At 61.2% G+C, this 111202-nt stretch carries 107 protein-coding genes and 1 other RNA gene (1 of these 108 cut by a window edge); 65 read left to right on the top strand and 43 right to left on the bottom strand.

What is annotated here, in order from left to right:
- Positions 1-245: the final stretch of an AlgP family protein gene (locus CXQ82_RS30085; protein ID WP_101273544.1), read on the top strand. 913 nt of this gene lie to the left of the window's left edge; the window shows 245 of its 1158 coding nt (coding positions 914-1158); its start codon lies off the left edge, out of view; its stop codon occupies positions 243-245.
- On the opposite strand, the gene CXQ82_RS30080 is transcribed toward CXQ82_RS30085, so the two are convergent.
- Positions 242-706, bottom strand: coding sequence for a TIGR02444 family protein (locus tag CXQ82_RS30080; protein WP_101273543.1), 465 nt, complete (start codon positions 704-706; stop codon positions 242-244). The two genes, CXQ82_RS30085 and CXQ82_RS30080, sit on opposite strands and share 4 nt — an antisense overlap.
- Before the next feature lie 50 nt (positions 707-756).
- Here CXQ82_RS30080 and CXQ82_RS30075 point away from each other — a divergent pair, with 50 nt between their 5' ends.
- The 3 genes from CXQ82_RS30075 to CXQ82_RS30065 all read left to right on the top strand — a co-directional run bounded on the left by CXQ82_RS30075 (position 757) and on the right by CXQ82_RS30065 (position 3961).
- Positions 757-2667, top strand: a complete 1911-nt coding sequence (locus CXQ82_RS30075) for an ATP-binding cassette domain-containing protein (RefSeq protein ID WP_101273542.1) — start codon at positions 757-759, stop codon at positions 2665-2667.
- On the top strand, positions 2667-3239 hold the full coding sequence (locus tag CXQ82_RS30070; RefSeq protein ID WP_101273541.1) for a mechanosensitive ion channel family protein: 573 nt from the start codon (positions 2667-2669) through the stop codon (positions 3237-3239). The genes CXQ82_RS30075 and CXQ82_RS30070 overlap by 1 nt, the downstream gene beginning before the upstream one ends.
- Before the next feature lie 89 nt (positions 3240-3328).
- Positions 3329-3961, top strand: coding sequence for a LysE family transporter (locus CXQ82_RS30065; protein WP_101273540.1), 633 nt, complete (start codon positions 3329-3331; stop codon positions 3959-3961).
- Positions 3962-4055: 94 nt separating this feature from the next.
- On the opposite strand, the gene CXQ82_RS30060 is transcribed toward CXQ82_RS30065, so the two are convergent.
- Genes CXQ82_RS30060 through CXQ82_RS30045 form a run of 4 tightly spaced genes read right to left on the bottom strand, consistent with a single transcriptional unit; the run spans position 4056 to position 7202 of the window.
- Positions 4056-4796 (bottom strand): penicillin-binding protein activator LpoB, encoded by a 741-nt coding sequence (locus CXQ82_RS30060; RefSeq protein ID WP_101273539.1) that lies wholly within the window; start codon positions 4794-4796, stop codon positions 4056-4058.
- Positions 4797-4799: 3 nt separating this feature from the next.
- On the bottom strand, positions 4800-5387 hold the full coding sequence (gene lpoB / locus CXQ82_RS30055; protein ID WP_101273538.1) for a penicillin-binding protein activator LpoB: 588 nt from the start codon (positions 5385-5387) through the stop codon (positions 4800-4802).
- A 35-nt stretch (positions 5388-5422) separates the two neighbouring features.
- On the bottom strand, positions 5423-5794 hold the full coding sequence (locus tag CXQ82_RS30050) for a YcfL family protein (RefSeq protein WP_101273537.1): 372 nt from the start codon (positions 5792-5794) through the stop codon (positions 5423-5425).
- 10 nt (positions 5795-5804) lie between these two features.
- Entirely contained in the window at positions 5805-7202 is a 1398-nt protein-coding gene (locus CXQ82_RS30045; protein ID WP_101273536.1) for a COG3014 family protein, read from the bottom strand.
- 258 nt (positions 7203-7460) lie between these two features.
- On the opposite strand from CXQ82_RS30045, the gene CXQ82_RS30040 reads away from it, so the two are divergent.
- Both CXQ82_RS30040 and CXQ82_RS30035 read left to right on the top strand, forming a co-directional pair.
- Complete coding sequence (locus CXQ82_RS30040) at positions 7461-9356, top strand: FTR1 family protein (protein WP_101273535.1); 1896 nt, start codon at positions 7461-7463, stop codon at positions 9354-9356.
- Position 9357: 1 nt separating this feature from the next.
- Positions 9358-9813, top strand: coding sequence for a YaiI/YqxD family protein (locus CXQ82_RS30035; RefSeq protein WP_101273534.1), 456 nt, complete (start codon positions 9358-9360; stop codon positions 9811-9813).
- 312 nt (positions 9814-10125) lie between these two features.
- Here CXQ82_RS30035 and elbB read toward each other — a convergent pair whose 3' ends face one another.
- Positions 10126-10791, bottom strand: a complete 666-nt coding sequence (gene elbB, locus CXQ82_RS30030) for an isoprenoid biosynthesis glyoxalase ElbB (protein ID WP_101273533.1) — start codon at positions 10789-10791, stop codon at positions 10126-10128.
- Positions 10792-10907: 116 nt separating this feature from the next.
- On the opposite strand from elbB, the gene CXQ82_RS30025 reads away from it, so the two are divergent.
- On the top strand, positions 10908-12143 hold the full coding sequence (locus CXQ82_RS30025) for a sterol desaturase family protein (RefSeq protein ID WP_101273532.1): 1236 nt from the start codon (positions 10908-10910) through the stop codon (positions 12141-12143).
- Here CXQ82_RS30025 and CXQ82_RS30020 read toward each other — a convergent pair.
- Complete coding sequence (locus CXQ82_RS30020) at positions 12124-12759, bottom strand: DedA family protein (protein ID WP_101273531.1); 636 nt, start codon at positions 12757-12759, stop codon at positions 12124-12126. The two genes, CXQ82_RS30025 and CXQ82_RS30020, sit on opposite strands and share 20 nt — an antisense overlap.
- 207 nt (positions 12760-12966) lie before the next feature.
- Here CXQ82_RS30020 and hemB point away from each other — a divergent pair, with 207 nt between their 5' ends.
- The gene (gene hemB / locus CXQ82_RS30015; protein ID WP_101273530.1) at positions 12967-13980 is read left to right on the top strand and encodes a porphobilinogen synthase; all 1014 of its coding nucleotides are present in this window, start codon (positions 12967-12969) and stop codon (positions 13978-13980) included.
- An 18-nt stretch (positions 13981-13998) separates the two neighbouring features.
- Complete coding sequence (ppk1, locus tag CXQ82_RS30010; protein WP_101273529.1) at positions 13999-16221, top strand: polyphosphate kinase 1; 2223 nt, start codon at positions 13999-14001, stop codon at positions 16219-16221.
- 127 nt (positions 16222-16348) lie between these two features.
- On the opposite strand, the gene ppx is transcribed toward ppk1, so the two are convergent.
- Entirely contained in the window at positions 16349-17851 is a 1503-nt protein-coding gene (gene ppx, locus CXQ82_RS30005; protein ID WP_101273528.1) for an exopolyphosphatase, read from the bottom strand.
- Positions 17852-18330: 479 nt separating this feature from the next.
- Here ppx and CXQ82_RS30000 point away from each other — a divergent pair, with 479 nt between their 5' ends.
- The 4 genes from CXQ82_RS30000 to CXQ82_RS29985 all read left to right on the top strand — a co-directional run bounded on the left by CXQ82_RS30000 (position 18331) and on the right by CXQ82_RS29985 (position 22838).
- Positions 18331-18978 carry a DUF1120 domain-containing protein gene (locus CXQ82_RS30000; RefSeq protein ID WP_101273886.1) on the top strand — a complete coding sequence of 216 codons (648 nt, stop codon included), beginning with the start codon at positions 18331-18333 and terminating at the stop codon, positions 18976-18978.
- Positions 18979-19110: 132 nt separating this feature from the next.
- Entirely contained in the window at positions 19111-19797 is a 687-nt protein-coding gene (locus CXQ82_RS29995) for a fimbria/pilus chaperone family protein (RefSeq protein WP_256581950.1), read from the top strand.
- Positions 19787-22300 (top strand): fimbria/pilus outer membrane usher protein, encoded by a 2514-nt coding sequence (locus CXQ82_RS29990; protein ID WP_101273526.1) that lies wholly within the window; start codon positions 19787-19789, stop codon positions 22298-22300. Before CXQ82_RS29995 ends, CXQ82_RS29990 begins: the two co-directional genes overlap by 11 nt.
- Positions 22284-22838, top strand: coding sequence for a hypothetical protein (locus tag CXQ82_RS29985; protein ID WP_101273525.1), 555 nt, complete (start codon positions 22284-22286; stop codon positions 22836-22838). Before CXQ82_RS29990 ends, CXQ82_RS29985 begins: the two co-directional genes overlap by 17 nt.
- Here CXQ82_RS29985 and CXQ82_RS29980 read toward each other — a convergent pair.
- From CXQ82_RS29980 to CXQ82_RS29965, 4 genes are read right to left on the bottom strand one after another with little or no spacing between them, the layout of a single operon-like run.
- Entirely contained in the window at positions 22810-23547 is a 738-nt protein-coding gene (locus tag CXQ82_RS29980) for an amino acid ABC transporter ATP-binding protein (RefSeq protein WP_101273524.1), read from the bottom strand. The genes CXQ82_RS29985 and CXQ82_RS29980 overlap by 29 nt on opposite strands.
- Entirely contained in the window at positions 23534-24184 is a 651-nt protein-coding gene (locus CXQ82_RS29975) for an amino acid ABC transporter permease (RefSeq protein WP_101273523.1), read from the bottom strand. The genes CXQ82_RS29980 and CXQ82_RS29975 overlap by 14 nt, the downstream gene beginning before the upstream one ends.
- The gene (locus CXQ82_RS29970; RefSeq protein WP_017736949.1) at positions 24181-24849 is read right to left on the bottom strand and encodes an amino acid ABC transporter permease; all 669 of its coding nucleotides are present in this window, start codon (positions 24847-24849) and stop codon (positions 24181-24183) included. The genes CXQ82_RS29975 and CXQ82_RS29970 overlap by 4 nt, the downstream gene beginning before the upstream one ends.
- 14 nt (positions 24850-24863) lie before the next feature.
- Entirely contained in the window at positions 24864-25649 is a 786-nt protein-coding gene (locus CXQ82_RS29965; RefSeq protein ID WP_017530859.1) for a transporter substrate-binding domain-containing protein, read from the bottom strand.
- A 265-nt stretch (positions 25650-25914) separates the two neighbouring features.
- Between CXQ82_RS29965 and CXQ82_RS29960 the strand changes: the two genes are divergently transcribed.
- The 5 genes from CXQ82_RS29960 (at position 25915) to CXQ82_RS29940 (ending at position 31147) form a co-directional block, all read left to right on the top strand.
- Positions 25915-26610, top strand: coding sequence for a FadR/GntR family transcriptional regulator (locus tag CXQ82_RS29960; RefSeq protein WP_101273522.1), 696 nt, complete (start codon positions 25915-25917; stop codon positions 26608-26610).
- 121 nt (positions 26611-26731) lie between these two features.
- Complete coding sequence (gene trxA / locus CXQ82_RS29955) at positions 26732-27061, top strand: thioredoxin TrxA (protein WP_101273521.1); 330 nt, start codon at positions 26732-26734, stop codon at positions 27059-27061.
- Positions 27062-27295: 234 nt separating this feature from the next.
- A complete protein-coding gene (gene rho / locus CXQ82_RS29950) occupies positions 27296-28555 on the top strand; it encodes a transcription termination factor Rho (RefSeq protein ID WP_003176825.1) in 1260 nt (419 codons plus the stop codon).
- A 157-nt stretch (positions 28556-28712) separates the two neighbouring features.
- Positions 28713-30179, top strand: a complete 1467-nt coding sequence (gene ubiD / locus CXQ82_RS29945; protein ID WP_101273520.1) for a 4-hydroxy-3-polyprenylbenzoate decarboxylase — start codon at positions 28713-28715, stop codon at positions 30177-30179.
- Positions 30179-31147 (top strand): CDP-6-deoxy-delta-3,4-glucoseen reductase, encoded by a 969-nt coding sequence (locus tag CXQ82_RS29940; protein ID WP_101273519.1) that lies wholly within the window; start codon positions 30179-30181, stop codon positions 31145-31147. The genes ubiD and CXQ82_RS29940 overlap by 1 nt, the downstream gene beginning before the upstream one ends.
- Positions 31148-31350: 203 nt before the next feature.
- Here the strand turns inward: CXQ82_RS29940 and CXQ82_RS29935 are convergent, their stop codons facing one another.
- A complete protein-coding gene (locus tag CXQ82_RS29935; protein WP_101273518.1) occupies positions 31351-31833 on the bottom strand; it encodes a sn-glycerol-3-phosphate transporter in 483 nt (160 codons plus the stop codon).
- A gap of 327 nt (positions 31834-32160) precedes the next feature.
- Here CXQ82_RS29935 and CXQ82_RS29930 point away from each other — a divergent pair, with 327 nt between their 5' ends.
- Positions 32161-34548, top strand: coding sequence for a TonB-dependent siderophore receptor (locus tag CXQ82_RS29930; protein ID WP_101273517.1), 2388 nt, complete (start codon positions 32161-32163; stop codon positions 34546-34548).
- Positions 34549-34575: 27 nt separating this feature from the next.
- On the top strand, positions 34576-35229 hold the full coding sequence (locus CXQ82_RS29925) for a gamma-glutamylcyclotransferase (RefSeq protein WP_101273516.1): 654 nt from the start codon (positions 34576-34578) through the stop codon (positions 35227-35229).
- Here the strand turns inward: CXQ82_RS29925 and glpT are convergent.
- Both glpT and CXQ82_RS29915 read right to left on the bottom strand, forming a co-directional pair.
- A complete protein-coding gene (gene glpT / locus CXQ82_RS29920; RefSeq protein ID WP_016978960.1) occupies positions 35226-36563 on the bottom strand; it encodes a glycerol-3-phosphate transporter in 1338 nt (445 codons plus the stop codon). The genes CXQ82_RS29925 and glpT overlap by 4 nt on opposite strands.
- 292 nt (positions 36564-36855) lie before the next feature.
- Positions 36856-37833, bottom strand: coding sequence for an NADPH:quinone oxidoreductase family protein (locus tag CXQ82_RS29915; protein WP_101273515.1), 978 nt, complete (start codon positions 37831-37833; stop codon positions 36856-36858).
- Between the two features lie 150 nt (positions 37834-37983).
- Here CXQ82_RS29915 and CXQ82_RS29910 point away from each other — a divergent pair, with 150 nt between their 5' ends.
- Complete coding sequence (locus CXQ82_RS29910; RefSeq protein ID WP_101273514.1) at positions 37984-38391, top strand: flagellar basal body-associated protein FliL; 408 nt, start codon at positions 37984-37986, stop codon at positions 38389-38391.
- Between the two features lie 160 nt (positions 38392-38551).
- On the opposite strand, the gene CXQ82_RS29905 is transcribed toward CXQ82_RS29910, so the two are convergent.
- From CXQ82_RS29905 to CXQ82_RS29890, 4 genes are all read right to left on the bottom strand, one after another.
- A complete protein-coding gene (locus tag CXQ82_RS29905) occupies positions 38552-39670 on the bottom strand; it encodes an ABC transporter permease (protein ID WP_101273513.1) in 1119 nt (372 codons plus the stop codon).
- Positions 39670-42387: a ribosome-associated ATPase/putative transporter RbbA gene (gene rbbA, locus CXQ82_RS29900; RefSeq protein ID WP_101273512.1), complete on the bottom strand. Its 2718-nt coding sequence runs from the start codon at positions 42385-42387 to the stop codon at positions 39670-39672. Before rbbA ends, CXQ82_RS29905 begins: the two co-directional genes overlap by 1 nt.
- On the bottom strand, positions 42384-43349 hold the full coding sequence (locus CXQ82_RS29895) for an HlyD family secretion protein (RefSeq protein WP_101273511.1): 966 nt from the start codon (positions 43347-43349) through the stop codon (positions 42384-42386). The genes rbbA and CXQ82_RS29895 overlap by 4 nt, the downstream gene beginning before the upstream one ends.
- Before the next feature lie 140 nt (positions 43350-43489).
- Positions 43490-43939: an EVE domain-containing protein gene (locus CXQ82_RS29890; protein WP_101273510.1), complete on the bottom strand. Its 450-nt coding sequence runs from the start codon at positions 43937-43939 to the stop codon at positions 43490-43492.
- Positions 43940-44134: 195 nt separating this feature from the next.
- Between CXQ82_RS29890 and CXQ82_RS29885 the strand changes: the two genes are divergently transcribed.
- Positions 44135-44284, top strand: coding sequence for a hypothetical protein (locus CXQ82_RS29885; protein WP_101273509.1), 150 nt, complete (start codon positions 44135-44137; stop codon positions 44282-44284).
- Positions 44285-44291: 7 nt separating this feature from the next.
- Here the strand turns inward: CXQ82_RS29885 and CXQ82_RS29880 are convergent, their stop codons facing one another.
- From CXQ82_RS29880 to CXQ82_RS29865, 4 genes are all read right to left on the bottom strand, one after another.
- Entirely contained in the window at positions 44292-44921 is a 630-nt protein-coding gene (locus CXQ82_RS29880; protein WP_101273885.1) for a 5-formyltetrahydrofolate cyclo-ligase, read from the bottom strand.
- 57 nt (positions 44922-44978) lie between these two features.
- Positions 44979-45157, bottom strand: a non-coding RNA gene (ssrS, locus tag CXQ82_RS29875) — 6S RNA.
- 30 nt (positions 45158-45187) lie between these two features.
- Complete coding sequence (locus tag CXQ82_RS29870; protein ID WP_003176812.1) at positions 45188-45505, bottom strand: cell division protein ZapA; 318 nt, start codon at positions 45503-45505, stop codon at positions 45188-45190.
- Positions 45502-45711 (bottom strand): TIGR02449 family protein, encoded by a 210-nt coding sequence (locus tag CXQ82_RS29865; RefSeq protein ID WP_007982902.1) that lies wholly within the window; start codon positions 45709-45711, stop codon positions 45502-45504. Before CXQ82_RS29865 ends, CXQ82_RS29870 begins: the two co-directional genes overlap by 4 nt.
- A gap of 138 nt (positions 45712-45849) precedes the next feature.
- Here CXQ82_RS29865 and CXQ82_RS29860 point away from each other — a divergent pair, with 138 nt between their 5' ends.
- The 9 genes from CXQ82_RS29860 to gcvH all read left to right on the top strand — a co-directional run bounded on the left by CXQ82_RS29860 (position 45850) and on the right by gcvH (position 55411).
- Positions 45850-46407 carry a YecA family protein gene (locus tag CXQ82_RS29860; RefSeq protein WP_101273508.1) on the top strand — a complete coding sequence of 186 codons (558 nt, stop codon included), beginning with the start codon at positions 45850-45852 and terminating at the stop codon, positions 46405-46407.
- A gap of 20 nt (positions 46408-46427) precedes the next feature.
- Positions 46428-47750, top strand: a complete 1323-nt coding sequence (pepP, locus tag CXQ82_RS29855; RefSeq protein WP_101273507.1) for a Xaa-Pro aminopeptidase — start codon at positions 46428-46430, stop codon at positions 47748-47750.
- The gene (gene ubiH / locus CXQ82_RS29850; RefSeq protein ID WP_101273506.1) at positions 47747-48934 is read left to right on the top strand and encodes a 2-octaprenyl-6-methoxyphenyl hydroxylase; all 1188 of its coding nucleotides are present in this window, start codon (positions 47747-47749) and stop codon (positions 48932-48934) included. Before pepP ends, ubiH begins: the two co-directional genes overlap by 4 nt.
- The gene (locus tag CXQ82_RS29845) at positions 48927-49412 is read left to right on the top strand and encodes a DUF4442 domain-containing protein (protein ID WP_101273505.1); all 486 of its coding nucleotides are present in this window, start codon (positions 48927-48929) and stop codon (positions 49410-49412) included. Before ubiH ends, CXQ82_RS29845 begins: the two co-directional genes overlap by 8 nt.
- A gap of 9 nt (positions 49413-49421) precedes the next feature.
- The gene (locus CXQ82_RS29840; protein WP_177409971.1) at positions 49422-50639 is read left to right on the top strand and encodes a 2-octaprenyl-3-methyl-6-methoxy-1,4-benzoquinol hydroxylase; all 1218 of its coding nucleotides are present in this window, start codon (positions 49422-49424) and stop codon (positions 50637-50639) included.
- A gap of 319 nt (positions 50640-50958) precedes the next feature.
- Positions 50959-51963, top strand: coding sequence for an extracellular solute-binding protein (locus CXQ82_RS29835; protein WP_101273503.1), 1005 nt, complete (start codon positions 50959-50961; stop codon positions 51961-51963).
- A gap of 155 nt (positions 51964-52118) precedes the next feature.
- Positions 52119-53735 carry an iron ABC transporter permease gene (locus CXQ82_RS29830; protein ID WP_101273502.1) on the top strand — a complete coding sequence of 539 codons (1617 nt, stop codon included), beginning with the start codon at positions 52119-52121 and terminating at the stop codon, positions 53733-53735.
- Between the two features lie 157 nt (positions 53736-53892).
- Entirely contained in the window at positions 53893-54975 is a 1083-nt protein-coding gene (gene gcvT / locus CXQ82_RS29825; protein WP_101273501.1) for a glycine cleavage system aminomethyltransferase GcvT, read from the top strand.
- A 52-nt stretch (positions 54976-55027) separates the two neighbouring features.
- A complete protein-coding gene (gcvH, locus tag CXQ82_RS29820) occupies positions 55028-55411 on the top strand; it encodes a glycine cleavage system protein GcvH (RefSeq protein ID WP_101273500.1) in 384 nt (127 codons plus the stop codon).
- 54 nt (positions 55412-55465) lie between these two features.
- Here the strand turns inward: gcvH and CXQ82_RS29815 are convergent, their stop codons facing one another.
- From CXQ82_RS29815 to CXQ82_RS29790, 6 genes are all read right to left on the bottom strand, one after another.
- Complete coding sequence (locus CXQ82_RS29815) at positions 55466-56608, bottom strand: DegT/DnrJ/EryC1/StrS aminotransferase family protein (protein ID WP_101273499.1); 1143 nt, start codon at positions 56606-56608, stop codon at positions 55466-55468.
- 163 nt (positions 56609-56771) lie between these two features.
- On the bottom strand, positions 56772-57086 hold the full coding sequence (locus tag CXQ82_RS29810; RefSeq protein ID WP_003176799.1) for a DUF2388 domain-containing protein: 315 nt from the start codon (positions 57084-57086) through the stop codon (positions 56772-56774).
- A 69-nt stretch (positions 57087-57155) separates the two neighbouring features.
- The gene (locus CXQ82_RS29805; protein WP_101273498.1) at positions 57156-57602 is read right to left on the bottom strand and encodes an NfeD family protein; all 447 of its coding nucleotides are present in this window, start codon (positions 57600-57602) and stop codon (positions 57156-57158) included.
- Between the two features lie 10 nt (positions 57603-57612).
- Positions 57613-58533: an SPFH domain-containing protein gene (locus CXQ82_RS29800; RefSeq protein ID WP_010564478.1), complete on the bottom strand. Its 921-nt coding sequence runs from the start codon at positions 58531-58533 to the stop codon at positions 57613-57615.
- A 77-nt stretch (positions 58534-58610) separates the two neighbouring features.
- The gene (locus CXQ82_RS29795) at positions 58611-60290 is read right to left on the bottom strand and encodes a GspE/PulE family protein (RefSeq protein WP_101273497.1); all 1680 of its coding nucleotides are present in this window, start codon (positions 60288-60290) and stop codon (positions 58611-58613) included.
- Positions 60291-60370: 80 nt separating this feature from the next.
- On the bottom strand, positions 60371-60709 hold the full coding sequence (locus tag CXQ82_RS29790) for a hypothetical protein (protein WP_101273496.1): 339 nt from the start codon (positions 60707-60709) through the stop codon (positions 60371-60373).
- A gap of 127 nt (positions 60710-60836) precedes the next feature.
- On the opposite strand from CXQ82_RS29790, the gene CXQ82_RS29785 reads away from it, so the two are divergent.
- On the top strand, positions 60837-61307 hold the full coding sequence (locus CXQ82_RS29785; protein WP_101273495.1) for an Lrp/AsnC family transcriptional regulator: 471 nt from the start codon (positions 60837-60839) through the stop codon (positions 61305-61307).
- A gap of 109 nt (positions 61308-61416) precedes the next feature.
- On the opposite strand, the gene CXQ82_RS29780 is transcribed toward CXQ82_RS29785, so the two are convergent.
- Positions 61417-62784, bottom strand: coding sequence for an inorganic triphosphatase (locus tag CXQ82_RS29780; protein WP_101273494.1), 1368 nt, complete (start codon positions 62782-62784; stop codon positions 61417-61419).
- Positions 62785-62942: 158 nt separating this feature from the next.
- Between CXQ82_RS29780 and argE the strand changes: the two genes are divergently transcribed.
- Together argE and argA are read left to right on the top strand one after the other, a co-directional pair.
- Positions 62943-64091, top strand: a complete 1149-nt coding sequence (gene argE / locus CXQ82_RS29775) for an acetylornithine deacetylase (RefSeq protein ID WP_101273493.1) — start codon at positions 62943-62945, stop codon at positions 64089-64091.
- A gap of 133 nt (positions 64092-64224) precedes the next feature.
- A complete protein-coding gene (argA, locus tag CXQ82_RS29770) occupies positions 64225-65523 on the top strand; it encodes an amino-acid N-acetyltransferase (protein ID WP_101273492.1) in 1299 nt (432 codons plus the stop codon).
- Between the two features lie 130 nt (positions 65524-65653).
- On the opposite strand, the gene tauA is transcribed toward argA, so the two are convergent.
- Entirely contained in the window at positions 65654-66640 is a 987-nt protein-coding gene (gene tauA / locus CXQ82_RS29765; protein WP_101273491.1) for a taurine ABC transporter substrate-binding protein, read from the bottom strand.
- Positions 66641-67010: 370 nt separating this feature from the next.
- On the opposite strand from tauA, the gene CXQ82_RS29760 reads away from it, so the two are divergent.
- The 8 genes from CXQ82_RS29760 to CXQ82_RS29725 all read left to right on the top strand — a co-directional run bounded on the left by CXQ82_RS29760 (position 67011) and on the right by CXQ82_RS29725 (position 74332).
- Positions 67011-68411: an OprD family porin gene (locus CXQ82_RS29760; protein WP_101273490.1), complete on the top strand. Its 1401-nt coding sequence runs from the start codon at positions 67011-67013 to the stop codon at positions 68409-68411.
- 291 nt (positions 68412-68702) lie between these two features.
- Positions 68703-69341, top strand: coding sequence for a peroxiredoxin (locus CXQ82_RS29755; protein ID WP_016978988.1), 639 nt, complete (start codon positions 68703-68705; stop codon positions 69339-69341).
- Positions 69342-69656: 315 nt separating this feature from the next.
- A complete protein-coding gene (gene ssuE, locus CXQ82_RS29750; RefSeq protein WP_101273489.1) occupies positions 69657-70250 on the top strand; it encodes an NADPH-dependent FMN reductase in 594 nt (197 codons plus the stop codon).
- Between the two features lie 96 nt (positions 70251-70346).
- Positions 70347-71315 (top strand): sulfonate ABC transporter substrate-binding protein, encoded by a 969-nt coding sequence (locus tag CXQ82_RS29745; RefSeq protein ID WP_101273488.1) that lies wholly within the window; start codon positions 70347-70349, stop codon positions 71313-71315.
- Positions 71316-71340: 25 nt separating this feature from the next.
- Entirely contained in the window at positions 71341-72489 is a 1149-nt protein-coding gene (gene ssuD / locus CXQ82_RS29740) for an FMNH2-dependent alkanesulfonate monooxygenase (RefSeq protein ID WP_101273487.1), read from the top strand.
- An 8-nt stretch (positions 72490-72497) separates the two neighbouring features.
- Entirely contained in the window at positions 72498-73286 is a 789-nt protein-coding gene (ssuC, locus tag CXQ82_RS29735) for an aliphatic sulfonate ABC transporter permease SsuC (protein WP_101273486.1), read from the top strand.
- The gene (gene ssuB, locus CXQ82_RS29730; protein ID WP_101273485.1) at positions 73283-74089 is read left to right on the top strand and encodes an aliphatic sulfonates ABC transporter ATP-binding protein; all 807 of its coding nucleotides are present in this window, start codon (positions 73283-73285) and stop codon (positions 74087-74089) included. Before ssuC ends, ssuB begins: the two co-directional genes overlap by 4 nt.
- Before the next feature lie 27 nt (positions 74090-74116).
- The gene (locus CXQ82_RS29725; protein WP_003213899.1) at positions 74117-74332 is read left to right on the top strand and encodes a molybdopterin-binding protein; all 216 of its coding nucleotides are present in this window, start codon (positions 74117-74119) and stop codon (positions 74330-74332) included.
- Between the two features lie 136 nt (positions 74333-74468).
- On the opposite strand, the gene CXQ82_RS29720 is transcribed toward CXQ82_RS29725, so the two are convergent.
- Positions 74469-75098, bottom strand: a complete 630-nt coding sequence (locus CXQ82_RS29720; protein ID WP_101273484.1) for a TetR/AcrR family transcriptional regulator — start codon at positions 75096-75098, stop codon at positions 74469-74471.
- Positions 75099-75327: 229 nt separating this feature from the next.
- Positions 75328-76704, bottom strand: a complete 1377-nt coding sequence (locus CXQ82_RS29715; protein WP_003213894.1) for a glutamine synthetase family protein — start codon at positions 76702-76704, stop codon at positions 75328-75330.
- 597 nt (positions 76705-77301) lie between these two features.
- On the opposite strand from CXQ82_RS29715, the gene CXQ82_RS29705 reads away from it, so the two are divergent.
- The 7 genes from CXQ82_RS29705 (at position 77302) to CXQ82_RS29675 (ending at position 85615) form a co-directional block, all read left to right on the top strand.
- On the top strand, positions 77302-78660 hold the full coding sequence (locus tag CXQ82_RS29705) for a glutamine synthetase family protein (RefSeq protein ID WP_101273482.1): 1359 nt from the start codon (positions 77302-77304) through the stop codon (positions 78658-78660).
- A gap of 58 nt (positions 78661-78718) precedes the next feature.
- Complete coding sequence (locus CXQ82_RS29700; protein ID WP_101273481.1) at positions 78719-80083, top strand: aspartate aminotransferase family protein; 1365 nt, start codon at positions 78719-78721, stop codon at positions 80081-80083.
- Positions 80084-80266: 183 nt separating this feature from the next.
- A complete protein-coding gene (locus tag CXQ82_RS29695; protein ID WP_101273884.1) occupies positions 80267-81361 on the top strand; it encodes a polyamine ABC transporter substrate-binding protein in 1095 nt (364 codons plus the stop codon).
- Between the two features lie 147 nt (positions 81362-81508).
- Positions 81509-82603 (top strand): polyamine ABC transporter substrate-binding protein, encoded by a 1095-nt coding sequence (locus CXQ82_RS29690; protein WP_101273480.1) that lies wholly within the window; start codon positions 81509-81511, stop codon positions 82601-82603.
- Positions 82604-82674: 71 nt separating this feature from the next.
- Complete coding sequence (locus CXQ82_RS29685) at positions 82675-83817, top strand: ABC transporter ATP-binding protein (RefSeq protein ID WP_101273479.1); 1143 nt, start codon at positions 82675-82677, stop codon at positions 83815-83817.
- Positions 83814-84734 carry an ABC transporter permease subunit gene (locus CXQ82_RS29680; RefSeq protein ID WP_101273478.1) on the top strand — a complete coding sequence of 307 codons (921 nt, stop codon included), beginning with the start codon at positions 83814-83816 and terminating at the stop codon, positions 84732-84734. Before CXQ82_RS29685 ends, CXQ82_RS29680 begins: the two co-directional genes overlap by 4 nt.
- A complete protein-coding gene (locus CXQ82_RS29675) occupies positions 84731-85615 on the top strand; it encodes an ABC transporter permease subunit (RefSeq protein ID WP_101273477.1) in 885 nt (294 codons plus the stop codon). The genes CXQ82_RS29680 and CXQ82_RS29675 overlap by 4 nt, the downstream gene beginning before the upstream one ends.
- Before the next feature lie 82 nt (positions 85616-85697).
- Here the strand turns inward: CXQ82_RS29675 and CXQ82_RS29670 are convergent, their stop codons facing one another.
- Positions 85698-86339 (bottom strand): HD domain-containing protein, encoded by a 642-nt coding sequence (locus CXQ82_RS29670; RefSeq protein WP_101273476.1) that lies wholly within the window; start codon positions 86337-86339, stop codon positions 85698-85700.
- Positions 86340-86580: 241 nt separating this feature from the next.
- Between CXQ82_RS29670 and CXQ82_RS29665 the strand changes: the two genes are divergently transcribed.
- Entirely contained in the window at positions 86581-87546 is a 966-nt protein-coding gene (locus CXQ82_RS29665; protein ID WP_101273475.1) for a GlxA family transcriptional regulator, read from the top strand.
- A gap of 31 nt (positions 87547-87577) precedes the next feature.
- Here CXQ82_RS29665 and CXQ82_RS29660 read toward each other — a convergent pair whose 3' ends face one another.
- Positions 87578-89932 (bottom strand): penicillin acylase family protein, encoded by a 2355-nt coding sequence (locus CXQ82_RS29660; RefSeq protein ID WP_101273474.1) that lies wholly within the window; start codon positions 89930-89932, stop codon positions 87578-87580.
- Between the two features lie 27 nt (positions 89933-89959).
- Positions 89960-90535, bottom strand: coding sequence for a DUF6436 domain-containing protein (locus CXQ82_RS29655; protein WP_101273473.1), 576 nt, complete (start codon positions 90533-90535; stop codon positions 89960-89962).
- A 99-nt stretch (positions 90536-90634) separates the two neighbouring features.
- Between CXQ82_RS29655 and CXQ82_RS29650 the strand changes: the two genes are divergently transcribed.
- Positions 90635-91576 (top strand): alpha/beta hydrolase, encoded by a 942-nt coding sequence (locus CXQ82_RS29650; RefSeq protein ID WP_101273472.1) that lies wholly within the window; start codon positions 90635-90637, stop codon positions 91574-91576.
- A 43-nt stretch (positions 91577-91619) separates the two neighbouring features.
- Here the strand turns inward: CXQ82_RS29650 and CXQ82_RS29645 are convergent, their stop codons facing one another.
- Positions 91620-92372 (bottom strand): DUF2059 domain-containing protein, encoded by a 753-nt coding sequence (locus CXQ82_RS29645; RefSeq protein WP_101273471.1) that lies wholly within the window; start codon positions 92370-92372, stop codon positions 91620-91622.
- A gap of 131 nt (positions 92373-92503) precedes the next feature.
- Between CXQ82_RS29645 and CXQ82_RS29640 the strand changes: the two genes are divergently transcribed.
- Together CXQ82_RS29640 and CXQ82_RS29635 are read left to right on the top strand one after the other, a co-directional pair.
- Entirely contained in the window at positions 92504-93136 is a 633-nt protein-coding gene (locus CXQ82_RS29640; RefSeq protein ID WP_101273470.1) for a 2OG-Fe(II) oxygenase, read from the top strand.
- 2 nt (positions 93137-93138) lie between these two features.
- Positions 93139-93633 (top strand): DUF523 domain-containing protein, encoded by a 495-nt coding sequence (locus CXQ82_RS29635; protein WP_101273469.1) that lies wholly within the window; start codon positions 93139-93141, stop codon positions 93631-93633.
- Between the two features lie 115 nt (positions 93634-93748).
- On the opposite strand, the gene CXQ82_RS29630 is transcribed toward CXQ82_RS29635, so the two are convergent.
- Positions 93749-94243, bottom strand: coding sequence for a transporter substrate-binding domain-containing protein (locus tag CXQ82_RS29630; protein WP_101273468.1), 495 nt, complete (start codon positions 94241-94243; stop codon positions 93749-93751).
- A gap of 134 nt (positions 94244-94377) precedes the next feature.
- Here CXQ82_RS29630 and CXQ82_RS29625 point away from each other — a divergent pair, with 134 nt between their 5' ends.
- Complete coding sequence (locus tag CXQ82_RS29625) at positions 94378-94818, top strand: DUF4399 domain-containing protein (RefSeq protein ID WP_101273467.1); 441 nt, start codon at positions 94378-94380, stop codon at positions 94816-94818.
- 62 nt (positions 94819-94880) lie between these two features.
- Here CXQ82_RS29625 and serA read toward each other — a convergent pair whose 3' ends face one another.
- The gene (serA, locus tag CXQ82_RS29620; protein WP_101273466.1) at positions 94881-96110 is read right to left on the bottom strand and encodes a phosphoglycerate dehydrogenase; all 1230 of its coding nucleotides are present in this window, start codon (positions 96108-96110) and stop codon (positions 94881-94883) included.
- Positions 96111-96314: 204 nt separating this feature from the next.
- On the opposite strand from serA, the gene CXQ82_RS29610 reads away from it, so the two are divergent.
- The 4 genes from CXQ82_RS29610 (at position 96315) to CXQ82_RS29595 (ending at position 100529) form a co-directional block, all read left to right on the top strand.
- Complete coding sequence (locus CXQ82_RS29610) at positions 96315-97709, top strand: FAD-binding oxidoreductase (protein WP_101273465.1); 1395 nt, start codon at positions 96315-96317, stop codon at positions 97707-97709.
- An 11-nt stretch (positions 97710-97720) separates the two neighbouring features.
- Positions 97721-98386: a fumarylacetoacetate hydrolase family protein gene (locus CXQ82_RS29605; protein WP_101273464.1), complete on the top strand. Its 666-nt coding sequence runs from the start codon at positions 97721-97723 to the stop codon at positions 98384-98386.
- A gap of 180 nt (positions 98387-98566) precedes the next feature.
- Positions 98567-99493: an SdiA-regulated domain-containing protein gene (locus tag CXQ82_RS29600; protein ID WP_101273463.1), complete on the top strand. Its 927-nt coding sequence runs from the start codon at positions 98567-98569 to the stop codon at positions 99491-99493.
- A gap of 121 nt (positions 99494-99614) precedes the next feature.
- A complete protein-coding gene (locus CXQ82_RS29595; protein ID WP_101273462.1) occupies positions 99615-100529 on the top strand; it encodes an SdiA-regulated domain-containing protein in 915 nt (304 codons plus the stop codon).
- A 57-nt stretch (positions 100530-100586) separates the two neighbouring features.
- Here the strand turns inward: CXQ82_RS29595 and rpiA are convergent, their stop codons facing one another.
- Complete coding sequence (gene rpiA, locus CXQ82_RS29590; protein WP_101273461.1) at positions 100587-101258, bottom strand: ribose-5-phosphate isomerase RpiA; 672 nt, start codon at positions 101256-101258, stop codon at positions 100587-100589.
- A gap of 136 nt (positions 101259-101394) precedes the next feature.
- Here rpiA and ilvA point away from each other — a divergent pair, with 136 nt between their 5' ends.
- A complete protein-coding gene (ilvA, locus tag CXQ82_RS29585) occupies positions 101395-102909 on the top strand; it encodes a threonine ammonia-lyase, biosynthetic (RefSeq protein WP_101273460.1) in 1515 nt (504 codons plus the stop codon).
- Between the two features lie 41 nt (positions 102910-102950).
- The gene (locus tag CXQ82_RS29580) at positions 102951-103364 is read left to right on the top strand and encodes a DUF2269 family protein (RefSeq protein ID WP_101273459.1); all 414 of its coding nucleotides are present in this window, start codon (positions 102951-102953) and stop codon (positions 103362-103364) included.
- A gap of 100 nt (positions 103365-103464) precedes the next feature.
- Here the strand turns inward: CXQ82_RS29580 and CXQ82_RS29575 are convergent, their stop codons facing one another.
- Positions 103465-104121, bottom strand: a complete 657-nt coding sequence (locus tag CXQ82_RS29575; RefSeq protein ID WP_101273458.1) for an HAD family phosphatase — start codon at positions 104119-104121, stop codon at positions 103465-103467.
- A gap of 143 nt (positions 104122-104264) precedes the next feature.
- On the opposite strand from CXQ82_RS29575, the gene CXQ82_RS29570 reads away from it, so the two are divergent.
- Entirely contained in the window at positions 104265-104744 is a 480-nt protein-coding gene (locus CXQ82_RS29570; RefSeq protein WP_003176750.1) for an RNA pyrophosphohydrolase, read from the top strand.
- A 22-nt stretch (positions 104745-104766) separates the two neighbouring features.
- Positions 104767-107046 carry a phosphoenolpyruvate--protein phosphotransferase gene (ptsP, locus tag CXQ82_RS29565; protein WP_101273457.1) on the top strand — a complete coding sequence of 760 codons (2280 nt, stop codon included), beginning with the start codon at positions 104767-104769 and terminating at the stop codon, positions 107044-107046.
- Between the two features lie 124 nt (positions 107047-107170).
- On the opposite strand, the gene CXQ82_RS29560 is transcribed toward ptsP, so the two are convergent.
- On the bottom strand, positions 107171-107917 hold the full coding sequence (locus CXQ82_RS29560; RefSeq protein ID WP_101273456.1) for an NRDE family protein: 747 nt from the start codon (positions 107915-107917) through the stop codon (positions 107171-107173).
- 121 nt (positions 107918-108038) lie between these two features.
- On the opposite strand from CXQ82_RS29560, the gene CXQ82_RS29555 reads away from it, so the two are divergent.
- The 3 genes from CXQ82_RS29555 to CXQ82_RS29545 all read left to right on the top strand — a co-directional run bounded on the left by CXQ82_RS29555 (position 108039) and on the right by CXQ82_RS29545 (position 110603).
- Complete coding sequence (locus tag CXQ82_RS29555; RefSeq protein ID WP_101273455.1) at positions 108039-108821, top strand: sulfite exporter TauE/SafE family protein; 783 nt, start codon at positions 108039-108041, stop codon at positions 108819-108821.
- A gap of 78 nt (positions 108822-108899) precedes the next feature.
- Positions 108900-109712: a prolipoprotein diacylglyceryl transferase gene (gene lgt, locus CXQ82_RS29550; protein ID WP_101273454.1), complete on the top strand. Its 813-nt coding sequence runs from the start codon at positions 108900-108902 to the stop codon at positions 109710-109712.
- 57 nt (positions 109713-109769) lie between these two features.
- The gene (locus CXQ82_RS29545; protein WP_101273883.1) at positions 109770-110603 is read left to right on the top strand and encodes a thymidylate synthase; all 834 of its coding nucleotides are present in this window, start codon (positions 109770-109772) and stop codon (positions 110601-110603) included.
- Between the two features lie 130 nt (positions 110604-110733).
- Here the strand turns inward: CXQ82_RS29545 and cadR are convergent, their stop codons facing one another.
- Complete coding sequence (gene cadR, locus CXQ82_RS29540) at positions 110734-111174, bottom strand: Cd(II)/Pb(II)-responsive transcriptional regulator (RefSeq protein WP_101273453.1); 441 nt, start codon at positions 111172-111174, stop codon at positions 110734-110736.
- Between the last annotated feature and the right edge of the window lie 28 nt (positions 111175-111202).

Here is a 111202-nt window from a genome sequence, read left to right as displayed (position 1 = left end):
CCAAGCCAGCTGCCAAACCTGCTGCTGCAAAACCAGCCGCCAAGCCAGCTGCCAAACCTGCTGCTGCGAAACCAGCCGCCAAGCCAGCTGCAAAACCTGCTGCTGCAAAACCAGCTGCCGCAAAACCAGCACCAGCCAAACCAGCCGCACCAGCGACTCCGGCTGCTGCCACCGCTCCAACCGCTCCGGCCAGCAGCACGCCTGCACCGGTAGCGCCAAGCACTACCCCAACCAGCGCTTCCTAAGTGCCGGTGGCCGCGACGCGCAGCTGTTGCAGCGCGTCGTGGTCAAGGTTGGCGGCTTCGGTCGCCAGGCCTTCAAGCCATTTCTGTTGACCCTCGCCTTCTCCACTAGGCCATGCCTGCGCCACAGCTTCCAGGCGTGCCAGCAACGCTCGCTCGGCTTCCAGCTCCAAGGCTTTGACCTGCTCGCGTAACCCTGCCAACGCTTCATCCTGCTGCGCCATGGCTCGCCATTGCGTGCGTACCTGCCGTAACGGTTCGACTACTTGCGCCTGCCAGGGCCCGGCGACCTGCACCAATGCCTGCATGCGTTCAGCGCTCGGCGTCACGCCGCGCTGCTCCAGCCACGCGCCGCAGAGCAACAGGCACACATCCGCGCCTTGCTCCTGCAAACGCAGGCAAGCGGCTTCGCACCCGGAGCGGGCATAAGTCGAGAGGGCAAAGCTCCACAGGTCAGCGTACATATTCACACCCAAGCCAGCGGCCAACGAAGCTGGTAGACTCCGCCGCCATTATGATCCGACTTCAAAGCCTAACATTACAGCGTGGCCCGCAACGTCTTCTTGAAGACGCCGAGCTGACCCTGCACGCCGGTCACAAAGCCGGCCTGATCGGTGCCAACGGCGCCGGCAAATCCACGTTGTTCGCCCTGTTGCTGGGTGAGCTGACCCCGGATTCCGGGGACTGCTTGCTGCCGGCCGACTGGCGCATCGCCCATATGCGCCAAGAGATCGACACCCTCGACCGCATCGCGATCGACTACGTGCTCGATGGCGACTTGCGCCTGCGCCAGGTGCAACACGACCTGGCCGAGGCCGAGAAAACCCAGGACGGCGCCGCCCAGGCCCGCCTGCATGCGGAACTCGACAGCGCCGACGGCTACACCGCCGACGCGCGTGCCCGCAAGATGCTCGCCGGCCTGGGGTTCACCAACGAACAGATGGACCGCCCGGTCGCCGACTTCTCCGGTGGCTGGCGCATGCGCCTCAACCTGGCCCAAGCGCTGATGTGCCCGTCCGACCTGCTACTGCTCGACGAACCGACCAACCACTTGGACCTCGATGCGATCCTGTGGCTGGAAGACTTCCTCAAGAGCTACCAGGGCACCTTGCTGCTGATTTCCCACGACCGGGATTTCCTCGACGCCGTGGTCGACAACATCGCCCACGTCGAACAGAAGAAGATCACCCTCTACCGTGGCGGCTACACCGCGTTCGAACGCGCCCGTGCCGAACGCCTGGCCCAGCAGCAACAGGCCTTCGAGAAGCAGCAGGCGCAGCGCGCGCACATGGAAAGCTACATCGCCCGGTTCAAGGCCCAGGCCACCAAGGCCCGCCAGGCCCAGAGCCGGATCAAGGCCCTGGAACGCATGGAAGAGCTGTCGGCGGCCCACGTCGATTCGCCGTTCGACTTTGTGTTCCGTGAGTCGGTGAAAATCTCCAGCCCGCTGCTGGATCTCTCGGACGCACGCCTGGGTTATGGCGACAAGACCATCCTGGAGAAGGTCAAGCTGCAGCTCACGCCGGGCGCGCGCATTGGTTTGCTCGGCCCTAACGGCGCGGGCAAGTCGACGCTGATCAAGAACCTGTCCGGCGAACTTGAGCCGCTGGCCGGCCGCCTGACCCGTGGCGAGAACACCGTGGTGGGCTACTTCGCCCAGCACCAGTTGGACTCCCTCGACGCCAAGGCCAGCCCGCTGTTGCACCTGCAACGCCTGGCGCCGACCGAGCGCGAGCAGACCCTACGCGACTTCCTTGGTGGTTTCGACTTCCGTGGCGCCCGCATCGATGAGCCGGTACTGAATTTCTCCGGCGGCGAAAAAGCCCGCCTGGCCCTGGCGCTGATCGCCTGGGACCGCCCAAACCTGCTGCTGCTCGACGAACCGACCAACCACCTCGACCTGGAAATGCGCCTGGCGCTGACCATGGCCCTGCAAGAGTTCAGCGGCGCCGTGCTGGTGGTGTCTCACGATCGCCACTTGCTCAAGAGCACCACCGACAACTTCCTGCTGGTGGCGGATGGCAAGGTCGAAGAGTTCGACGGCGACCTGGACGACTACGCCCGCTGGCTGACCGATTACCGCCTGCGCAACGCGCCGGCCAGTAATACCCCGGTCAACCCGGATAAAACCGACAAGAAAGCCCAGCGCCAGGCCGCCGCCGCGCTGCGCCAGCAGTTGGCGCCGCACAAACGTGAAGCCGACAAGCTCGAAGCCGAGCTGGGCAAGGTGCATGAGCGCCTGGCCAAGATCGAAGCCAGCCTGGGCGACAGTGCCGTGTACGAAGCGGCACGCAAGGATGAGCTGCGCGACCTGCTGGCTGAACAGGCCAAGCTCAAGGTGCGCGAAGGGCAATTGGAGGAAACCTGGATGGAGGCCCTCGAATTGCTCGAAACCCTGCAAGCGGAGCTGGAGGCGCTGTCCTGATGGAAGCGCTGCAACTGCCGATCCCGACGCAATGGGTCGAGCCTGTGTGGATCGGCGTGCAAATCCTGCTGATCCTGCTGGGCGGCTACCTCGCCCAGCGCTTCGTTGCCAAAGGCCTGACCCGCCTGGGTGAGCGCTACCCGTTCCCGCCGCAACTGCTGATGCCGCTGCGCGGCGGCTTGCGCTGGCTGATCATGGGCAGCGCGCTGATCTTTGTGCTGGGCCGCCTGGGCGTGTCCGCCACGGTATTGTGGACGGCGCTCTCGGGGTTTGTGGCGGTGGCGGCGGTGGCGTTTTTCGCCATGTGGTCGGTGTTGTCCAACCTGCTGTGCGCGATCTTGATCTTTACCGTAGGACCGTTCCGCCTCGGCGACATCGTTGAACTGGTGGATACTGTCGACAAACCGGGCGTGAAGGGCCGCGTCGTGGCGATCAACCTGCTCTACACCACACTGATCGAAGTGGAGGCGGCCGGTACCGACAGCGCCATCGTCCAGGTGCCGAACAGCCTGTTCTTCCAGCGCTCGGTACGGCGTTGGCCAGGGACCCATGTGTTCCCGGGCGACCGCTAGCATTCACATCTTGTAAAAATCTATAGCCAGCCTTTGCTCGGCGGAGTTAGCTTAAGGGCACAACAGCAAACTCCCCCCTGAGGTGTGCAATGGCACTCGATACGTGGCTGGCCTTTTTCGTGGCCAGTTGGATCATCTCCCTTTCCCCCGGCGCGGGCGCCATCGCGTCGATGTCCAGCGGCTTGCAATACGGTTTCCTGCGCGGTTACTGGAACGCCATCGGCCTGCAACTGGGCCTGGCGATGCAGATTGCAGTGGTGGCGGGCGGCCTGGGTGCCATTCTGGCGGCGTCTTCGACCGCGTTCTATGCGATCAAATGGTTTGGTGTGGCGTACCTGGTGTACCTGGCCGTCAAGCAATGGCGCGCGTTACCCATGGACATGAGCGACGACGCGGCTGTGCGCCCGATCGGCAAGCCGATGGCGATGATGTTCCGTGGTTTCCTAGTCAACGCCAGTAACCCCAAGGCCCTGGTGTTCATGCTGGCGGTATTGCCGCAATTTGTGAACCCGCAGGCGCCGCTGCTGATCCAGTATCTGATCCTGGGCGCGACCATGATCAGCGTCGATATGATTGTGATGGCGGGGTATACGGGGTTGGCGTCGAAGGTGCTGCGCCTGTTGCGCACGCCTAAGCAGCAGAAGCGTATGAACCGTACGTTTGCGGGGTTGTTTGTGGGGGCTGCGGGTTTCCTTGCCAGCCTGCATCGCGCCACGGCGTAACTGACAAAACCGGATTAAAAATGTGGGAGGGGCGGTGCGACGATTCGACTGGCCCCCTCCCACAATGGTTTTGTGTTGACCGGGAAATTACCGCTCAGCGCAGGATTTTTGGCGCTTCATCCCTTGGCAGGTTGTTGCGCAGCACCGGTTGGCCAGGTTCCTGGTACCCACCACCCAGCTGCTCCGCCAATTGCCGCGCCACATCCTCACCCAGCGCCTTCGACACTTCCTTCACCACCCGCGGCCGGTTCAGGCTTACGCGCACGTCGCGGCTGTTCACCAATTTGGTGTCCTGGCCTTCACCCATGGCGGTAAACGCCGAGGTGATCTCAAAGGTGCGCGTGTTGATCAGGCTGAAATCCGCTACCAGCGTCAGGCCCAGCACCGCCGAGTAGCTGTTGGTGTGGTCCAGGGCGTTGATGTCCTGGGTGAAGTCGATGTCGGACAGGGTGCCGAACAGCACGTAGTCCGCGCCTTTGAAGTTGCCGGCCTTGATGCGCTTGATCACGTCATACACGTCACCCTTGGCATCGGCGGTGTAGGGCGTGCCCTGCACCAGCTGGAACTGGCGGGACTTGAGGATCTCGCCCTTGATATCGCCGCTGAATTTACGCAGCTCGGTTTGCTCGATGTAGCTGGTACGGCTTTCGTACTCGCTGTAGTTCGAGGCACCGCTGGCGTGGTAAGCACTGGCCTGGAAGTTGTTGCTGGCCGAGACCTGGTGGATGTACTCCTCGACCCGCGCCTCGTAGGCCAGGTCGGTCACCGCGATCTTCGGCGCGGCCGAGGCGCCAAAGGCGCACAGCAGGCCGATCAAACCGATCCATGCACGCATTGTTCAGCGCTCCGTGGTCTTGCGGATTTCTTTTTCGTCCATCCATTCGGCCAGGCCGCTCTCGACGTCGATCAGTTGCAGGCTGAATTTGTAGAACACGTCCTTGTAGTCCGAGCTGCGCTTGACGATGGAGCTGATGGAGCCTTCCAGGCGGTACTTGGCGGCGACCATGTTGCCGGTCTTGCTCACGGTGGACTTCTTGTACAGGCCGCTCTGGTTCTGCAGTTTCAACTGGTCGACCTGGCTCTGCATGTCGGTATTGTCGCTGGCGAAGCGTGCGGTGCCGGTCTTCATCAGTTGGGTCTTGATCGACGTGGTGATCTCGCGGGTGTCGATGTACTCGCTGGTCTTGTTCTTCACGTCATACACCTGCACCACCGGGCGGCCTTGCAGGATGCCGGACTGGGCCAGGGAGCGGGTCATGGTTTCGGCGATCATCTGCAGGTCGGTGGACCCGAACTCGTTGGTCACGGTTTCCACGGCCTTGGTGTCACCGTAATTGATGTTCTTGCTGCCCAGTACCGGGGAAGTATTGGCGCAACCGCTGGCCAGGACGGCGACCACGGCGAGAATCGAGAAGCGTGCAAACATGGGGAGATCTCTCTGGAGCTTGAAAAGGGGACGGCTCAAGGGGTTTTGACTTCAAGGCGGAAGTCCGCGGCCTGGGGCAGGTTGGCGATGGCCGGCAGGAAGGTCGCCTGGTTGGCGTACAGGTTCAGCACTTTCCAGGTTTCTTCATCGCCCACCGGGAAGCCGTCGGCGCCCAGCCAGGCAAAGCGGTAATACATCACCTGGTTGCTGCTGGTGATGTTGCTCAACTGCACCTTGGCGGTGAGAAAGCCGTTCTCGCGCGCAACGCGGATAGCGCCGACGGCGATGCCCTTGAACTTGCCCATTACCACGATTTTACTGGCGGCACTGCCGGGTTCCGGTGGCGGCGGGGTGGCGCAGCCGGCGAGCAGGACCAGCGCCAAGGCGCCGAGGATGAAATGACGCATAGCGTGCTCCTTAAGGTTGTTTGAGGGTGGCGATAGCCTGGGGCGGCGTGCTGGGTACCACATGCGCCGCGAGGCCGCCGGCGAACACTTGGTTGCCGACTACGCGCAGGGTGATCACCTGATAGCGCTGGTCGGCCTTGACCGTCACCAGCGTGCCGCCCAGGGCGTTGGGCAGGCTGACCTGGTGCTCGCCGTGCTTGAGGCGCAGGCGTGTCACCTGGGTCATGTCCGGCAGGGTGCGCCAGGTGCGGGTGTCGGCGCCTTCGGCCACGGCCGAGGCGATGCCCAGTACCAGGCCCGCCATGGGGTTGGTCTTGTTCAGGTTGTTTTGCGCCACGCCACGGCTGACCGCACGCACGGTGGTGCGCAGGATGATGCCCGGCATGTCATCGCGCAGGGCGCGGCGCGACATGGCCGTGGTGCTGTTGAGGGCGGTGAGGTTCTGCTGCTGGCCGTCAACGCCGATCTGGGCGAAGGTGGCGGTGGAGGTGTCGGCCTTGATCACCGGGAACGACAGCGGGGTGATCACCAGGTTGCCGTTGATCGGGATCGGCAGCGGCAGGCGGATCGAGTCGCGCGCCGGGGCCAGGCCGCTCTGCACTACGATCAGCACGTCGGTTTCGTCGGCGCCGACCTTGGATTTGTCCAGGTTCAGCAGGGCCTGCTCCAGCAGCGGGGTGTTGGGGCGCAGCTCGGCGGCCTTGCGGTAGCCCGGTGCGGCCAGGTCTTTTTCACCCAGGGCCTCGTACACGAAGCCGGCCAGGTAATGGCTGAACGCACTCTGGTAGCTGTTTTTCAGGCCGACCACTTCCGGCGCGTCCAAAGCTTCCACCGGGTAGCCGCGCAGGTCTTTCATCTGGGTGGTGATGCCTTGGCGCTCGGCGTCGTCTTCGCGCTTGAGGTATTCCTTGTCGCGCAGGTCGGCGATCACGGCTTCGCGTTCGTGGGTCTTCTTGATCTCGGTACGGGCGCCGTCGAAGTCGTTCAGGGCCAACAGGTTCAGGGCCATCTGCGTGGTCAGCATGACTTTTTCGTAGTCATAGCCTTCGTAGCGACGCACCTTGTCGTTGACCAGGAAGCTGCCGAACTGGGAGAGGTATTTTTCGCTGTCGAACTTGACCGACTCTTCCCACTTGTAGACCTGCAGGTCGGCGCTGCGCCAGGCGGTCTGGCTGCCGGTCAGGTCGCCCTTGGCGCGCAGCAATTCACCTTTTTCGAAGAAATAGAGCAGGTCTTTGTCGTCGCCGGTGTTGTTCTTTTCCAGCAGGGTCAGGGCGCCGTCGACGTTGCCGGTGGCCAGTTGCTGGTTGGTGGCTTGCAGCTCGGTGTCGTAGCTGCGGAACATCGAACAGCCGGAGAGCAGAGTGACCGCCGCGAGCGCGAACGGAGTCAAGGCGCGAAATGCCATGTAACTTCTTCCCTGAAAGTTTTGTGGTAATTCCTCATAAAAACGAGGAATGAAATTCCCTTTCGCACTAACAGGGCGCGGCATTATAAGCGCCATTACTGGCAAAACAATGGCTTTGTGCCGTGATGCAGTCCACAAAACGCCACCACTCGCCTCAAAAAAATACCGCCCACCAGAACACCAAATCACTAACGCCTTGAGTCAAACCCCTTAACCCTTAACAATGTGTTACTTCGTATTTCCACTTGAGATTCATTCATGACTGGCCCCTTTCGTTTTCTCGCCTGGCTGCTGCTGCCGGCGTTGATGTCGTGCAGCGTCAACCTGTTGGCCGCAACCGCTGAGGGCGCCCCTCAAGCCCTGCATTTGCTGGACTATATCGGCGCTGACTACCCGCCGACGGTAGAGGCGGGCAAGGTTGTTGATGATTCGGAATACCGCGAGCAGGTGGAGTTTCTCGGGGTGTTGCAAGGGCTGGTGGCGGAGCTGCCAGAGAGGCCGGAGCGCGCGGCGTTGGTAAAAGGCGTCGACGAACTGCTCGCGGCGGTAAAAGCCCATCAGGACGGCGCGGCAGTCGCCCGCCAGGCCCGCCAATTGGGTGCCCAACTGGCCGTGGCGTATGAAGTCAGCCAGGCCCCGGCGATTACCCCGGACCCAACACGCGGCGCGCCGCTGTACGCCCAGCACTGCTCGGTGTGCCACGGCACTGCCGGCGCCGGTGACGGCCCGGCCAGCGTAGGTATGACGCCAGCGCCGGCCAACCTGCGGGACGCCGCGCGCCTGGATCGCCTGAGCCTCTACGCGATCTACAACACCCTGGGCCTGGGTGTCGAAGGCACCGACATGCCGTCCTTCGCCGACCAACTGGACGACCGCCAGCGCTGGGACCTGGCCACTTACATCGCCGGTTTCACTGCCGACCCGGCTGCGGCCAAGAGTGAGCAGCCCTTCAACCTCGCCGACCTGGCCCGCCAGACCCCCAATGAAGTGCTGGCTGCCAACGGCCCGGCCGCTGCCGCCACCTTCCGCGCCCAGCGCGCGCAACCGCCGCAGGTCAAACGTGGCCCGGCGCAGTTGCTGGACTACACCGCGTCGACCCTGGACAAGAGCCTTGCCGCGTTCCGCAACGGTGACCACGAACAGGCCTACGACCTGTCGGTAGCTGCCTACCTGGAAGGCTTCGAGCTGGTGGAAAGCTCCCTGGATAACGTTGACGCCAACGTGCGCAAGGACACCGAGAAGGCCCTGATGGCCTACCGGCAGTCATTGCAGGACGGCCTGCCGATCGAGCAGGTGCAGCAGCGCCTGGACGTGGCCAAGGGCAAACTCACCGAATCCGCCGGGCTGCTGGGCAGCGATGGCCTGAGCTGGTCGTTGAGCTACATCTCCGGCCTGTTGATTTTGCTGCGTGAAGGCCTGGAAGCGATTCTGGTGCTGGCGGCGATCCTCGCGTTCCTGCGCAACACCGGCCAGCAGTCGGCGGTGCGCAGCGTCAACGTGGGCTGGGGCTTGGCGCTGCTGGCAGGCCTGGCCACCTGGGCGTTGGCGGCGTATGTGATTGACGTGAGCGGCGCCCAGCGTGAGCTGCTGGAAGGCTGCACGGCACTGTTCGCCAGTGTGATGGTGTTGTGGCTCGGTGTGTGGATGCACGACCGGCGCCATGCGGCGGCCTGGCAGGACTACATCAAGAGCAGCCTGGTGGGCGGCGGCGGGCGTTTTGGCTTTGCGATGCTGGCGTTCTTCTCGGTGTACCGCGAGCTGTTCGAAGTGATCCTGTTCTACGAAACCCTGTGGCTGCAAGCGGGCCCGGCCGGGCACAACGCCGTGCTGGCCGGTGGCGCCACGGCGCTGGTGCTGTTGGTGGGCCTGGCCTGGGTGATCCTGCGTGGGTCGGCGAAGTTGCCGCTGGCGCTGTTCTTTGGCATCAACGCGGCGCTGCTGTGTGCGCTGTCGGTGGTGTTCGCCGGGCACGGTGTGAAGGCGTTGCAGGAAGCCGGTATCTTCGGCACGCGGCCGGTAGCGTTCTTTGACTTCGACTGGCTGGGCATCCATGCCGATGCCTACTCGTTGAGTGCGCAGGCGGTGGCGATCCTGGCGATTGTGGTGCTGTACGGCCGCAGCCGTTTGGCCGAGAAACGCCGGGTGGCGGCTTAACATGCGCGTGTGGATCGATGCCGACGCCTGCCCGCGGGCGGCCAAGGACCAGGTGGTGAAGTTCGCCCTCAAGCGCCAGTTCGAGGTGGTGCTGGTGGCCGGGCAGAGCCAGATCAAGCCGAGCTTCGCCTGTGTGAAGCTGATCGTGGTGCCCAGCGGCCCGGATGCGGCGGATGATTACCTGGTGGAGCACGCGGTGCCTGGCGAACTGGTGATTTGCAGCGATGTGCCCCTGGCCGACCGGTTGGTGAAGAAGGGTGTAACGGCCCTCGACCCGCGTGGCAAGGAGTTCAGCCCGGCGAACATGAGCGAACGGCTGGCGGTGCGCAACCTGTTCACCGACCTGCGTGAGCAAGGCCAAATGGGCGGCGGGCCGCCACCCCATGGCGAAAAAGACAAGCAGGCGTTTGCCAATGCGCTGGACCGGATTCTGACCAAATTAATGCGAGAAGCCTGACCGGAGCGGGTGTGGACCGCGCGGCTTATGTGGAAAGCCGGGCTTGGGTGGCCAAGCATGGCTTATGTGGAAAGCCGGGCTTGGGTGGGAGGCTTGGCTTATGTGGCGAGCGGGCTTGCCCGCGTTGGGTGGCGAAGCCGCCCCAATCCAGCCGGTGCGGTGATTCAGACGGAATGGGGTTGCAGGGTTTAGGGCTGCTGCGCAGCCCAACGCGGGCAAGCCCGCTCGCCACACAAGCCTGTCTGCCACAGAAACCCATTCACCACACAAGCCTGTGTGCCACAGAGGCCCATTCACCACACACGCTCAGCCTCAGTCATTCTCGTGGGTCAGTTCCAGCACCCGGTCCACCAGTTTGTTGATGCCTGACGCGACCTCGCTGATGTTCTTGCCCAGCATGTAGGCCGGCGTGCTGACCAGCTTGCGCGCCTTGTCTTCGACAATGTCTTCCACCGCGCATTCCTGGTGGGTGGCGCCCATTTTGTCGAGGGCGGCGGCGGTGTCGGCACAGTTGCCGATCGTGCAGGTCACGCCCGGGCCGTAGATTTTTGCGGCCAAGGCGGGCGAAATGCAGATTAACCCGACCGGCTTGCCCGCTTCGGCGAAGGCTTCGGCCAGCTCCAGCACCTGCGGGTTGACGCTGCACCCCGCGCCTTCGACGGCAAAGTTCGACAGGTTCTTCGCCGCGCCAAACCCGCCGGGTACGATCAACGCGTCGAACTCCGCGGCGTTGGCGTCGCGAATATCCTTCACCTCCCCCCGGGCGATACGCGCCGACTCCACCAGCACGTTGCGTGACTCAGGCATTTCTTCGCCGGTGAGGTGGTTGATCACCTGCAGTTGCGCGATGTTGGGTGCAAAACATTGGACCTGAGCGCCGCGCTGGTCCAGGCGCAGCAAGGTGATCACGCTTTCATGGATTTCTGCGCCGTCGTACACGCCACAGCCGGAAAGGATCACTGCAATCTTTTTGCTCATGGGCATTTCTCCTGGGGTCTTGGCGTTAAATGTCTACTAATTTGTAAGCTGTTGCCAATGGGATCTTGTGCCGCTGCACCTAATCTTGATGTAACAAAAATAGACCGGACTAGCCCATGGACTTCGTGCCTTACGCGGTACCGTTTTTCATCGCCTTGATCGTGGTGGAGCTGCTTGCCGACCGCTGGCGTGGGCAGCGCAACTACCGAGTGGCAGATGCCATCAACAGCCTCAGCACCGGCGTGCTGTCCACCACCACAGGCCTGCTGACCAAGGGTGTAGGGCTGCTGACCTATGCGTTGGCCCTCAAGCACCTGGCCATCATCGACCTGCCGGCCCAGAGCATCTGGACCTGGGTCTTCGCCTTCGTCCTCTACGACTTTTGTTACTACTGGCTGCACCGCATGGGGCATGAGCGCAACATCCTCTGGGCCGCACACTCGGTGCATCACCAGAGCGAGGACTACAACCTCAGCACCGCCCAGCGCCAGACCAGCACCGGCTTTCTGCTGAGCTGGATCTTCTACCTGCCCCTGGCCGTGCTGGGCGTGCCGCTGGTGGTGTTTATCAGCGTGGCCTCGCTCAACCTGCTGTACCAATTCTGGGTGCACACGCGCCATGTGCCCAAGCTCGGCTGGTTCGAGTGGTTCTTCGTCACGCCATCCAATCATCGGGCTCACCATGCACAGAATGCTCTCTACATGGATCGTAACTACGGCGGGGTGTTCATTATTTGGGACCGACTGTTCGGCAGCTTTCAGGAAGAAGACGATAACGAGCCGGTGATCTTTGGCGTGACCACGCCGCTGGCGAGCTGGAACCCGCTGTGGGCCAACCTGCAGTTTTACGCACAGCTGTGGAGTGACGCGCGGCGCACCGAGAGCCGCTGGGACAAGCTGCGTATCTGGTTCATGCGCACCGGTTGGCGCCCGGCGGACGTGGCGGCCAAGTACCCGTTGGCCAAGCCCGACCTGAGCCAGTTCCGCAAATTCGAGGTGCCGCTGGACGTGCGCCAGCAAATCTACATCGCCCTGCAGTTTGTGGCTTATGTAGGCTTGGGCAGTTATTTGATGAATTTCGCTGAGGGGTTACCCACGCAGGCGCTGGTCCTGGGCTGGAGCGCAATGGCGCTGGGCCTGTTTAGCCTAGGCGTGGCCCTGGAGAATCGCCCGTGGGCCTTCAAGGCCGAACTGCTGCGCCTGGCCTTGAATGTGCCGCTGGTGTGGCTGGCGCCGCTGGTCGGGCTGTGGCCGGCCAGCTCGTTGGGCTGGCTGGGCCTGGTGAGTTACAGCTTGCTCAGCCTGATCGGCCTCTACTGCTGTAGAAGCCGGCTTACTCGACTGGCGTCTTAGGCGTTTCGACCGGCGCAGGTTCGGCGGCGAGCCGAGCCTTGGCGTCTGCACAGGCCTGGCGGGCGATACGCGCGTTCTTGAAGCGCCGGCGCAGCCACAGGCCAAAACCCAGCAGCAGCAATGCGCCCAGCACCCACAGCTCGTACTTCTTGACGCTGCCCAGCATGCCTTCCAGCACCGCACCGAAGTGGTAAGCCGCAGCGCCCAGGGCGGCGGCCCAGATCGCAGCGCCGATGCCGTTAAGGATCAAGTAGCGCACTGGCGGGTAACCCGACAGGCCAATCGCCACCGGCATCACTGTGCGTAAGCCATACACAAAGCGGAAGCTAAGTACCCAGATATCCGGGTGCTTGCGGATATGTTCCAGGGCCTTGTCGCCCATCAATTGCCAGCGCGGTTTGCGCGCCAACAGTTTGCGGCCGTGCTTGCGCCCCAGGAAATACCACAGCTGGTCGCCGGCGTAGCTGCCACAAAAGGCAACGACCACCACCAGGTTGATATCCATGTATCCACGGAACGCCAAGAAGCCTGCGAGAACCAGGATGGTTTCGCCTTCGAAGAACGTGCCTAGGAAGAGGGCAAAGTAGCCGAAGTCATGCAGAAATTGTTGAAGCATGGTCTGGGTGCTGGCGAAATGAACGCGCAGCCTACGCCTTCACGAAGATTCATGAAAGTATCGAGATGTGTCACGAAGTGAACAATTCCTACGTAAATGGTGAATGCGGCTACAGGTCGCATCGATAAGCACAACTGTCATTCATTCGTCATAATGGCCGCTTATAACTGCAACGCTCGCCCGTGAACGCGGGCTCTGGAGTCTGTCGTGAGCTTTACCCCTGCCAATCGCCTGTTCCCGGCCACCCGTCTGCGTCGCAATCGTCGTGATGATTTTTCTCGCCGCCTGGTTCGTGAAAACGTGCTGACGACGAATGATCTGATCCTGCCGGTTTTTGTGCTGGACGGTGAAAATCGTCGGGAAGCGGTGGCGTCGATGCCGGGGGTGGAGCGCTTGAGCATCGATTTGCTGCTTGAAGAGGCGGCGAATTGGGTTGAGCTGGGGATTCCGGCGTTGGCGCTGTTCCCTGTCACGCCGTCTGAACTCAAGTCCCTGGACGCTGCCGAAGCCTGGAACCCGCAAGGGATCGCCCAGCGCGCCACCCGCGCCCTGCGCGAGCGGTTCCCGGAGCTGGGAGTGATCACCGATGTGGCCCTGGACCCGTTCACCACCCACGGCCAGGATGGCATTCTCGACGAAGAAGGCTATGTTCAAAACGATATAACGGTCGACGCACTGGTCAAGCAGGCCTTGTCCCACGCGGCGGCGGGCGCCCAGGTGGTTGCACCGTCGGACATGATGGACGGCCGCATCCAGGCGATTCGCGAAGCCCTGGAACTGGCTGGCCACGTCAACGTGCGGATCATGGCCTACTCGGCCAAGTACGCCAGCGCCTATTACGGCCCGTTCCGCGATGCGGTGGGCTCGGCGCTCAACCTGGGCAAGGCCAACAAGGCCTCGTACCAGATGGACCCGGCCAACAGCCATGAAGCCCTGCACGAAGTGGCGGCCGACCTGGCCGAAGGCGCCGACATGGTGATGGTCAAACCGGGGATGCCATACCTCGACATCCTTTATCGGGTGAAAGAAGAGTTCAAGGTGCCGACCTTTGTCTATCAGGTCAGTGGCGAATACGCCATGCACATGGCTGCAATACAGAATGGCTGGTTGAGTGAAGGAGTGATCCTGGAATCCCTCACAGCCTTTAAACGTGCTGGGGCTGATGGCATTTTGACCTACTTCGCCGCCCGCGCCGCCCAATTGCTTAGAGAGCAACAATAGCCCTCACAGGAACAGTCGATGAATACCGAAGGACTCTCAGAAGTTGCAGTGAAAGACGCTCACCCGGTGGTCGAACAAGTCACCGAAACCCCGCCGGAGCTTGAGTCGGCACCGCCTGCCGTGGTGGCCGAAGCCCCCGCGCCGGCCCCGGTGGCGGCGGTGACCAACCTGGATGACAGCAGCCTGTACATCCACCGCGAGCTGTCACAACTGCAATTCAACATCCGCGTGCTGGAACAGGCGCTGGATGAGTCCTACCCGCTGCTGGAACGGCTGAAATTCCTGCTGATCTTCTCCAGCAATCTGGACGAGTTTTTCGAGATCCGCGTGGCGGGCCTCAAGAAGCAAATCACCTTCGCCCGTGAACAAGCCGGTGCCGACGGCCTGCAACCGCACCAGGCGCTGGCGCGCATCAGCGAGCTGGTGCACGGCCATGTGGACCGCCAATACGCGATCCTCAACGACATCCTGCTGCCGGAGCTGGAGAAACATCAGGTCCGCTTCATCCGTCGCCGTCACTGGACCACCAAGATCAAGACCTGGGTGCGCCGCTACTTCCGCGACGAAATCGCGCCGATCATCACCCCGATCGGCCTCGACCCGACGCACCCATTCCCGTTGCTGGTGAACAAGAGCCTCAACTTTATCGTCGAGCTGGAAGGCATCGATGCCTTCGGTCGCGACTCTGGCCTGGCGATCATCCCCGCGCCGCGCTTGTTGCCACGGATCATCAAGGTACCGGAAGAGGTGGGGGGCGCTGGCGATAATTATGTATTCCTCTCGTCGATGATTCACGCGCACGCCGATGACCTGTTCCAGGGCATGAAGGTCAAGGGCTGCTACCAGTTCCGCCTGACCCGTAACGCCGACCTGGCACTCGACTCCGAAGACGTCGAAGACTTGGCCCGTGCCCTGCGCGGCGAGCTGTTCTCGCGGCGCTACGGCGATGCGGTGCGCCTGGAAGTGGCCGACACCTGCCCCAAACACTTGTCGGACTACCTGCTCAAGCAGTTCAACCTGGGCGAGACCGAGCTGTACCAGGTCAATGGCCCGGTGAACCTCACGCGCCTGTTCAGCATCACCGGCCTGGACAGCCACCCGGAGCTGCAATACACGCCGTTCACCCCGCAGATCCCGAAACTGCTGCAAAACAGCGAAAACATTTTCAGCGTGGTGAGCAAGCAGGACATCCTGTTGCTGCACCCGTTCGAGTCGTTCACGCCGGTGGTCGACCTGCTGCGCCAGGCCGCCAAGGACCCGCATGTATTGGCCGTGCGCCAGACGCTGTACCGTTCCGGCGCCAACTCCGAGATTGTCGACGCCCTGGTCGACGCCGCGCGTAACGGCAAGGAAGTCACCGCGGTGATCGAGCTGCGTGCGCGCTTTGACGAAGAGTCCAACCTGCAACTGGCCAGCCGCCTGCAAGCCGCCGGTGCGGTGGTGATCTACGGCGTGGTCGGCTTCAAGACCCACGCCAAGATGATGCTGATCCTGCGCCGCGAAGCCGGTGAGATCGTGCGTTACGCGCACTTGGGCACCGGCAACTACCACGCCGGCAATGCCAAGCTCTACACCGACTACAGCCTGCTGACCTCGGACGACGCCTTGTGTGAAGACGTCGGCAAGCTGTTCAGCCAACTGATCGGCATGGGTAAGACCTTGCGCATGAAGAAGCTGCTGCACGCGCCATTCACGCTCAAGAAGGGCATGCTCGACATGATTGCCCGCGAGACCCAGTTCGCCCTCGAAGGCAAGCCGGCGCACATCATCGCCAAGTTCAACTCGCTGACCGATCCGAAGATCATCCGCGCGCTGTACAAGGCCAGCCAGTCCGGCGTGCGTATCGACCTGGTGGTGCGTGGCATGTGCTGCCTGCGCCCGGGTATTGTCGGCGTGTCGCACAACATCCACGTGCGCTCGATCATCGGCCGCTTCCTGGAGCACACGCGGGTGTTCTACTTCCTCAATGGCGGCGAAGAGCAGATGTTCCTCTCCAGTGCCGACTGGATGGAGCGCAACCTCGATAAGCGTGTGGAGACGTGCTTCCCGGTAGAAGGCAAGAAGCTGATCATGCGGGTCAAGAAGGAGCTGGAAAGCTACCTCACCGACAACACCCACAGCTGGAGCCTGCAGTCGGACGGCCGCTACATACGCAACACGCCAACCGGCAACCAGAACCCGCGCAGCGCGCAGGCAACGTTGCTGGAGAAGTTGGGTAGCCCGATTTTGTCGGTGAATTAATCAAGGTATACGCGGGCTAATGTGGGAGGGGGCTTGCCCCCGATAGCGGAGTGTCAGTCACTGAAACTTTGACTGAACCACCGCCATCGGGGGCAAGCCCCCTCCCACATTTGTTTTGCGGTGTTCTTTAGCGCAGGTTCAGGCTAAAGCCCACCCGCGTCAGCCACTCCGCTTCCTGTGCAAAGTCCGCCTGGGTCAGCTGGTTCTCATCCAGCCAGCCTTTGGGGAACACCACATCCAGGCTGTCGCCATTGGCGCGCAGGGTTACCTGGGGCATTTCCTGGGTGCCGCGAATGTGGTGGAACAGGATCGCAAAGCGCAACAGCACACACAGGCGAATCAGCTTGATGCCTTCGTCGCCGAACTCGGCAAACTTGTCCCGGGGGATGTTACGGCGGTGGCCGCGTACCAGCAGCGCGAGCATCTGTTGGTCTTCCCGGGAGAAGCCCGCCAGGTCCGAGTGCTCGATCAGGTAGGCGCCGTGCTTGTGGTAATGGTAGTGGGCGATATCCAGGCCCACTTCGTGCACCTTGGCGGCCCAACCCAGCAGTTCGCGCCAGACGCCGTCTTCCAGGTCCCAGTCTTCAGCCACTTGGTCGAAGGCATGCAGGGCTTTACGCTCGACACGGGCGGCTTGCTCCAGGTCGACGTGATAACGCTCCATCAACGAAGTGAGCGTGCGCTCACGCACGTCTTCGTGGTGATGACGGCCCAGCAGGTCGTAGAGCACGCCTTCGCGCAGGGCGCCGTCACAGTGGTCCATGCGTTGCAGTTCGAGAGCGTCGAAGATCGCCTCGAGAATTGCCAGGCCGGCCGGGAAGATGGCGCGGCGGTCGGGCTTGATGCCGTCGAAGTCGATTTTTTCCGCATCACCCAGCTTGAACAGCTTGCGCTTGAGCCACGCCAGGCCTTCGGCGTTGACCTCGCCGGTGCCATGGCCGCCGGCTTTGAGGGCCAGGCCGATGGCGCGGATGGTGCCCGAGGAGCCGATGGCTTCATCCCAGGTGAGGCGATGCAGGGCGTGTTCGATGCTCATGATCTCCAGCCGCGCCGCCGTGTAGGCCTGGGCGTAGCGCGCCGGGGTGATCTTGCCGTCCTTGAAATAGCGTTGGGTAAAGCTGACGCAGCCCATCTGCAGGCTTTCGCGCAACAGGGGCTCGAATCGTTGCCCGATGATGAACTCGGTACTGCCGCCGCCGATGTCCGCCACCAGGCGTTTGCCGGGGGTGTCGGCCAGGGTGTGGGACACGCCCAGGTAGATCAGGCGCGCTTCTTCACGGCCGGAGATGACCTCTACCGGGTGCCCGAGGATCTCCTCGGCGCGGCGGATGAATTCGCCACGGTTACGCGCTTCACGCAGGGCGTTGGTGCCGACGATCCGCACCGCGCCCAGGGGCATGCCGTTGATCAGTTGGGCAAAACGCTTGAGGCAATCGAGCCCGCGTTGCATGGATTCTTCGTTGAGTTGGCGCTCGTCGTTGATCCCGGCAGCCAGTTGCACTTTTTCGCCGAGCCGCTCGAGGATGCGGATTTCTCCGTTCTGGGCCTTGGCCACGACCATGTGAAAGCTGTTGGAGCCCAGGTCTATGGCGGCGATCAGGGACAGATTCTTGGCTTGGGATTGCGGCATGGTTTGGGGGTCTCGGTCGATAACCTTGCCATCGTGCCACGATCGACCGCTGGCGCCAACGCGTTGTGCTTCAGTAATTTCCCTGACGCTGTCTGTGGGGAAATCTTGTGGGAAATGTAGGAGTGTTTTATCAGGTCTGGTATTTAAGGCTTTCGGTGCTGTAGGAGGTTTTACTATTTATTGTTGTAAACGTGCACCAGAGCTTTCCTACAGCGAGTGAGTCGATGTTCTCTTGATTATTATGTTCTGGACTACTTTGGCGGTGGTTTGGAATGACAGTTTATTTTTACAACTCATACAGCAAATAACGGGTCGTCTGATTCTTAAGTGAGGCGCTAAAGCGACAGACTGGCATCCGGCAATGTTGCCTGGGTGTTATTTATTTGTCCCTATATCTGTCCAGAAAGATAAAGAGTAAGTCGATGGATCGCCAAAAGATAAATAAACAGCGCCTGATAACTTTCAATAACAGGACGAGCATGAAAAAAATTGTTGGTTTGACCCTCGGTATCGTATGCCTGGCCACGGCTTTAAGTGCCCAAGCATCCACCAGTGCCCAATTGGTCGTCAGGGGGACGATTACGCCGGCTGCGTGTAACCTCAGCCTGAGTGGAAGCGGGGTTATCGACTACGGTACGATCCGCTCCGGCGAACTGTCCCAGACGGCGTTCAACCCACGCGAAGAGCGCACCACGTCCGTGTCCGTCAACTGCGGCACAACGCCGGCCCGGTTCGGGCTGACCTTCACCGACCTGCAGTCGGGCAGCAAAGTGCCAGGCATCTTGGGTACGGGCTTCACCGAAGCACAGAATTTCGGCTTGGGTTCAGTGGGAACCCGGCGAACCGGTGGTTATTCGGTCACCCTCAAGGATCTGCGCGCTTCAACTGTCGCGCTCTTTCCTATTGTACGCAGCGGCACCGGTGCCTGGGCGTCAAGCGATGGCAAGGTCGCTCAAGTGCCAAGCCAGTACTCATGGCGCGATGGCGCGAGCATTACCCCTGCGGCTATTAGTCAATTGACGGGCACTCTGGCGGTGCGGGCAGTTATCAACAAAGGTCAGGACTTGGACCTGAGCCGAGATATACCCCTTGATGGGCGCGCCACGCTTATATTGAGTTACATCTAAGCACAGGAAACAGCCTGCAAGAAACTGATCACTTCTTGTGGGCTGTTTTCTGTGGGCGCATGACGGCCAATAGGTAACTTCATCGGTTGTGGGGAATATTGAGTGCGTGGTCTTTCTATAATAAGTAGTGCGTTGGTGTGGGGGGCGAGCCTTTGTGTTTTTTTTACCGCTGTTGCCGTGGCGGACGGCATGCAGCCGGAAACCACCGTGGTAGTGCTTTATGAGGAAGACGGCGAAGCCACACTAAACATCAAGAATACCGATGCCGCTCCGGCGTTGCTTCATTCGGTGGTCGAAAACATACCCGAGGACCTCGAGCCGCTACTGATTGTCACACCGCCCATCACGCGTGTGGAGGCGGGAGATACGCAATTGGTGCGTTTCATCGGCACTTCAAAGCAGCCGCTCAAGACTCAACGGCTTAAGCGCGTGTCTTTCGAAGGTATCCCTCAGGCGCGCACTGCAGGCGGTGCGACCATCGGCATCACGCTTCGACAGAATCTGCCGCTGATCCTGCATCCGCAAGGGCTGCCTCGGCATCAGAGCCCGTGGGAGCTGTTGAAGTGGAGGCGCGTGGGGGAGCGTCTTACGGTGCATAACGACAGCGCCTATGTCGTGCGCCTGGCGCCGGCTGTGCAATTGCTGCCGCAAGGCCTCATGGCGATGTTACCGCGTACCTACATCTTGCCGGGCGAGGCGTTGGCGGTGAAGGTCGACAGCCCGCTGGGCGGCGTTGCCGAGGTCAGGATTGAACCGGCCACGGTCTATGGGTTTTCGGTGGACAGCTACCGCGCGCCGATCACTACCGATGAGGGGTGATCGGCTCAAGACGTGCCCGTCGAGTGACGGTATTGCGGCACCCTTTTGGCAGTGCAGGCCCACGTTGTTTATCGGGTTCGCGACGCTTTGGAGCTTGCCTGGCCTTGCGCCGGCGTTGGAGCTTGGCGAGGGCTTCGACCTCGCGGCGCTGACCGCCCATGGGATTGACCCCAAGGTATCGGACTACTTTCGCAGCGCCCCGCGCTTTCGCGAAGGCGTGCAGGTGGTGGGGCTGCGGGTCAATGGAAACCCGCTTGGGCTGGTGGATGCGCGGTTCGACCAGGCGGGCCAACTGTGTTTCACCCCAGGGTTGCTGGAGAAAGCCGGGTTGGTGAAACCCAGTGGGGTTACTCGCGAAGGTGCCGCACCGGCCCAGGCCTGCCATGACTTCCTGGGAGCGTTCCCGACGGCGATGGTGAGGCTGCGCCCCGGCACGGATGAAGTGGCGTTGGTGGTGCCGACCCAGTCCTTGCGTGAGCCCCAGTGGGAGACCGGGCATTTTTCCCGGGGCGGGGCGGCGGCATTGTTCAACTATGACGTGCTGGGTTTCGACAGCCACTCGCGCAATGGGCCGAGCCGGTTTGTGTCGGCCTATACCGAGGCGGGCTTCAACCTTGAGGACTGGATTGTGCGTAGCCGCCAGTTCTATGTGTCTGACAACGGCAAGGCCCGTACCGAACACTTGTACGCCTATGCCCAGCGGGATATTGCCGCGTTGCAATCGACTTTCCAGACAGGCCAACTTTCCAGTAACAACCCATTGTTTGGTGGTATTCAGTTGTCCGGTGTGCAGTTTTCCCCCGATGGCCAATCACGTGCGGCCGCGAACAGCAACAATGCCGTGGTCGAAGGCCTGGCCCAGAGCCAATCGCGAATTGAGGTACGCCAGTCCGGCGTATTGATCCACAGCACGCTGGTGCCCGAAGGTCCTTTTCGACTCACTGGTTTGCCTTTGCTCAATGGCACCAGCGACCTTGAAGTCAGCGTGATTGATGTAAGGGGTGCCAGGCGCAGTTTTGTGGTACCGGCCGCTTCTTTCGCAGGGGCGGTGCCGACAGCGCCTGGCTATTATTTTTCACTGGGCAAGCTGCGCGAAAATCCGCGCGAAGACGTCCCCTCATCGGTGGTTGCCATGGGTAGTGGCACGTGGGGGCTGGGGCGCGATTCGTCCGCGGGTCTAGGCGTGCTGAGCACCGATGAATACTGGTCGGCGGGTGGCAGCCTTGCCAGCGTGTTTTTCCAGCGGGTTTCCGTGGGCGCGCGTCATAACATGTCCCGAGATAGCAAAAAGGCCGTGGCCGGGTCGCGCAGCAGCGTGTCGGCAAGCAGCCCGGTTTATGCCAATGTCGACGTCAACCTAAGCGCTACCGCCCAGACTCGGGGTTATCGTGAGGTCATCGAGGCGGGCCGCTCATTGACGGCTGATGTACTGGATTCGCGCTTCAAAAATCAGTACACGGCGGGCCTGAGCTGGGCTGATCCCTCACTGGGGGTGTTCTCCATGGGCTATACGCGCAGTTCGCAGTTTGACCGGCAAACGAGCGAGCACGTGTTTGCCTCATGGAACAAGTCATTCAGCCGCGCCGATGTTGCGTTGATCGCCGATTCGCAAGTCGGTGGTACTCGCGCAACCCATGACCGCAACCGGCGCGACAGAGCCGTGGACAACGACCTTTCCGTGCGGCTGCAGGTCAACGTGCCCCTGGGCAGGGACCGTCGTGTGAGCAGCTACACCAGCCGCCGTGGCGACCAGTTCAGCGCAGGTACAGCGCTCAGCGAACAGGTCAATGAGTCTGTGAACTATGAGGTAGGGGTCGAACGCGACCTGAGGACGCGGGAGCAGTCTGCGCGTGCGCAGGTGAACCTGCTGCCACGTTATACCCGGGTCGGTCTGGGGGTCAGCCATGGCCCCTTGGGCAACAGCTATACCGGGCAACTGCAAGGCGGCGTAGTGGCTCATGAACGCGGGCTGACGTTTTCGCCTTATACCGTGCAGGACACGTTCGGTATTGTTTCGGTAGGGGATATCGGCTCTGTGAAAGTCGAGACCCCACAAGGCCCGGTGTGGACGGACTTCCGTGGGCAAGCGGTGATCGCAGGCTTGCCGGCCTACACCAACAGCCGGGTCGAAGTGCAGACCCAGTCCTTGCCCAAGCGCGTTGACCTGAGGAACGGCACCCAGGTGCTGGCTGCGGGGCGCGGGTCGTTCAATGCCGTGGGTTTTGAGGTGGTGAAGGTGCGCCGTGTGCTGCTCACCGCGCATGACCCGCAAGGCCAGTCGTTGCCACAGGGTGCCTCGGTATTCGGCAAAGGCGATCGCTTCCTGACCAGCGTGGTGGGTGAGGGCATGATTTTCCTGAACGACATCGAGGAGTCGCAAAACTTGCGGGTTTTGTTACCGGACTCATCGACCTGCCAATTGCGCATTGACCTCGAGGCCAAGCCTGACAATGACAAGTTCTACGAAACCACGTCGGCGGTGTGCCATGGCCGCCAAGCTTGAAATCCTGTGCTTGGCAGTGCTCTGCACGCTGCTGGCTGTGCCGCACGTGCGTGCAGAAAACTGTCGGCTGTCGGTGAGCCAGTCGCGCATCGACTATGGTGCCATTCGCAGGGAGGTGCTCGTCGAAAGCGCTGCTATTACGCTCGGCACGCGTTCGTTGAACGTAAACGTTTTTTGCGCTGAGCCTGCTGCAATGGCGCTGCGTTTTGTCGGGGCTGCCGCCGATGGGCAAGAGGGCTTTCGATTTGGCCGCCAGGGGCGCTTTCGCCTGAGCCTCAGGCATGCCCAGGTGGATGGGCGTGCGGTGGGGTGGGCGGTTGCGCACTTACCCGGTGAGCCTGCCAGCGGGCAGTTGTTGCCCGGGCAGGCATTGGTGGCGCGGGCGGCAGGCCTGCCGGTGGTAGGCCAGCGCTTGACGGTCCAGGTCGATATTGACACTGAGCTGCCCGCCGACGCCTTGGACGTACGCAACGAGACGTCCTTGGAGGGGCTGGGCAGTTTCGAACTGGTCAGCCTGGCTGTTCCACCGAGCCAATGAAGTTGGCGAACTCGGGCGTCCTGGGGTTGGCGAACAGTTCCTTGGGGTCGCCCACTTCATGCACCTTGCCCTGGTGCATGAACACCAGCTTGTCGCCCACTTCCCGGGCAAAGCGCATTTCGTGGGTCACCATGATCAGGGTCATGCCGTCCTTGGCCAGTTGGCGCACCACGCTGAGCACTTCGGTGACCAGCTCCGGGTCCAGGGCCGAGGTGATTTCGTCGCACAGCAGCACCTTGGGCGACATGGCCAGGGCGCGGGCAATGGCAACCCGCTGTTGCTGGCCGCCGGACAGCCGATCGGGGAAGGCATCGAATTTCTCTCCCAGCCCGACGCGCTCCAGCATCTGCCTGGCCAGTTGGGCCGCCTTGGCCTTGGGCACTTTTTGCACTACTTGCGGTGCGAGCATCACGTTTTCGCCCACCGTCAGGTGCGGGAACAGATTGAACTGCTGGAACACCATGCCGACTTTCTGTCGCAGGCTGCGCAGGTCGGCGCGGGCGGCGTCGAGGTATTCGCCATCGACTTCGATCACGCCGTCGTTGATGGATTCCAGGCCATTGAGGGTGCGCAGCAAGGTGGACTTGCCGGAGCCACTGCGGCCGACAATCGCCACCACCTGGCCTTCTTCAACCGTCAGGTCGATGCCCTTGAGTACGTGGTGATCGCCGTAATACTTATGCAGGGCGGAAATTCTAAGCAGAGGCATGCAGTCTCCTTTCCAGGTAGCGCGCACTGAGGGACAAGGGGTAGCAGAGCAGGAAGTAACCGAGCGCCACCAGGCCGTAGACCATAAAAGGCTCGAAGGTGGCATTGGCGAGCATGCCGCCGGTCTTGGTCAGTTCGGTGAAGCCGATGATCGAGGTCACGGCGGTGCCTTTGACCACCTGCACCGAGAAGCCCACGGTAGGCGCGACGGCAATCCGCAGCGCCTGGGGCAGGATCACGTAGCGCAGTTGTTCAAGCGGGTTCAACGCCAGGCTGGCCGAGGCTTCCCATTGCCCGTGGGCGATGGAGTCGACGCAGCCGCGCCAGATTTCGGCGAGGTAGGCGCTGGTAAACAGGGTCAGGGCAATCGCCGCTGCCAGCCAGGGCGAGATATCCACCCCCAGCAGGGCGATGCCGAAAAACACCAGGAACAGCTGCATCAACAGCGGAGTGCCCTGGAATAGTTCGATATAGGTGCGCGCGACACCGCGTGGGAAGGCTTTCTTGCTGATGCGCATGGTCATCACCAGCAAACCGATCACGCCGCCGCCGATAAAGGCCACCAGCGACAGCAACAGGGTCCATTGCAGGCCGGTAGCCAGGTTACGCACGATGTCCCAGAAGGAAAAATCACTCATCGGCTGTTCCTCATCACAAACCGGCGGCCGATCCAGTTGAGCAACTGGCGAATCATCAGCGCCATGCACAGGTACACCAGGGTGGTCAGGGCATAGGTTTCAAACGCGCGGAAGTTGCGCGACTGGATAAAGTTGGCGGCAAAGCTCAGCTCTTCGGTGGCGATCTGCGAACACACCGCCGAGCCGAGCATCACGATGATGATCTGGCTGCTCAGGGCCGGCCACACCTTGCCCAGCGCCGGCAGCAGCACCACGTGGCGGAACGCCTCGAAGCGTGTCATCGCCAATGCGGCGGCGGCTTCCAGTTGCCCGCGCGGGATGGCCTGGATGCCGGCGCGGATGATCTCGGTGGAGTAGGCCCCCAGGTTGATCACCATCGCCAGCACAGCGGCCTGCCACTCAGTGATCTTCAGCCCCAGGGAGGGCAGGCCGAAGAAGATGAAAAACAGCTGCACCAGGAACGGCGTATTGCGGATCAACTCGACATACACGCCGAAGAACCAGGCAAACGGCTGGATCTTCCAGGCCCGCACCACGGCACCGACGGTGCCCAGGGCCACCCCCAGGATGGCGCCGATAGCCGTCAGCTCAAGGGTGAACAGCGCACCGCGCAACAGCAGATCGGTATTGGCCAGCACCGGCACAAAGTCGAATTGATAGGCCATCAGTCAGCTCCGCGTCACAGATCAGCAGGCAGTGGTTCTTTGAGCCACTGCATGGCGTTCTTTTCCAGGCTGCCATCGGCCTTGGCCGCGACGAGGATCTGGTTGACCTTCTCCAGCAACGCCGGCTCATTCTTGTTCACGCCCACGTACACCGGCGAGTCCTTGAGCTTCACTTTCAGCGCCGGCACGCGTTTCGGGTTGCGTTCGCTGATGGCCACCATCACCACGTTGCCGCTGGCAATCAGGTCGACCTGGCCGGCCAGGTAGGCGGCGATGGTCGAGTTGTTGTCTTCGAAGCGCTTGATGGTTGCCTCTTTGGGGGCCACGGCGGTCAGCTCAATGTCTTCGATGGCGCCACGGGTCACGCTGATGGTCTTGCCCTTGAGGTCGTCGGTGCTGCTGATGGCGGCGTCAGGCGGGCCGAACACGGCCAGGTAGAACGGTGCGTAGGCCTTGGAGAAGTCGATGACTTTCTCGCGCTCAGGGTTCTTGCCCAGGCTGGAAATCACCAGGTCGACTTTACCGGTGGTGAGGAACGGGATGCGGTTGGTGCTGTTGACCGGGGTCAGTTCCAGCTTGACCTTGAGTTGGTCAGCCAGCAGCTTCGCGGTGTCGATGTCCAGGCCGCGTGGCTTCATGTCCGGGCCGACCGAGCCGAAGGGCGGGAAGTCCTGGGGCACGGCGACCTTGAGGGTGCCACGGGCGACGATGTCGTCCAGACCGTTGGCCTGGGCGGGTGCCTGGCTCAGCATCAGGCTGGCAAACAGGGCAGTAAGCAGGGCGCTGTAGCGCTTGGTCATGGCAACTCTCCGAGAAGGGCGAAGGGATTTTCTGGATTTGACTTCCTTGCGTGATTGCACAGCCCATGCCAGCACGCTACGAATGGCCTGCAATGCTGGAGTTTGTTGAGCTGCAGTGGTCTTACTGGTCTGAACAGTGATTGAGTTTTTCGCACCCTTTTCGAGCGCCGGTAAAACCGCGCGAGCCCCTTTGGGGCGTGGCTTGCCGCCGGCTGCGAATAGCTTTACAACTAGCCGTTCAGTTGACTGGAACCTTGAAACTTTTATGAATTCCATCGCCCAAGCCGTACCGGAAGCGGCCCTGCAGGCCATCCGCAAACTGATCAAAGAGCAGGGCTTCGGGCCGGGCGACGCACTGCCGTCCCAGCGCGACCTTGCGGTGCAGTTGGGCGTGAGCCGGGCGTCGCTGCGCGAGGCGTTGTCGTCCCTGAGTGCCTTGGGTGTGGTCAGCGTGCAGCCGGGCAAAGGCGTGTTTGTGCAAGCGGCGGAGGATTCACCGGGGTTTGCCTGGCCGTTTGCGGCGCAGGCCACGCCGCTGGATATCTTCCAGTTGCGCTACGCCCTTGAAGGGTTTGCGGCGGGGTTGGCGGCCGTAACCTTGAGCATCGATGAGCTGGACCGCCTGGAGGACAATGTCGAGGCGATGCGCAAGGTACTCAAGGCCGGTGACTTCGAGGCGGCTGCGCGGCTGGACTTCGAGTTCCACCAGTGCATCCTGCTGGCCAGCGGTAATCAGGCGATGGTGAGTATCCTGAGCGCCAGCGCTGAGGTGTTTCTGGAGAGCCAGAAACTACCGTTCATCCGGCCGGAGCGGGCCATGGAAACCTGGCAGGAGCACCGCAAGATCCTCCGCGCCCTTGCCCGTCGGGCCAGCGCGGCGGCGCAGAAAACCATGCAGGAGCACGTGCGCAATGCGGCATTGCGTACCGGTATCGCCTTCGTGACTCCGGTAACGCCCTGAATTGGGCTATACCCAAACTCATGCACCGCCATAGCAAGACTCAATCAGAGGCGGCTTCCTGAACGGGGGAAGGGCGGCTATGATGGGCCACGTTTTTTTTGCTTACAATCCGGAGACATCCATGAGCAACGATCTTATCAAGCACGTCACCGACGCGACCTTTGAGGCCGAAGTACTCAAGGCTCAAGGCCCGGTTCTGGTTGACTACTGGGCTGAATGGTGTGGCCCTTGCAAAATGATCGCGCCTGTTCTGGACGACATTGCAACTACCTACGAAGGCAAGTTGACCATTGCCAAGCTGAACATCGACGAAAACCAGGAAACCCCGGCCAAGCACGGCGTGCGCGGTATTCCTACGCTGATGCTGTTCAAGAACGGCAACGTCGAAGCCACTAAAGTAGGTGCGCTGTCGAAGTCGCAACTGGCTGCATTCCTCGACGCGAACATCTAAACGTCGTTAAAAAAGCCCCGCAAATAGCGGGGCTTTTTCGTGAAACAGGGCTAGACGCTCCGAAACTCAGGTGGTACATTCGGCCCCGCACTGGTTTCTCCACTGCCCCCTGCAAGCCGTCGCCGACGCATTCCTTTTCGATTAGTACGCGATCCTGTCGCCTTCTCTGCGGCGCGGCCTCATTAAGCCAAAAGCTTAATTTCCCCCCTCCATAAATGATTACGTCATTCCTATATGAATCTGACTGAACTCAAGCAAAAGCCGATTACCGACCTGCTCCAACTGGCCGAAGAAATGGGCATAGAAAATATGGCCCGTTCGCGCAAGCAGGACGTGATTTTCTCCCTGCTGAAAAAGCACGCGAAAAGCGGCGAGGAAATCTCCGGTGATGGCGTGCTGGAGATTCTCCAGGACGGCTTCGGCTTCCTCCGCTCTGCAGACGCCTCCTATCTTGCCGGCCCAGACGATATCTACGTCTCGCCGAGCCAGATCCGTCGCTTCAACTTGCGCACCGGTGACACCATCGTTGGCAAGATCCGCCCTCCTAAGGAAGGCGAGCGTTATTTCGCCCTGCTCAAGGTCGACACGATCAACTTCGATCGTCCCGAGAACGCGAAAAACAAGATTCTCTTCGAGAACCTGACCCCGCTGTTCCCGACCGTGCGCATGAAGATGGAAGCCGGTAACGGCTCCACCGAAGACTTGACCGGTCGTGTCATCGACCTGTGCGCCCCGATCGGCAAGGGCCAGCGTGGCCTGATCGTTGCGCCGCCGAAAGCCGGTAAGACCATCATGCTGCAGAACATTGCAGCGAACATCGCGCGTAACAACCCTGAAGTTCACCTGATCGTGCTGCTGATCGATGAGCGTCCGGAAGAAGTAACCGAAATGCAGCGCACCGTGCGCGGCGAAGTGGTTGCCTCCACGTTCGATGAGCCGCCAACCCGCCACGTGCAGGTTGCCGAGATGGTGATCGAGAAGGCCAAGCGCCTGGTCGAACACAAGAAAGACGTGGTGATCCTGCTCGACTCCATCACCCGTCTGGCCCGTGCCTACAACACCGTGATCCCAAGCTCCGGCAAGGTCTTGACCGGTGGTGTCGATGCCCACGCCCTGGAGAAGCCGAAGCGTTTCTTCGGCGCCGCGCGGAACATCGAAGAAGGCGGCTCGCTGACCATTATCGCCACCGCGCTGGTTGAAACCGGCTCGAAAATGGACGAAGTGATCTACGAAGAGTTCAAGGGTACCGGCAACATGGAACTGCCTTTGGACCGTCGCATCGCTGAAAAGCGTGTGTTCCCGGCCATCAACATCAACCGTTCCGGCACCCGCCGCGAAGAGTTGCTGACTGCCGACGACGAACTGCAGCGCATGTGGATCCTGCGCAAGCTGCTGCACCCGATGGACGAAGTTGCTGCCATCGAGTTCCTGATCGACAAGCTGAAAACCACCAAGACCAACGACGAGTTCTTCTTGTCGATGAAGCGCAAGTAACACGCCGCTTCAGGTCCGAAAAAATGGCGCCCTCAGGGGCGCCATTTTTTTTTCGCCGGCTTTTTAAGCGCCAATGGCAGCCAAATGCACCGCGATAAGCTGCCAGCCAGCGCCAGAGCAGGTAGGATGTACGCCTATTTTACGGGTGGCATGGTTAATGAAATTCAAGGATCTTCGGGATTTCGTGCAGCAACTTGAGCAGCGCGGAGAGTTGAAACGTATCCAGATGCCGATTTCCCCGGTGCTGGAAATGACTGAGATTTGCGACCGTACCCTGCGCAACAAGGGCCCGGCGCTGCTGTTCGAGAAGCCGACTGGCTTTGATATCCCCGTGCTCGGCAACCTGTTCGGCACCCCCGAGCGCGTAGCGTTTGGCATGGGCGCCGAGTCGGTCAGCGAGCTGCGCGAGATCGGCAAGCTGCTGGCCTTCCTCAAGGAGCCCGAGCCGCCCAAGGGCCTGAAGGATGCCTGGTCGAAGCTGCCGATCTTCCGCAAGATCATTGCCATGGCGCCCAAGGTGGTCAAGGATGCGGTGTGCCAGGAGGTTGTCATCGAAGGCGATGACGTCGACCTGGCGATGCTTCCGGTGCAGACCTGCTGGCCCGGCGACGTCGGCCCGCTGATCACCTGGGGCCTGACCGTCACCAAAGGCCCGAACAAGGACCGCCAGAACCTCGGTATCTACCGCCAGCAAGTGATCGGCCGTAACAAGGTGATCATGCGTTGGCTGAGCCACCGTGGCGGTGCGCTGGACTTCCGTGAGTGGTGCGAAAAACACCCCGGCCAGCCGTTCCCGGTCTCCGTGGCCCTGGGCGCCGACCCGGCCACCATCCTCGGCGCCGTGACCCCGGTGCCGGACAGCCTGTCCGAATACGCCTTCGCCGGCCTGCTGCGCGGCAATCGCACCGAGTTGGTGAAGTGCCGTGGCAACGACCTGCAAGTGCCGGCCACCGCCGAAATCATCCTCGAAGGCGTGATTCACCCCGGTGAAATGGCCGATGAAGGCCCTTACGGCGACCACACCGGCTACTACAACGAAGTCGACAGCTTCCCGGTGTTCACCGTCGAGCGCATCACCCACCGGATCAAGCCGATCTACCACAGCACCTACACCGGCCGTCCGCCGGATGAGCCGGCAATTCTCGGCGTGGCGCTCAACGAAGTGTTCGTGCCGATCCTGCAGAAGCAATTCCCGGAGATCACCGACTTCTACCTGCCGCCGGAAGGCTGCTCGTACCGCATGGCTATCGTGACCATGAAGAAGTCGTACCCGGGCCATGCCAAGCGGGTAATGCTCGGTGTGTGGTCGTTTTTGCGACAGTTCATGTACACCAAGTTCGTTATTGTCACCGACGACGACATCAACGCCCGGGACTGGAACGACGTGATCTGGGCCATCACCACGCGCATGGACCCCAAGCGCGACACCGTGATGATCGACAACACGCCGATCGACTACCTCGACTTCGCCTCGCCGGTGTCGGGCCTGGGTTCGAAGATGGGCCTGGATGCCACCCATAAATGGCCGGGTGAAACCACCCGTGAGTGGGGCCGGGTAATCGTCAAGGACGAAGCCGTGATGGCGCGTGTCGATGCGATCTGGAAAGAATTGGGAATAGATTGATGCGTGTAACCCTGCAACCTTCCGGCGCCGTTTTGGAGCTGGTCCCCGGCGAGCGAATCCTCGAAGGCGCGCGCCGCCTGGGCTACGAATGCCCCCAGGCGTGTCGCAATGGCGTGTGCCACGTGTGTGCGGCGCTGCTGGTGGAGGGCCGGGTGCAGCAAGCCGGCGAGGTGCGCGACCACGGTGAGTTCTACACCTGCATCGCCGAGCCGCTGGAAGATTGCATTGTGTTGTGGGATGGCGTGCTGGCGCCGGGAGAGTTGCCGTTGCGCAAGTTGTCGTGCCAATTGAGTGAGTGTGTGGAGGTCGGTGGCGATGTGTGGCGCGTGCGCTTGCGGGCCCCGGCTGGCAAGGCGGTGCGTTACCACGCCGGGCAATACCTGATGATCGAACGCGAGAACGGCGAGAAATCCGCGTTTTCCCTGGCCTCGGCGCCCCATGCCGGGCGCGAGCTGGAATTGCACGTGCTCGCCCGCGAAGACAGCGCGCGCAGCCTGCTGGAGCAACTGCAGCGCAACCAGATGGCGCGTGTGGAGCTGCCGTTTGGTGACACTCACCTGGCCGAGCTGCCGGACGGCCCGCTCGTGTTGATCGCCGCCGGCACCGGCATGGCGCAGATGCACAGCCTGATCGAACACTGCCGCGCGTCTGGCTTCAAGCACCCGGTGCACCTGTACTGGGGCGTGCGTCGTCCGGAAGATTTCTACCAGCTCGAGCACTGGGACCAATGGCAGCAACTGCCCAACCTGTTCCTGCACAAGGTGGTCAGCGACCTGTGTGGCTGGGAAGGCCGTTGCGGGTTGTTGCATGAAGCCGTGTGCGAAGACATCGCCGACCTCAAGGCCGTGCACGTCTATGCCAGCGGCTCACCGGCGATGATCTACGGCACCCTGGACGCGCTGGTCGAGGCGGGCATGGACGCGCACCAGATGCGCGCCGACGTATTCGCCTACGCACCACGCCCTTAATCCGGGCGCAGGCTTCTGTGGCAAGCGGGCTTTTTTGTGGCAAGAGGGCTTTTGTGGCGAGCGGGCTTGCCCGCGTTGGGCCGCGCAGCGGCCCCAAAACCTAAGACCGGTTTATACCTGATACCCCGCAGCGAGCTTATTGGGGCCGCTGCGCAGCCCAACGCGGGCAAGCCCGCTCGCCACAGGGGGGGGCCGTGTCAGCATTAGAAGCGTACACCCGTGGTGACCATCGCCGCATTGAACCCCAGCAACACCAGCTCCGCCGCCACCGGCCCGTAATGGGTGCCCACCGACGGAATGATCACCGGCGCCACGCCGAAACGGTTCAGGGGGATCTTGTCGCGGTACTTGCCGCGATAGCCCTGAATCACCCCGCCTGTCAGCTTCAGATACGCCGGATAGTCCGCCAGGTCATAGCGCTTGCCCGCATAGGCGTAGTACGAGCGCTGGCTGAACGAGTTGCGAAATGTCGCCCCGCCATACACCAGGCCTGACGCCTCATTGCGCTCCAGGCCGATCAAGTCCTGGTTGTTATTGTGCTGCGGGTCGGGTGCGAAGTGCCGGGTGTAGACGCTGGTCTGCGCGTACCAGAAACCTTTGTCGTCATCGGCAGGCGGTGTTTCGCCAGCCAGCGCGGTAGTGGCCTGCGCCAGGAACAGCAGGCCGGGCAGTCGACATTTTTTCATGGGTGCGACCTCGATAGTCGGTTTGATGGGCGGCTAGGTGGGTCGTGGTGTGTGCGCCATTTTGACGGCTAGGCGCGTTCCCAGGCTGAACCGGGGCTGAAACTATCGGGATTGGCGTGGGCAATCCTGACGAAAGGGTCGCCGCGCTTATGCTTTCGCTTATTCCTTAAAGGTATTTAATTTGTTACATAAATATCTTTAAGCTATATCTCAACGGACTACCGATCTTCTTCCAACAACAGACAACTGACCGCCACCGCCCGCCAGCCGGATCGATCTTATGAACTCAGGACATGACGTCCTGGTTTTGATTTCAAGGGGAGCGGTATGGGGAGCTACAAGAAACACGCGCTGTACACGGCGATTTTGTCGGCGAATTTGCTGACCGCCATAGGTTTCAATCCAGTCTTTGCGGCCGAAACGTCCGCCGCCGATGCACCTAAACTCGACACCGTGATCGTCACCGGTACCCGCGCCCAGGAGCGCACCGCCAGCGCGTCGCTGTCACCGATCGATGTGATTTCCGGTGATTCCCTGCGCAGCACCGGCTCCGATGAGCTGGGTGCGGTATTGGCACGGCTGATTCCGTCAATCAACTTCCCGCGCCCAAGCCTGGTGGACGGCGCCGAGTTGGTGCGCCCTGCGCAGTTGCGTGGCTTGTCGCCGGATCAGGTACTGGTGCTGGTCAATGGCAAACGCCGCCACACCAGCGCATTCGTCAACCTCGGTGGCGCGGTGGGCCGGGGTTCGGCCCCCGCAGACTTGAATGCGATCCCGCTGTCGGCGGTGGACCATATCGAAGTACTGCGCGACGGCGCCTCCGCGCGCTACGGTTCCGATGCGATTGCCGGGGTGATCAACGTGATCCTCAAGCACGCTGACCATGGCGGTTCGATCTCGAGCAAATTCGGCGAGTACAAGAAGGGTGACGGCATCCAGCGCAACCTCAGCGGCAATACCGGCCTGGCGTTGGGCGACAATGGCTTTATCAACCTGTCGGGCGAAGGTGCCGACAACGACTACACCAACCGAGCCGGTAAAGACTTCCGAACCGCCAGCGTAGGCTCCACTACCTATGGGCAGCAGGTATTCCGCCAAGGCGAGCCGGCTACCAATGAGGGCAAGTTCCAGTTCAACTCCGAATATTCCTTCAACGATTCGGCTGAGTTCTACACCTTTGGCGGCTACAGCAAGCGCCGTGGAGAGACGGCAGCGTTCTACCGGGCAAGCAATGCGTCCAACAATATCGCGGCGCTCAACCCCAACGGCTACCTGCCGCTGATCAAGGGCAACCTCGAAGACACGTCGCTGGTGGTGGGCCTGCGTGGGTTACTGGCCTACGACTGGCATTACGACCTGTCGGCCAACTACGGCAAGAATCAGTACGAGTTGAGCACCGAAACCATCAACACCTCCCTGGGCCTGGCCACGCCGCGCAAGTTCGACAACGGCACCTTGAGCAACGACCAGAAGCAAGTCAGCCTGGACCTGTCCCGTGAGTTCGACGTGGGCTGGTTGCCGTACCCGGTATCCGTGGCCTTTGGCGGTGAATACCTGCACCAGGGCTATGAGATCGAAGCGGGCGAGCCAGCGTCTTACTACCAGACTGGCAGTTCCGGCCTGGGCGGCTTCCGAGATGCGGACGCCGGCAGCAGCTCGCGCCACAATTGGGCGCAATACCTGGACCTGGAAACCAACTTCACCGAAAAACTCAGCGCTTCCGCCGCCGTGCGCCACGAGGACTACAGCGACTTCGGCTCCAACGTCAGCGGCTCGCTGTCGGCCCGCTACGACTTCACCCCGCAGGTGGCCGTGCGCGGCAGTATTTCCAACGGTTTCCGCGCGCCGTCCCTGGCCCAGCAGAACTTTGCGTTCACGTCGTCCCAGTTGATTGGCAGCGAAATCCGCGACGCGGGCACCTTCCCGGCCAGCAGCCAGGTCGCCCGCCTGCTCGGCGCCGAAGACCTCAAGGCCGAGAAGTCGCGCAACTACAGCCTCGGCCTGGTGCTGGAGCCTGCCGATGACCTGACCCTGACGGTCGATGTCTACCGCATCGACATTCGCGACCGTATCAGCCTGTCGTCCAACCTCAACCTGGACGCGGCCACCCAGGCGTATCTGCAAGCCAATGGCGTCGGCAACATCAACTACACCAGCGCCCGTTACTTCACCAACGCCACCGACACCAGCACCGACGGCGTCGACCTGGTGGCCAACTATCGCTATCAGTTCGACAACGGCATCCGCTGGAACAGTACGGTGGGCTATAACTACAACCACACCAAGGTCACCGACGTGAAGGCCAACCCGGCCATCCTCGATAGCCTGGGGGCCAACCTGGTGCGGGTGGACCGTCGCGAGCGCATCGGTCTGCTGGGCGATACCACGCCGCAGCACAAGTTGAGCCTGGGTAACGACTTCACGTTCGGCAATTGGGCACTGCACAGCAACCTGGTGCGTTATGGTGAGTTCACCAGCTACCAGGCGGATAAGGTCAACGACCAGACCTTCAAGGCGGCCTGGGTGCTGGATTTGTCGGCGGACTACAAGCTGAAAAACTGGACCTTCACCCTGGGCGGCGACAACGTCACCGACAAATACCCGGAAAAGGTCAACGCGTTCGCCAGCAGTGGTGGCAATTTGGCCTATAGCACTTTTTCGCCGTACGGTTACAGCGGCGCGTTTTATTACGGTAAAGTTGCTTACAACTGGTAACACACAGGAGGCGCACCGCTTTTCGCCATGACCGCCATTGAATCCGATCTTTTGCAATTGGCTTACCCTCCGCGGCTCGATCTGGGGCCGCAACTCACTCACGAACAGTTAATGAGCTCGATGCAGGCCACCATGGGCCGGCACAAGGGTGGGCCGGTCTGGCTATTTGCGTATGGCTCGCTGATCTGGCGCCCTGAATGCTCCTCAACCGAGCGCGTGCGAGCGCGGGTCCACGGTTATCACCGGGGGTTGTACCTGTGGTCTCACGAGCACCGGGGTACACCGGAGTTACCGGGCCTGGTGTTCGGGTTGGATCGCGGGGGTTCGTGCAGCGGGTTTGCCTACCGTTTGCCGGAAGATCAGCTGGAGGCCTCGCTCTACGCATTGTGGCAGCGCGAGATGCCGTACCCCTCGTACCGGCCGCACTGGCTCAGTTGCCGTCTTGAAGATGGCAGCCAGGTCCAGGCGTTAGGGTTTGTATTGGAGCGGCACTTGCCCAGTTACGCTGGCAATTTGCCGGACGTGATACTCAACCACGTGCTGCAGAGCGCTTGCGGGCGTTACGGTACCACTCGCGATTATGTCGAGCAGACCGTCAACGCCCTGCGTAGCCACGCCATGCCAGACAGGAATCTGGAGGCGCGGCTCAAGCGTTGTGCCAAGGATTGCTCAGGCGATTAACGCGCCGAGCTGACACTGTTGGTGTGCCACAGCGTTGGGATCAGGAACGCGATGGCCAGTATGCACGCGCCGATCAGCAGCACGAAGCCGCCGTCCCAGCCGAAATGGTCCACGGTGTAACCCATGGCCGCACTCGCTGCCACCGAGCCGCCCAGGTAACCGAACAAACCGGTGAAGCCCGCAGCAGTACCGGCGGCTTTCTTCGGTGCCAGTTCCAGCGCCTGCAGGCCGATCAGCATCACCGGGCCGTAGATCAGGAAGCCGATCGAGAACAGCGCGATCATGTCGACCATCGGGTTGCCCGGCGGGTTGAGCCAGTACACCAGGGTCGCCACGGTCACCAGCGCCATGAACACGATACCGGTCAGGCCGCGGTTGCCACGGAAGATCTTGTCCGACATCCAGCCGCACAGCAGCGTGCCGGGGATACCTGCCCACTCATAGAAGAAGTACGCCCAGGACGACTTGTCGACCGTGAAGTGCTTGGCTTCCTTGAGGTAGGTGGGCGCCCAGTCCAGCACGCCGTAGCGCAGCAGGTAGACGAACACGTTGGCAAACGCGATGTACCAGAGCATTTTGTTGCGCAGCACGTACTTGACGAAGATTTCCTTGGCGCTGAATTCGTCTTCGTGGCTGGCGTCGTAACCTTCCGGGTAGTCGTTCTTGTACTTTTCAATCGGCGGCAGGCCTACCGATTGCGGGGTGTCACGCATGGTGATGAAGGCAAAGGCCGCCACCAGCAGTGCCACGGTGGCCGGTACGTAGAACGCCGCGTGCCAGTCGTTGAACCAGGCCATGCCGAGCAGGAACAGCGGGCCGATCAGGCCGCCGCCGACGTTGTGCGCCACGTTCCACACCGACACCACGCCGCCGCGTTCTTTCTGCGACCACCAGTGCACCATGGTGCGCCCGCTCGGCGGCCAGCCCATGCCTTGGGCCCAGCCGTTGATGAACAGCAGAATGAACATCATGGTCACGCTGGACGTTGCCCAAGGTGCGAAACCGAAAATGAACATCACCCCCGCTGACACCAGCAGGCCGAATGGCAGGAAGTAGCGCGGGTTGGAACGGTCGGACACCAGGCCCATGAGGAACTTGGACAAGCCGTAGGCAATTGCGATTGCCGACATCGCCAGGCCCAGTTCACCACGGGTGTAACCCTCGTCGATCAGGTAGGGCATGGCCAGGGAGAAGTTTTTGCGCAGCAGGTAGTAACCGGCATAACCGAAGAAAATACCGGCGAAGATCTGCCAGCGCAGTCGTCGGTAGGTACTGTCTATTTTTTCTTCAGGCAGGGGCGCCTGGTGCGCGGCAGGACGAAAGAAAGCAAACATTCAAGAGCTCCAGATTTCTTGTTTTGACTGCGGATGCGAATGTTACAGTTTCGTTACCGAAAATAGCACCGCCTCTTGGCGGCAAACACAGGAAATGAGAGCAACTGCATGTTCTCTTATGAACATGTCGCTAATAGATAAGGAGTGGTCGTTACTGGATTTTTAGAAATATGGAGATCAAAAGTGGGAGGGGGCTTGCCCCCGATAGCGGAGGATCAGTCAGCCTATTGGTAGCTGACCCACTGCCATCGGGGGCAAGCCCCCTCCCACATGGATTTGCATTTCACATCGGTCAGCGGGTTTGCACCACCACCTTGCCCACAGCCCTGCGCTGCCCCAGATCATTGATCGCCTGGGCGGCTTGTTCGAGCGGATACAACTGCGAGACCAACGGCTTCAACTTGCCTTCGGCATACCACCCAAACAACTGCTGGAAGTTCGCCGCATTGTCCTGTGGCTGGCGCTGGGCAAATGAGCCCCAGAACACCCCAACCACCGCCGCACCCTTGAGCAGCGCCAGGTTCACCGGCAACTCCGGGATGCGCCCGCTGGCAAAGCCCACCACCAGCAGCCGGCCGTTCCAGGCGATGCTGCGGATGGCCTGGTCAAACAGGTCACCACCTACCGGGTCGTAGATCACATCGGCGCCGTTGCCGTCGGTGAGGCGCTTGATCTCATCCTTGAGGTTGGTTTCGCTGTAATTGATCAGCTCATCGGCACCGGCGGCCTTGGCCACCGCGAGTTTGTCGGCGCTGCTGGCGGCAGCGATCACGCGGGCGCCCATGGCCTTGCCGATTTCCACGGCGGCCAGGCCCACGCCGCCGGAGGCACCGAGTACCAACAGGGTTTCGCCGGGCTGCAGGTTGGCCCGTTGCTTCAGCGCGTGCATCGAAGTGCCGTAAGTCATGCTGAAGGCGGCGGCGGTGTTGAAGTCCATGCTCGGCGGGATCGGCAGCACGTTGTAGCCCGGTACCGCGACCTGTTCGGCAAAGCTGCCCCAGCCGGTGAGCGCCATGACCCGATCCCCGACTTTCAGGTGGCTGACCTTCTCGCCCACTTCGCTGACCACGCCTGCCGCCTCGCCACCCGGCGAGAACGGGAAGGGCGGCTTGAACTGGTATTTGCCCTCGATGATCAAGGTGTCCGGGAAATTCACCCCGGCGGCATGCACGTCCAGCAGGATTTCGTTCTTCTTGATCGCCGGGCTGGCGATCTCTTCCAGCACCAGGGTTTCGGCGGGGCCGAAGGCTTTGCACAGCACAGCTTTCATCGGACTATTCCTTTTGGCGTCGTGGCCGATAAGTGTAGGAGGGTACGCCCGTGGGTCAACGAGCATGCCCGGGCCTGATAAGTCGCCATAAGCTTGTGCTCAGCCTTGCTAGCGTTATGCTACCCGCCAACCGAATTCGAGGAATGAACTGTGAAAGCGTGGATCCTGTTGATACTGGCCCTGACCTTGCCGATGGCAGCCCAGGCCGAAGAAGCCAAAGAAGGCGAGGCGCCGAAGGTCAGCTATATCAGCCTGAGCCCGCCGTTCGTGGGCAACTACGGCCTGGATGGCACGGCGAAACTCAAGGTTTTCAAGGCCGACATCGCCCTGCGCGTGACGGGTACCGAGGCGGCTGCGGCAGTCAAAGCCAACGACGCGTTGATTCGTAACCAGCTGGTGGCGCTGTTCACCCAGCAGACCAACGAGACCATGAGCACCGTTGAAGGCAAAGAGAAGCTGCGCCAGGAAGCCCTCAAGCAAACCCAGCAAGTGATGAACGACGAGACTGGCAAGCCGGTGGTGGAAGACCTGTTGTTCAACAACCTGATCATTCAATAAGCCTGTTTCTGTGGCGAGCGGGCTTGCCCGCGTTGGGTGGCGAAGCCGCCCCAAAACCATACGGCTGGTTGTGCCTGATGTAATGGGGTGAATCGGAGGGGGCTGCTGCGCAGCCCAACGCGGGCAAGCCCGCTCGCCACAACAAGCCCGGTCCTCCCAGTCAGGAAGCCAAGGTTTTCCTGAACCTGGCCAGCGCCACTGCAAAAAACAGCAACCCAATCGCCGCCAGCGCCAGCAAATCCGGCCACACCACGCTCACCCCCGCATCCCGAAACAAAATCGCCGCGCTCAAGCTCACAAAGTGCGTCGACGGCGACACCTGCATCACCCACTGCAACCACTCGGGCATGCTGTCCAACGGCGTACTGCCGCCCGACAGCAACAGCATCGGGATGATCACCGGGATCGCCAGCAAACCGAACTGCGGCGTGGAGCGGGCGAGGGTGGCGAGGAAGATCCCCAGCGCCGTGCTGGCAAACAGGTACAGCGCCGTCACCAGCAGGAACAGGCTCAAGGAGCCCGCCAACGGCACGCCGAGCAGCCCTTTGACCACCACCTCCAGCGACAGCCAGGTACACAGCACCACCACCAGCATGTTGCTCCATATTTTTGCCAGCATGATCTCCAGCGCGGTCAGCGGTAGTACCAGCAGGTGGTCGAGGGTGCCGTGCTCGCGTTCGCGCAGCAGTGCGGTGCCGGTCAGCACGATGGCGAGGATGGTGATGTTGTTGACGATCTGGATCACCGCCAGGAACCAGCCGCCTTCCAGGTTGGTGTTGAACAGTGCCCGGGTCGTAAGCAGCGCCGGCGCCTGGCTGGCGGCGTTGGCTTGCCCGCTGTAGTTGAGTAATTCGCGTTGGAAGATCCGCCCGATATAGCCCGCGCCCATGAACGCCTGGCTCATCGCCGTGGCGTCCACATTCACCTGCACACCAGGTTGGCGCCCGGCCAGCAGGTCTGCCTGGAAGTTCGCCGGCACGTTGACCACGAAGGTGTAGGTGCCGTTGTCCATGACCTTGTCCAACTGGTCGTAGGCCAACGGGGCCGGCGGTTGGAACTCGGGTGGCTGCAGCGCCTCGGCCATTTGCCGCGAGAGCGCGCTGTGGTCTTCATCGATAAACGCCACGCTGGCGTTGTGCACCCCAATCACCGAGCCGGCGGCGGGCATATAGATGGCCACGGTGAAGGCGTAGAACAGAAACAGCAGCAACACGCTGTCGTGGCGCAGGCTGGTGAGTTCCTTGATGCCCAGGCGCAGGATGTGAGCGAGCTTGTGCATCAGGCCTCCTGCTTCTTGAGCATCACCAGGCTGAGCCCGGTGAACCCGACGAAAAATCCGCACAACGCCAGGCACTGCGGCCACAACTGGCGCAGGTCCAGGGCCTTGGTGAAGGTGCCCACGGCAATGTCCAGAAAGTGCCCGGCCGGAAACAGCATGCCCATCAGGGCCGCCGCGCCTTCCAGGGACGAGCGCGGCACGATCAGCCCGGAGAACTGAATGGTTGGCAGGCTGGTAATGATCATGGTGCCGAGGATCGCGGCGATCTGGGTGCGGGTGAATGCGGAAATCAGCAGGCCCATGCTGGTGGTGGCCAGCACGTACAGCAGGCCGCCGACGGCCAGGGTCAAGCCGCTGCCCTTGAACGGCACGCCGAACAGCCAGCGGTTCATTGCCACCAGCAACGCCAGGTTGACCAGGCTCACCGCCAGGTACGGCGCCTGTTTGCCCAGCAGGAACTCCAGGCGGGTCAGCGGCGTGGCGTAGAAGTTGGTGATCGAACCCAGCTCTTTCTCGCGCACGATGCCCAGGGCGGTCAGCATTGCCGGGATAAACGCCAGGATCAGTGCCATCACCCCCGGGCCGATGGCATTCACGCTGACCACGTCCTGGTTATAGCGAAAGCGGGTTTCCAGCTTGACGGCGGCCTGGCTGCTGCGCGGCAGGCTGCTCAGTTCGGCCAGTTGTTGCAGGTTGCCCTGGTGCACCGCCTCTACATAGTTACGGCTGGTTTCCGCGCGAAACGGCATGCCGCCGTCGAGCCAGGCGGCCACGCTGGGTTGGCGGCCGGCGTAGAGGTCGCGGCCAAATCCCGGCGGTATTTCCAGGGCCAATTTGATTTCCGAACGTTGCAGGCGCCGGTGCAGTTCGCTGGCGTCCTGGATCGGCGCTTGCTCGGCGAAATAGCGCGAGCTGCGAAACGCTTCCAGGTAGGCGCGGCTTTGTGGGGTCTGGTCCTGGTCGTAGACGGCGAACGCGAGGTTTTCCACGTCCAGGGAAATGCCGTAGCCGAAGATCACCATCATGAACATCGCACCCAGCAGGGCGAAGGCCATGCGCACCTTGTCGCGCAGCAGTTCCTTGCCCTCGCGGCTGGCCACGGCCAACAGGCGCGACAGGCTGAAGCCGCGTTTGCTGACAGGTGGCGCGCCTGTTTCGCTGACGGTCTTGGCGGGGCTGGCCGGTTCGGGTGCGCCTTGGGCCTGCTCCAGGCAGGTGACGAAGGCCGCCTCCAAGGTATCGCCGTGGAACTGCTGTTGCAGCGCATCCGGCGTATCGCAGGCCAGCACCTTGCCCGCGTGCATCAGGGAGATACGGTCGCAGCGCTGGGCTTCGTTCATGAAGTGGGTGGAGAGGAAGATCGTCACCCCTTGCTCGCGGGACAACTCCACCAGCAGCCGCCAGAAATCATCCCGCGCGGCCGGGTCGACGCCCGAGGTCGGCTCATCGAGGATCAGCACTTCCGGGCGATGCAGCACCGCCACTGCCAACGACAAGCGCTGGCGCAGGCCGAGGGGCAGTTCGCCGGACGGTTGTGCGGCGACCTCGCCGAGGTCGAAACGCTGGATCAGTTCATCGATGCGCGGGCCGCTGTCGGCCTTTGGCAAATCGAACAGTTGCGCGTGCAGCACCAGGTTCTGGCGCACGCTCAGCTCGCCATACAGCGAGAAACTTTGCGACATGAAACCCACGCGCTTACGGGTGGCCAGGTCCTTGGCGTTTACCGGGTTGCCCAGCAGCGTGGCGCTGCCTTCGGTGGCGGGCATCAGCCCGGTGAGGACCTTCATGGTGGTGGTCTTGCCGCAGCCGTTGGAGCCGAGGAAACCAAAGATCTCGCCGCGGCCGATGGCAAAGCTGACCTTGTTCACTGCCGTGAAATCGCCGAAGCGCAGCGTTAGGTCGTGGGCCTCGATGGCGATGTCGGTGGTGGCGTTTGCCCGGGGCGGGATCACCAGCGGCTGATTGTTGTGGGTGCTGTCACCCTGGAAGTGGGTGAAGGCCTCATCCAGCTTGCCGCTGAGCGTGGCCGCCGCCAGTTCACGGCTCAGGCCATCGGCGATCAATTTGCCACGGTCGAGCATCAGGCAATGTTCGAATTGCTCGGCTTCTTCCATGTAGGCCGTGGCTACCAGCAGTGTCAGTTGCGGGCGCTCGCTGCGTACGGTTTCGACCAGTTCCCAGAAGCGCCGACGTGACAGCGGGTCGACGCCGGTGGTGGGTTCGTCGAGGATCAGCAGGTCCGGGTCATGGATCAGCGCGCAGCACAGGCCGAGTTTCTGCTTCATGCCGCCGGAGAGCTTGCCGGCCGGACGCTCGGCGAAGCGGGCGAGGTCGGTGGCCAGCAGCAGGTTATGCATGCGCTGGTCGCAATCGGCCTTCGACAGGCCGAACAGCGTCGCAAAGAAGCGGATATTTTCGCTGATCGACAGCTCGGGGTAGAGGTTACCGCCCAGGCCCTGGGGCATAAAGGCAATACGCGGGTAGAGGCTGTTGCGATGGCGGCGATCGGCGATGGAACCACCGAGCACCTCGAGCTGGCCGTCCTGCAGCTTTTTCACCCCGGCAATCAGCCCCAGCAGGCTCGACTTGCCCGCGCCGTCTGGGCCAATCAGCCCACAACGGGTGCCGGCGGGCAGGCTGAAGGCGATATCGACCAATGCCTGTTGCTTACCGTAGCGGTGGTGGATGCCCGTGGCGTGCAGCGCCAGGCCGGTCATTGCAGGTTGGCCGGCCAGTCGATATCCGCTGTGCGCACATAGCCGGCGCCGGGCATGCCCGGCTTGGCCTGCGGCACGGCGCTAGGGTGGGTGAGGCGCAGTTTGACGCGAAACACCAGTTTCTGGCGCTCGTCGCGGGTTTCGACTTCCTTGGGGGTGAACTGGGATTTGGCCGCGACAAAGCTGATCCTGGCCGGCAGCGGCTGGTCGGGCAGGGCGTCGAGCAATACCCGCGCTTCGCTGCCGACGGTCAGGCGCCCGGTGACGGAAGCCGGCAGGTAGAGGTTCATGTACTGATCCTCGGGGTCGATCAGCAATAACACGCGCCCGCCGGCGCCCAGCACTTCACCCGGCTCGGCCAGGCGCAGTTGGATAATCCCGTCGATGGGCGCACGCAGGCTGCTGTCGTCGATTTCGCTGGTGAGTTGCGCCACCTGGGCCTGGGCAGCGCCGATGGCGGCTTTCACCGAGTTGACCTGGGCTTGCGCGGCGATCACGGCGGCGTTGCCGGTGTTCTGACGCGCCTGCTGCTGGTCGATCAACTGGCTGCTGGCGAAGCCGCGCTTGTACAGTTCCTGGGTACGCTTGAGTTCCTGGTTGGCGAGCAACTGCTCGCTCTGGCGCAACTGCACATTGGCCTCGGCGGCGGCGAAGTTTTCCTTGGCGCGCAGCACCTCGGCTTCAGCCTGGGCGCGCTGGGCCTCGAGGGTGCGGGTGTCCATGCGCGCCAGCAGTTGGCCCTTGAGCACCTTGTCGCCTTCGTCCACGCGCACTTCGGCCAGGCGCCCCGGGATCTTGGCGGCGATCTGCACTTCGGTGGATTCCAGCCGGCCGTTGCCCATGCTCAAGCCTTCGGGCAGGCGGTCCTGGGTGGATTTCCAGTAACCGAAGCCACCCGCGCCCAGCAACAGGGCAAGCAGTGCGATAGCGAAAAAACGCGATTGATGGTGATTCGTCGACATGGGTGCATCCTGCGGCGTTAGCATCCTAGTTTGAGCGGTGTTGCCCCGGGGGGCCTTGATACCGGTCAAATGAAGCGCAAGCCTAACGCGGTTCCCGTGCAGATGCATGCGCCGGGAGCGTGACCGCAGGGTTCTGCCATTCAGCGCAGTGCAAGTACCGCCGCCCATTGCTCAGCGGTAACCGGCATCACCGAGAGGCGGCTGCCTTTTTGCACCAGGGGCAGTTCGGCGAGTGCGGTCTGTTGCTTGAGGTAGCCGAGGCCCAATACCTTGGGGAAGGTTTGCACATGGGCCACATTGATTGCACTCCAGGGGTTTTTTTCCGTGGTGGCCTTGGCATCGAAGTAGTGGCTGTCCGGCTCCAGCGCTGTAGGATCCGGGTAAGCCGCTTCTACGATTTTTCCGATGCCGGCAATCCCAGGCTCCGGGCAACTGGAGTGGTAGAAGAAGAACTGGTCACCCACTGCCATGGCGCGTAGGAAGTTTCGCGCCTGATAGTTGCGCACCCCGTCCCAGCGCGCTTCGCCCAGCTTTTCCAGGCCCTTGATGGAGAGTTCGTCGGGCTCGGATTTCATCAGCCAGTAGGCCATTGTTGGGCTCCTGAAAAAGGCATTGGGCAAGTTGTCGGGCAATTTTATGACAAACCGACAGTCGGTTGGCGTCAAGGTTTGCGTGTTGGTTCACGTTACCGCAGAATGCCGGCTTTTAAAGCTTGACGCAGCTGCAACGGACTACTTTGGAACGTTGTTGTCATCGTGTACGAGGTGCCTGAAGGGGGGCAATCGATGCAACGTAAACCGGATTTACTATGGATTTTGGTGATTTTGTTTGGTCTGGGCGTCGTGACCACCGGGTATGCGCAAAGCTTGTGGTCGAACAAGACCGAAGCCCCTGTTGAATTGACCCAACAGCAGCCGCAACCGTTCAAGCGTTAACCCTTCTTCAAGGCGCCGCTGATTCCAGCGGCGTTTCTGCGATATACCAGCTCTTATCGGTGACGGTGCCCGCCAACGGCACATCCCAGCTCGCCTGCACCAGCCGTTGTACTTTTTGACATTCATGGGCCAGCCCCAGCAGCGTCGGCTTGCGCCAGCTTTGGCGACGGGCCAGGTAGGCGAGGCTGCGGTCATAGAACCCACCGCCCATGCCCAGGCGCCCACCTGCATCATCGAACCCCACCAATGGCAGCAACACCAGGTCCAGCGCCCACACTTTGCGTTGCCGGCTGATATTCACCCGTGGCTCAAGGATGCGAAAGCGGTTGGGCAGCAGCTTTTCCCCAGGCCGCACGCGCTGGAACACCATCTTGGTGCGTGGCCAGGCGCTGAGCACCGGCAGGTAGGTGGCCTTGCCCCGGCGCTGCGCCGCACGCAGCACCAGGCGCGGATCGATTTCACCGTCCGTCGGTAGATATAAAGAAATATGTTTGGCCCGGCGAAACAGCGGGTGCTGTGCCAGTTGCCGATACAGGCCTTGGGCGGCCTTGTGCTGCTCGCTCGGCGTGAGGGCGCGGCGGGCCTTGCGCAACATGCGTCGAAGTTGCGGACGAGAAAGCGGCGCAGGTTCGGTCATGGTTTTCGGCTCATAAAACAATGCCAGTCCGAAGACTGGCATTGAGTTTGGGAATTCAGGCTCCCCGACAGAGCCGCTGTCGACTTAGCCCTTGAACCCGAAAGTTCAAGGTGGAAGATGCAGTAGGCTTTAAGGCTTTCCGTCTAGCGGACATGCACACCAGCCCAACGTGCAACTTCCAGGGTAGTGCGAATCGGCTCAGGGACATCGCCGACTGGCAAACACGCCAGGGAGTGGGGCGAGTATACCTTAAACAGACGCGGCAATCAGCCCTTGGGTGCGTCTGAATCGCTGGAAAGCACCAGATCCACGCGTTCCAGCAGGTCACGCACCTGCTCGCGGGTCGAGCCGCTGGCCTGCACGTCAGGGCGTTCCTGCTTATGCAGCAGATCGTGGGTGATATTCAACGCGGCCATCACGGCGATGCGGTCGGCGCCGATGACTTTGCCGCTGCTGCGGATTTCACGCATCTTGCCATCCAGGTAACGGGCGGCGCTCACCAGGTTGTTACGCTCTTCCTGGGGGCAGATGATCGAATACTCTTTGTCGAGGATCTGCACGGTGACGCTATTGCTTGAACTCATGAGTCTTGCTCCAGGGCCTTCAGGCGCGAAATCATCGATTCGACCTTACGCCGGGCGATTTCGTTTTTTTCAATGAGGTGAGCGCGTTCCTCGCGCCAGGTTTTTTCCTGAGCTAGTAGGAGTCCATTTTGACTCTTAAGTTGCTCGACCCGGGTAATTAGCAATTCGAGTCTGGCCATCAGCGCTTGCAGGTCGGTGTCTTCCATTGGGTTCCACTGGATTTGTCTGATGAATGGCAACTGCAGGATAAACGATCTGACGCCCTTGATAGTCTTGGTACGTCTGCCGGTGCTAGGATACAGCGCTCCATTCTAGACATTGCGCCGTCTGGCGCCTAGCTCACCATGCCCATTCAGAACTCCCCGTACGACGCTTTTTCCAAACTGCTGAGCACCAGCGGCCACCCTTGCTCGCCTGCCGAACTGCACGGCGTGTTGCTGGGCCGCAGCTGCACTGGCGTAGGCTTTGATGCCGACAACTGGCTGGCCGATGTGGCCGAGTTGTTGGAGAAAGAGCCAGAAGACAACGTGCGCAATGCGCTGATCGGCCTGCAGGAAATGGTCAAGGGCGAGCTGACCGGTGATGATGTCACCGTGGTCCTGCTGCTGCCGACCGATGACGCACCGCTCGCCGAACGCGCTGCTGCACTGGGCCAATGGTGCCAGGGCTTTCTCCATGGTTTCGGCGTGAACGCCAGCGGCCTGGAATTGAGCACCGATGCCAAGGAAGTGCTGCAGGACCTGGCAGCCATCTCCCAGGTGCAAGACGCCCTGGAAGAGTCCGAGGACGGCGAAGGCGACTACATGGAAGTCATGGAATACCTGCGCGTTGCGCCGCTGCTGCTGTTCACCGAGACCAAGAAGTCCGCCGAACCCGCTGCGCCAAAGCCGTCGCTGCACTAAGAAAGGAAGCCCATCTGCCCATGATCCATATCCCCAAAGCGGAATACACCCGGCGCCGCAAGGCGCTCATGGCGCAGATGGAACCCAACAGCATCGCGATCCTGCCGGCCGCTGCCGTGGCTATCCGCAACCGCGATGTGGAACACGTCTACCGCCAGGACAGCGACTTCCAGTACCTCAGCGGCTTCCCCGAACCGGAAGCGGTGATCGTGCTGATGCCCGGTCGCCTGCATGGTGAGTACGTGCTGTTCTGTCGCGAACGCAACGCCGAACGCGAACTGTGGGACGGCCTGCGCGCCGGCACCGAAGGCGCGATTCGTGACTTTGGTGCCGACGACGCGTTCCCCATCACCGACATCGACGACATCCTGCCCGGCCTGATCGAAGGCCGCGACCGGGTGTATTCGGCCATGGGCAGCAACGCCGAATTCGACCGGCATGTGATGGAGTGGATCAACGTGATCCGCTCTAAAGCGCACCTCGGCGCCCAGCCGCCGAACGAATTTGTTGCCTTGGATCATCTGCTTCACGACATGCGCCTGTATAAATCGGCGGCAGAAGTGAAGGTGATGCGCGAGGCTGCGCGAATTTCCTGCGCGGCCCACGTGAAGGCCATGCAAGCCAGCCGCGCCGGTTTGCATGAGTTCAGCCTGGAAGCCGAGCTGGATTACGAATTTCGCAAGGGCGGCGCCAAGATGCCGGCCTATGGCTCCATCGTCGCCGCCGGGCGCAACAGCTGCATCCTGCATTACCAGCAGAATGACGCGGTGCTCAAGGACGGCGACCTGGTGCTGATCGACGCCGGGTGCGAGATCGACTGCTACGCCAGCGACATCACCCGCACCTGGCCGGTCAACGGCAAGTTTTCGCCGGAACAGAAGGCGATCTACGAGATTGTGCTGGCCTCCCAGGAAGCCGCCTTTGCCGAGATCGCGCCGAACAAACATTGGAACCAGGCCCATGAGGCGACGGTGCAGGTCATCACCGCCGGGCTGGTCAAGCTGGGGCTGCTGCAGGGCGATGTCGGCGAGCTGATCGCCAGCGAAGCCTACAAGCCGTTCTACATGCACCGCGCCGGCCACTGGCTGGGCATGGATGTGCACGACGTGGGCGAGTACAAGGTGGGCGGCGAGTGGCGTGTGCTGGAAGTCGGCATGGCGTTGACCGTGGAGCCGGGGATCTACATTTCGCCGGACAACCAGAGCGTGGCGAAGAAATGGCGTGGCATTGGCGTGCGCATCGAGGACGACGTGGTAGTGACCAAGCAAGGCTGTGAAATTCTGACCGGCGGCGTGCCCAAGGCTGTCGCCGACATTGAAGCGCTGATGGCGGCGGCCCGATGAGCCGGGTCAACCTGGCGATTATCGGCGGCGGCCTGGTGGGCGCCAGCCTGGCGCTGGCGTTGCAGGCCGGGGCCAAGGCGCGTGGCTGGAAAATCGTGCTGATCGAACCCTTCGCCCCGGGTGACAGTTACCAGCCGAGCTACGATGCGCGCTCCTCTGCGCTGTCGTTTGGCGCGCGGCAGATCTACCAGCGCCTGGGCGTCTGGCAGGACATCTCGCGCCGCGCCGAGCCGATCAAGCAGATCCACGTGTCGGACCGTGGGCGTTTCTCCACCGCGCGCTTGTCCGCCTTGGAAGAAGGCGTGCCGGCCCTCGGTTATGTGGTGGAAAACGCCTGGCTCGGCCAATGCCTGTGGCAGGGCCTGGATAAAGACGTGGTGAGCTGGCGCTGCCCGGCGGAAGTCACGCGCATGGAACCGTTGCCCGACGGCTATCGCCTGACCCTCAACGATGAAACCGTGCTGGAATGCGACCTCGCGGTGCTGGCCGATGGCGGCCGCTCCGGCTTGCGTGAGCAACTGGGTATCGGCGTCAAAACCCGCCCGTACAACCAGAGCGCGCTGATCGCCAACATCACCCCAAGCGAAGCCCACAACGGCGAAGCCTTCGAGCGCTTCACCGATGAAGGCCCGATGGCCCTGCTGCCGCTGCCGGACAACCGCTGCGCGCTGGTCTGGACCCGCATCGGCATGGACGCCCAGCGCCTGGCCAACCTCGACGAGCGCAGTTTCCTGAGCGAATTGCAGGGCGTGTTCGGCTACCGCCTGGGCACCCTCAAGCAAGTTGGCGCGCGCCACCTGTACCCGCTGACCCTGGTGGAAGCCGAGGAGCAAGTGCGCTCGCACCTCGCCGTGCTCGGCAATGCCGCCCACAGCCTGCACCCGATTGCCGGGCAGGGGTTCAACCTGTCCCTGCGTGATGCCAACGCCTTGGCTGACGCCTTGTTGGCCGGGCCCCAGGTGCCGGGCGACCTGGCCACCCTGCAAAACTATCGTGAGCGTCAGCGTCTTGATCAGAAATTGACCGTGGGCTTTTCCGATCAGGTCACGCGGCTGTTCGGCAGTGCGCAGCCGCTGGTTGCGCTGGGCCGCAATATGGGCCTGCTGGGCCTCGATCTGCTACCGCCGGCCAAGCGCTGGTTCGCCCGTCAGGCCATGGGCCTGGGCACGCGCCCCGATGCGTAAGTGGTTGATCGAGCGCCTGGGCAAGGCGCGGTTGTTGCGCTGGATCATGACCCTGTACCCGCCGTATCTGGGCGCCGGTGTCAGCGTGCAGCACATGAGTGCCGATTTTCGGCAGGTGAAAGTGCGCATGGGCCTGGGCTGGTACAACCGCAATTACGTCGGCACGCAGTTTGGCGGCAGCCTGTATTCGATGGTCGACCCGTTCTACATGTTGATGCTGATGGAGAACCTGGGCCGCGACTACATCGTCTGGGACAAAGCCGCGAGCATCGACTTCGTGTCCCCGGGCAAAGGCCCGGTGTACGCCGAGTTTTCCATCGACGAAGCCTTGCTGGACGAGATTCGTCAACAGACCGAAGGTGGCGAGAAATACCTGCCCCACCTCAAGGTGCAGATTCATGACGGCTCCGGCACCCTGGTGGCGCGGGTCGACAAAACCCTTTACGTGCGGCGCAAGCCGCCAGCAAAGCAGGCTTAAAGCATGGACATGCGCGCAGATGTGCTGATTGTCGGGGCCGGAATGGTCGGAAGCGCCCTGGCGCTGGCGTTGCAGGGCAGTGGCCTGCAAGTGCTGCTGCTCGACGGCAGCCCGTTGAGCGTCAAGCCGTTCGACCGTGATGCGGCCTTCGAACCGCGGGTGAGCGCCTTGTCGGCCGCCAGCCAGCGCATCCTCGAGCGCCTGGGTGTGTGGGACGGGATTGTCTCGCGGCGTGCCAGCTCTTACGGCGAGATGCAGGTGTGGGATGGCAGCGGCACCGGGCAGATCCACTTTTCGGCGGCCAGCGTGCATGCCGAAGTGCTGGGGCATATCGTCGAGAACCGTGTGGTGCAGGATGCCTTGCTCGACCGCCTGCACGACTGCGACCTCGGCCTGCTGGCCAATGCGCGCTTGGAGCAGATGCGTCGCTCCGGTGATGACTGGCTGCTGACCCTCGCCGATGGCCGCAAGCTGCGTGCACCGTTGGTGGTGGCTGCCGACGGCGCCAACTCCGCCGTGCGCCGCCTGACCGGCACCGCAACCCGCGAATGGGACTACCTGCACAACGCCATTGTTACCAGCGTGCGCAGCAGCCAGCCGCACCAGCGCACGGCATGGCAGCGCTTTACCGATACCGGCCCGCTGGCATTTTTGCCGCTGGTGCGCGACGGCCAGGAGGACTGGTGCTCGATCGTGTGGTCGACCACGCCGGCTGAATCCGAACGCCTGATGGCGTTGGATGATGAAAGCTTCTGCCGCGAGCTGGAGCGCGCGTTTGAAGGGCGCCTGGGTGAAGTGATCAGCGCCGACCCGCGTGTGTGCGTGCCGTTGCGCCAGCGTCATGCCAAGCGCTACGTGGCCGAAGGCCTGGCACTGATTGGCGATGCCGCCCACGTGATCCACCCGTTGGCCGGGCAGGGCGTGAACCTGGGTTTCCTCGATGCGGCGGTGCTGGCTGAAGTGCTGTTGGCGGCGACCGAGCGCGGTGAACGCCTGGCGGATGTGAAAGTGCTGAGCCGCTACGAGCGTCGGCGCATGCCGCATAACCTGGCGTTGATGGCAGCGATGGAGGGCTTTGAACGCCTGTTCCAGGCCGATCAGCTGCCGTTGCGTTGGTTGCGCAATGCGGGGTTGAAGCTGGTGGACCAGATGCCCGAAGCCAAGGCCGTGTTTGTGCGCCAGGCCCTCGGCCTCACCGGCGACCTGCCAGACCTCGCCAAGCCCTGAATTGAAATAGGCTCCCGATAGGCAGATGGGCTTTTGTGGCTGTCGTGGCTGTTGTCGCTGTTGTGGCGAGCGGGCTTGCCCGCGTTGGGCTGCACAGCAGCCCCAGTAAAGTCACTGAGTTTTTTCCGGAAAAACCGCAGCGCCTGGTTTTGGGGCTGCTTCGCAGCCCAACGCGGGCGAGCCCGCTCGGCACGGGGGAATGTGTCAGCCCATCCAGCGCAAATCTTAGCTATGCAACATCTGGTAACGCCTCCGCCGAGCGTTACCAAATGTGAGTCCCTATCATTTGGCCTCTTTTTGCAAATGAGAGACCGCACCCATGTTGGCACCCAAGCGCCTCCTGACTGCCCTGGCACTCACCCTGATCGGCAGCACCACCGTGCAGGCCGCCGACGAAGTGGTGGTCTACTCCTCGCGCATCGACGAACTGATCAAGCCGGTGTTCGACGCCTACACCAAAAAGACCGGCGTGCAGGTGAAGTTCATCACCGACAAGGAAGCCCCGCTGATGCAGCGCATCAAGGCCGAGGGCGAAAACGCCACCGCCGACCTGCTGCTGACTGTGGATGCCGGCAACCTCTGGCAGGCCGAGCAGATGGGCATCCTGCAACCGTTCACCTCCGCAGTGATCGACAAGAACATTCCCCTGCAATACCGCTCCTCAACCCACGCCTGGACCGGCTTGAGCCTGCGCGCGCGGACCATCGCCTATTCCACCGACCGGGTAAAACCAGGTGACCTGACCACCTACGAAGCCCTGGCCGACAAGCAGTGGGAAGGCCGTCTGTGCCTGCGCACGGCGAAAAAGGTCTACAACCAGTCGCTGACCGCCACCCTGATCGAAACCCATGGCGCGGCCAAGACCGAAGAAATCGTCAAGGGCTGGGTCAACAACCTGTCCACCGACGTGTTCTCCGATGACATCGCCGTGCTCGAAGCGATCAACGCCGGGCAGTGCGACGTAGGCATCGTCAACACCTACTACTACGGCCGCTTGCACAAGCAGAACCCGGCGCTGGCGGTGAAGCTGTTTTGGCCGAACCAGGGCGACCGTGGCGTGCACGTGAACCTGTCGGGCATCGGCCTGACCAAACATGCGCCGCACCCGGAAGCGGCCAAGGCGCTGGTGGAGTGGATGACCACGGCCGAGGCGCAACAGATTTTTGCCGATGTGAACCAGGAATTCCCGGCCAACCCGGCGGTACCGCCGTCGGCCGAAGTGGCGACCTGGGGCAAGTTCGTCGCGGATACCTTGCCGGTGGAAGTGGCGGGCAAGCGCCAGGCTGAGGCGATCCGCTTGATGGATCGCGCTGGCTGGAACTAAAAGCACCGCAGTTCCAAATGTGGGAACGGGCTTGCTCGCGAAAACGTCGTGTCAGTCGATATAGGTGTGACTGATAAACCGCTTTCGCGAGCAAGCCCGCTCCCACATTTTGGTTCGCGGTGTTTCTAAAATCTTCATTCTCCGAGAACTCACCCTTGGCCCACCCCGCCCAACGCCGCTGGTACCTGCCGGTCTTCACTGTCGCCGCCTTGGTGCTGCTGCCGCTGAGCGTGCTGTTGCTGTCCTGGCAGAGCATCGACGCGCAGATCTGGTCCCACCTCTGGGAAACCCAGATGCCGCGCCTGCTGGGCAATACGCTGACGCTGGTGCTGGGCGTCGGCGTTGGCGTCACCCTGCTGGGCGTGAGCCTGGCCTGGCTGACCAGCCTGTGCGAATTTCCCGGCCGACGCTGGCTGGATTGGGCGCTGATGCTGCCCTTCGCGATTCCGGCGTATGTGCTGGCCTTTGTGTTCGTGGGCCTGCTGGACTTTGCCGGCCCGGTGCAGACCCTGCTGCGTGAATGGTTCGGCAGCGGCCTGCGGCTACCACGGGTGCGTTCCACCAGCGGCGTGATCATTGTGTTGGTGCTGGTGTTCTACCCGTACGTCTACCTGTTGGCGCGCAGCGCATTTCTCGCCCAGGGCAAAGGCCTGATGGAAGCGGCGCGGGTGTTGGGGCAATCGCCCTGGCAGGCGTTCTGGCGCGTGGCCCTGCCGATGGCGCGGCCGGCGATTGGCGCAGGCGTGGCCTTGGCGTTGATGGAGACGCTGGCGGATTTCGGGGCGGTCTCGGTATTCAACTTCGACACCTTTACCACCGCCATCTACAAGACCTGGTATGGCTTTTTCAGCCTGTCCAGCGCCGCCCAACTGGCCAGCCTGTTGCTGCTGGTGGTGATGCTGGTGCTGTACGGCGAACGGCGCGCCCGTGGGGCCAGCCGGCCGAGCAACGAGCGGCCACGGGGCAAGGCCCTGTACCACCTGCGCGGCTTCAAGGCCGCGGCGGCGAGTAGCTGGTGTGGCCTGGTCTTCGCCTGTGCCTTTGTGATTCCGATGCTGCAACTGGTCGCCTGGTTCTGGCAACGCGGCCGCTTCGACCTGGATGAGCGCTATTCGGGCCTGATCGTCCACACCCTTTATCTGGGCGGAATCGCGGCGCTGATCACCGTCAGCGTGGCGCTGCTATTGGCGTTCGCCAACCGCCTGGCGCCGACCCGGGCGATTCGCTCCGGGATCAGCCTGGCCAACGTCGGTTATGCCTTGCCGGGCTCGGTGCTGGCGGTGTCGATCATGTTGGCGTTCAGTTATTTGGACCGCGAATGGGTGGTGCCGTTGTCAGGCTGGCTGGGCGGTGCGGGCAAGCCCTTGCTGCTGGGCAGTTTGTCGGCGCTGGTGCTGGCGTATCTGGTGCGATTTTTGGCGGTGGCCTATGGGCCGCTGGAAAATAGCCTGGCGCGTATTCGCCCGTCTTTGCCGGAAGCCGCGCGCAGTCTTGGCGTGAGCGGTCCACGACTGTTTTGCAAGGTGTATCTGCCGTTGTTGCTGCCCGGCACGCTGAGCGCAGCGCTGCTGGTGTTCGTCGATGTGCTCAAGGAAATGCCCGCAACCCTGCTGATGCGCCCGTTTGGCTGGGACACCCTGGCGGTGCGGATTTTTGAAATGACCAGTGAAGGCGAGTGGGCGCGGGCGTCTTTGCCGGCGCTGAGCCTGGTGCTGGTTGGCTTATTGCCGGTCATCGGCTTGATCCGACGCTCTGCCCGTCAAATCGGTTAGGTGCCAGTCCTACGGCTTGCGGCTACAATGCGCGGCATTCGGTGCGGTCCGTCTTTCGGATCGAGTCGCCGTGTGTGGCTGCAGGCCTTGTAATCCAAGGTGTGTAGCCACTTACGGCAACGCTGCGCACCTTCGCCAAGCCCGGAAGGAGAAACCCATGGGACAGCGTACGCCTCTGTATGACCTGCATCTCGCCCTCGGCGCGAAAATGGTCGATTTTGGCGGTTGGGATATGCCTCTGCACTACGGCTCGCAAGTTGAAGAACACCATCAGGTGCGACGCGACTGCGGGGTGTTCGATGTATCTCACATGACCGTTATCGATGTCAGTGGCCCCCAGGCCAAGGAATGGCTCCAGCACTTGCTGGCCAATGATGTCGATCGTTTGCATGGCTGCGGCCGTGCGCTCTACAGCGCCATGCTCAACGAGCAGGGTGGGGTGGTGGACGACATGCTTGTCTACCGCACCGAAGCCGGTTACCGACTGGTGGTCAACGCTGCCACCCGTGACCAGGACATGGCCTGGATGCAGGCGCAATTGGGCACTTTTCAAGCCCAACTGCAGGAGCGTCCCGAGTTGGCCATGCTGGCCATCCAGGGCCCTCACGCCCGGCAGAAGATTGCCGAGCTGGTCACCCAGTCCCGCGCCACCCTGATCCACCAGCTCAAGCCTTTCGAAGGCCAGGCCGACGGCGACTGGTTTATCGCCCGCACCGGCTATACCGGTGAAGACGGCCTGGAAATTGTGCTGCCGGCCGATCAGGCGCCTGGCTTCTTCAACGACCTGGTAGGCGCGGGCATTTCCCCCATCGGCCTCGGCGCGCGGGATACCCTGCGCCTGGAAGCCGGCATGAACCTCTACGGCCAGGATATCCACCAGGACGTTTCGCCCCTGGCGGCCAACATGGCCTGGAGCATTGCCTGGGCGCCTGCCGAGCGCGATTTCATCGGGCGAGCCGCGCTGGAGGCCGAATTGGCCGCCGGTGTGCAGTTCAAACTGGTCGGGCTGGTGCTGGAAGAGCGCGGGGTTTTACGCGCTCACCAAGTGGTTCGTATCGCCAATGTTGGCGAAGGAGAGATCACCAGTGGTAGTTTCTCTCCTACGCTGAGCAAATCCATTGCCCTGGCGCGTGTACCGACGGCGACTGCCGATCGGGCCGAAGTGGAAATCCGCGGCAAGTGGTACCCGGTTCGAGTGGTCAAACCGACCTTTGTGCGCCATGGCAAAACCTTGATTTAACTATTTACGGCAGGCCGTTGGCCGCTGACATTTCTTCTTGAGGACACAGACTATGAGCGATATCCCTGCCGACCTGCGTTTTGCCGAAAGTCACGAATGGGCGCGTCTGGAAGCTGACGGCAGCGTGACCGTCGGTATCTCCGACCATGCACAGGAAGCTTTGGGTGATGTGGTGTTTGTTGAGTTGGCCGAAGTTGGCGCTACGTTCGAAGCGCAAGGCCAGGCGGGTGTGGTTGAGTCGGTGAAAGCCGCTTCGGATATCTACGCCCCGGTCGCCGGCGAAGTGATTGCGGTCAACGAGGAACTAAGCGGCAGCCCAGAGCTGCTGAACTCTGACCCGTACGGCGCGTGGATCTTCAAGCTCAAGCCAAGCAACCCGGCTGACCTGGAAAAACTGCTGGATGCGGCGGGTTACAAAGCTGCCATCGGCGAGTAAACGCAGAACCCATGTAGGAGGGGGGCAAGCCCCCTCCCACATTGAATTGAGTGCTTAGCCCGCGTTCAATACTGCCTTCACCGCCGCTACCGACCGCTCCACATCCGCTTCAGTCATCGCCGTAAACATTGGCAACGACACGATCAAACGCCCAACACGCTCCGCCACCGGGAACATGCCTTCCTTGAAACCCTGTGCCCGATAAAGGCTCAGCAGGTGGATTGGCGGGTAGTGATAGCCAATACCGACGCCGTGGGCCTGCATCTGCTCCATGAAGGTCGCACGTGCCGGCAAGCCGTCCTGACGCTCCGGCAACACCAGTTGGAACAGGTGCCAGTTACTGTTTTCGAAATCCGCCGGCGGCAGTTGCGCGCCGTACTGTGCCTCGAAATCGCTGCCGAAGCACTTGAAGTAGTGGCGTGCCAGGTTCTGGCGATGGGCAGTGATCTTCTCGATATGGGCAAATTGCCCCAGGCCGATGGCGGCGGCGATATCAGTCATGTTGAACTTGCCGCCCAGCACATCCACGTCCAGGCCGTCGAAGCCGGTACGGGTGACGCCCTGCAAACGGTATTTTTCCGCGAGGCGTGCTTCTTCGGCATTGTTCAACACCAGGCAACCGCCCTCGGACGAGGTGATGTTCTTATTGGCCTGGAAGCTGAACGACACGAAGTCGCCGGTAGCCCCAATGCGTTCGCCATCCCAGCTGGAACCCAATGCCTGGGCGGCGTCTTCGACAATGCGCAGGTTGTACTTGTTGGCCAGCGCGTAAAGCATCGGCATATCCAGGGGCAGGCCGGCCAGGTACACCGGAATGATCGCCTTGGTGCGCGGGGTGATGGCGGCTTCAACCTGGGCCAGGTCAATATTGCGGGTGACCGGGTCGATATCGGCAAACACCGGCGTGGCGCCCACTTCCAGGATCACATTGGCCGTGGCGACCCAAGAAATCGGTGTGGTGATCACCTCATCGCCCGGGCCGATACCCGCAATGCGCAGGGCAATCTCCATGGTGCAGGTGCCCGAGTTGAACGTACGCACCGGCCGGCCGCCGAAGTATTCCGACAACTGCGCCTCGAATGCCTGCACTTTCGGCCCGCTGGTTATCCAGCCCGAGCGCAGTACATCGCCGACCGCCGAGATAGTGGCTTCATCGATGGTGGGTTTGGAGAACGGCAGAAAGGGCTGTTGGCTCATAACGACGAAGGCATCCGTTTCAGGTTGGCGATGAGTAGGCGAGGTAGCAGTACCGACATGGTTGCACGGTCCGACTGAATATAGCCTGTCGTGCGTGAATGAATCGTCATGTTGCGGGCAAAAAAATGCCGCTGTATCAGCGGCATTCTTCAGAGCGAGAAAATCACTCGGTGACGGCGTTTTTCGCCAGGATGGCATTGGCCAATTCCATGTCCGTGGCTTGCAGTCCTGGGTTATCCGCACGCACTTTCTGCATCGCGGCTTCCAGGTACGGGCCACGGATGCCGCCGTCGCTGGCAACAAAGCTGCCTGCGTCGTCCTGGGCGGCGACCACCAGTTTGTGGTCCTTGAAGGTCAGGTACGTCGAGCCGGTAGTGGCGCCCGACGAGATGACATTGCGCCAGAAACTGTCGGCCATCGCTGAACCGACAGGGAGGGAAAGCACAGCAAGGGTTGCGACAGCATATTTAAGACGCATGATGGGTGACTCCGGGTGGGTTATCTGTACTTTATGATTGTAGTTAGGCCAGCCGAGTTCCCTAGCCGACTAAACAGTTTCAACCTTCAAGATCACCCCTTCCTGGCCAACCACCCGTACTTGAGCGCCTACAGGGCTGTCGGGGCCGGTGACCATCCACACGCCATCACCTACTTTGACCTTACCCCGGCCCTCCACAATTGCCTGATGCACCACGAAGGTGCGACCGATCAGCTCGGAGCCACGCTCGTTCAAACCCGGCTGGTCACTGGCTTTGGCGCTGCTGCGTTGGCGTTTCCACCAATACACCGCCGTCAGTATCGACAACACCGCAAACAGCAGCAGCTGCCATTCCAACCCCAGTGGCGGAACCAAAAACTTGATCACACCCACTGCCGCCGCCGCGATACCCATCCACAGCAGGTAACCGCCGGCGCCAAATACCTCAAGTATCAGCAGCACCGTGCCCAGCGCCAGCCAATCCCAGAATGACAAATGCTGCAGGAAATCCCACATGGCGTTGGCCTCAGCCTTTCTTGCTGTCGAACGTTGCCTTGACGATCTCGCCGATACCACCGACTGCACCAATCACCTGGCTGGCTTCGAGTGGCATCAGGATGACCTTGCTGTTGTTGGCCGAAGCCAGCTTGCCCAGGGCGTCGATGTATTTTTGCGCGACGAAGTAGTTGACCGCCTGCACGTTGCCCGAGGCAATCGCCTCCGACACCACTTGGGTGGCGCGGGCTTCAGCTTCAGCTTGACGCTCGCGGGCTTCAGATTCGAGAAAGGCTGCCTGGCGGCTACCTTCAGCTTCAAGGATCTGCGCCTGCTTTTTACCTTCGGCGGTCAAGATCGCCGACGCTCGCAAGCCTTCGGCTTCAAGGATTTGTGCGCGCTTGATACGTTCTGCTTTCATCTGGCCCGACATGGCGGCCATCAGGTCGGCGGGTGGGCTGATGTCCTTGATCTCGATACGGGTGATCTTGATACCCCATGGTGCCGTGGCTTCGTCCACGGTTTTCAGGAGTTTTTCGTTGATGCCGTCACGCTGGCTGAGCATGGCATCCAGCTCCATGGAGCCAAGCACGGTACGGATATTGGTTTGCAGCAGGTTGCGGATGGCGTGTTCGAGGTTGTTGACCTCGTAGGCGGCCTGGGCGGTATTGACCACCTGGAAGAAGCATACGGCGTCGATCTGCACGGTGGCGTTGTCGGCGGTGATCACTTCCTGCGGTGGAATATCCAGCACGCTTTCCATCACGTTGATCTTGCGGCCGATGCGGTCCATGACCGGGATAATGATGTTCAGGCCTGGTTTGAGGGTATTGGTGTAGCGGCCGAAACGCTCGACTGTCCACTGGTAGCCTTGGGGTACCACCTTGAAGCCCATGAACAGGATGGCGATGGCCAAGCCCACGAAAAGAAGCAGTACGGTTCCGATCTGCATAGCGATTCCTTATCTGATGGTGTCAGTGAAATGACATTGGCCCGATTGTAACGGTGTTGTCACCGATAAGAACGGATTCACCGCGCAACAATAAAAGGATTTGTTACTGAATCCCCGGGGGTTACCCGCAGTACCTCCACCTGTGTGGTCAGCCCCGCCTTGACCTTTTGCAGGCCGGCCATGCGCAGGCTGCACATGCCCTGGTTGATGGCCGCCTGGCGCAGGGCCTGAACGTCGGCGCCGGGTGTGATCAGTGCCTTGAGGTCTTCGTCCAGTACCATGACCTCGTAGAGCCCGGCGCGGCCCCGGTAACCGCTGTGCCTGCATTCCACGCAGCCAATCGCCTCATGGGTTTCACCCGCCACGCGCTTGCAATGCGGGCACAACAGCCTCACCAAGCGCTGCGCCATCACGCCCAGCAACGTGGCCTTGATCAAATAATGCGCAATGCCTAATTCCTGCAGGCGGCTGATAGCGCCGGGGGCGTCGTTGGTATGCAGGGTCGATAGCACCAAATGCCCGGTCAGTGCGGCCTGGATCGCCATTTCTGCGGTTTCCTGGTCGCGGATCTCGCCGATCATGATGATGTCCGGGTCCTGGCGCAGCAGGGCGCGGACGCCGCTGGCAAACGTCAGGTCGATATTGTGCTGCACCTGCATCTGGTTGAACGCCGGCTCGACCATCTCGATCGGGTCTTCCACCGTGCACAGGTTGACCTCCCGGGTCGCCAGTTGCTTGAGCGTGGTGTAGAGGGTGCTGGTCTTGCCTGAGCCGGTTGGCCCGGTGACCAGGATGATGCCATTGGTCTGGCGCGTCATGGCATGCCAGCGTTGCTGGTCTTCAAGGGAGAGGCCAAGCTGGTCAAAGTCCTTGAGCAGCACCTGTGGGTCGAAAATCCGCATCACCAGTTTTTCGCCAAAGGCGGTGGGCAGGGTTGAAAGGCGCAGCTCAACTTCCGTACCCGTTGGGCTTTTGGTCTTGACGCGGCCGTCCTGGGGCTTGCGTTTTTCCGCCACGTTCATGCGGCCCAGGCTTTTCAGGCGGCTGACCACTGCCACCGTGACCTGGGGCGGGAACTGATAGACGTCGTGCAGCAGCCCATCAATGCGAAAACGTACGCGGCCCTGCTCACGGCACGGCTCGATATGAATATCGCTGGCCCGCTGGCCGAACGCGTACTGCAGCAGCCAGTCGACGATATTGACGATATGCGCGTCATTGGCGTCCGGCTCCTGGTCGGTGGCACCGATGTTGAGCAGGTCGGCAACCCCTTGAGGGGCCGCCTTTTGATCTGCACCGCTGACGGACTTCGCCAGCCGGTAGAACTCGCCGATACAGCGTTGAATTTCCTGGGGGTTGGCAACCACGCGCGTGATCGAGCGCTTGAGCACCTGTGCAAGCCCGGCTTCCCAACTCGTGAGGTGGGGCTGGGCGCTGGCGATGGTGACGGTTTGCGCGTCCACCGCCACCGCAAGGATGGCGTGGCGTTGGGCGAATGCATAGGACATCAGCGGCACCATCTTCGCCGCGTCGATCTTCAGCGGGTCAATACGCAGATAGGGTTGCCCCGCATGCTGGGCCAGCCAATGGGTCAGGGTTTCCAGGCAGGGCCCCTCGGCGGCGATGCACTCCAGCGGGTGCCGGGCGTTGTTGGCGGGCTGGGCCGACAGGCGCTGCGCAACCTCAGGCGTGATCAGCCCCGCATCGACCAAAGCCGGTAACAGCTGCTGCAGTTCCAATCGTTGATCAACGGGCATGAGGGCTTCCTGGGGCTGGGACGTAAATCCCAGGCTAGTCAGCCCGCGCATATCCGCCTCCCAGGGTGTATTGCAGGCTTTTACCGAGCTGCCGTAGCCAGCGCCGTAAGCCCCATGGAATCGGCTGGGCGCAACTCCAGCGCGCAGACGCTGATCAGGTTTCGAATCTTTTCACCGATCACCTGGGCGCGGTGCCAGCTCAGGCCATCCATCACGATGTCGATGTGCAGCAGGTCGTTGTGGCGGGTCACGGTGACCTGACTGGGCGTCAGGAACTGCAAGGCAAAGTAGTTGAGCACACGGCAGAGTACGTCGGGCTCAGCCTCGGCGACGATCTGATAGAGCGCTTGGCAATGGGCATTGTTGACGGCCCAGGCATCGACGCGGGTGGCAGGCGGGGTGGTTTCGACGGCGTACATGCTGACTCTCCAAGTTCGACTGGAGAAATTTTTACATGGCGCATCGGAGATTTCTTATCGAAAGTAAGCCTTATTGGCGATAATTCGATTAAGTTAATTCAAGATATTCAACATTGAAGGTATTTTTATGCAAAGCGACTTGGACGCCTACGACCGCCGCATCCTGGCCCTGCTGCAAGAGGATGCCTCGCTCTCCAGTGCACAGATTGCCGAACAGGTCGGCCTGTCCCAGTCGCCGTGCTGGCGGCGCATCCAGCGACTCAAGGAAGAGGGCGTGATCCGGGGCCAGGTTACGCTGTTGGATCGCAAGAAAATCGGCCTGAATACGCAGATCTTTGCCGAAGTGAAACTCAACGCCCACGGCCGATCCAACTTCACCGAGTTCACCGAGGCGATTCGCGGGTTTCCGGAGGTGTTGGAGTGTTACGTGCTGATGGGGGCGGTGGATTTTCTGCTGCGTATCGTGGCATCGGATATCGAGGCGTACGAGCGGTTTTTCTTCGACAAGCTGTCGATGGTGCCGGGGATTCAGGAGGTCAATTCGATTGTGGCGTTGTCGGAGATCAAGTCTACTACCAGCCTGCCAGTATTGCGCTGACAGGGCCGGCCCTATCGGGGGCAAGCCCCCTCCTACACTGACTGTGTTCACAAATAGAAAGTTGTGAACCCAATCCAATGTGGGAGGGGGCTTGCCCCCGATGGCGATCTTACAGGCGCAGCAAAGTCTTCCACGCACGGTTCTGATACACCGCAATCGCCTGATGCATACGCGCATCCAGCGATTCGTCGGTGATCGGCTGGTTGGCCAGTTGCACCAGCTTGTTCAGCTCGCCGTACAGGCGGTCCATTTCCGCGATGTCGACCACGTGACGCGCGTGGTGCAGCCAGGCCTGGATGCGCTCGATGCGCGGCAGCTGCTCGGCGAGGTCTTCCGGTTGCTGCTGGTAGCGCGGCAGTTGCAGGGCGACGGCATCGTCCGCCAGCAGGCGCGGCAGCCAGTTGGTGATTTGCGCGGCACCCTGGCGGTTTCCACGCACGTTGCGGTCGGCCGTCCAGGTGCGGGCCAGCAGCCAACGCGACAGGTTCAGTGAGAACAGGCCCCAGCGCACGTCGTCCAATTCTTCGACGAATTGCTCCGGCGCGGCTTTGCGAATGTCTTCATCGTCATCACCGGCCTGGACCAATGGGCGCCAGTCTTCCAGCAGGGCATCCAGTGCGCTGCGCAGTTCGCTGGTGGATTGACGCGGTGCGGCCTGGCCGAGGCTGCCGATCAGGGCGCGCAGTTCGCCGAGGTTATCCACCCAGTCCTGCAACAGGCGCCAGTGGCCATTGAAACGATATTGCTCGGCCAGGCGCTGGCTGCTGCCCAGCAGGTGCCACATGATCGCGGCGAAGGCATCATCCAGCGGCATTTCGGCGTGGATCGCCGGTGCGGGCAGGCTCAGCGAGTAGCTGCTGGCGTCGTAGAGGCGGTAGCCGCGCTCGGCCTTGCTGATGTCACACGGCATCAGGGCCAGGGTGGCGGCCAGCTCCGCGGCCAGTTCCAGCAGGGCAGCCGGCTCGCCTTCGCGCAGTTCCAGTTCCAGCTCGCAGATTTCTTCCTTCTGCTTGCCGACCACCACATGGCCCAGGTCCAGGGCGGCCTCGATCACGACTTTGGCCTTGCCACGGCCCCAGGCGATTTCGGCGCGTTCGCGCACGAAATCGGTGGTGAAGATCGGCTTGAGGGTTTTTTTGTCCAGCTCGGCCAGTTGCTCGGGCCAGCATTCGCCGTCGAGTTTCTTCACGTCGAGCTTGGCTTTGGGCAGGTCCCAGTTGTACTCATTGCGTTCCGACAAGCCGGCGACGCTCTGGCCACGGGTCTTGAGGGTCTGGATGATTTCATCACCGTCCTTGCGCAGGCGCAGGGCAACCTTGGCCTGGGCCAGGTCGCGCTCGGGGGTGTCGAAATACTGGTTCATCAACTCACGGCGTTCCCAGCCACTTTTGTTGCGTTTTTTCAGTAGCGGGTGCTCACGCAGCGCGGCGAGTGTTTCGCGGCTGACGCGGAGCTTGATTTCGGTTTCTTTCTGCATGGCCGGAAAATCCAGGATCGGGAGCGCAGCCGGGAAAAAGAGTGGCTGCCAAGGTCGTGCAGTGTACAGGACTGAGCCCGGCAACGTGCCGCAACGGTTTATTGTGTCGTGCAGATGGCTCTATAGTGGGGCTCATCCGGGAAGTTGAGAGACCGCGCATGCCATTACCCACCATGAAAGAGCAGTTCGCCGCGCTGATTGCCGCGCCGTCGGTCAGTTGCACCCAAGCGTCTCTCGACCAGACCAACCGCCCGGTTATCGATTTGCTCGCCGGTTGGCTGGGCGACCTGGGGTTTGCCATCGACATCCAGCAAGTCAGCCCCGGCAAGTTCAACCTGCTGGCCAGCTTTGGCAGTGGGCCCGGCGGGCTGGTGCTGGCCGGGCATAGCGATACCGTTCCTTATGACGCGGCGTTGTGGAAGACCGATCCGCTTAAACTGACGGAAGTCGACGGCCGCTGGGTAGGGTTGGGCAGTTGCGACATGAAGGGCTTTTTCGCCCTGGCGATTGAAGCCGTGTTGCCGCTGCTGGATCAGCCGTTCAAGCAGCCGCTGTTGATTCTCGCCACCTGTGACGAAGAAAGCTCCATGTCCGGTGCCCGCGCGCTGGCCGAGGCCGGCCGCCCATTGGGCCGCGCGGCGGTGATCGGCGAGCCGACGGGCCTCAAGCCGATCCGCCTGCACAAAGGCGTGATGATGGAGCGTATCGATATTCTCGGGCGCAGCGGCCATTCGTCGGACCCAAGCCTGGGCCATAGCGCCCTCGAAGCCATGCATGATGCCATCGGTGAACTGCGTGGCCTGCGCCTGGCGTGGCAGCGTGAATACCGCAACCCGCAATTCAGTGTGCCGCAACCGACCATGAACTTCGGCTGTATCCATGGCGGCGACAACCCCAATCGCATCTGCGGCCAGTGCTCCCTGGAGTTCGACTTGCGCCCGCTGCCGGGCATGGACCCGCAAGTGTTGCGCGCCGCTATCCGGCAGAAGCTCGAACCCTTGGCCGAACGCCATCAAGTCAAGATCGATTACGCGCCATTGTTCCCTGAAGTGCCGCCGTTCGAGCAGGCCGAAGACGCCGAGTTGGTGCGGGTAGCGGAACGATTGACGGGCCATCGTGCCGAAGCAGTAGCGTTCGGCACCGAAGCACCTTATCTTCAGCGCCTTGGTTGTGAAACCCTGGTGCTCGGCCCTGGCGATATCGCTTGCGCCCACCAGCCGGGTGAGTACCTCGAAATGTCACGCTTGACGCCTACAGTGCGTCTATTGCGGGAACTGATCGAGCATTACTGCCTGAAGCCGGCATAAATTAACCCCAGTCCATTCGTACATAAGGAGAGCGAGCGTGTCGCCAAGCCTGTTCCGACGATAACCATCAGCCCGCTGTGCGTTTTCACGATTCATCCTTTTTCGGCTGCTTTTTATTACAGGCCCAGGTGTTATGCCCGAATACGTCAATTGGCTTCGTCACGCTTCGCCCTACATCAACGCTCACCGGGACTGCACCTTTGTGGTCATGCTGCCCGGCGACGGTGTGGAACATCCCAACTTCGGCAATATCGTCCACGACCTGGTGCTGCTCCACAGCCTGGGCGTGCGGCTGGTGCTGGTGCACGGTTCGCGCCCGCAGATCGAGGTACGCCTTGAAGCACGCGGCCTGACCCCGACTTACCACGAAGGCATGCGCATCACTGATGCCGCGACACTGGAGTGCGTGATCGACGCGGTCGGCCACCTGCGAATCGCCATCGAGGCGCGCCTGTCGATGGACATGGCCTCGTCGCCGATGCAGGGCTCGCGCCTGCGCGTGACCAGCGGTAATTTCGTGACGGCACGTCCTATCGGTGTATTGGAAGGCGTTGACTACCACCACACCGGCGAAGTGCGCCGGGTCGACCGCAAGGGCATCAACCGCCTGCTGGATGAGCGCTCCATCGTGCTGCTGTCGCCACTGGGTTATTCGCCCACCGGCGAGATCTTCAACCTGGCCTGCGAAGACGTCGCCACCCGCGCCGCCATCGACCTGGGTGCCGACAAGCTGCTGCTCTTTGGTGCCGACTTGGGCCTGATCGACGAAAATGGCCGCCTGGTGCGCGAGCTGCGCCCTCAGCAAGTGCCGGCGCACCTGCAACGCCTGGGCAACAACTACCAGGCTGAATTGCTCGACGCCGCGGCCGAGGCGTGCCGTGGTGGAGTAGGGCGCAGCCATATCGTCAGCTACGCCGAAGACGGTGCCTTGCTCACCGAGCTGTTCACCCGCGACGGTGGCGGTACGCTGGTGGCCCAGGAGCAGTTCGAGCTGGTGCGTGAAGCGGCGATCGAAGACGTCGGTGGCTTGCTCGACCTGATCAGCCCGCTGGAAGAGCAGGGCATCCTGGTACGCCGTTCACGGGAAGTGCTGGAGCGTGAGATCGAACAGTTCAGTGTGGTCGAGCGCGAAGGCATGATCATCGCTTGCGCGGCGTTGTATCAGATCGCGGATTCGGACGCAGGCGAGCTGGCGTGTCTGGCAGTGAACCCGGAATACCGCCATGGCGGGCGCGGTGATGAGCTGCTGGAGCGCATCGAAACCCGTGCCCGGGCGCAGGGCTTGAAGACCTTGTTCGTGCTTACCACGCGCACCGCCCACTGGTTCCGTGAGCGGGGCTTTGTGCCGAGCACGGTTGACCGGCTGCCATCGGCGCGGGCGTCGCTGTACAACTATCAGCGTAATTCGAAGATTTTCGAGAAGGCTCTGTAAACGCTTTTTCGCAAGTGAAGCAGGTCCAAATGTGGGAGCGGGCTTGCTCGCGAAGACGGTCTATCAGCCACACATTTATTGGCTGATACCCCGCTTTCGCGAGCAAGCCCGCTCCCACATTTGATTGTGTTTAATCTTTGATGAATTTGTCGGTCACAAACGCCGAATAGTCTGGCAACACCGTCTCAACCTTGCCCTGCTCCTTCAAAAATTTCGCCGTTTCCCCAATTGCCTTCGCCGTGCCGCCCTTCAGCAGCGCGTCGGTTTGCTGTGCCTGGGCATCCGGGAACGTCGTGCCGGCCAGCAGCTCGGGAATGTCCGCCGCATTCGAACCTGTCAATTTAGCGATTTTCTGCACGGGCTCGGAGTCCACCGTCCAGCGGTCTTTATGCGCCGCATAGTCGGCAAACGAATCCAGAGTGACCTTGGCAAACTTGGCCACTACGTCAGGATGTTTTTCCGCAAAGTCCTTGCGTGCCACCCACACCTCAAAGGTTGGCGCGCCCCACTGGCCCAGCTGGGCCGCGTCTGTCAGGGTCTTGCCGGTCTTGCGGATTTCCCCGAGTGCGGGTGACCACACGAACGCACCGTCGATATCACCACGTTTCCACGCGGCGGCAATTTCGGCCGGTTGCAGGTTCACCACTTTGACTTTCTTGGTGTCCAGCCCCCAATGCTTCAGCGCGCCGAGCAGGCTGTAATGAGAGGTTGATACAAAAGGCGTGGCGATGGTTTTACCCACAAGGTCTTCGGGTTTGTCGATGCCGCTGCCGTTGCGCACCACCAAGGCTTCAGAAGTGTTGATCTGCGCCGATACGATGAAAGCGACGATAGGCAGGTTGCGCGAAGCGGCTGCGGCGAGAGGGCTGGAACCGAGGTTGCCGATTTGTACATCACCCGAGGCAATAGCGGTTACGACTTCCGGCCCACTGTTGAACCGGCGCCAGGCAATTTTCTCGCCAATGGCTTTTTCATAGAGGCCATCGGCCTGTGGGACTTTGCTGGGATCGATGCCCGTTTGATAGCCGACCGTTAAATCGGCGGCTTTGACACCAAAAGAAAGTATTAGTGACACAAAAACTGTAACAAATTGACGGGAGGATGTGCCTTTGGCCATGATGGCGTCGCCTTTTTGATCGTGGGTGACGTATGCAGCAGTACGGCCACACTAATCGATCTAAAAAAGCTCTAACAAATACCCTTTAGGAATTAGCTTATGGGGCGGTGCGTCTACGCTGACCTGTCCGCGTCATACAAAGGCTTATTCCTGGATCGTATGAAAAAGAATGAAATAATTCTTTTTGGGTGTATGAAAAACTCATTACCCTGCAGGGACCAAATCAACTGTGATTAGACGAAGGTAGTAGACACACAAGGTTACGATTGACTTGTCAGTCACTATCCGGTGCTAATCGCGCATCTGTGGATCGAGGGCGTCAGACCCGAGACCAAAGAAATACAAAAATTAGAAATGAGAGGAGCGGTACATGAAGAAGTCCACCTTGGCTTTGGCTGTAGCTTTGGGCGCAATCGCCCAGCAAGCAGGCGCTGCCGGTTTCATCGAAGACAGCAAGGCTACACTGGGTCTGCGTAACTTTTACATCAACACCGATAACCGTGACGACGCTACCAAAGCGGCCGGCGCGCAGAACAAGCAGGAAGAATGGGGCCAGGCTTTCGACCTGCGTTTCATCTCCGGCTACACCCAGGGCACCGTGGGCTTCGGTCTTGACGCTATCGGCCTGCTGGGCGTGCGTCTGGATTCGGGCGGCGGCACCAACGGCGCTTCCGGCCGCACCGCGACCAACGCTGGTTCTTACGGCGGCACGGTTTTCCCGAGCAAGTCCAATGGCGAAGCCGTTGATAACTACTCCAGCCTGGGCCTGACCGCCAAAGCCAAGATCTCCCAGACCGAACTGAAGCTGGGTACCCTGCAACCTAAGCTGCCGGTTATCGTGACCAACGACGGTCGTCTGCTGCCGCAGACCTTCCAAGGTGGCCAGATCACTTCGGGCGACATCAAGGACCTGACACTGGTTGCCGGTCAGATCGAAAAGGCCAAAGGTCGTAACTCCAGCAACGTCGAGAACCTGTCTATCGCAGGTGCCAACGGCCGTACCGCCGCTGGCCGTGACAGCAACAAGTTCTACTACGCCGGTGGTGACTACAAGATCACCAAGGACCTGACTGCCCAGTACTACTACGGCAATCTGGACCAGTTCTACAAGCAACACTTCCTGGGCCTGCTGCACAACTGGGCTATCGGTCCTGGCGTGTTGAAAACCGACCTGCGCTACTTCAATAGCCGCGCTGACGGTAACAACAGCAACGACGCCAACTACTTCACCAGCGGTGACTACGGCACTAACGCTGCCGGTAATAACATCGTCAAGGGTAAAGTCGACAACAACCTGTACAGCGGCCTGTTCCTGTACTCGGTGGCGGGTCACACCTTCGGTGGCGGTTACCAGGTCAGCAACGGCGACAGCGACTTCCCATGGCTGAACCAAGGCGACGGTTCGTCGGCTTACCTGACCACTGACTCGCAAATCGCCAAGTTTGCCCGTGCTGGCGAACGTACCTGGCAGGCTCGCTACGCTTATGACTTCGCCAAGATTGGCGTACCTGGCCTGACCGCCGGTGTGGTTTACCTGCGTGGCGACAATATCGACACCCGTGGTAACACCGGTAATCCACAACGTGCTACTAACGCCAACGGCGCGAACGAGTGGGAACGTGACATCACTGTTGCCTACGTCGTACCAGAAGGCCCGCTGAAGAACGTTGGTGTGGCATGGAAAAACGCCATGTGGCGCAACGACATTCCTGGCCAGCGTAACCAGGACGAAAACCGTCTGATCGTCAGCTACTCGCTGCCACTGTTCTAGTAGCGTGAAGCTGTTGTAAGACTGTAAAACCTTGCCCGGCGCACGCCGGGCAAGGTGTTATTACTTTCAAGTCGGGCTAAACCCCCGCAAGCCCTTCCTGAACCCCTCTTTGTACAGCGTCTCAAGGCCTTCTCGAACCTTGAAACCGATGTTGCGCCTCGCTCGCTCCCGCGTCCAATGAACACATTTTTAATATTCCTTTATCGTCTAGATAAATCGATATTTATTCTTTTTAAATAATCCGCAATCCATGCACAGTGGGCTCCATAAGCACTCACCAGGAGCCACACCATGAGCCTAAGACTGGGCGATATCGCCCCCGACTTCGAACAGGATTCCAGCGCCGGCAAGATTCGTTTCCACGAATGGCTGGGCGATAGCTGGGGTGTGTTGTTTTCCCACCCGGCGGACTTCACCCCGGTGTGCACCACCGAGTTGGGCTTCACCGCCAAGCTCAAGGACGAATTCGCCCAGCGCGGCGTCAAGGCCATCGCCCTGTCGGTGGACCCGGTGGACTCGCACCACAAGTGGATCGAAGACATCAACGAAACCCAGAACACCATCGTCAACTTCCCGATCCTGGCCGATGCCGACCGCAAGGTCTCCGACCTCTATGACCTGATCCACCCGAACGCCAGTGACACCCTCACCGTGCGCTCCCTGTTTGTGATCGACCCGAACAAGAAAATTCGCCTGACCATCACCTACCCGGCCAGCACCGGCCGCAACTTCCACGAAATCCTGCGGGTTATCGACTCGCTGCAGCTGACCGACAACCACAAGGTCGCCACCCCTGCTAACTGGCAGGACGGCGATGAAGTGGTGATCGTGCCGTCGCTCAAGGACGAGGAAGAGATCAAGAAGCGCTTTCCGAAGGGCTATCGGGCGGTGAAGCCGTACCTGCGGCTCACCCCGCAGCCTAACCGGTAACGCAGAACCCATATGGGAGCGGGCTTGCTCGCGAAAGCGGTGTGTCATTCAACGAATTATCAACTGACATTCCGCATTCGCGAGCAAGCCCGCTCCCACATTTGATCGCATTTCATAGCTCACAATGCAGGGGTTTTCAGGCCGTTTTTACGGCCTTTTTTTTCGCCTGGCGGTTCAGTTCTCTCATATGCATTTAAAGAATAAACAAATGAAAAAATAAGATTTATAGATATATAAATCTGCTGATATGGTCTGTTCCATCTTGGCGCCATCGCCACACAGCGAACCGCCGGCACTTGCTTAAGGAATTCCTGCATGTTGGTCGTAACACTTGGAGGCAGTCCCAGCCAGCGTTCGCGCTCCGGGGTGTTGCTGGATAAAACCCGTCAGTGGTTGCAAGACAAAGGCGTTGAAGTAGTGAGTTATCAGATACGGGACTTCCCGGCCGAAGACTTGCTGCACGCGCGCTTCGACAGCCCCAAGGTCATCGACCTGTTGCAACAGGTGGCTAACGCCGATGGCCTGGTGATCGCCACGCCGGTGTACAAGGCTTCGTTCTCCGGCGCGCTGAAAACCGTGCTCGACCTGCTGCCCGAACGTGCCCTGGCCCACAAGATTGTGTTGCCGATGGCCACCGGCGGCAGCATCGCCCACATGCTGGCAGTGGACTACGCCTTGAAGCCGGTGTTGTCGGCGCTCAAGGCCCAGGAATTGCTCCACGGCATTTTTGCCGAAGACAGCCAGATCGCCTATGGCGAAGGCAGTGCCCAGGCGCAACTGGTGCCTGTGCTCGAACACCGTTTGCACGAGGCCTTGGAAACGCTCTACAGCGCCATGGCCCGTCGCCCGAAACCGTTGGACCCCCATGTGTTGAATGACCGTTTGTTAACTGCTCGCTGGAGCATTTAAGCCTTACCCCGACATCGAGAAACACTCACCTTACTCAGCCGCCAACGGCCAAGCAGGTGCAGCCAAAACCCTAATCGTATATTTGGAGAGAGCGCCATGCGCACTGTCATCTTGCGTCGTGGTCTGGTCGCACTGTTTGCTGCGGCTGTGTCCTTCGGCGCCATTGTTCAAGCCCAAGCCGCCGAGACCCTGCGGATCGGTTACCAGAAATACGGCACGCTGGTGCTGCTCAAAGCCAAGGGCACCCTGGAAAAACGCCTGGCCGCCCAGGGCGTGCAGGTGCAATGGACCGAGTTCCCGGGTGGCCCGCAATTGCTCGAAGGCCTGAACGTGGGCTCGATCGACTTCGGCGTCACCGGTGAAACCCCGCCGGTGTTCGCCCAGGCTGCCGGTGCCGACCTGCTCTACGTGGCCTACGAGCCGCCAGCGCCGACCAGTGAAGCGATCCTGGTGCCGAAAGACTCCGCGATCAAATCGGTGGCCGAGCTCAAGGGCAAGAAAATCGTGCTGAACAAAGGCTCCAACGTGCACTACCTGCTGGTACGTGCCCTGGAAGACGCCGGCCTGAAATACACCGACGTACAAACCGTGTTCCTGCCGCCGGCCGATGCGCGTGCCGCCTTCGAGCGTGGCAGCGTGGATGCGTGGGTGATCTGGGACCCGTACCAGGCCGCCGCCGAGAAACAACTGCAAGCGCGCACCCTGCGTGACGGCACCGGCATTGCCGACAACCACCAGTTCTACCTGGCGACCAAGCCCTACGCCGAGCAACACCCTGAAGTGATCAAGGCACTGATCGAAGAAGTGCGCGCCGTGGGCGAATGGTCCAAAGCCAACCCGCAGGAAGTCACTGAGCAAGTGGCACCGCTGCTCGGCCTGCCGGCTGACATCACCCTGACCTCAGTCAAACGCCAAGGCTACGGCGCGCTGTTCCTGACCCCGGAAGTGGTCGCCGCCCAGCAGAAAATCGCCGACACCTTCTACCAACTCAAATTGATCCCCAAACCCTTGAGCATCAAGGACGTGATCTGGACGCCACCCGCCGCCGTTGCCAAAGCGCCGTAATCCGACTTCTTCAGGAGACAACTCCATGAGCCTCAATATTTTCTGGTTCCTGCCTACCCACGGCGACGGCCATTACCTTGGCACCGCCGAAGGCGCTCGCGCCGTTGACCACGGTTACCTGCAGCAAGTGGCCCAGGCCGCTGACCGCTTGGGCTTCGGCGGGGTGCTGATCCCCACCGGGCGGTCCTGCGAAGATTCGTGGCTGGTGGCCGCCTCGCTGATCCCGGTGACCCAGCGGCTTAAATTCCTGGTTGCACTGCGCCCCGGGATCATTTCCCCGACGGTGGCTGCGCGTCAGGCGGCGACCCTGGATCGCCTGTCCGGCGGCCGCGCGCTGTTCAACCTGGTCACCGGCGGTGACCCGGAAGAATTGGCCGGCGATGGTTTGTTCCTCACCCACGAAGAGCGCTACCAGGCCTCGGTGGAATTCACCCGTATCTGGCGCCGCGTGCTGGAAGGCGAAACCGTCGACTACGACGGCGAGCACATCAGCGTCAAAGGCGCCAAGCTGCTTTACCCGCCGATCCAGCAACCGCGCCCGCCGTTGTACTTCGGCGGTTCCTCCGAAGCGGCCCAGGACCTGGCAGCCGAACAGGTGGAAATGGTCCTGACCTGGGGCGAGCCGCCGGCGGCAGTCGCGGAAAAAATTGAGCAGGTGCGGGCCAAGGCCGCCAAGCTCGGGCGTTCCGTGCGCTTCGGCATTCGCCTGCATGTGATCGTGCGCGAAACCAACGAAGAAGCGTGGAAAGCCGCGGACAAACTGATCTCCCATCTGGACGACGACACCATCGCCCGTGCCCAGGCTTCCCTGGCGCGCTTCGATTCGGTCGGCCAGCAACGCATGGCGGCCTTGCATGGCGGCAATCGCGACAACCTCGAAGTCAGCCCCAACCTGTGGGCCGGGGTCGGCCTGGTGCGCGGCGGTGCCGGTACTGCGCTGGTGGGCGATGGCCCGACCGTGGCCGAACGGGTCAAGGAATACGCGGCGCTGGGCATCGACACGTTTATCTTCTCCGGTTATCCACACCTGGAAGAGTCGTATCGCGTTGCTGAACTGCTGTTCCCGCACCTGGATATCGAACGTCCCGAGCTGCCGAAAAGCGCCGGTTACGTGAGCCCGTTCGGCGAAATGGTCGCCAACGACATCCTCCCCAAAGCTGCGTCGCAGAGCTGAGGCAGCCTATGAATTATGAAAAATTGAGCCATCGCGTGGCGCCCTGGGTGCTGCCGATTCTGTTGCTGGCGGTGTGGCAGTTGTCGGTGTCGGCGGGCTGGTTGTCGACGCGCATCCTGCCGGCACCCAGCGCGGTGATTGAAGCCGGGATCAACTTGGTACGCAGCGGCGAAATCTGGACCCACCTGGCCATCAGCGGTTGGCGTGCCGGCCTGGGCTTCGTGATCGGCGGCAGCATCGGCCTGGCCCTGGGTTTTATCACCGGCCTGTCGAAATGGGGCGAGCGCCTGCTGGACAGCTCGGTGCAGATGATCCGCAACGTGCCGCACCTGGCGCTGATTCCGCTGGTGATCCTGTGGTTCGGCATTGACGAGACGGCGAAGATTTTCCTCGTCGCCCTGGGCACGCTGTTCCCGATTTACCTCAACACCTACCACGGCATCCGCAACGTCGACCCGGCGCTGGTGGAAATGTCGCGCAGCTACGGCCTGTCCGGGTTCAGCCTGTTCTGGCAAGTGATCCTGCCGGGCGCGCTGCCTTCGATCCTGGTGGGTGTGCGTTTTGCCCTGGGCTTTATGTGGCTGACGCTGATCGTGGCGGAAACCATCTCCGCCAGTTCCGGTATTGGTTACCTGGCGATGAATGCCCGTGAGTTCCTGCAAACCGACGTGGTGGTACTGGCCATCGTCATGTACGCCATTCTCGGCAAGCTGGCCGACCTGGCAGCGCGTGGCCTGGAGCGGGTGTGGCTGCGCTGGCACCCGGCGTATCAAGTCAATAAAGGAGGTGCGGCATGACGGCTCAACAACCTCCGCGCCTGCTCAAGGGGATTCCCCTGGCGGTGCGCAAGCTGCGCAAAGCCTTTGGTGCGCGGGAAGTGCTCAAAGAGATTGACCTGCATATTCCGGCGGGCCAGTTCGTGGCCGTGGTCGGTCGCAGCGGCTGCGGCAAAAGTACTTTGCTGCGCCTGTTGGCCGGCCTCGACAAAGCCAGTGGCGGCGAGCTGCTGGCCGGTTCCGCGCCCCTGAGCGAAGCGATCGAAGACACGCGCTTGATGTTCCAGGAAGCACGCCTGCTGCCGTGGAAAAAGATCATCGACAACGTGGGCCTGGGCCTCAAGGGCAACTGGCGCCCCAAAGCGCTGGAAGCCCTGGAAGCGGTAGGCCTGGCCGAGCGCGCCGATGAGTGGCCAGCGGCGTTGTCCGGTGGCCAGAAGCAACGCGTGGCCCTGGCCCGTGCGTTGATTCACCAGCCGCGCCTGTTGCTGCTCGACGAGCCTCTGGGCGCGCTGGATGCCCTGACCCGTATCGAGATGCAGCAACTGATCGAAAACCTCTGGCAGAAGCACGGCTTTACCGTGTTGCTGGTGACCCACGATGTCAGTGAAGCCGTGGCCATCGCCGACCGGGTAATCCTGATCGAAGACGGCGAAATCGGCCTCGACCTGATCGTCGACCTGCCGCGCCCACGCGCCCGGGGCTCACATCGCCTGGCCGCGCTGGAGGCCGAAGTGCTCAACCGTGTGCTGTCGCTGCCCGGCACGCCGCCGGAACCTGAACCTGTTTCACCGCTGCCTACGCAATTGCGTTGGGCTCAATAACTCACTTGTCCCTGAAGGAAGAACAACATGACTATTAAAGCCATCAACGTCCGTAACCAGTTCAAAGGCACCATCAAGGAAATCGTCGAAGGCGACGTGCTGTCGGAAATCGACGTGCAAACCGCCTCCGGTATCGTGACGTCGGTGATCACGACTCGCTCGGTCAAAGAGCTGGAACTGGTGATTGGCAGCGAAGTGATTGCCTTCGTTAAGTCCACTGAGGTGTCGATCGCCAAGTTGTGATTGGGAGTTGCGCTGCTTTTAAGGCCGCCTTCGCGAGCAAGCCCGCTCCCACATTTGAATACATTCCAAAGTTGGAACTCGGTCAAATGTGGGAGCGGGCTTGCTCGCGAAGAGGCCATCCCAGCCACCCCAAACCTCAACGCTTGGGCAAATACGCCGGCAAATACAACCCCACATACGCATCAAACACCCGCATCCCTTCCTCCGCCATGCGCGGCGTAATCTGCCCATGCTGATGCACCGAACGCGCATACACGCGGTCGCTCAGTTCCAGGGCCAGGGCAAACACGTCGACATCGTCGGGTAGCGTCGGCACCTCGAAGTGGCGGTTGAACACTTCCAGCATCAAATCCCCCAACTCCAGATCATGCTGGCGGTCGGCCTGAGTCACTTCGGTGAGCCCATGCTGGGCCAGGATCAACTGGCGTGCGGCGGCGTCCTGGTCATAGATGGCGAGCATGCGCTGCTCGACGATGTAGGACAGGTCCCGCCAGTGCTTGAGTGAAGCGTGCTCAATGGGTGCCTGAATGGCCGCGCGAAAGGCGGCGTGCACATCGGCCGTCAACGCCTCCAGCAGCGCCGGCACGCTGGCGAAGAAGTGATACACCGACGACGGCGGAATCTGCGCCCGTTCGGCCACGCTGTAGATCGACAAACCGGCCACGCCTTCGGCGGCCAGCAACGTGCGGGCGGCGTCGAGGATCGCGTCGATCCGGGCCTGGCTGCGGGCGCGGGGTTTGCGCGGGGTGGCGGGGCGGGTGGTCATGGAAGTCTCCTACAAGGCAGAGCGCATTGTATGAGCAGGGAGGTGTGTTGTCTGCCAGGCCGCCTTCGCGAGCAAGCCCGCTCCCACATTTGAACTGGTTTCTTCAGGACAACTCGGTCAAATGTGGGAGCGGGCTTGCTCGCGAAGAAGCCAACGCGGTCTACCGCAGAAACCCATAAAAAAACGCCGCGGACCTAAGTCAGCGGCGTTCTCTCAATGCTGCAACCGCTTACACGGTATGCAGGTACCAGTTGTACTCAAGGTCGGAGATGGAGTGTTCGAACTCTTCCAGCTCGCTTTCCTTACAGGCAACGAAGATATCGATGTATTTAGGATCGATGTACTTGGCCATCACCTCGCTGTCGTCCAACTCGCGCAGGGCATCGCGCAGGTTGTTCGGCAGGCTTTGTTCATTCTGCTCGTAGCTGTTGCCTTCCACCGGTGCGCCAGGCTCGATCTTGTTGGTCAGACCGTGGTGCACACCCGCCAGGACCGAAGCCATCAGCAGGTAAGGGTTGGCGTCGGCGCCGGCGACACGGTGTTCGATACGTACGGCGTCGGACGAGCCGGTGGGTACGCGAATCGCCACGGTGCGGTTATCCAGGCCCCAGCACGGCGAGTTCGGCACGTAGAACTGTGCACCGAAACGGCGGTAGGAGTTGACGTTAGGGCACAGGAACGCCATTTGGGCGGGCAGGGTCTCGAGCACACCGCCGATCGCGTGACGCAATGCGGCGTTCTGCTCGGGATCCTCGCTGGCAAAGATGTTCTTGCCGTCTTTGTCCAGGATCGAAATGTGCACGTGCAAACCGTTACCTGCCTGGCCTGGGTAAGGCTTGGCCATGAAGGTGGTGTCCATCTCATGGTCGTAGGCGATGTTCTTGATCAGGCGCTTGAGCAGTACCGCGTAGTCGCAAGCCTTGATCGGGTCGGCCACGTGGTGCAGGTTCACTTCGAACTGCGCCGGGGCACTTTCCTTGACGATGGCGTCGGCCGGGATGCCTTGCTCTTTTGCACCTTCCAGGATGTCCTGGAGGCAGTCGACATATTCGTCGAGGTCGTCGATCAGGTAGACCTGTGTCGAGTGCGGGCGTTTGCCGGAGATCGGCGAGCGGGGCGGTTGTGGGCGGCCGTTCACGTTCTCCTGGTCGATCAGGTAGAACTCAAGCTCGAAGGCGGCGCAGATGGTCAGACCGAGGTCGTCAAATTTGCTTACAACTTGGCGGAGCACTTCGCGCGGATCAGCGAAGAAAGGTTCACCTTCAAGTTCGTGCATGGTCATCAGCAGTTGCGCGGTAGGGCGCTTTTGCCAGGGTTCATTGCACAGGGTATCGGGGATCGGATAACAGATTCGGTCAGCATCACCGATGTCCAGACCCAGGCCGGTGCTTTCCACCGTCGAGCCGTTGATATCCAGGGCAAATAAAGAGGCAGGCAGGTTAATGCCCTTCTCGTAAACCTTGTGGAGGCTGGTGCGTTCGATGCGCTTGCCGCGCACCACACCATTCATATCCGCAATTAGAAGGTCTACGTACAGAACCTCAGGATGATCCTTAAGGAACGCGTTCGCTTCGTTAAGCTGAACGGCACGCGGGGGTACCGACATGATGCAACACCTTTGTTGTTAAAAATATCAATCATTGATCTTTTCTGGTTTCAGTCAACCCGAACGGCATGCCGAAGTCAAGCGAGGGCTTTTTTGCCCTAAAAAAGCGCCGCGAAGGCTTTTTTGGGGCGTTTTGGGGCGATTTTTTCGGTTTGATCGCCTTGGGACTCGCAGGCTTGAGCGGGCCGTGTTGTATTTTTTACGGGGGTGTTGTGTAAAAAAATGAACAAGGCTAAGCTCGATTCAAACCCATAACAGCAATAATACCGGGGTGCTTCATGTTTCACCTGCCGCCGCCCGGCGTCTTGGCCTGCATCAGCCAGGCTCCGTCCGCAGTCCGTTCGTCCCGCGTGAACGCCCACGCACCGGCCAATATTCTTGACGGCCCGTCTGACCTCTCCTTTGCTTCCTCGCCTGCCTCTGACCAGCGCCCTTGCGGTGTGCTGATCATGATTCTGCACGACTTTGGCTTGAGGAATGCAACGCTGCAGCAAATGGCAGGTAAGCTCCTACCCTGAATGAACCAGCGACGCGGATGCTGCGTCAACCAACGCCTGGCCTTTAATGGATGCCAGGAAACCCAGCCCAGAGGCATTTATGAGTAACAACCTCGACCAGCTCACCGATTGGTTGAAAGACCACAAGATCACAGAAGTCGAATGCATGATTGGCGACCTCACCGGCATCACCCGGGGCAAGATCTCGCCGACCAACAAGTTCATCGCCGAAAAAGGCATGCGCCTGCCCGAGAGCGTGCTGTTGCAGACCGTGACCGGCGACTATGTCGAAGACGACATCTATTACGAATTGCTCGACCCGGCCGACATCGACATGATCTGCCGCCCCGACCAGAACGCGGTGTTCCTGGTGCCCTGGGCCATCGAGCCCACCGCCCAGGTGATCCACGACACCTACGACAAGCAAGGCAACCCGATCGAGCTGTCGCCTCGCAACGTGCTCAAGAAGGTGCTCAAGCTCTATTCCGACAAGGGCTGGCAGCCCATCGTGGCGCCGGAGATGGAGTTCTACCTGACCAAACGCTGCGAAGACCCGGACTTCCCGCTGCAACCGCCGATTGGCCGTTCCGGGCGCCCGGAGACTGGTCGCCAGTCCTTCTCTATAGAAGCGGCCAACGAATTCGACCCGTTGTTCGAAGACGTCTACGACTGGTGCGAACTGCAGGAACTGGACCTCGACACCCTGATCCACGAAGACGGCACCGCGCAGATGGAAATCAACTTCCGTCACGGCGATGCGTTGTCCCTGGCCGACCAGATCCTGGTGTTCAAGCGCACCATGCGTGAAGCCGCGCTCAAGCACGACGTGGCCGCCACCTTCATGGCCAAGCCGATGACCGGCGAGCCTGGCAGCGCGATGCACCTGCACCAGAGCATCATCGACATCGCCACTGGCAAGAACGTCTTCTCGAATGAAGACGGGACCATGAGCCAGCTGTTCCTCAACCACATTGGCGGCCTGCAGAAATTCATCCCGGAATTGCTGCCGCTGTTTGCCCCCAACGTGAACTCGTTCCGCCGCTTTCTGCCGGATACCTCGGCACCGGTGAACGTGGAGTGGGGCGAAGAAAACCGCACCGTCGGCCTGCGCGTACCGGATGCCGGCCCGCAGAACCGCCGTGTGGAAAACCGCCTGCCAGGCGCCGACGCCAACCCGTACCTGGCGATTGCCGCCAGTTTGCTGTGTGGCTACATCGGCATGGTTGAAGGCCATAACCCGAGCGCGCCAGTGGTAGGGCGTGGTTACGAGCGGCGCAACCTGCGCCTGCCGTTGACCATCGAAGACGCCCTGGAACGCATGGAAAACAGCAAGACCATAGAGAAATACCTGGGTCAGAAATTCATCACAGGCTACGTCGCGGTCAAGCGGGCCGAGCATGAAAACTTCAAGCGCGTGATCAGTTCGTGGGAGCGGGAATTCCTGCTCTTCGCCGTCTGATGCGCCGGGCGCACCCTTTAAACGGTGCGCCCTTCACTGAAAAGTCTAGGAGATTGGTATGTCCAGCAACAACCCGCAAACCCGTGAATGGCAAGCCTTGAGCAGCGATCATCACCTGGCGCCGTTCAGCGACTTCAAGCAATTGAAAGAGAAAGGCCCACGGATCATCACCAAAGCCCACGGTGTTTACCTGTGGGACAGCGAAGGCAACAAGATCCTCGACGGCATGGCCGGCCTGTGGTGCGTGGCGATCGGTTACGGTCGCGATGAACTGGCTGACGCCGCCGCCAAGCAGATGAAAGAACTGCCGTACTACAACCTGTTCTTCCAGACCGCACACCCGCCGGTGCTGGAGCTGGCCAAGGCCATTTCCGACATCGCACCCGCCGGCATGAACCACGTGTTCTTCACCGGTTCCGGCTCCGAAGGCAACGACACCATGTTGCGTATGGTCCGCCACTACTGGGCGATCAAGGGCCAGCCGAACAAGAAAACCATCATCAGCCGCAAGAATGGCTACCACGGCTCCACCGTGGCCGGCGCCAGCTTGGGCGGCATGACGTATATGCATGAACAGGGCGACTTGCCGATCCCGGGCATCACCCATATCGCCCAGCCTTACTGGTTTGGCGAAGGCGGCGACATGAGCCCCGAAGAATTCGGGATCTGGGCCGCCAACCAGCTGGAAGAAAAGATCCTGGAACTGGGCGTGGACACCGTGGGTGCCTTTATTGCCGAGCCGATCCAGGGCGCCGGCGGCGTGATCGTGCCGCCTGCCACTTACTGGCCGCGCATCAAGGAAATCCTCGCCAAGTACGACATCCTGTTTGTCGCCGACGAAGTGATCTGCGGTTTCGGCCGTACCGGTGAGTGGTTTGGCAGCGACTTCTACGACCTCAAGCCGCACATGATGACCATCGCCAAGGGCCTGACCTCGGGCTACATCCCTATGGGTGGCTTGATCGTGCGCGACGAAGTGGTCGAAGTGCTCAATGAAGGCGGCGATTTCAACCACGGCTTCACTTACTCCGGCCACCCGGTGGCAGCGGCGGTGGCCCTGGAAAACATCCGCATCATGCGCGATGAAAAAATCGTTAACAGCGTGCACGACGAAACGGCACCGTATTTGCAGAAACGTCTGCGGGAACTCGCGGATCACCCGCTGGTGGGCGAAGTGCGTGGTGTGGGCATGCTCGGTGCCATTGAACTGGTACAGGACAAGGCCACCCGCAAGCGTTATGAAGGCAAGGGCGTGGGCATGATTTGCCGCAACTTCTGCTTCAACAACGGCCTGATCATGCGCGCCGTGGGCGACACCATGATCATTTCGCCGCCGCTGGTGATCAGTAAGGCTGAAATCGACGAGCTGGTGACCAAGGCGCGTACGTGCCTGGACCTGACTTTGGCGGCATTGCAGGGCTAAATGCTAGGCTCAGTGCCAAGCGCACTGGGCAGTTACAAATGTGGGGGCTTTGGTTGAAAGCCGGCCCCTGAACTTGCCAGACTGTCGCCCTGTTTTGTTGCCCTCTGGAAGGGCCGTGAAACGATAAAAGAACGTGGCCCAAAAAAGAAAAAATTGGAGCATCACCAAATGAAGGCATTAGGTTTGAAGAACGCTGGCAAGACCCTCCTCGCCTTGTCCCTGATGGGCGCAATGGCGGGCGCGGCCCAGGCCGACGATAAAGTGCTGCACGTCTACAACTGGTCCGACTACATTGCACCGGACACCATCGCCAACTTTGAAAAAGAGTCGGGCATTAAAGTGGTGTACGACGTTTTCGACAGCAACGAAACCCTGGAAGCCAAGTTGCTGGCAGGCAAGTCCGGTTATGACATCGTCGTACCGTCGAACAACTTCCTCGCCAAGCAGATCAAGGCCGGTGTCTACCAGGAGCTGGACAAGTCCAAGCTGTCCAACTACGACAACCTGAACAAATCCCTGCTTAAAGCCGTGTCGGTCAGCGACCCGGACAACAAGCACGCCTTCCCGTACATGTGGGGCTCGATCGGCATCGGCTACAACCCGGAGAAGGTCAAGGCCGCGCTGGGCGTGGACAAGATCGATTCGTGGGACGTGCTGCTCAAGCCGGAAAACATCGCCAAGCTGAAAAGCTGCGGCGTGAGTTTCCTCGACTCGCCAACCGAAATGCTGCCGGTGGCCCTGCATTACCTGGGCTTGCCGACCGACACCCAGAAGAAAGAAGACCTCAAGCAAGCCGAGGCTCTGTTCCTCAAGCTGCGCCCTTCGATCGGCTACTTCCACTCGTCCAAGTACATCTCCGACCTGGCCAACGGCAACATCTGCGTGGCCGTGGGTTACTCGGGTGACATCGAGCAGGCCAAGTCCCGCGCGGCTGAAGCCGGTGGCAAGGTCAAAGTTGCCTACGACATTCCGAAAGAAGGTGCTGGCAGCTTCTTCGACATGGTCGCCATCCCTAAAGATGCCGAAAACGTCGACGCCGCCTACAAGTTCATGAACTACCTGCTCAAGCCGGAAGTGATGGCCGAGATCACCAACAGCGTGCACTTCCCGAACGGTAACGAGAAAGCCACCGCTCTGGTCGACAAAGACATCACCAGCGACCCGGGCATCTACCCGCCAGCGGATGTGCAAGCCAAGCTGTACGCGATTGCGGACCTGCCGGCTGCGACCCAGCGTGAAATGACACGCAGCTGGACCAAGATCAAGTCGGGCAAGTAAGCCTTGAAACCTGTGGGAGGGGGCTTGCTCCCTCCCACAAATTAAATGACAAAAAGTTTTGCCGGATCGGTTTATCGAGGGTAAGTTGCGCGCCGGTTTTGTTGCCGGGCAACAACTTTGGGCCCAACTATTTAAGAGGACCTCCACTTGCCATTTTCTTTATTTCGCAAAGCCTTGCTGGTGGGTGCAGGTATCACGCTGGCTGTCAGCGTGCAGGCCGCACCGACTGTGCATGTTTATAACTGGTCGGACTACATTGGCCCTGAAACCCTGGCCGACTTCGAAAAGGCCACCGGCATCAAGCCCGTGTATGACGTGTTTGACTCCAACGAAACCCTGGAAGGCAAGTTGCTCGCCGGGCGCACCGGCTACGACGTGGTGGTGCCGTCCAACCATTTCCTCGGCAAGCAGATCAAGGCTGGGGCGTTCCAGAAGCTCGACAAGTCATTGTTGAGCAATTACGCGAACCTTGACCCTGCGTTGCTCAAGCGCCTGGAAAAGAACGACCCGGGCAACCAATACGCCGTGCCGTACCTGTGGGGCACCAATGGCATCGGTTACAACGTCGAAAAGGTCAAGGAAGTGCTGGGCGTCGACCATATCGACTCCTGGGCCGTGCTGTTCGAGCCGGAAAACATGAAGAAGCTCGCCACCTGCGGCGTGTCGTTCATGGATTCGGCGGATGAAATGCTGCCGGCAGTGCTCAACTACATGGGCCTGAACCCCAACAGCACCAACCCGGACGACTACAAGAAGGCCGAAGAAAAGCTGCTGAAAGTGCGGCCCTACGTGACCTATTTCCATTCCTCCAAATACATCTCCGACCTGGCCAACGGCAATATCTGCGTGGCCGCCGGGTTCTCCGGTGATGTGTTCCAGGCCAAGGCCCGTGCGGCCGAGGCGGGCAAGGGCGTGAACATCGCCTACGCGATTCCGAAAGAAGGCGGCAACCTGTGGTTTGACGTGCTGGCGATTCCCAAGGACGCCACCAATGTCAAAGAGGCCCACGCCTTTATCAACTATTTGCTGCAACCTGAGGTCATCGCCCAGGTCAGTGATTACGTCGGTTACGCCAACCCTAACCCGGGGGCGGACAAGCTGATGGAGCAATCGATACGCACCGACGAAGCGGTTTACCCACCGCAGGCGGTTCTCGACCGGACATTCGTCAACTTCGAGCTACCCCCGAAAGTGCAACGTTTGATGACCCGTAGCTGGACCAAGGTCAAGACGGGCAAATAAGGCATAGAGCTCAAACTATCCCGGGTTCGCCTGTATCGGGCGAACTCCACATTTTGTTGGGAGTTTCGTAAATGGCAGTTGCCTCCGGCGCCTATAAGAAAGCCCTCGAGGGCGACCAGACACCGAAAAAGGTGCTGGTCAAAATCGACCGGGTCACGAAGAAGTTCGACGAGACGATTGCCGTGGACGATGTGTCCCTGGAAATCAAGAAAGGCGAGATCTTCGCCTTGCTCGGCGGTTCGGGTTCGGGCAAATCCACCTTGCTGCGCATGCTCGCAGGCTTCGAGCGACCGACCGAAGGGCGCATCTACCTCGACGGTGTGGACATCACCGACATGCCGCCCTACGAGCGGCCGATCAACATGATGTTCCAGTCCTACGCCTTGTTCCCACACATGACCGTGGCGCAGAACATCGCCTTCGGCCTGCAACAGGACAAGATCCCCAAGGCCGAAGTTGAAGCCCGCGTGGCCGAGATGCTCAAGCTGGTACAGATGAGCCAGTACGCCAAGCGCAAGCCGCATCAGCTGTCCGGTGGCCAGCGCCAGCGTGTGGCCCTGGCCCGCTCGTTGGCCAAGCGCCCGAAACTGCTGCTGCTCGATGAGCCGATGGGCGCCCTCGACAAGAAACTGCGCTCGCAGATGCAGCTGGAACTGGTGGAGATCATCGAGCGCGTGGGTGTGACCTGCGTGATGGTGACCCACGACCAGGAAGAGGCCATGACCATGGCCGAGCGCATCGCGATCATGCACCTGGGCTGGATCGCCCAGATCGGCAGCCCGATCGACATCTACGAAACGCCTACCAGCCGTCTGGTGTGCGAGTTCATCGGCAACGTCAACATCTTCGAAACCCAGGTGGTGGATGACGCCGAAGGCCACGCGGTGCTCAAGTGCCCGGACCTCGACCGCGACATTTACGTGGGCTACGGCATCGCCACCTCGGTGGAAGACAAGTCGGTGACCTACGCCATCCGCCCGGAAAAACTGCTGGTGACCTCGGAAATGCCGACCTGCGAGCACAACTGGTCCAGCGGCAAGGTGCACGACATCGCCTACCTCGGCGGGCACTCGGTGTTCTACGTGGAACTGCCGAGCGGCAAGCTGGTGCAGTCGTTCGTGGCCAACGCCGAACGCCGTGGCCAGCGGCCGACCTGGGGTGACCAGGTTTACGTGTGGTGGGAAGACGACAGCGGCGTGGTACTTCGCTCATGAACATGAAGAAGCTCAAGCGCCGCCTGCAACGAATAACTCCCACTGGTCGTCACGCGGTCATTGGTATTCCCTTCCTGTGGCTGTTCCTGTTCTTCGCACTGCCGTTCTTCATCGTTCTGAAAATCAGCTTTGCCGAAGCCGACGTGGCGATCCCGCCGTACACCGAGATCTACACCTTCGTTGAGCAGAAGCTGCAACTGGTGCTGAACCTCAGCAACTACGCGATGCTCGGCGACGACGAGTTGTATATCGCCGCCTACCTGGGCTCGCTGAAGATGGCGTTTTTCAGCACGGTGTTGTGCCTGCTGATCGGCTACCCGATGGCCTACGCCATTGCCAGTGCGCGCAAAGAGATGCAGACCGTACTGGTGCTGCTGATCATGATGCCGACCTGGACCGCGATCCTGATCCGCGTGTATGCGTGGATGGGCATCCTCAGCAACAACGGTTTGCTCAACGGCTTCCTGATGTCTATCGGGTTGATCAACGAACCGCTGCAGATCCTCAACACCAACATTGCGGTGTATATCGGCGTGGTCTATTCGTACCTGCCGTTCATGATCCTGCCGCTGTACGCCAACCTGGTGAAACACGACCAGAGCCTGCTGGAAGCCGCGTCCGACCTGGGCTCGAGCACTTTCAACAGCTTCTGGAAAATCACCGTGCCGCTGTCCAAGAACGGCATCATCGCTGGCTGCATGCTGGTGTTTATCCCGGTGGTGGGCGAGTTCGTGATTCCTGAGCTGCTCGGCGGCCCGGAAACCCTGATGATCGGTAAAGTGTTGTGGCAAGAATTCTTCAACAACCGTGACTGGCCGGTGGCGTCTGCCCTGGCGGTGGTGATGCTGGCGATCCTGATTGTGCCGATCATCCTGTTTAACCGCAGCCAAGCCAAAGAGATGGAGGGCAAGATATGAAGCGCGTCAGGTTCTCAAGCTTCATGCTGGTGGCGGGGTTGCTGTTTATCTACCTGCCGATGCTGATTCTGGTGATCTACTCGTTCAACGAATCCAAGCTGGTGACGGTGTGGGGCGGTTGGTCGATCAAGTGGTACGTCGGTTTGCTGGACAACACCCAGCTGATGGGCTCGGTGGCGCGCTCCCTGGAAATCGCCTGCTATACGGCGGTGGCCGCTGTGGCCTTGGGGACGTTGGCGGCGTTCGTGCTTACGCGTATCAGCCACTTCAAGGGCCGTACGCTGTTCGGCGGCCTGGTGACGGCGCCGTTGGTGATGCCGGAAGTGATCACCGGCCTGTCGCTGTTGCTGCTGTTCGTGGCCATGGCGCAGATGATCGGTTGGCCGCAGGAGCGTGGCATCGTCACTATCTGGATCGCCCACACCACGTTCTGTGCGGCGTATGTGGCGGTAGTCGTGTCGGCACGCTTGCGTGAGCTGGACCTGTCGATCGAAGAAGCCGCGATGGACTTGGGCGCGCGGCCGTGGAAGGTGTTCTTCCTGATCACCATCCCGATGATCGCGCCGTCGTTGGCGGCGGGCGGCATGATGTCGTTCGCACTGTCACTGGATGACCTGGTACTGGCCAGCTTCGTGTCGGGCCCAGGCTCGACCACCTTGCCGATGGAAGTGTTCTCGGCGGTGCGCCTGGGGGTTAAACCCGAGATCAACGCCGTGGCCAGCTTGATTCTGCTGGCGGTGTCGCTGGTGACCTTCCTGGTTTGGTTCTTCAGCCGGCGTGCTGAGGAACACCGCAAGAAAGCCATCCAGCAAGCGATCGAAGAAGCGGCGGCGGATGGTTGGCAACAGCCGGACAAGCGCCGGGCGCCTGCACCGGTCTGAATCTGTGTGAGGTCAAAATGTGGGAGGGGGCAAGTCGAATCGTCGCACCGCCCCTCCCACATTTGATTGGGTTTCAAGTCAACTACGCAGCCCAAGGCGATTTGCGAATCACCTCGACAAAATTCATCGGCTTGAACCCCGGCTCCTGATCCACCAGCACATCGGTCTTCACGTTGCCAAACGTGGTTTGCGGGCGGTGGCGCAAGCCGTCGGCAAACGCGCAGATGATGCACTCCTTGAACCCTTCACCGCGTGGATGCGCATGCACCACGGCTTCGCGCTGCACGCTGGAAAACGCGGCGTAATCCATGCCCAGCACGTCCATCTCGACTCCGGCGGTCACCAGCGCAACGGTCGGGCGCAAGTGTTGCGGCACGCCCGGCGTGGTGTGCAGGGCGATAGACAGCCACACCTGTTCGATATCGTCATCGCTCAGCCCATAAGGCTTGAGGAAGGCCGCGGCGGCATTGGCACCGTCCACTTCGAAACGTTCGTCGTCACTGCGATGGCCTTCCACCAGGCCGAGGTCGTGGAACATCGCGCCGACGTAGAGCAGCTCCGGGTTATAGGCCAGTTGCTTGCGCTCACCGCTCAACGCGCCGAACAGAAACACCCGGCGCGAGTGGTGGTAGAGCAGGTCGGATTCGACGTCGCGGATGTACTCAGTGGTGGCCTTGGCGAGGGCGCTGTCAGGGATCTGGATACCGGCGATGGTGGTGGTCATGGTGGTTCTCCTGTGGGAAGGCTCCAGTCTGGTCGCGTGCCTGCCACCGGGCTATCGCGGCGAGGGTGCGATGTCGGCCAATGTGCCTCGATATCACGCCAGATGCTGTCAAATGTGGGAGCTGGCTTGCCTGCGATGCTGGCTACTCGGTCTGTCAGTTAGACTGGGGTGATGCCATCGCAGGCAAGCCAGCTCCCACAGGGAGTTGTATTTATTCAGCTAGGAAAAGGTGTCTGTAGCCATGGGCAAAACCGTCGGCATCCTGATCTTCCCCGGCGTCCAGTCACTGGATGTGACGGGGCCCATGGACGTGTTCTGCGAGGCCAATCGTTTCCTGGCGCCTGAAGATCATTACCAACTGGAAGTCATCGGTTTCGGCCACGGCACCCTGGTCGCGTCCAACGGCCTGTCATTGCAGGCCCATCGGCATTACAGCGACGCCCTGCAAGCCTATGACCTGCTGTTGGTCGCGGGCGGGCCGCAGTTGCCGTTCGAGGATTTCGGCGCGCCGTTCGATGATTGGCTGCGTGGGGCGACGGCGCGGGCGCAACGCTTTGGTTCGATCTGCAACGGCGCCTTCATGCTGGCCCGCGCCGGCTTGCTGGACGGCAAAACCGTCACCACCCATTGGAATGATGCTGCCGGTTTGGCGCGCCTGTGCCCCTCGGCCCAGGTCGAGGCCGACCGCCTCTATGTGCAGGACGGCAACCTCTACACCTCGGCCGGGGTCACGGCGGGCATCGATTTGTCGTTGTATCTGTTGGCCCAGGACCACGGCCCGGAAGTCGCGTTGAGCGTGGCCAAGCGCCTGGTGGTGTTCACCCAGCGCGCGGGCGGGCAGTCGCAGTTCAGTCCATTTCTTACGCCCCACGCCGAAACCACCTCGGCGGTGGCGTTGGTGCAGCTGTACGTATTGGCGAACCTGACCGGGGACCTGACCATCGCCGACCTGGCCAAGGCGGCCAATATGAGCGCACGCAATTTCTCCCGGGTGTTCGCCCGAGAGGCGCGGGTGACGCCAGCGGAATTCGTCGAGCGGGCGCGGGTGGATGCGGCGCGGGTGATGCTTGAAAGCAGCTCCGCACCGCTGAAGACCGTGGCCTATCAGTGCGGCTTTCGCGACGCCCAGCACATGCGCAGTGTGTTCAACCGCCGGCTGGGCGTCACGCCACAACAGTTCCGGCTTAACTTTGCGGCGCCGATATAAAGCAGTACTCGGTGCAAATGTGGCAGGGCAATTACCTTGCCGGCAATAGTTTCAGCGTGCCGCGCGTATTCGCCGTGACTTCCTCATCACTGAAATGCGCCTGCTCGTAGCCGCCTTCGATATAGGTCTCTGCCTGGTCGCCGTAGTGCTTGTCGAAGGGCACGCCGCTTTGCCCGACCGGGTTGATGGTGAGGGCGTGGGCCACATCGGCAAAGTCGATCAGACGCCGGGTCGACGGGCCGTAGGTCACCGGCCACGGCGCGGGGCCGATATTGGCCGATTGGTTATTCGGCACTTCATGGGTGCCTGGCGCCGGGAACGGGCCGACGTTGACGATCAGGTCCAGCGGTTTCTGCGAGCCCAGCGGGTGGCCGTGGGTCAGGGTGTGCGCCTTGCCCCACTGCCACTGGCTCGGGTCATCGCCGAAGGTGGCCTTGAGGTGCGCGAGGCTGTTGTCCCAGGCGAGCTTGACGGTGTCGGCGCGTTTGCCGTCCCACCATGGCGAGTCCGCGGAGGCTGCCAGGCGTGGCAAAGCGGCGTCGACCACGCGGGTGCTGAGCAGGGTCTTGAACATGCCGTCGCCGAGCTTCGGATGAAAGGCCGCATCGGCGAGGTTGTACAGGAACTGGTTGAACAGCGTGGCGCTGGTGGAGTCCAGCGGATAGTCGCCTTTCCAGTTCGCCAGTTGCTCCACCAGTTTCAATTGCGCCGGGTCCTTGACCACCTCACGCAACACCGGCAACAGCGGCGCCAACAGGCGTGGGCCAAAGGCGCTGGCGGTGCCGAGCTGCAAGGCCTGGCTGTTGGTCACGTCCCACTTCACGCTTTTGTCGCTCAATTGCGCGTTCAGCTGCTGGCCACGGTCGGCGAGGTTGTAATACCCGGGGATCTCCATGCCGGTGGGCGACACCGGCTGCGCATTGGCGGACACCACGTAACCGCGCGCCGGGTTTTCTTCCTGGGGGTTGGCGCTGAAGGGGTAGAAGCCCAGCTTGTCGGCCTGGGCGGTGCTGCCATCAAGGATGAAACCGCCATTCACGCCCGCCGGGCGGATCGGCAACTGCGCGGCTGCCCACCAGCCGATATCGCCCTTGGCGTTCGCCCATACAATGTTCAGGCCTGGCGCGGAAACCTTGGCGGCAGCGGCGCGCGCCTTGGCCAGGGTGTCGGCGCGGTTGAGCTGGTAGAACCCTTCGAGGATCGGGTTCTGGGTGTCGAGGAATGCCCACCACATGGCGACCGGCGTTTTGCCGGCGTTGTCGCCCAGCACGTCATTGATGATCGGGCCGTGGGGCGATTGGCGCAGGGTGAGGCTGACCGGCGCCTGGCCCTTGACCGCAATCTGTTGCTCGCTGCTGGTCATGTCGACCCACTGGCCTTGGTACCAGACCTGGTTGGCGTTATCCGGGTTGACCTTCTCGGCGATCAGGTCGAGGTCATCGTTCTGGAACATGGTCAGGCTCCAGCCGAAGTCCAGGTTGTGCCCCAGGAACGCCACCGGTACCAGCGCGTTGTGATAGCCGTACAACTCGAAGCCCGGCGCCGAGAGTTGCGCCTCGTACCACACCGACGGCACCGAGAAACGGATATGCGGGTCGCCCGCCAGCAACGGCTTGCCACTCTTGGTGCGGCTGCCGCTGATGGCCCAGGCGTTGCTGCCTTCGAACTGCGGCAAGCCATTGTCGGCCAGGGCCTGCTCGCTCAGGGAGGCGATGGAACCGAGGGTTTGCCAATCGCTGGCGGCCAGGTTGAGCGCGCCCTTGGGTTGCCAGTCGAGGTCGAAGACTTTCAGGTAGTCGCTGCCCAATTGGTCGCGTACGTAAGTCAGCAGTGGCTCTGTACGAAACGCGGCGGCGAAGCTGTAGGCCAGGTAGCCGGCGACGCTGATAGTGTCCTCTGGAGTGAAGCGGCGCTTAGGGATGCCCAGTACGTCGAACTCCATCGGGCTGGCGTGGCTGTCCTGATAGGCGTTGATTCCGTCCAGGTAGGCTTGCAGGGCCTTCCAAGCGCCAGATTCATGGTCCATGTGTTCCACGTAGCTCAGCGCGCGCTCGCGAATGCGCAGGCTGCGGAACAGCTTGTCGGTCTCCAGCAACTTGGGCCCCAGCACCTCGGCCAGCTCGCCACGGGCCAGGCGCCGCATGATCTCCATCTGGAACAGCCGGTCCTGGGCGTGCACATAGCCGAGGGCGCGGTACAGGTCTGTCTCGTTCTCGGCGCGAATATGCGGCACGCCCCGGTCGTCGTAGCGCACGGTGACCGAGCCCTGCAGGTTCGCCAGCGTAACCGTGCCCTGGCGGGTCGGTTGCTTGCTGTAGACGTACCAGCCGGCGCCGAGGGCGATGAGCACCAGCAGAACCGCGAGAACCCGCAAGACGCGCTTCATGAACATTCCTTACCCGCAGTGGAGGGACTAACGATCTTTAGGCCACGAACAATAGCAGCCCACCGCCAGGGTGTGAGTGGCATTCACCGCGCGATCTGTTTCAAGCGCCTTCAGGATCGGTTCGATAAAGCTGTTACTGGAATTGCACGTCAGCCCTTCGCTGTACGGACCGAAATACGCGAGCTTGCCGGTGCGGTCCCAAATACCCACGGCCGGGCTGGCCGGCACTTGGTCGGCGCCGGGCAGGGCGCTGAGGGTTTTCATGTTGCGCAGGTTGTCGGGCAACCTGCCGTGGCTGCCGGGCTTTTGCAGGGCGTAGAACTCGACGCCTTGAGGCGCGTAATGCTCGATCAGTTCGCTCAGGTGCTGTTGGTTGCCGACGTTGCACGGGCAGGCCGGGTCCCAAAAGTGCACCAGACGGATCGGGCCGGGGCCGCTGAGTTCGGCGGGCAGGCGCAGCGCGTCGCCGGAAAAAACCGCCGTGTGTTCGCTGAAGGCGCGCAGGTAGCGGCCCTGGAACCAGTCGTATGCCGCCCACAGCACGCCGGCGCAGAGGATCAGGATCACGCTGGCGAACACGGCGGTACGGTAGGGTCGTTGCATTCAGATGCATCCTCGAAGGTCGCGTAGCTTGCCATGCTTGCCCTGACAGATGAATATCGCAGCTCGATATTCATCTTCGCCGCAAGTCTGGAACCCTTTATGCCCGTTACCTTTGACCCTGATCATCTGCGCGAAAGTTTGCGGCCCCTGGTGGATGCGCAACCGCTGAGCGCCGAGGCGCGGGTCTACCAGCGTTTCTATGGGCTGGACCTGGCGACGCGCACAGTGCCCGCCGTGAGCCGGCTGGGGCGTTTCGAGGTGGACGGGTTCCAAGTGGTTGCGCAAGTGTGGTGGCCGCCGGTTCCGGTGGCGACGATGTTTATGTTCCACGGCTTTTACGACCATATGGGCCTGTATCGCCATGTGGTGGACTGGGCGCTGGACCAGGGCTTCGTGGTGATCGCCTGCGACCTGCCGGGCCACGGCTTATCCAGCGGCGCGCGAGCCAGCATCGATGATTTTGCGGTGTATCAACGGGTGGTGCAGGCGCTGTTCGCCCAGGCCCTGGCGCTGCAATTGCCACAGCCCTGGCATTTGTTCGGGCAAAGCACCGGCGGCGCGGTGGTGGTGGACCACCTGCTCAACCACGGCGCCGACAGTCCGGCCCAGGGCAAGACGTTTTTGCTGTCACCCTTGGTGCGGCCGCGTGCGTGGGGGTGGTCGCAGCTCAGCTATTACCTGCTGCGGCCGTTCGTCAAAGGTATCGCCCGGCGCTTCAGCGAGAACACCAACGACCCCGCCTTCAAGCCGTTCCTGGAGGCCGACCCGCTCCAGCCGCGCCAACTGCCTACCGCCTGGGTGGGCGCACTGGCGCGCTGGATCAAGCGTATCGAGGCCGCGCCACGCAGCCCGAGGCGCCCGGTGATTGTGCAGGGTGAGGAAGATATGACGGTGGATTGGCAGCACAACCTGCAGGTGTTACAGGGCAAGTTTGATCAGCCTGAAGTGTTGATGTTGCCGCGGGGCAGGCATCACCTGGCGAATGAGATTCCGCAGATTCGCGAGGAGTACTTCAAGTACCTGACGGAGCATCTGAATTAACACAGGTCAAATGTGGGAGGGGGCAAGCCCCTCCCACATTTAGTTACTGTGTCAGGCTGGAGGTGCTTTGGCCCACTGCCAGCCCTGCGCGAATCGCCGCCAGCGCCGCCTGGTAATACGCCTTGCCCTCCGCCGACTCCGCAAACGTAGCGAATTCTTCCAGCTCCGGGTCAGACAAATCCCGGTACACGTACAGCAACGTATTGCTTAGATCCTTATCGATCTGTTGCATCAAACGCTCGCGCTGCCCATTCAACATACCCTGCGCCTGGCCGCCGCCCAATAGGCCGGGGATCATCTGGCTCAGGCTGTCAGCGGCTACGCCGGCGATGGCCAGGCTGACTTCCGCGCCGGCTTCGCGCGCAGGCAGGGCCTGGGCCAGGTGGCCGATGATCAAGCTGCGGGTGGCGTCGGCTTCGATATGCGGCAGGCCCTGGGCGTTTTTCGCCAGCTGGTCGCGGCGGGTGGCCAGCAACTCGGCGGCGACGATCTTGCGCCCCAGCGGCGATTGGAAAAACGCCAAGGCGGGTGCAGGGTCCGCCAGGTTCTTGCGCAATTGCGCTTCGGCGCGCTTGTCCATGGCCTGGGCGGCGAAGCGTTTATTGCTGTTGTCGACCAGCGCCTGGTACACCGCCGGCGGCAGGCTATTGCGGTAGCGTTGCTGGGCCGCACTGAGGGCGTCATTGAAATGCGCACGTTGTTCGGCCCAGCCGGCGACCTTGTACAACTGGTCATGGCCGTCTGCCCAGGCGGGCAAAACGCAGAACATCAGCAAGGAAAAAAACAAACGACGCATATGGACTCCTGTCAGTCGGCCACTATTGTCCGTGTCGGGCGTAGGATTTGTCGAGAAGTCCTATCAGTCACCTGACTAAAGTGTATTCAGACGCTCGGCGGCTCTGTCGTATTCGAAGGCGTATGGATACTATGCGCGCCATGCAAATACCCCTTGATCACCCCCTGCTGCAACGCATTGTCGACGACCTGGCCGAAAAAGGCTGGTCGCAGCAGAACGGCTTCCTGCCCCAGGCTCTGACCCTGGAACTGGCGGCTGAGTGCCGTAAACGTGCGGCTGAAGGCGAGCTGGCACCGGCGGCGGTGGGGCGCGGGCCGGCCCAGGAAATCCGCGAGGGCATTCGCGGCGATCACATCCAGTGGCTGGAAGAGGGTGATACAGGCGGCTGCGACACTTACATGGCGTTGATGGACAGCCTGCGTGTGGCGATGAACCGTGGCCTGTTCCTGGGCCTGGAGGATTTCGAAAGCCACTTCGCGATGTACCCGCCGGGGGCGTTTTACCTCAAGCACCTCGACCGTTTCCGCGACGACGACCGGCGCATGGTCTCGGCGGTGATCTACTTGAACGACGCCTGGCTGCCCGAACATGGCGGCCAGCTGCGCATGTACCTCAAGGGCGACGTCGAATACGATGTGGTGCCCACCGGCGGTTGCCTGGTGGTGTTCCTGTCCGGGGACGTGCCCCACGAAGTCATGCCTGCCACGCGCGAACGCCTGTCCCTTACCGGCTGGTTTCGCCGGCGGGGCAACGAGCCGTTTTAACCATGCAAAAGATTTTGATCAGCCGTTGCCTGCTTGGCCACAAGGTGCGCTACGACGGCGGGGCCAGCGGGCCGTTCGACCAACTGGCGGCATGGCAGGCCGAAGGCCGTGTGGTTGCGATCTGCCCTGAAGTCGCGGGGGGCTTGCCCACACCGCGCCCCGCGGCCGAGATTCCCGGCGGGCAGGGCGTGGATGTGTGGGAGGGCCGCGCCCAAGTGCTGACCGCCGAGGGCGAAGACTTCAGCGCCGCCTTCCTCGACGGTGCCCGCCAGGCCTTGGCGCTGGTGCAGCGTCACAACATCCGTATTGCCGTGCTCAAGGCCAATAGCCCGTCATGTGGCAACTTGCTGACTTATGACGGCACCTTCAGCGGTGTGAAGGTGAGCGGCGAGGGCGTCACGGCGGCGTTGCTCAAGCAGCATGGTGTGCAGGTGTTCAGTGAGCTGGAGTTGCCTGAGGCGGCGGAAGCCCTGGCCCGACTCTCAAACCCTGTGTAAGTCAAAATGTGGGAGGGGGCTTGCCCCCGATTGCGGCGGGTCAGCACAAAGTATTTGTCTGACACACCGCTATCGGGGGCAAGCCCCCTCCCACATTTGATCTCCCACAGTTGATTTACTGTGCCTGGGCTGCCGGTGTTTCACCTTCAAGCCATTTTTGCGCCAACGCTTTCAATCGGCCATCCGCCTTCACCCGCTGCAACGCCTTGTCCAAACTGGCCTTGAACGCCGGATTACCCTTCTGGAACGGGATCGCCAGTTCCGGCTTCTCGTTGTAAGCCTCACTGAAATCGAACCGATCCTGCAGCTCGGCAGTCATAGCGATATGGTTGATGGCCACATCGTACTTGCCGGTTTCCACCCCCGGCAGCAGGTCGGTGTCGTCGGTGGTGATGAATGAGGGGCGTACGTCCATCTCCTTAGCCAGTTGCTCACCCAACTCCACTTCAAAGCCGGTGAGCTTGTCGCCTTCCTTGAAATTGAACGGCGGCGTGTTGGCTTCAAGCGCGATACGCAGTTCGCCGCGGTCAAACACATCATCGACTAATTCGGCGTGAGCCAAAGGGCTCATGAGGGGAAGTAAAAGTAACAGGCCAGGCGAAAAGCGCATGGTCACTCCTAAAGAATTCGAATGTGCGAGGCGCCGTTCAGCATCGCTTTGCTATGGTGTTGAGTGCCTTGGACAGCAATTTGTCGCGAAGTTGTCATAACCCTACAGATTTCACCGAAAAACTGGAGAAGCGAATGAAAGCCTTTATGTCCCGTGCAACGATCGCCAGCTTGTTGCTGGGTGCTTCCATGTTGGCCACCGCTGCTGATGGCATCCCGCGCAGCGCGCCCCCTGAAGACGCCAAAGTCTTCATCGTGTCGCCCAAAGATGGCGCCACCGTGGATAAAACCTTCACCGTCAAATTCGGCATGGAAGGCCTGAAACTGGCCCCGGCCACCGAACAAGCACCCGGTACCGGCCACCACCATCTGCTGGTCGATCAGAAAGAACTGCCTGACGCCAGCCTGCCGATCCCGGCCACCGACACCGTGATCCACTACGGCAAGGCCCAGACCGAAACCGAACTGACCCTCACCCCCGGCAAGCACACCTTGCAGTTGGTGGCCGGCGACAAACTGCACATGCAGTTCAACCCGACTGTAGCCTCGAAAGTCATCACGGTTAACGTCAAGTAAGATTTGTTCAGATGAAAAAAAGGAGCCCCGCGGGGCTCCTTTTTCGTGGTGCGGTTGAAACCTTAGAACAACACGCGGCTACGGATAGTGCCGTTGATGTGCTGCAGCTTCTCTTGCGCCAGGTCCGAGTACTCGGCGTCCACGTCGATGACCACGTAGCCGACTTTCTCGTTGGTCTGCAGGAACTGACCGGAGATGTTGATGCCGTTTTCCGCGAAGACCTTGTTGATCTCCATCATCACGCCAGGGATGTTCTGGTGGATGTGCAGCAGGCGGTGCTTGCCAGGGTGAGCCGGCAGGGCCACTTCCGGGAAGTTGACCGAGGACACCGACGTACCGTTGTCGCTGTACTTGACCAGCTTCTCTGCCACTTCCAGGCCGATGTTGGCCTGTGCTTCGGCAGTGGAACCACCGATGTGCGGGGTCAGGATCACGTTGTCCAGGCCACGCAGCGGGCTTTCGAAGATGTCATCGTTGGAGCGTGGCTCCACCGGGAACACGTCGATGGCGGCGCCGATCAGGTGCTTGTCCTTGATCGCGTCGGCCAGGGCGTCCAGCTCGACCACGGTGCCGCGTGCGGCGTTGATCAGGATCCCGCCTTTCTTGATCGCGCGGATTTCCTTCTCGCCCATCATCCACTGGGTCTCAGCGGTTTCCGGTACGTGCAGGGTCACGATGTCGGACATGCCCAGCAGCTCGTTGAGGCTGCCCACTTGCGTGGCGTTGCCCAATGGCAGCTTGGTCAGGGTGTCGTAGAAGAACACCTGCATGCCGAGGCCTTCAGCCAGGACCGACAGCTGAGTACCGATCGAGCCGTAACCGATGATACCCAGCTTCTTGCCACGGATTTCGAAGGAGTTGGCCGCGCTTTTGATCCAGCCGCCACGGTGGCAGGAAGCGTTCTTCTCAGGGATGCCGCGCAACAGCAGGATGGCCTCGGCCAGCACCAGCTCCGCAACGGAACGGGTATTGGAGTACGGTGCGTTGAACACCGCGATGCCGCGCTCGCGCGCTGCGTTGAGGTCGACCTGGTTGGTGCCGATGCAGAAACAGCCGACAGCCACGAGTTTCTTGGCGTGATCGAAGATTTCTTCGGTCAGCTGAGTGCGGGAGCGAATGCCGATGAAGTGCGCGTCGGCGATCTTTTCCTTGAGCTGGGCTTCCGGCAGAGAACTGGTGATGTACTCAATGCTGGTGTACCCGGCGGCCTTCAGAACGTCGACAGCCGATGGGTGGACGCCTTCCAGAAGAAGGAACTTGATCTTGCTCTTATCGAGAGAAGTCTTGCTCATCTGCGTAAACCTGTATCCCGGAGAAAAATGGCAGGGAATCGGATCACATAAGCTGACCCGGACGGCAGGAAAGCCGTCACCGCAGAAACGCCCTTGGGCTCTGTCCTGCGGGGGCGGTATGCTAGCATACGCGCCCCGCTAACACTCATTCCTGCGACGTGAAGCGTTCTCAGGATGACCATGAATTGTTCGAGAGTTCTGTCGATGAACCATCCTGCCCTGATTGATGAGCTAAAGACCCTGGTTGAGCCCGGCAAAGTGCTGACCGATGCCGACTCCCTGGAGGCTTACGGCAAGGATTGGACCAAGCATTTCGCACCCGCGCCGACCGCCATCGTGTTCCCCAAGACCACCGAGCAGGTGCAGGCCATTGTCCGTTGGGCCAATGCACACAAGGTGGCGCTGGTGCCATCCGGTGGTCGCACCGGCCTGTCGGCTGCTGCCGTTGCCGCCAATGGCGAAGTGGTGGTGTCGTTCGACTATATGAACCAGATTCTCGACGTGAACCTCACCGACCGCACCGCCGTGTGCCAGCCGGGGGTGGTCACCAAGCAATTGCAGAACGTCGCCGAAGAAAAAGGCCTGTACTACCCGGTGGACTTCGCTTCGTCCGGTTCGAGCCAGATTGGCGGCAATATCGGCACCAATGCCGGCGGGATCAAGGTTATTCGCTACGGCATGACGCGTAACTGGGTAGCGGGCATGAAAGTCGTCACCGGCAAGGGCGATGTGCTGGAACTGAACCGCGACCTGATCAAGAACGCCACCGGCTACGACATGCGCCAGCTGTTCATCGGCGCCGAAGGCACCCTGGGCTTTGTGGTGGAAGCCACCATGCGTCTGGACCGGGCGCCGAAGAACCTCACCGCGATGGTGCTCGGTACCACCGATTTCGACTCGATCATGCCGGTGCTGCACGCCTTCCAGAGCAAGCTGGACCTGACGGCCTTCGAGTTTTTCTCCGACAAGGCCCTGGCCAAAGTCATGGGGCGCGGTGATGTGCCGGCGCCGTTCGAAACCGAGTGCCCGTTCTACGCGCTGCTGGAGTTCGAAGCCACCACTGAAGAAGTCGCCAACCACGCCCTGGAAACCTTCGAGCACTGCGTCGAGCAGGGCTGGGTGCTGGACGGCGTGATGAGCCAGAGCGAAACCCAGCTGCACAACCTGTGGAAACTGCGCGAGTACATTTCCGAAACCATCTCCCATTGGACGCCCTACAAGAACGATATTTCGGTAACTGTCTCCAAAGTGCCGGCGTTCTTGAAGGAAATTGATGCGATCGTCGGCGAACATTACCCGGACTTCGAAATTGTCTGGTTCGGTCACATCGGCGACGGCAACTTGCACCTGAACATTCTCAAGCCGGAAAACCTGAGCAAGGACGAGTTCTTCGCCAAATGCGCCACCGTGAACAAGTGGGTGTTTGAAACCGTCGAGAAGTACAACGGTTCGATCTCTGCCGAACACGGCGTGGGCATGACCAAGCGCGACTACCTGACCTACAGCCGCTCACCGGTTGAAATCGAATACATGAAGGCCGTGAAAGCGGTGTTCGACCCGAACGGGATCATGAATCCTGGCAAGATCTTCGCTGTTTAAGGAGTCGTTCCATGAGCTACCAGCATAAGTATGTCGACGGCACCAACATCCACTTCCCGTTGGGCAAAGTGGTGTGTATCGGCCGCAACTACGCCGAACATGCCAAGGAACTGGACAATCCGGTACCCACCGAGCCGCTGCTGTTCATCAAGCCGGGCAGTTGCGTGGTGGCGCTGGAAGGTGGTTTTGCTATTCCGACCGAGCGCGGTTCGGTGCATTACGAGGCGGAAATCGCGGTATTGATCGGCAAGCCGCTGTCGAACAAGCCCAGCCGCGAGGAAGTGCTGGACGCCATCTCCGGCTTCGCCCCGGCCTTGGACCTGACCCTGCGCGACAAACAGGCCGAGCTGAAAGCCAAGGGCCTGCCGTGGGAAATCGCCAAGTCCTTCGACGGCGCCGCAGTGATCGCGCCGTTTGTGGTCGGCAGCACTTTCCCGGACGTCACCGATATCGGCATTCGCCTGAGCATCAATGGCGAAGTGCGCCAGGATGGCAACAGCGCGCAAATGCTCAACCCGATCATCCCGATGATCCAGCACATGGCCGGCTGCTTCTCGCTGCAGGCCGGCGACGTGATCCTCACCGGCACCCCGGCCGGCGTGGGCCCGTTGAATGTAGGCGATGAGCTGGTATTGGAGCTGACCGGCGTGAACCGCTTCGAAAGCAGCGTTCGCTGAACGTCAGGCAAAATGTAGTCAAACTGGGGGAGGGGCGGTGCGACGGTTCGACTTGCCCCTCCCACATTGGATTTATGTACATCCGTTGAACCTTGGGCTTTTGCATTTTTTTCACACGCTATCCGGATAATCCTTGGCCTTGTGCTATCCCCTAATGCTGACTTTCCGGAAAAAGCGCCAATGGCCGTGCCTCTGCCTTCTGCTACCTCCAAGCCGCGTTCCCGCTTTGCCTTGCGCTGGTATTCCTGGCTGCTCCTGACTGGCGTGATCATCTATGGCGTCGCCTGGGTCATGCACTGGGACGATCGTGGCCTGCTGTGGGTGCTGGAGCGTTTCGAAACGCCGACTGAGCGCCAGGCCAGTGTATGGCTGCCGGACTATCACGCCGTCATCGATGGCAAGCGGCTGCCGGGTATGGAGAAGGACGAAGCTTCGGACGTCTCCTACAATCCGCAGACCAAAACCCTGTTTTCGGTGATGGGCAAAAACCCGTTTCTTGTCGAACTGAGCCTGCAGGGCGAAGTGTTGCGCAAGATGCCGCTCAACGGCTGGGACAACCCGGAAGGCGTGACGGTGATGGAAAACGGCCTGATAGCGGTGGTCGATGAGCGCCAGCACACGGTTTCCCTCGTCAAGGTCGACGCCACCACCCAGCAATTGAACAAGGCCGATTTCCCGAATTACGACCTCGGGCCGTCCAAGGACCAGAACAAGGCGTTTGAAGCCGTGGCCTGGGACAAGCGCAACCAGCAACTGGTGTTTGGCGAAGAGCGCCCGCCCGCGCTGTTTACCTGGAAAAGCAACGGTGGCCAGACCCTGGTGGGCGATAAACAGAAGCTGGCCAGCAAAGAGTTGGACATGCGCAACCTCTCAGCCCTGGCCGTGGACCCGCGTACCGGGCACCTGCTGGTGCTCTCGGCTGACTCGCACCTGTTGCTGGAGCTGGATGAAAAGGGCGAGCAAGTCAGCTTCATGACCTTGCTCGGCGGTTTCAACGGCCTCAAAGACACCATTCCCCGGGCGGAAGGGGTGACGATGGACGAGGAGGGCACGCTGTACATGGTCAGTGAGCCCAACCTGTTCTATCGCTTCGAGAAGCAAAAATAGTCGACAGATTACGTCGGAAAGATCTCTATTAGCGGCATTCGCCAGACATCCGCGGGCGTTTAAGTTTAAATTCAGACAGGCGTGATATTCATTCGCCACTTTCTGACTTTGAGCCCGCCCGATGCGCCGATTTGCTCGCCCCAAACCTATTCTTTTTATTCTTGTGCTGATCGCCCTGATCATCGCCGGGGCCGCTGCGCAGCACTTTCGCCTGTTCGAGCGCGCCTGGTTCAACTGGCAGGCCTGGCGCCAGCCGGCAAATGAGCACTCGATTGGCCTGGCTGACTACCGGGTAGCCCTGGAGGCCCAGGTGATCGAGGGGTTGGACGACGATGTGTCGGCCCTCACCTTCGATCCGGTGCGCAAAAGCCTGTTTACCGTCACCAATAAAAACGCCGAGCTGATCGAGCTGTCCCTGGAGGGCAAGATCCTGCGGCGCATCCCCCTGGTGGGGTTTGGCGATGCCGAGGCGGTGGAATTTATCAGCGACAACATCTATGTGATCAGCGATGAGCGCCAGCAGCGGCTGATCAAGGTGCATGTGGACGACGACACCCAGTTCCTCGATGCCGCCGACGCCGAGCAGATGACACTGGGCCTGCATGGAGGCGGTAACAAGGGCTTCGAAGGCCTGGCCTATGACTCAGTGGGCAAGCGCCTGTTCGTGGCCAAGGAGCGTGACCCGATGCTGATCTACGAGGTCCATGGCTTTCCGCATTTCAAACCGGAAAAAACCTACTCGGTGCACGTGATCAACAACCCCAAGCGTGATGCCGGATTGTTTGTGCGCGACCTGTCGAGCCTGCAATACGATGAGCGCAGCGGGCACTTGCTGGCGCTGTCGGATGAGTCGTTTCTGGTGTTGGAGCTGGACATCGACGGTCGCCCGCTGAGCAGTCTGTCATTGCTCAACGGGCGCCATGGCCTGACCAAGCGTGTGCCCCAGGCCGAAGGGATCGCCATGGATGACGAGGGTACGTTGTACCTGGTCAGCGAGCCGAACCTGTTCTATGTGTTCAAGAAAACAAATCCTTGAGAACTCTGCATAACTAATGTGGGAGGGGGCAAGCCCCCTCCCACATTTGGTTTTGCATCAAGCTTTGAGGGTCTTGACTCCTTCCGGGGTTCCGAGCAACAGCACATCCGCCGGGCGCGCGGCGAACAAGCCATTGGTGACCACGCCAACGATCGCATTGATCTGAGTTTCCAGCGCCACCGGATCGGTGATCTGCATGTTGAACACGTCAATGATGATGTTGCCGTTGTCGGTCAACACGCCTTCGCGGTACACCGGGTCGCCGCCCAGTTTCACCAGCTCGCGGGCCACGTGGCTGCGGGCCATCGGGATCACTTCCACCGGCAGCGGGAACGCGCCGAGTACCGGCACCAGCTTGCTGGCGTCGGCGATGCAGATAAAGGTCTTGGCCACGGCCGCGACGATCTTCTCGCGGGTCAGGGCTGCGCCGCCGCCCTTGATCAGGTTCAGGTGCTCGTCGCTTTCATCGGCGCCGTCGACGTAGAACTCCAGGTCGCTCACGGTGTTGAGCTCATACACCGGAATGCCATGGCCCTTGAGGCGCGCTGCGGTGGCTTCGGAGCTGGCCACCGCGCCGTCGAATGCGCCCTTGTGCTGGGCCAGCGCGTCGATAAAGCAGTTGGCGGTGGAGCCGGTGCCGACACCGACGATGCTCTTGTCGTCGAGTTTGGGAAGGATTAAATCGACGGCGGCCTGGGCCACTGCCTGTTTGAGTTGATCCTGGGTCATGCGGGCTCCGGAACGGGCGGGGAGTTATTGAGGCGCGCGAGTATACCCCAACAAACCTTGGGATTCGTGTGGTCTCCCGGCCAAACGCTGGGTTAGACTCCTTGGCCCTGCCCAACCCGCCCAGTGATGCCTGCCGATGCTTGAACAGTACGTCAAAAAGATCCTCACCTCGCGCGTTTACGACGTTGCCGTAGAAACCCCATTGCAGACCGCCCGCCAGCTTTCCGAGCGGCTGGGCAACACGGTCTGGCTCAAGCGCGAAGACTTGCAGCCGGTGTTCTCGTTCAAGATTCGCGGCGCCTACAACAAGCTGACCCAGTTGAGCAGTGAGGAGCGCGCGCGCGGGGTGGTCACCGCCTCGGCGGGCAACCATGCCCAGGGCCTGGCCCTGGCGGCGAAAGTGCTGGGGGTCAAGGCCACCATCGTGATGCCCAAGACCACCCCGGAAATCAAGGTGGAAGGCGTGCGCTCGCGTGGCGGCAAAGTGGTGCTGCACGGCGATTCTTTCCCGGAAGCGCTGGCGTATTCGCTGAAGCTGGTCGACGAAAAAGGCTACGTCTACATTCACCCTTACGATGATCCACACACCATTGCCGGGCAGGGCACTGTGGCGATGGAAATCCTGCGCCAGCACCCAGGGCCGCTGGACGCGATTTTCGTACCGGTGGGCGGCGGCGGGCTGATCGCGGGCATCGCGGCGTATGTGAAGTACCTGCGCCCGGATATCAAGATCATCGGCGTCGAGCCGGACGACTCCAATTGCCTGCAAGCCGCCATGGCGGCGGGCGAGCGCGTGGTGCTGCCAACCGTGGGCATCTTCGCCGATGGCGTGGCGGTGGCGCAGATTGGCCAGCACACCTTCGATATCTGCAAAGACTATGTGGATGAAGTGATTACCGTCAGCACCGACGAAATCTGTGCGGCGATCAAGGACATCTACGACGACACCCGTTCCATCACCGAGCCTGCGGGCGCGTTGGGCGTGGCCGGGATCAAGAAGTATGTCGAGACCCGTGGTGTCAGCGGCCAGACCTTTGTTGCCATCGACTCTGGCGCCAACGTCAACTTCGACCGCCTGCGCCATGTGGCCGAGCGCGCCGAGCTGGGTGAAGGCCGCGAGGCCATCATCGCCGTGACCATTCCCGAAAAGCCGGGCAGCTTCAAGGCGTTCTGCGAGGCCGTGGGCAAGCGCCAGATCACCGAATTCAACTATCGCTACCACTCCGGCAGCGAGGCGCACATCTTCGTCGGCGTGCAGACCCACCCGGAAAACGACCCACGCAGCGCGTTGATCGCCAGCCTTACCGGCCAGGGCTTCCCGGTGCTGGACCTGACCGAGAACGAATTGGCCAAGCTGCACATTCGCCATATGGTCGGCGGGCACGCGGCGCACGTCAGCAATGAAGTGGTGTTCCGCTTCGAATTCCCGGAGCGTCCGGGGGCCTTGTTCAACTTTCTTAACAAATTAGGCGGGCGCTGGAACATCTCGATGTTCCACTATCGCAACCACGGCGCTGCTGACGGCCGTGTGGTTGCCGGCCTGCAAGTGCCAGCGAACGAGCGCCACCTGGTGCCGGCAGCCCTTGAGGCCATTGGCTACCCGTACTGGGATGAAAGCGACAACCCGGCCTACAAACTGTTCCTCGGTTGAGCGACTACGCTGATGGGGGCGGCCTTTAAGGAAGACGACACATGGAAACCCTGACCACCCTGAAAGTTATCCACATAGCGGCCACTGTGTTGCTGCTGCTCAGCGGCCTTGGCCTGGCGTTGCTAGCGTGGCGCAAGCGCAGCGCCGGTCCGGCCGTAACCGTGCAACGCCCGTGGGTGTTCGTGTGGTTGCTGATGGGCGTTTGCGTGGTCAGCATGCCGTTTACCGGCTGGTGGCTGGCGCACTTGATCGGCTGGCCGTTGGGGCAGGCCTGGATTCTGGGTTCCAGCATCCTCTATACCGTGGCGGCGCTGGCCTGGTTCTGGCTGGTGGCGCGGCTTAATCGCCTGCGCAAGGGCGAGGGCGGTAGCCTGAATTTCACCCTGGTGCTGGCGGTGGTCAGCCTGGTGGGGTTTGTGGCGATTGCGGGGTTGATGGGGGCCAAGCCGGTTTAAGGCTTTAGACCGAGTTGCCTGCATCGGGGGCAAGCCCCCTCCCACATTTGATTTGTGAACACAGGCAAATGTGGGAGCGGGCTTGCTCGCGAAGGCTTTATCAGCTGCGCAGCGTAATCACCGGCCAACCACGCTTGTGTGCCTCTGCCCGCAGGTTCGGGTCAGGGTCCACTGCTACCGGGTGCGTGACCTGCTCCAGCAACGGCAGGTCATTCATCGAGTCGCTATAGAAGTAGCTGTCTTCCAGGCTGTACCCGGTTTCTTCCAGCCAGCGATTCAGGCGTGTCACCTTGCCTTCACGGAAGCACGGCACATCGGTGCTGCGCCCGGTGTAGCGGCCGTTTTCCATCTCGCACTCGGTGGCGATCAGGGTTTCAACCCCGAGCAACTCGGCAATCGGCGCGGTGACGAAGCGGTTGGTGGCAGTGATGATCACCAGCTTGTCGCCAGCGGCGCGGTGCTTGGCCAGCAGCTCCAAGGCCAGTGGCAGCATCAGTGGGGCGATGCAGTCGCGCATGAAGTCACGGTGCCACTCGTCCAGCTGGGCCATCTCGGTGCGGCCGAGGATTTCCAGGCTGAAGTTCAGGTAGGCGGCATTGTCCAGCTTGCCGGCCAGGTAATCCTGGTAGAACTCGTCGTTGCGGGCCTTGTAGGCCACCGGGTCGAGAATCCCGCGTTCACACAGGTAATCGCCCCAGGCGTGGTCGCTGTCACCGCCGAGAAGGGTGTTGTCCAAGTCGAATAAAGCCAGGCGCATTGCAGTTACTCGCTGAAAAGTCTGTAAAAAGGCGTCCAGAATACGGTCTTTTCACTAGAGTGCACATAAGGTAAGAAGCCTCGTTGCCGCTGTATCAACCTTTGTGGAACAATGCGACGACATGCGTTTGCGAGGTTGTTGCCGTGATCGACCCCGATGGTTTCCGTCCTAATGTCGGGATCATTCTTACGAATGATGCCGGACAGGTGCTATGGGCTCGCCGAATCAACCAAGATGCCTGGCAGTTTCCTCAAGGCGGAATCAACCCCGATGAAACCCCTGAAGACGCCTTGTACCGTGAGTTGAATGAAGAAGTCGGCCTTGAGCGCGAAGATGTGCAAATTCTGGCCTGTACCCGTGGCTGGTTGCGCTATCGTTTGCCGCAACGCCTGGTACGTACCCACAGCCAACCGCTGTGCATCGGCCAGAAGCAGAAATGGTTTCTCCTGCGCCTGATCTCCAACGAGCAGCGGGTGCGGATGGATTTGACCGGTAAACCGGAGTTCGATGGCTGGCGCTGGGTCAGCTATTGGTACCCGTTGGGCCAGGTGGTGACATTCAAGCGCGAGGTTTATCGTCGCGCTCTCAAAGAGCTTGCCCCGCGCCTTTTAGCGCGCGACTGACGACGGAGTTCGACCCCGAGCCATGCTCAATACGCTGCGCAAGATCGTCCAGGAAGTTAACTCCGCCAAGGATCTCAAGGCGGCGTTGGGGATTATTGTGTTGCGCGTCAAGGAAGCCATGGGCAGCCAGGTCTGCTCGGTTTACCTGCTGGACCCCGAGACCAACCGTTTTGTGCTGATGGCGACGGAGGGCTTGAACAAGCGCTCCATCGGCAAGGTCAGCATGGCGCCCAATGAAGGTCTGGTGGGCCTGGTGGGGACGCGTGAAGAACCCCTGAACCTTGAAAACGCGGCCGATCACCCGCGTTATCGCTACTTTGCCGAAACCGGCGAAGAGCGCTACGCCTCGTTCCTCGGCGCACCGATCATTCACCACCGCCGCGTTGTCGGCGTGTTGGTCATCCAGCAAAAAGAGCGCCGCCAGTTCGACGAAGGTGAAGAAGCCTTCCTCGTGACCATGAGTGCGCAGCTCGCCGGGGTTATTGCCCACGCCGAAGCCACGGGCTCGATTCGCGGCCTGGGGCGCGAGGGTAAAGGCATCCAGGAGGCCAAGTTCGTCGGTGTGCCGGGTTCGCCTGGCGCGGCGGTCGGTACTGCGGTGGTCATGTTGCCGCCTGCTGACCTCGACGTGGTACCGGACAAGATCGTCAAAGACATCGACGCCGAGATCAAACTGTTCAAGACCGCCCTCGAAGGCGTGCGCGCCGACATGCGCAACCTGTCGACCAAGCTGGCCACCCAGCTGCGCCCCGAAGAGCGCGCGTTGTTCGACGTGTACCAGATGATGCTCGATGACGCGTCCCTGGGTAACGAAGTCAAGACCGTGATCAAGACCGGCCAGTGGGCCCAAGGCGCGCTGCGCCAGGTGGTCACCGATCACGTCAACCGTTTCGAATTGATGGACGACGCCTACCTGCGCGAGCGCGCCTCGGATGTGCGCGACCTCGGTCGCCGTCTGCTGGCCTACCTGCAGGAAGACCGCACCACCAACCTGGTCTACCCCGACAACACCATCCTGATCAGTGAAGAACTGACCGCCACCATGCTCGGCGAAGTGCCGGAAGGCAAACTGGTGGGCCTGGTTTCGGTACTGGGTTCGGGTAACTCCCACGTCGCGATCCTGGCCCGGGCCATGGGCATCCCGACGGTAATGGGCCTGGTGGACCTGCCGTATTCCAAGGTCGACGGCATCGACATGATCGTCGATGGCCATCGTGGCGAAGTGTTCACCAACCCCAGCGAAGTGCTGCGCAAGCAATACGCCGAGGTGGTGGAAGAAGAGAAACAACTGGCGCTGGGCCTCGATTCGCTGCGCGAACTGCCCTGCGTAACCCTCGACGGCCATCGCGTGCCGCTGCTGGTCAACACCGGCCTGCTGGCCGATGTGGCCCGCGCGCAACAGCGCGGCGCCGAAGGGGTGGGGCTGTACCGCACTGAAGTGCCGTTCATGATCAACCAGCGCTTCCCGAGTGAGAAGGAACAGCTGGCGATCTACCGCGAGCAACTGTCCGCCTTCCATCCGTTGCCGGTGACCATGCGCAGCCTGGACATCGGCGGCGACAAATCGCTGTCGTACTTCCCGATCAAGGAAGACAACCCCTTCCTCGGCTGGCGCGGTATCCGCGTGACCCTGGACCACCCGGAAATCTTCCTGGTGCAGACCCGCGCCATGCTCAAGGCCAGCGAAGGCCTGAACAACCTGCGCATCCTGTTGCCGATGATCTCCGGCACCCATGAGCTGGAAGAGGCGCTGCACCTTATCCACCGTGCCTGGGGCGAAGTGCGCGACGAAGGCGCCGACGTGCCGATGCCGCCGATTGGCGTGATGATCGAAATCCCGGCGGCGGTGTACCAGGCCAAAGAGCTGGCGCGGCAGGTGGACTTCCTCTCGGTGGGCTCCAACGACCTGACCCAGTATCTGCTGGCCGTGGACCGTAACAACCCACGGGTGGCCGACCTCTACGACTACCTGCACCCGGCGGTGCTGCAAGCCTTGCAACATGTGGTGCGCGACGCCCATGCCGAAGGCAAGCCGGTGAGCATCTGCGGTGAAATGGCCGGTGACCCGGCGGCGGCAGTGCTGTTGATGGCGATGGGCTTTGACAGCCTGTCGATGAACGCCACCAACTTGCCGAAGGTGAAGTGGATGCTGCGCCAAGTTGAACTGAGCATGGCCAAGGATCTGCTGGCCGAGCTGATGACCATCGACAACCCGCAAGTTATCCACAGTTCGCTGCAACTGGCGCTGAAGAATTTGGGACTGACGCGGATGATCAACCCGGCTTCGGCAAAAACCCTCTAAAGCCTGGCAAAAATCAAAATGTGGGAGGGGGCTTGCCCCCGATAGCGGTGGATCAGCTGAGTATTTGGTGGCTGAAACTCCCCTATCGGGGGCAAGCCCCCTCCCACATTGGTTTTTGGTGACGCTAAATATTGAGGTCGACCTCGCCCAACCTGCCCCCCTGCGGCCCAAAGCTGCGCTCCACCATCCGCCGCGTGCCGTCGGCATTTACAATCAGCGCCGTACTCGCTCGCGTCCCGTAACTCGGGCTGGCAATAAACACGCTGGATAAAAGGCTTTCCGTCGCCAACCCAACACCGGTATCCGGCAACTCGGCAAACGGTGCCGTCTGCGGATCGCTCAAGATCTCCAGCAAAGCTTCCGGCTGCGGGTCCTCCAACACCTCGCTCAACCCCGCCTTGGCCTTGAGCAACTTGGGCCACGGCGTATCCAGCCCGGCGTTGGATAACCCATACACCCCGGCCTTCAACTGCGTGGGCTCGGTCTGATTGGCGTTGTAATGCCACAGCTCATCCCGCGTGCCCACCAACAGGTTAAACCCGGCATATTCAATCGAACGGCCGTTAACGTCGGCCAAATACTCGGCAATCGGTAGCGAACTGCTGAGAAACCGCGCTACCAGTTCCCCGCGGGATTTGCGTGCCGGCGGCTGGTGCGGGTCGCGGATGTTGGTCAGGGCGGCAAACCGCCCATCGGCATTTACCCCAAGCCAGGTGCCGCCGGCTTCCTGATCGCGACCGGCGTAGATATCGGGCGCATCCGGCCACTGGGCCAGCGGCAGGCTGGGGCGGGCGTAGAACTCGTCACGGTTGGCCGCGACGATCAGCGGTTGGGCGTGGCCCGGCCGCCAGGCGAAAACAATCAGGCACATCAGGCGGTTCCCTTTTGTGTTTTTAGCCACTCTACCCACTCAGGCAGCGGCGTTCCATCGTATCCAGTTGGGTCGCATGCCTTCCATCCGTTAACATGCCGGACTTGGTTTGGGGGCTCCCATGGAATTTCTGCTGTATTTGCTGCTCGGCGCCTGTGCGGGCGTGCTCGCCGGGCTGTTTGGCGTGGGTGGCGGGATCATCATTGTGCCGGTGCTGGTGTTCAGCTTCACCTTGCAGGGTTTTGACCCGCAAGTGCTGACCCACCTGGCCGTGGGCACTTCCCTGGCGACTATCATCTTTACCTCGGTGAATGCGGTGCGTGAGCACCACCGGCGTGGCGCGGTGCGTTGGCCGATCTTTGTGTGGATGACCGTTGGCATTTTGATCGGCGCAGGCTTTGGTGCGCTGACCGCCGAGGCGATTTCCGGCCCGCATCTGCAAAAAATCATTGGTGTGTTTGCCCTGCTGGTGGCCGTGCAGCTAGCCCTGGACGTCAAGCCCAAGGCCAGTCGCACAGTGTCCGGCAAGGTTGGCCTGACCCTGGCCGGCACGGTGATCGGCTGGGCCTCGGCGATTTTCGGGATTGGCGGCGGCTCGCTGACCGTGCCGTTCCTGACCTGGCGCAGCGTGCCGATGCAGCAGGCGGTGGCCACCTCATCCGCCTGCGGCCTGCCGATTGCCCTGGCCAGTGCATTAAGTTTCATGATTCTGGGCTGGCATGACCCGCTGCTGCCCGCTCATAGTCTAGGGTTCGTGTATTTGCCGGCGCTGTTGGGCATTGCCCTGACCAGCATGGTGTTTGCGCGTTTCGGCGCGCGCTTGGCGCACCGGTTGTCGCCGCGTTTATTGAAGTGGTTGTTCGCCGGGCTGTTGTTTTGCGTCGGTTTAAACTTTTTGCTTTAAAGAATTTATGTAACGCAGGCTTAATCGCGCCCCGGCATGGTCCGGTCGCCATGACTAATGATTTAACGAGGAGTCGCAATGCTGCCTTACCCGCAGATCGACCCGGTGGCCTTGGCCATCGGTCCGCTGAAAATCCACTGGTACGGGTTGATGTACCTGATCGGCATCGGCGGTGCCTGGCTGCTGGCTTCCCGGCGCCTGAACCGTTTCGACCCGACCTGGACCAAGGAGAAGCTCTCCGACATGGTGTTCTGGATGTCGATGGGGGTAATCGTCGGCGGGCGCCTCGGGTACGTGCTGTTCTATGATCTGTCTGCCTACATCGCCAACCCGACGCTGATCTTCGAGGTGTGGAAGGGCGGCATGGCGTTCCACGGTGGTTTTATCGGCGTGATGATCGCCGCCTGGTGGTTTGGCCGTCGCAATGGCAAGTCGTTCTTCCAGCTGATGGACTTCGTCGCGCCCTTCGTACCGATCGGCCTGGGCGCCGGGCGTATCGGTAACTTCATCAACGCCGAGTTGTGGGGCAAGCCGACCGACGTGCCGTGGGCCATGGTGTTCCCGCCGTTCAGCGACCCGGCGCAACTGCCGCGCCATCCGTCGCAGCTGTACCAGTTCGCGTTGGAAGGTGTGGCACTGTTCCTCATTCTGTACATTTTTTCGCGTAAGCCACGCCCCACCATGGCGGTGTCGGGCATGTTCGCCTTGTTCTACGGGATCTTCCGATTCATCGTCGAGTTCGTGCGTGTGCCGGATGCACAGCTGGGCTACCTGGCGTTTGGTTGGGTGACCATGGGCCAGATCCTCAGCCTGCCAATGATCCTCGGCGGCCTGGGCCTGCTGTGGTGGGCGTACAATCGCCCGCAAGGCATCAAGAACGCCGCGCTTTAAATTCGAATGCCTGGGCCCTCTGTGAAGGGCCCGGGCTTCAACGATACGGGTAAAAACATGAAGCAATATCTCGAACTACTGAACGACGTCATCACCAATGGATTGACCAAGGGCGATCGCACCGGCACCGGCACCAAGGCCGTGTTCGCCCGTCAGTATCGGCATAACTTGGCCGACGGCTTCCCGCTGCTGACCACCAAGAAGCTTCACTTCAAAAGCATCGCCAACGAGCTGATCTGGATGTTGAGCGGCAACACCAACATCAAGTGGCTCAACGAAAATGGCGTGAAAATCTGGGACGAATGGGCCACCGAAGACGGCGACCTGGGCCCGGTGTACGGCGAGCAGTGGACCGCCTGGCCGACCAAGGACGGCGGCACGATCAACCAGATCGACTACATGGTGCACACGCTCAAGACCAACCCCAACAGCCGTCGCATCCTGTTTCATGGCTGGAACGTCGAGTACCTGCCCGACGAAACCCAGAGCCCCCAGGAAAACGCGCGCAACGGCAAACAAGCGCTGCCGCCGTGCCACCTGCTGTACCAGGCGTTTGTGCACGACGGCCATCTGTCGATGCAGTTGTACATTCGCAGCTCCGACGTATTCCTCGGCCTGCCGTACAACACCGCCGCGCTGGCCCTGCTGACGCATATGCTGGCCCAGCAATGCGACCTGATCCCTCACGAGATCATCGTCACCACCGGCGACACCCACGCCTACAGCAACCATATGGAACAGATCCAGACCCAGCTGGCGCGCACGCCGAAGAAGTTGCCGGAGCTGGTGATCAAGCGCAAGCCTGCGTCGATCTACGACTACAAGTTCGAAGACTTCGAGATTGTTGGCTACGACGCCGACCCAAGCATCAAGGCCGACGTGGCCATCTGATCAATGTGGGAGGGGCGGTGCGACGATTCGACTTGCTCGCGAATGCGGAGTATCAGCTTGCACATGCAGTGGCTGACACACCGCATTCGCGAGCAAGCCCGCTCCCACATTTAGCCGGTGATCACTTGATTTAGTGGCCGTGGCTTCTGCCTACATGCGAGGGCTCAGCCTCGCTGGCTGCCACACTGCCGCTGACTTCCAGCCGCTGCAGAATCCCGCACTCGGGCCCGCCGCCACAGCGTTGGCGCAGATCCAGCAATTGCTCCTGCAACGCCAGTAGCCCATCGATCCGCGCTTTCACGTGGTGGATGTGTTCGTCGATCAACGCATTTACGTTTTCGCACTGGTCCTGAGGGCTGTCGCGTAGCCCGAGCAGGCTGCGGATTTCTTCCAGGGTCATGTCCAGGCTGCGGCAGTTGCGGATGAAGATCAGCCGTTCGGTGTGCGCCTGGGTGTACACGCGGTAGTTGGCGTCGGTGCGCGCCGGGGGCGGCAGCAAGCCTTCTTTCTCGTAATAACGGATGGTTTCCACCGGGCAGTCGGTGAGTTTGGCCAATTCGCCGATCTTCATCGCAGCAATCTCCAAATGGGTGCTTGAC

The organism is Pseudomonas sp. S09G 359 (assembly GCF_002843605.1).
Lineage (GTDB): Bacteria > Pseudomonadota > Gammaproteobacteria > Pseudomonadales > Pseudomonadaceae > Aquipseudomonas.
This window is presented reverse-complemented; position numbering and strand designations above follow the sequence as displayed.

Bases quoted from the DNA above. Each gene is read 5' to 3' on its own strand.
- CXQ82_RS30060 (WP_101273539.1), bottom strand. From the start codon at position 4,796: ATGCGTGCATGGATCGGTTTGATCGGCCTGCTGTGCGCCTTTGGCGCC.
- ppx (WP_101273528.1), bottom strand. From the start codon at position 17,851: ATGCCGCAATCCCAAGCCAAGAATCTGTCCCTGATCGCCGCCATAGAC.
- CXQ82_RS29580 (WP_101273459.1), top strand. From the start codon at position 102,951: ATGGAAACCCTGACCACCCTGAAAGTTATCCACATAGCGGCCACTGTG.
- CXQ82_RS29760 (WP_101273490.1), top strand. From the start codon at position 67,011: ATGAAGAAGTCCACCTTGGCTTTGGCTGTAGCTTTGGGCGCAATCGCC.
- trxA (WP_101273521.1), top strand. From the start codon at position 26,732: ATGAGCAACGATCTTATCAAGCACGTCACCGACGCGACCTTTGAGGCC.
- CXQ82_RS29870 (WP_003176812.1), bottom strand. From the start codon at position 45,505: ATGAGTTCAAGCAATAGCGTCACCGTGCAGATCCTCGACAAAGAGTAT.
- ssuD (WP_101273487.1), top strand. From the start codon at position 71,341: ATGAGCCTCAATATTTTCTGGTTCCTGCCTACCCACGGCGACGGCCAT.
- CXQ82_RS30035 (WP_101273534.1), top strand. From the start codon at position 9,358: ATGCGCGTGTGGATCGATGCCGACGCCTGCCCGCGGGCGGCCAAGGAC.
- CXQ82_RS29625 (WP_101273467.1), top strand. From the start codon at position 94,378: ATGAAAGCCTTTATGTCCCGTGCAACGATCGCCAGCTTGTTGCTGGGT.
- CXQ82_RS29660 (WP_101273474.1), bottom strand. From the start codon at position 89,932: ATGAAGCGCGTCTTGCGGGTTCTCGCGGTTCTGCTGGTGCTCATCGCC.
- CXQ82_RS29610 (WP_101273465.1), top strand. From the start codon at position 96,315: ATGAACCATCCTGCCCTGATTGATGAGCTAAAGACCCTGGTTGAGCCC.
- cadR (WP_101273453.1), bottom strand. From the start codon at position 111,174: ATGAAGATCGGCGAATTGGCCAAACTCACCGACTGCCCGGTGGAAACC.
- elbB (WP_101273533.1), bottom strand. From the start codon at position 10,791: ATGAGCAAAAAGATTGCAGTGATCCTTTCCGGCTGTGGCGTGTACGAC.
- ubiH (WP_101273506.1), top strand. From the start codon at position 47,747: ATGAGCCGGGTCAACCTGGCGATTATCGGCGGCGGCCTGGTGGGCGCC.
- CXQ82_RS30025 (WP_101273532.1), top strand. From the start codon at position 10,908: ATGGACTTCGTGCCTTACGCGGTACCGTTTTTCATCGCCTTGATCGTG.
- rpiA (WP_101273461.1), bottom strand. From the start codon at position 101,258: ATGACCCAGGATCAACTCAAACAGGCAGTGGCCCAGGCCGCCGTCGAT.
- CXQ82_RS29635 (WP_101273469.1), top strand. From the start codon at position 93,139: ATGCAAAAGATTTTGATCAGCCGTTGCCTGCTTGGCCACAAGGTGCGC.
- CXQ82_RS29925 (WP_101273516.1), top strand. From the start codon at position 34,576: ATGACCGCCATTGAATCCGATCTTTTGCAATTGGCTTACCCTCCGCGG.
- glpT (WP_016978960.1), bottom strand. From the start codon at position 36,563: ATGTTTGCTTTCTTTCGTCCTGCCGCGCACCAGGCGCCCCTGCCTGAA.
- CXQ82_RS29930 (WP_101273517.1), top strand. From the start codon at position 32,161: ATGGGGAGCTACAAGAAACACGCGCTGTACACGGCGATTTTGTCGGCG.
- CXQ82_RS29665 (WP_101273475.1), top strand. From the start codon at position 86,581: ATGGGCAAAACCGTCGGCATCCTGATCTTCCCCGGCGTCCAGTCACTG.
- CXQ82_RS29940 (WP_101273519.1), top strand. From the start codon at position 30,179: ATGCGTGTAACCCTGCAACCTTCCGGCGCCGTTTTGGAGCTGGTCCCC.
- CXQ82_RS29630 (WP_101273468.1), bottom strand. From the start codon at position 94,243: ATGCGCTTTTCGCCTGGCCTGTTACTTTTACTTCCCCTCATGAGCCCT.
- CXQ82_RS29575 (WP_101273458.1), bottom strand. From the start codon at position 104,121: ATGCGCCTGGCTTTATTCGACTTGGACAACACCCTTCTCGGCGGTGAC.
- CXQ82_RS29560 (WP_101273456.1), bottom strand. From the start codon at position 107,917: ATGTGCCTGATTGTTTTCGCCTGGCGGCCGGGCCACGCCCAACCGCTG.
- tauA (WP_101273491.1), bottom strand. From the start codon at position 66,640: ATGGCCAAAGGCACATCCTCCCGTCAATTTGTTACAGTTTTTGTGTCA.
- CXQ82_RS29685 (WP_101273479.1), top strand. From the start codon at position 82,675: ATGGCAGTTGCCTCCGGCGCCTATAAGAAAGCCCTCGAGGGCGACCAG.
- CXQ82_RS29915 (WP_101273515.1), bottom strand. From the start codon at position 37,833: ATGAAAGCTGTGCTGTGCAAAGCCTTCGGCCCCGCCGAAACCCTGGTG.
- CXQ82_RS30075 (WP_101273542.1), top strand. From the start codon at position 757: ATGATCCGACTTCAAAGCCTAACATTACAGCGTGGCCCGCAACGTCTT.
- CXQ82_RS29985 (WP_101273525.1), top strand. From the start codon at position 22,284: ATGGCCGCCAAGCTTGAAATCCTGTGCTTGGCAGTGCTCTGCACGCTG.
- CXQ82_RS29640 (WP_101273470.1), top strand. From the start codon at position 92,504: ATGCGCGCCATGCAAATACCCCTTGATCACCCCCTGCTGCAACGCATT.
- argE (WP_101273493.1), top strand. From the start codon at position 62,943: ATGCCATTACCCACCATGAAAGAGCAGTTCGCCGCGCTGATTGCCGCG.
- CXQ82_RS29720 (WP_101273484.1), bottom strand. From the start codon at position 75,098: ATGACCACCCGCCCCGCCACCCCGCGCAAACCCCGCGCCCGCAGCCAG.
- CXQ82_RS29745 (WP_101273488.1), top strand. From the start codon at position 70,347: ATGCGCACTGTCATCTTGCGTCGTGGTCTGGTCGCACTGTTTGCTGCG.
- CXQ82_RS29795 (WP_101273497.1), bottom strand. From the start codon at position 60,290: ATGCCCGTTGATCAACGATTGGAACTGCAGCAGCTGTTACCGGCTTTG.
- CXQ82_RS29890 (WP_101273510.1), bottom strand. From the start codon at position 43,939: ATGGCCTACTGGCTGATGAAATCCGAGCCCGACGAACTCTCCATCAAG.
- CXQ82_RS30040 (WP_101273535.1), top strand. From the start codon at position 7,461: ATGACTGGCCCCTTTCGTTTTCTCGCCTGGCTGCTGCTGCCGGCGTTG.
- ppk1 (WP_101273529.1), top strand. From the start codon at position 13,999: ATGAATACCGAAGGACTCTCAGAAGTTGCAGTGAAAGACGCTCACCCG.
- CXQ82_RS30050 (WP_101273537.1), bottom strand. From the start codon at position 5,794: ATGCGTCATTTCATCCTCGGCGCCTTGGCGCTGGTCCTGCTCGCCGGC.
- CXQ82_RS29800 (WP_010564478.1), bottom strand. From the start codon at position 58,533: ATGCAGATCGGAACCGTACTGCTTCTTTTCGTGGGCTTGGCCATCGCC.
- CXQ82_RS29545 (WP_101273883.1), top strand. From the start codon at position 109,770: ATGAAGCAATATCTCGAACTACTGAACGACGTCATCACCAATGGATTG.
- argA (WP_101273492.1), top strand. From the start codon at position 64,225: ATGCCCGAATACGTCAATTGGCTTCGTCACGCTTCGCCCTACATCAAC.
- CXQ82_RS29805 (WP_101273498.1), bottom strand. From the start codon at position 57,602: ATGTGGGATTTCCTGCAGCATTTGTCATTCTGGGATTGGCTGGCGCTG.
- CXQ82_RS30000 (WP_101273886.1), top strand. From the start codon at position 18,331: ATGAAAAAAATTGTTGGTTTGACCCTCGGTATCGTATGCCTGGCCACG.
- CXQ82_RS29860 (WP_101273508.1), top strand. From the start codon at position 45,850: ATGCCCATTCAGAACTCCCCGTACGACGCTTTTTCCAAACTGCTGAGC.
- CXQ82_RS30070 (WP_101273541.1), top strand. From the start codon at position 2,667: ATGGAAGCGCTGCAACTGCCGATCCCGACGCAATGGGTCGAGCCTGTG.
- CXQ82_RS29785 (WP_101273495.1), top strand. From the start codon at position 60,837: ATGCAAAGCGACTTGGACGCCTACGACCGCCGCATCCTGGCCCTGCTG.
- CXQ82_RS29975 (WP_101273523.1), bottom strand. From the start codon at position 24,184: ATGAGTGATTTTTCCTTCTGGGACATCGTGCGTAACCTGGCTACCGGC.
- CXQ82_RS29810 (WP_003176799.1), bottom strand. From the start codon at position 57,086: ATGCGTCTTAAATATGCTGTCGCAACCCTTGCTGTGCTTTCCCTCCCT.
- CXQ82_RS29960 (WP_101273522.1), top strand. From the start codon at position 25,915: ATGAATTCCATCGCCCAAGCCGTACCGGAAGCGGCCCTGCAGGCCATC.
- CXQ82_RS29605 (WP_101273464.1), top strand. From the start codon at position 97,721: ATGAGCTACCAGCATAAGTATGTCGACGGCACCAACATCCACTTCCCG.
- CXQ82_RS29725 (WP_003213899.1), top strand. From the start codon at position 74,117: ATGACTATTAAAGCCATCAACGTCCGTAACCAGTTCAAAGGCACCATC.
- CXQ82_RS29885 (WP_101273509.1), top strand. From the start codon at position 44,135: ATGCAACGTAAACCGGATTTACTATGGATTTTGGTGATTTTGTTTGGT.
- ubiD (WP_101273520.1), top strand. From the start codon at position 28,713: ATGAAATTCAAGGATCTTCGGGATTTCGTGCAGCAACTTGAGCAGCGC.
- lpoB (WP_101273538.1), bottom strand. From the start codon at position 5,387: ATGTTTGCACGCTTCTCGATTCTCGCCGTGGTCGCCGTCCTGGCCAGC.
- CXQ82_RS29680 (WP_101273478.1), top strand. From the start codon at position 83,814: ATGAACATGAAGAAGCTCAAGCGCCGCCTGCAACGAATAACTCCCACT.
- CXQ82_RS29595 (WP_101273462.1), top strand. From the start codon at position 99,615: ATGCGCCGATTTGCTCGCCCCAAACCTATTCTTTTTATTCTTGTGCTG.
- CXQ82_RS29675 (WP_101273477.1), top strand. From the start codon at position 84,731: ATGAAGCGCGTCAGGTTCTCAAGCTTCATGCTGGTGGCGGGGTTGCTG.
- CXQ82_RS29835 (WP_101273503.1), top strand. From the start codon at position 50,959: ATGTTGGCACCCAAGCGCCTCCTGACTGCCCTGGCACTCACCCTGATC.
- CXQ82_RS29780 (WP_101273494.1), bottom strand. From the start codon at position 62,784: ATGCAGAAAGAAACCGAAATCAAGCTCCGCGTCAGCCGCGAAACACTC.
- CXQ82_RS29905 (WP_101273513.1), bottom strand. From the start codon at position 39,670: ATGCACAAGCTCGCTCACATCCTGCGCCTGGGCATCAAGGAACTCACC.
- rbbA (WP_101273512.1), bottom strand. From the start codon at position 42,387: ATGACCGGCCTGGCGCTGCACGCCACGGGCATCCACCACCGCTACGGT.
- ssuB (WP_101273485.1), top strand. From the start codon at position 73,283: ATGACGGCTCAACAACCTCCGCGCCTGCTCAAGGGGATTCCCCTGGCG.
- CXQ82_RS29965 (WP_017530859.1), bottom strand. From the start codon at position 25,649: ATGACCAAGCGCTACAGCGCCCTGCTTACTGCCCTGTTTGCCAGCCTG.
- CXQ82_RS29840 (WP_177409971.1), top strand. From the start codon at position 49,422: ATGCGCGCAGATGTGCTGATTGTCGGGGCCGGAATGGTCGGAAGCGCC.
- CXQ82_RS30065 (WP_101273540.1), top strand. From the start codon at position 3,329: ATGGCACTCGATACGTGGCTGGCCTTTTTCGTGGCCAGTTGGATCATC.
- CXQ82_RS29990 (WP_101273526.1), top strand. From the start codon at position 19,787: ATGAGGGGTGATCGGCTCAAGACGTGCCCGTCGAGTGACGGTATTGCG.
- CXQ82_RS29600 (WP_101273463.1), top strand. From the start codon at position 98,567: ATGGCCGTGCCTCTGCCTTCTGCTACCTCCAAGCCGCGTTCCCGCTTT.
- CXQ82_RS29980 (WP_101273524.1), bottom strand. From the start codon at position 23,547: ATGCCTCTGCTTAGAATTTCCGCCCTGCATAAGTATTACGGCGATCAC.
- CXQ82_RS29555 (WP_101273455.1), top strand. From the start codon at position 108,039: ATGGAATTTCTGCTGTATTTGCTGCTCGGCGCCTGTGCGGGCGTGCTC.
- gcvT (WP_101273501.1), top strand. From the start codon at position 53,893: ATGGGACAGCGTACGCCTCTGTATGACCTGCATCTCGCCCTCGGCGCG.
- ssuC (WP_101273486.1), top strand. From the start codon at position 72,498: ATGAATTATGAAAAATTGAGCCATCGCGTGGCGCCCTGGGTGCTGCCG.
- CXQ82_RS29895 (WP_101273511.1), bottom strand. From the start codon at position 43,349: ATGTCGACGAATCACCATCAATCGCGTTTTTTCGCTATCGCACTGCTT.
- CXQ82_RS29935 (WP_101273518.1), bottom strand. From the start codon at position 31,833: ATGAAAAAATGTCGACTGCCCGGCCTGCTGTTCCTGGCGCAGGCCACT.
- serA (WP_101273466.1), bottom strand. From the start codon at position 96,110: ATGAGCAAGACTTCTCTCGATAAGAGCAAGATCAAGTTCCTTCTTCTG.
- CXQ82_RS29655 (WP_101273473.1), bottom strand. From the start codon at position 90,535: ATGCAACGACCCTACCGTACCGCCGTGTTCGCCAGCGTGATCCTGATC.
- ilvA (WP_101273460.1), top strand. From the start codon at position 101,395: ATGCTTGAACAGTACGTCAAAAAGATCCTCACCTCGCGCGTTTACGAC.
- ptsP (WP_101273457.1), top strand. From the start codon at position 104,767: ATGCTCAATACGCTGCGCAAGATCGTCCAGGAAGTTAACTCCGCCAAG.
- lgt (WP_101273454.1), top strand. From the start codon at position 108,900: ATGCTGCCTTACCCGCAGATCGACCCGGTGGCCTTGGCCATCGGTCCG.
- pepP (WP_101273507.1), top strand. From the start codon at position 46,428: ATGATCCATATCCCCAAAGCGGAATACACCCGGCGCCGCAAGGCGCTC.
- ssuE (WP_101273489.1), top strand. From the start codon at position 69,657: ATGTTGGTCGTAACACTTGGAGGCAGTCCCAGCCAGCGTTCGCGCTCC.
- CXQ82_RS29670 (WP_101273476.1), bottom strand. From the start codon at position 86,339: ATGACCACCACCATCGCCGGTATCCAGATCCCTGACAGCGCCCTCGCC.
- rho (WP_003176825.1), top strand. From the start codon at position 27,296: ATGAATCTGACTGAACTCAAGCAAAAGCCGATTACCGACCTGCTCCAA.
- CXQ82_RS30045 (WP_101273536.1), bottom strand. From the start codon at position 7,202: ATGGCATTTCGCGCCTTGACTCCGTTCGCGCTCGCGGCGGTCACTCTG.
- CXQ82_RS29700 (WP_101273481.1), top strand. From the start codon at position 78,719: ATGTCCAGCAACAACCCGCAAACCCGTGAATGGCAAGCCTTGAGCAGC.
- CXQ82_RS30020 (WP_101273531.1), bottom strand. From the start codon at position 12,759: ATGCTTCAACAATTTCTGCATGACTTCGGCTACTTTGCCCTCTTCCTA.
- gcvH (WP_101273500.1), top strand. From the start codon at position 55,028: ATGAGCGATATCCCTGCCGACCTGCGTTTTGCCGAAAGTCACGAATGG.
- CXQ82_RS29705 (WP_101273482.1), top strand. From the start codon at position 77,302: ATGAGTAACAACCTCGACCAGCTCACCGATTGGTTGAAAGACCACAAG.
- CXQ82_RS29815 (WP_101273499.1), bottom strand. From the start codon at position 56,608: ATGAGCCAACAGCCCTTTCTGCCGTTCTCCAAACCCACCATCGATGAA.
- CXQ82_RS29880 (WP_101273885.1), bottom strand. From the start codon at position 44,921: ATGACCGAACCTGCGCCGCTTTCTCGTCCGCAACTTCGACGCATGTTG.
- CXQ82_RS29650 (WP_101273472.1), top strand. From the start codon at position 90,635: ATGCCCGTTACCTTTGACCCTGATCATCTGCGCGAAAGTTTGCGGCCC.
- CXQ82_RS29790 (WP_101273496.1), bottom strand. From the start codon at position 60,709: ATGTACGCCGTCGAAACCACCCCGCCTGCCACCCGCGTCGATGCCTGG.
- CXQ82_RS29970 (WP_017736949.1), bottom strand. From the start codon at position 24,849: ATGGCCTATCAATTCGACTTTGTGCCGGTGCTGGCCAATACCGATCTG.
- CXQ82_RS29645 (WP_101273471.1), bottom strand. From the start codon at position 92,372: ATGCGTCGTTTGTTTTTTTCCTTGCTGATGTTCTGCGTTTTGCCCGCC.
- CXQ82_RS29845 (WP_101273505.1), top strand. From the start codon at position 48,927: ATGCGTAAGTGGTTGATCGAGCGCCTGGGCAAGGCGCGGTTGTTGCGC.
- CXQ82_RS29865 (WP_007982902.1), bottom strand. From the start codon at position 45,711: ATGGAAGACACCGACCTGCAAGCGCTGATGGCCAGACTCGAATTGCTA.
- CXQ82_RS30080 (WP_101273543.1), bottom strand. From the start codon at position 706: ATGTACGCTGACCTGTGGAGCTTTGCCCTCTCGACTTATGCCCGCTCC.
- CXQ82_RS29755 (WP_016978988.1), top strand. From the start codon at position 68,703: ATGAGCCTAAGACTGGGCGATATCGCCCCCGACTTCGAACAGGATTCC.
- CXQ82_RS29715 (WP_003213894.1), bottom strand. From the start codon at position 76,704: ATGTCGGTACCCCCGCGTGCCGTTCAGCTTAACGAAGCGAACGCGTTC.